The organism is Paenibacillus sp. NPDC093718 (assembly GCF_050279985.1).
In the GTDB taxonomy this organism is placed as follows: Bacteria; Bacillota; Bacilli; order Paenibacillales; family Paenibacillaceae; genus Paenibacillus_AQ.
On sequence record NZ_JBNNUS010000001.1, the window covers coordinates 1 to 115,343 of the forward strand.

At 48.5% G+C, this 115,343-nt stretch carries 114 protein-coding genes, 1 pseudogene and 1 riboswitch (1 of these 116 running past the window's edge); of the genes and pseudogenes, 18 read left to right on the forward strand and 97 right to left on the reverse strand.

What is annotated here, in order from left to right; translation table 11 throughout:
- Positions 1-233: 233 nt before the first annotated feature.
- Together cysI and ACQKPA_RS00010 are read right to left on the reverse strand one after the other, a co-directional pair.
- Positions 234-1,946, reverse strand: a complete 1,713-nt coding sequence (cysI, locus tag ACQKPA_RS00005; protein WP_427488334.1) for an assimilatory sulfite reductase (NADPH) hemoprotein subunit — start codon at positions 1,944-1,946, stop codon at positions 234-236.
- Positions 1,947-1,982: 36 nt separating this feature from the next.
- Positions 1,983-3,821: an assimilatory sulfite reductase (NADPH) flavoprotein subunit gene (locus tag ACQKPA_RS00010; protein WP_427488336.1), complete on the reverse strand. Its 1,839-nt coding sequence runs from the start codon at positions 3,819-3,821 to the stop codon at positions 1,983-1,985.
- A 248-nt stretch (positions 3,822-4,069) separates the two neighbouring features.
- Between ACQKPA_RS00010 and cdaS the strand changes: the two genes are divergently transcribed.
- Positions 4,070-4,687 carry a sporulation-specific diadenylate cyclase CdaS gene (gene cdaS, locus ACQKPA_RS00015; RefSeq protein ID WP_427488338.1) on the forward strand — a complete coding sequence of 206 codons (618 nt, stop codon included), beginning with the start codon at positions 4,070-4,072 and terminating at the stop codon, positions 4,685-4,687.
- Positions 4,688-4,848: 161 nt separating this feature from the next.
- Here the strand turns inward: cdaS and bshB2 are convergent, their stop codons facing one another.
- The 9 genes from bshB2 to ACQKPA_RS00060 all read right to left on the reverse strand — a co-directional run bounded on the left by bshB2 (position 4,849) and on the right by ACQKPA_RS00060 (position 12,389).
- Positions 4,849-5,505, reverse strand: a complete 657-nt coding sequence (gene bshB2 / locus ACQKPA_RS00020; protein ID WP_427488340.1) for a bacillithiol biosynthesis deacetylase BshB2 — start codon at positions 5,503-5,505, stop codon at positions 4,849-4,851.
- 22 nt (positions 5,506-5,527) lie between these two features.
- On the reverse strand, positions 5,528-5,872 hold the full coding sequence (locus ACQKPA_RS00025) for a YojF family protein (RefSeq protein ID WP_098746169.1): 345 nt from the start codon (positions 5,870-5,872) through the stop codon (positions 5,528-5,530).
- Between the two features lie 101 nt (positions 5,873-5,973).
- Positions 5,974-6,465: a DUF523 domain-containing protein gene (locus tag ACQKPA_RS00030; RefSeq protein WP_427488343.1), complete on the reverse strand. Its 492-nt coding sequence runs from the start codon at positions 6,463-6,465 to the stop codon at positions 5,974-5,976.
- 134 nt (positions 6,466-6,599) lie between these two features.
- Positions 6,600-7,394 (reverse strand): helix-turn-helix domain-containing protein, encoded by a 795-nt coding sequence (locus ACQKPA_RS00035; RefSeq protein ID WP_427488345.1) that lies wholly within the window; start codon positions 7,392-7,394, stop codon positions 6,600-6,602.
- Between the two features lie 190 nt (positions 7,395-7,584).
- On the reverse strand, positions 7,585-8,673 hold the full coding sequence (locus tag ACQKPA_RS00040; RefSeq protein WP_427488347.1) for a Gfo/Idh/MocA family protein: 1,089 nt from the start codon (positions 8,671-8,673) through the stop codon (positions 7,585-7,587).
- A gap of 14 nt (positions 8,674-8,687) precedes the next feature.
- Complete coding sequence (locus ACQKPA_RS00045; protein WP_427488349.1) at positions 8,688-9,635, reverse strand: AraC family transcriptional regulator; 948 nt, start codon at positions 9,633-9,635, stop codon at positions 8,688-8,690.
- Between the two features lie 30 nt (positions 9,636-9,665).
- Positions 9,666-10,667 (reverse strand): Gfo/Idh/MocA family protein, encoded by a 1,002-nt coding sequence (locus ACQKPA_RS00050; protein ID WP_427488351.1) that lies wholly within the window; start codon positions 10,665-10,667, stop codon positions 9,666-9,668.
- A gap of 156 nt (positions 10,668-10,823) precedes the next feature.
- The gene (locus ACQKPA_RS00055) at positions 10,824-11,348 is read right to left on the reverse strand and encodes a YfiT family bacillithiol transferase (protein WP_427488353.1); all 525 of its coding nucleotides are present in this window, start codon (positions 11,346-11,348) and stop codon (positions 10,824-10,826) included.
- Positions 11,349-11,408: 60 nt separating this feature from the next.
- Complete coding sequence (locus ACQKPA_RS00060) at positions 11,409-12,389, reverse strand: aldo/keto reductase (RefSeq protein WP_427488355.1); 981 nt, start codon at positions 12,387-12,389, stop codon at positions 11,409-11,411.
- Between the two features lie 112 nt (positions 12,390-12,501).
- Here ACQKPA_RS00060 and ACQKPA_RS00065 point away from each other — a divergent pair, with 112 nt between their 5' ends.
- Positions 12,502-13,929 (forward strand): PLP-dependent aminotransferase family protein, encoded by a 1,428-nt coding sequence (locus ACQKPA_RS00065; RefSeq protein WP_427488357.1) that lies wholly within the window; start codon positions 12,502-12,504, stop codon positions 13,927-13,929.
- A 116-nt stretch (positions 13,930-14,045) separates the two neighbouring features.
- Here the strand turns inward: ACQKPA_RS00065 and ACQKPA_RS00070 are convergent, their stop codons facing one another.
- The 34 genes from ACQKPA_RS00070 to ACQKPA_RS00235 form a co-directional block, all read right to left on the reverse strand.
- Positions 14,046-14,954 carry a hypothetical protein gene (locus tag ACQKPA_RS00070; RefSeq protein ID WP_427488359.1) on the reverse strand — a complete coding sequence of 303 codons (909 nt, stop codon included), beginning with the start codon at positions 14,952-14,954 and terminating at the stop codon, positions 14,046-14,048.
- The gene (locus tag ACQKPA_RS00075) at positions 14,951-15,316 is read right to left on the reverse strand and encodes a glyoxalase superfamily protein (protein WP_427488361.1); all 366 of its coding nucleotides are present in this window, start codon (positions 15,314-15,316) and stop codon (positions 14,951-14,953) included. The genes ACQKPA_RS00070 and ACQKPA_RS00075 overlap by 4 nt, the downstream gene beginning before the upstream one ends.
- A 169-nt stretch (positions 15,317-15,485) precedes the next feature.
- Positions 15,486-16,121 carry a DedA family protein gene (locus ACQKPA_RS00080; RefSeq protein WP_427488363.1) on the reverse strand — a complete coding sequence of 212 codons (636 nt, stop codon included), beginning with the start codon at positions 16,119-16,121 and terminating at the stop codon, positions 15,486-15,488.
- Between the two features lie 18 nt (positions 16,122-16,139).
- Positions 16,140-17,381 (reverse strand): MGDG synthase family glycosyltransferase, encoded by a 1,242-nt coding sequence (locus tag ACQKPA_RS00085; protein ID WP_427488365.1) that lies wholly within the window; start codon positions 17,379-17,381, stop codon positions 16,140-16,142.
- Positions 17,382-17,403: 22 nt separating this feature from the next.
- Complete coding sequence (locus ACQKPA_RS00090; protein ID WP_194543254.1) at positions 17,404-17,940, reverse strand: phosphatase PAP2 family protein; 537 nt, start codon at positions 17,938-17,940, stop codon at positions 17,404-17,406.
- On the reverse strand, positions 17,940-18,557 hold the full coding sequence (locus ACQKPA_RS00095) for a YqaA family protein (protein ID WP_427488368.1): 618 nt from the start codon (positions 18,555-18,557) through the stop codon (positions 17,940-17,942). The genes ACQKPA_RS00090 and ACQKPA_RS00095 overlap by 1 nt, the downstream gene beginning before the upstream one ends.
- Positions 18,558-18,886: 329 nt before the next feature.
- A complete protein-coding gene (locus tag ACQKPA_RS00100) occupies positions 18,887-19,534 on the reverse strand; it encodes an HAD family hydrolase (protein ID WP_427488370.1) in 648 nt (215 codons plus the stop codon).
- A gap of 144 nt (positions 19,535-19,678) precedes the next feature.
- Entirely contained in the window at positions 19,679-20,377 is a 699-nt protein-coding gene (locus ACQKPA_RS00105; protein WP_427488372.1) for a YjjG family noncanonical pyrimidine nucleotidase, read from the reverse strand.
- A gap of 66 nt (positions 20,378-20,443) precedes the next feature.
- The gene (locus tag ACQKPA_RS00110; RefSeq protein WP_427488374.1) at positions 20,444-20,713 is read right to left on the reverse strand and encodes a hypothetical protein; all 270 of its coding nucleotides are present in this window, start codon (positions 20,711-20,713) and stop codon (positions 20,444-20,446) included.
- Between the two features lie 28 nt (positions 20,714-20,741).
- Positions 20,742-21,089 (reverse strand): GNAT family N-acetyltransferase, encoded by a 348-nt coding sequence (locus ACQKPA_RS00115; RefSeq protein ID WP_427488376.1) that lies wholly within the window; start codon positions 21,087-21,089, stop codon positions 20,742-20,744.
- Between the two features lie 22 nt (positions 21,090-21,111).
- Positions 21,112-21,306, reverse strand: a complete 195-nt coding sequence (locus ACQKPA_RS00120; protein ID WP_427488377.1) for a hypothetical protein — start codon at positions 21,304-21,306, stop codon at positions 21,112-21,114.
- A gap of 24 nt (positions 21,307-21,330) precedes the next feature.
- The gene (locus ACQKPA_RS00125) at positions 21,331-21,987 is read right to left on the reverse strand and encodes an HAD family hydrolase (RefSeq protein ID WP_427488378.1); all 657 of its coding nucleotides are present in this window, start codon (positions 21,985-21,987) and stop codon (positions 21,331-21,333) included.
- A 49-nt stretch (positions 21,988-22,036) separates the two neighbouring features.
- Complete coding sequence (locus ACQKPA_RS00130; RefSeq protein WP_427488380.1) at positions 22,037-22,249, reverse strand: GNAT family N-acetyltransferase; 213 nt, start codon at positions 22,247-22,249, stop codon at positions 22,037-22,039.
- A 283-nt stretch (positions 22,250-22,532) separates the two neighbouring features.
- Positions 22,533-23,255, reverse strand: a complete 723-nt coding sequence (locus ACQKPA_RS00135; protein ID WP_427488382.1) for a class I SAM-dependent DNA methyltransferase — start codon at positions 23,253-23,255, stop codon at positions 22,533-22,535.
- Positions 23,256-23,455: 200 nt separating this feature from the next.
- A complete protein-coding gene (locus ACQKPA_RS00140) occupies positions 23,456-24,202 on the reverse strand; it encodes a GNAT family N-acetyltransferase (protein WP_427488384.1) in 747 nt (248 codons plus the stop codon).
- Positions 24,203-24,331: 129 nt separating this feature from the next.
- Complete coding sequence (locus tag ACQKPA_RS00145; RefSeq protein WP_427488386.1) at positions 24,332-24,889, reverse strand: GNAT family N-acetyltransferase; 558 nt, start codon at positions 24,887-24,889, stop codon at positions 24,332-24,334.
- A 139-nt stretch (positions 24,890-25,028) separates the two neighbouring features.
- On the reverse strand, positions 25,029-25,568 hold the full coding sequence (locus tag ACQKPA_RS00150) for a DUF402 domain-containing protein (protein WP_427488388.1): 540 nt from the start codon (positions 25,566-25,568) through the stop codon (positions 25,029-25,031).
- Positions 25,569-25,739: 171 nt separating this feature from the next.
- Entirely contained in the window at positions 25,740-26,285 is a 546-nt protein-coding gene (locus ACQKPA_RS00155; protein WP_427488390.1) for a GNAT family N-acetyltransferase, read from the reverse strand.
- Between the two features lie 50 nt (positions 26,286-26,335).
- Positions 26,336-26,677 carry a DUF3139 domain-containing protein gene (locus ACQKPA_RS00160; RefSeq protein ID WP_427488392.1) on the reverse strand — a complete coding sequence of 114 codons (342 nt, stop codon included), beginning with the start codon at positions 26,675-26,677 and terminating at the stop codon, positions 26,336-26,338.
- Between the two features lie 17 nt (positions 26,678-26,694).
- Positions 26,695-27,324: a hypothetical protein gene (locus ACQKPA_RS00165; RefSeq protein WP_427488394.1), complete on the reverse strand. Its 630-nt coding sequence runs from the start codon at positions 27,322-27,324 to the stop codon at positions 26,695-26,697.
- Positions 27,325-27,328: 4 nt separating this feature from the next.
- Positions 27,329-27,454 (reverse strand): hypothetical protein, encoded by a 126-nt coding sequence (locus tag ACQKPA_RS00170; RefSeq protein WP_258394524.1) that lies wholly within the window; start codon positions 27,452-27,454, stop codon positions 27,329-27,331.
- A gap of 322 nt (positions 27,455-27,776) precedes the next feature.
- Positions 27,777-28,181 carry a NusG domain II-containing protein gene (locus ACQKPA_RS00175; RefSeq protein WP_427488395.1) on the reverse strand — a complete coding sequence of 135 codons (405 nt, stop codon included), beginning with the start codon at positions 28,179-28,181 and terminating at the stop codon, positions 27,777-27,779.
- 240 nt (positions 28,182-28,421) lie between these two features.
- Positions 28,422-28,892 (reverse strand): hypothetical protein, encoded by a 471-nt coding sequence (locus tag ACQKPA_RS00180; protein ID WP_427488397.1) that lies wholly within the window; start codon positions 28,890-28,892, stop codon positions 28,422-28,424.
- A gap of 14 nt (positions 28,893-28,906) precedes the next feature.
- Entirely contained in the window at positions 28,907-29,446 is a 540-nt protein-coding gene (locus ACQKPA_RS00185) for a methylamine dehydrogenase (protein ID WP_427488399.1), read from the reverse strand.
- 10 nt (positions 29,447-29,456) lie between these two features.
- Positions 29,457-29,984: a MauE/DoxX family redox-associated membrane protein gene (locus ACQKPA_RS00190; protein WP_427488400.1), complete on the reverse strand. Its 528-nt coding sequence runs from the start codon at positions 29,982-29,984 to the stop codon at positions 29,457-29,459.
- Between the two features lie 22 nt (positions 29,985-30,006).
- The gene (locus ACQKPA_RS00195) at positions 30,007-30,642 is read right to left on the reverse strand and encodes a hypothetical protein (protein ID WP_427490189.1); all 636 of its coding nucleotides are present in this window, start codon (positions 30,640-30,642) and stop codon (positions 30,007-30,009) included.
- 210 nt (positions 30,643-30,852) lie between these two features.
- Positions 30,853-32,304, reverse strand: coding sequence for a carbon starvation CstA family protein (locus tag ACQKPA_RS00200; protein ID WP_427488401.1), 1,452 nt, complete (start codon positions 32,302-32,304; stop codon positions 30,853-30,855).
- 193 nt (positions 32,305-32,497) lie between these two features.
- On the reverse strand, positions 32,498-33,235 hold the full coding sequence (locus ACQKPA_RS00205) for a LytR/AlgR family response regulator transcription factor (RefSeq protein WP_427488402.1): 738 nt from the start codon (positions 33,233-33,235) through the stop codon (positions 32,498-32,500).
- 19 nt (positions 33,236-33,254) lie between these two features.
- Complete coding sequence (locus ACQKPA_RS00210; RefSeq protein ID WP_427490191.1) at positions 33,255-35,006, reverse strand: LytS/YhcK type 5TM receptor domain-containing protein; 1,752 nt, start codon at positions 35,004-35,006, stop codon at positions 33,255-33,257.
- Between the two features lie 211 nt (positions 35,007-35,217).
- Positions 35,218-35,820, reverse strand: coding sequence for a GNAT family N-acetyltransferase (locus ACQKPA_RS00215; RefSeq protein WP_427488403.1), 603 nt, complete (start codon positions 35,818-35,820; stop codon positions 35,218-35,220).
- Positions 35,821-35,832: 12 nt separating this feature from the next.
- The gene (locus ACQKPA_RS00220; protein ID WP_427488404.1) at positions 35,833-36,510 is read right to left on the reverse strand and encodes a DUF6320 domain-containing protein; all 678 of its coding nucleotides are present in this window, start codon (positions 36,508-36,510) and stop codon (positions 35,833-35,835) included.
- Positions 36,507-37,778: an alcohol acetyltransferase gene (locus ACQKPA_RS00225; RefSeq protein WP_427488405.1), complete on the reverse strand. Its 1,272-nt coding sequence runs from the start codon at positions 37,776-37,778 to the stop codon at positions 36,507-36,509. The genes ACQKPA_RS00220 and ACQKPA_RS00225 overlap by 4 nt, the downstream gene beginning before the upstream one ends.
- Before the next feature lie 85 nt (positions 37,779-37,863).
- A complete protein-coding gene (locus ACQKPA_RS00230) occupies positions 37,864-38,475 on the reverse strand; it encodes a YkoP family protein (RefSeq protein WP_427490193.1) in 612 nt (203 codons plus the stop codon).
- Between the two features lie 327 nt (positions 38,476-38,802).
- Positions 38,803-39,405: a TetR/AcrR family transcriptional regulator gene (locus ACQKPA_RS00235; RefSeq protein ID WP_427488406.1), complete on the reverse strand. Its 603-nt coding sequence runs from the start codon at positions 39,403-39,405 to the stop codon at positions 38,803-38,805.
- Between the two features lie 148 nt (positions 39,406-39,553).
- On the opposite strand from ACQKPA_RS00235, the gene ACQKPA_RS00240 reads away from it, so the two are divergent.
- Together ACQKPA_RS00240 and ACQKPA_RS00245 are read left to right on the forward strand one after the other, a co-directional pair.
- On the forward strand, positions 39,554-40,954 hold the full coding sequence (locus tag ACQKPA_RS00240) for a cytochrome P450 (protein ID WP_427488407.1): 1,401 nt from the start codon (positions 39,554-39,556) through the stop codon (positions 40,952-40,954).
- 163 nt (positions 40,955-41,117) lie between these two features.
- Positions 41,118-43,508 (forward strand): fibronectin type III domain-containing protein, encoded by a 2,391-nt coding sequence (locus tag ACQKPA_RS00245; RefSeq protein ID WP_427488408.1) that lies wholly within the window; start codon positions 41,118-41,120, stop codon positions 43,506-43,508.
- A 281-nt stretch (positions 43,509-43,789) separates the two neighbouring features.
- Here ACQKPA_RS00245 and ACQKPA_RS00250 read toward each other — a convergent pair whose 3' ends face one another.
- The 17 genes from ACQKPA_RS00250 to ACQKPA_RS00330 all read right to left on the reverse strand — a co-directional run bounded on the left by ACQKPA_RS00250 (position 43,790) and on the right by ACQKPA_RS00330 (position 56,445).
- Positions 43,790-45,250, reverse strand: a complete 1,461-nt coding sequence (locus tag ACQKPA_RS00250) for a chitinase (protein WP_427488409.1) — start codon at positions 45,248-45,250, stop codon at positions 43,790-43,792.
- A gap of 461 nt (positions 45,251-45,711) precedes the next feature.
- Complete coding sequence (locus ACQKPA_RS00255; protein WP_427488410.1) at positions 45,712-46,320, reverse strand: YdcF family protein; 609 nt, start codon at positions 46,318-46,320, stop codon at positions 45,712-45,714.
- Between the two features lie 165 nt (positions 46,321-46,485).
- Positions 46,486-47,019: a GNAT family N-acetyltransferase gene (locus tag ACQKPA_RS00260; RefSeq protein WP_427490195.1), complete on the reverse strand. Its 534-nt coding sequence runs from the start codon at positions 47,017-47,019 to the stop codon at positions 46,486-46,488.
- 49 nt (positions 47,020-47,068) lie between these two features.
- The gene (locus ACQKPA_RS00265) at positions 47,069-47,617 is read right to left on the reverse strand and encodes a hypothetical protein (RefSeq protein WP_427488412.1); all 549 of its coding nucleotides are present in this window, start codon (positions 47,615-47,617) and stop codon (positions 47,069-47,071) included.
- 30 nt (positions 47,618-47,647) lie between these two features.
- Entirely contained in the window at positions 47,648-48,070 is a 423-nt protein-coding gene (locus ACQKPA_RS00270; RefSeq protein ID WP_427488414.1) for a hypothetical protein, read from the reverse strand.
- 54 nt (positions 48,071-48,124) lie between these two features.
- Complete coding sequence (locus ACQKPA_RS00275) at positions 48,125-48,697, reverse strand: AAA family ATPase (protein WP_427488416.1); 573 nt, start codon at positions 48,695-48,697, stop codon at positions 48,125-48,127.
- Positions 48,681-48,881 (reverse strand): DUF6886 family protein, encoded by a 201-nt coding sequence (locus ACQKPA_RS00280; RefSeq protein WP_427488418.1) that lies wholly within the window; start codon positions 48,879-48,881, stop codon positions 48,681-48,683. The genes ACQKPA_RS00275 and ACQKPA_RS00280 overlap by 17 nt, the downstream gene beginning before the upstream one ends.
- Positions 48,882-49,218: 337 nt before the next feature.
- Positions 49,219-49,818, reverse strand: a complete 600-nt coding sequence (locus ACQKPA_RS00285; RefSeq protein ID WP_427488420.1) for a transglutaminase-like domain-containing protein — start codon at positions 49,816-49,818, stop codon at positions 49,219-49,221.
- Between the two features lie 102 nt (positions 49,819-49,920).
- Positions 49,921-50,349, reverse strand: coding sequence for a GNAT family N-acetyltransferase (locus ACQKPA_RS00290; RefSeq protein WP_427488422.1), 429 nt, complete (start codon positions 50,347-50,349; stop codon positions 49,921-49,923).
- Positions 50,350-50,621: 272 nt separating this feature from the next.
- Positions 50,622-51,218, reverse strand: coding sequence for a hypothetical protein (locus ACQKPA_RS00295; RefSeq protein WP_427488424.1), 597 nt, complete (start codon positions 51,216-51,218; stop codon positions 50,622-50,624).
- A gap of 42 nt (positions 51,219-51,260) precedes the next feature.
- Positions 51,261-51,788 (reverse strand): DNA topology modulation protein FlaR, encoded by a 528-nt coding sequence (locus ACQKPA_RS00300; RefSeq protein ID WP_427488426.1) that lies wholly within the window; start codon positions 51,786-51,788, stop codon positions 51,261-51,263.
- Between the two features lie 413 nt (positions 51,789-52,201).
- On the reverse strand, positions 52,202-52,297 hold the full coding sequence (locus ACQKPA_RS00305) for a putative holin-like toxin (protein WP_427488427.1): 96 nt from the start codon (positions 52,295-52,297) through the stop codon (positions 52,202-52,204).
- 464 nt (positions 52,298-52,761) lie between these two features.
- The gene (locus ACQKPA_RS00310; RefSeq protein ID WP_427488429.1) at positions 52,762-53,526 is read right to left on the reverse strand and encodes an SDR family NAD(P)-dependent oxidoreductase; all 765 of its coding nucleotides are present in this window, start codon (positions 53,524-53,526) and stop codon (positions 52,762-52,764) included.
- 176 nt (positions 53,527-53,702) lie between these two features.
- The gene (locus ACQKPA_RS00315; protein WP_427488430.1) at positions 53,703-54,524 is read right to left on the reverse strand and encodes a radical SAM protein; all 822 of its coding nucleotides are present in this window, start codon (positions 54,522-54,524) and stop codon (positions 53,703-53,705) included.
- An 83-nt stretch (positions 54,525-54,607) separates the two neighbouring features.
- Positions 54,608-55,321, reverse strand: coding sequence for a 2OG-Fe(II) oxygenase (locus ACQKPA_RS00320; protein WP_427488432.1), 714 nt, complete (start codon positions 55,319-55,321; stop codon positions 54,608-54,610).
- Complete coding sequence (locus ACQKPA_RS00325) at positions 55,314-55,862, reverse strand: methylated-DNA--[protein]-cysteine S-methyltransferase (RefSeq protein WP_427488434.1); 549 nt, start codon at positions 55,860-55,862, stop codon at positions 55,314-55,316. The genes ACQKPA_RS00320 and ACQKPA_RS00325 overlap by 8 nt, the downstream gene beginning before the upstream one ends.
- On the reverse strand, positions 55,834-56,445 hold the full coding sequence (locus ACQKPA_RS00330) for a bifunctional transcriptional activator/DNA repair enzyme AdaA (RefSeq protein WP_427488436.1): 612 nt from the start codon (positions 56,443-56,445) through the stop codon (positions 55,834-55,836). Before ACQKPA_RS00330 ends, ACQKPA_RS00325 begins: the two co-directional genes overlap by 29 nt.
- A 189-nt stretch (positions 56,446-56,634) precedes the next feature.
- On the opposite strand from ACQKPA_RS00330, the gene ACQKPA_RS00335 reads away from it, so the two are divergent.
- On the forward strand, positions 56,635-57,573 hold the full coding sequence (locus tag ACQKPA_RS00335; protein ID WP_427490197.1) for a DNA-3-methyladenine glycosylase family protein: 939 nt from the start codon (positions 56,635-56,637) through the stop codon (positions 57,571-57,573).
- 62 nt (positions 57,574-57,635) lie between these two features.
- Here the strand turns inward: ACQKPA_RS00335 and ACQKPA_RS00340 are convergent, their stop codons facing one another.
- Positions 57,636-59,012 carry a TcaA 3rd/4th domain-containing protein gene (locus tag ACQKPA_RS00340; protein WP_427488438.1) on the reverse strand — a complete coding sequence of 459 codons (1,377 nt, stop codon included), beginning with the start codon at positions 59,010-59,012 and terminating at the stop codon, positions 57,636-57,638.
- 131 nt (positions 59,013-59,143) lie between these two features.
- Positions 59,144-59,614 (reverse strand): DUF3574 domain-containing protein, encoded by a 471-nt coding sequence (locus tag ACQKPA_RS00345; protein WP_427488440.1) that lies wholly within the window; start codon positions 59,612-59,614, stop codon positions 59,144-59,146.
- Between the two features lie 160 nt (positions 59,615-59,774).
- Here ACQKPA_RS00345 and ACQKPA_RS00350 point away from each other — a divergent pair, with 160 nt between their 5' ends.
- Positions 59,775-60,368: a TetR/AcrR family transcriptional regulator gene (locus tag ACQKPA_RS00350; RefSeq protein ID WP_427488441.1), complete on the forward strand. Its 594-nt coding sequence runs from the start codon at positions 59,775-59,777 to the stop codon at positions 60,366-60,368.
- Positions 60,369-60,438: 70 nt separating this feature from the next.
- On the opposite strand, the gene ACQKPA_RS00355 is transcribed toward ACQKPA_RS00350, so the two are convergent.
- The 9 genes from ACQKPA_RS00355 to ACQKPA_RS00395 all read right to left on the reverse strand — a co-directional run bounded on the left by ACQKPA_RS00355 (position 60,439) and on the right by ACQKPA_RS00395 (position 71,324).
- Positions 60,439-61,485, reverse strand: a complete 1,047-nt coding sequence (locus tag ACQKPA_RS00355) for a hypothetical protein (protein ID WP_427488442.1) — start codon at positions 61,483-61,485, stop codon at positions 60,439-60,441.
- A 15-nt stretch (positions 61,486-61,500) separates the two neighbouring features.
- The gene (locus ACQKPA_RS00360) at positions 61,501-62,040 is read right to left on the reverse strand and encodes an alpha/beta fold hydrolase (RefSeq protein WP_427488443.1); all 540 of its coding nucleotides are present in this window, start codon (positions 62,038-62,040) and stop codon (positions 61,501-61,503) included.
- 90 nt (positions 62,041-62,130) lie between these two features.
- Positions 62,131-63,087: an acetamidase/formamidase family protein gene (locus tag ACQKPA_RS00365; protein ID WP_427488445.1), complete on the reverse strand. Its 957-nt coding sequence runs from the start codon at positions 63,085-63,087 to the stop codon at positions 62,131-62,133.
- A gap of 399 nt (positions 63,088-63,486) precedes the next feature.
- Positions 63,487-64,569, reverse strand: coding sequence for a glycoside hydrolase family 172 protein (locus ACQKPA_RS00370; protein ID WP_427488447.1), 1,083 nt, complete (start codon positions 64,567-64,569; stop codon positions 63,487-63,489).
- A gap of 105 nt (positions 64,570-64,674) precedes the next feature.
- Positions 64,675-66,342 (reverse strand): ribulokinase, encoded by a 1,668-nt coding sequence (locus ACQKPA_RS00375; protein WP_427488449.1) that lies wholly within the window; start codon positions 66,340-66,342, stop codon positions 64,675-64,677.
- A gap of 171 nt (positions 66,343-66,513) precedes the next feature.
- Entirely contained in the window at positions 66,514-67,521 is a 1,008-nt protein-coding gene (locus tag ACQKPA_RS00380) for a LacI family DNA-binding transcriptional regulator (RefSeq protein ID WP_427488451.1), read from the reverse strand.
- Positions 67,522-67,841: 320 nt separating this feature from the next.
- A complete protein-coding gene (locus ACQKPA_RS00385; RefSeq protein ID WP_427488453.1) occupies positions 67,842-68,690 on the reverse strand; it encodes an aminoglycoside phosphotransferase family protein in 849 nt (282 codons plus the stop codon).
- A gap of 1 nt (position 68,691) precedes the next feature.
- Complete coding sequence (locus ACQKPA_RS00390) at positions 68,692-69,240, reverse strand: hypothetical protein (protein ID WP_427488455.1); 549 nt, start codon at positions 69,238-69,240, stop codon at positions 68,692-68,694.
- 203 nt (positions 69,241-69,443) lie between these two features.
- Entirely contained in the window at positions 69,444-71,324 is a 1,881-nt protein-coding gene (locus ACQKPA_RS00395; protein ID WP_427488457.1) for a beta-L-arabinofuranosidase domain-containing protein, read from the reverse strand.
- A 312-nt stretch (positions 71,325-71,636) separates the two neighbouring features.
- On the opposite strand from ACQKPA_RS00395, the gene ACQKPA_RS00400 reads away from it, so the two are divergent.
- Entirely contained in the window at positions 71,637-72,377 is a 741-nt protein-coding gene (locus ACQKPA_RS00400; RefSeq protein WP_427488459.1) for a helix-turn-helix transcriptional regulator, read from the forward strand.
- Between the two features lie 26 nt (positions 72,378-72,403).
- Here the strand turns inward: ACQKPA_RS00400 and ACQKPA_RS00405 are convergent, their stop codons facing one another.
- The 3 genes from ACQKPA_RS00405 to ACQKPA_RS00415 all read right to left on the reverse strand — a co-directional run bounded on the left by ACQKPA_RS00405 (position 72,404) and on the right by ACQKPA_RS00415 (position 75,475).
- Positions 72,404-73,201, reverse strand: coding sequence for an SDR family NAD(P)-dependent oxidoreductase (locus ACQKPA_RS00405; RefSeq protein ID WP_427488461.1), 798 nt, complete (start codon positions 73,199-73,201; stop codon positions 72,404-72,406).
- A 117-nt stretch (positions 73,202-73,318) separates the two neighbouring features.
- Positions 73,319-74,164 (reverse strand): aldo/keto reductase, encoded by an 846-nt coding sequence (locus ACQKPA_RS00410; protein WP_427488463.1) that lies wholly within the window; start codon positions 74,162-74,164, stop codon positions 73,319-73,321.
- Between the two features lie 105 nt (positions 74,165-74,269).
- Positions 74,270-75,475 (reverse strand): MFS transporter, encoded by a 1,206-nt coding sequence (locus tag ACQKPA_RS00415; RefSeq protein ID WP_427488465.1) that lies wholly within the window; start codon positions 75,473-75,475, stop codon positions 74,270-74,272.
- Between the two features lie 192 nt (positions 75,476-75,667).
- Here ACQKPA_RS00415 and ACQKPA_RS00420 point away from each other — a divergent pair, with 192 nt between their 5' ends.
- Positions 75,668-76,078 (forward strand): winged helix-turn-helix transcriptional regulator, encoded by a 411-nt coding sequence (locus tag ACQKPA_RS00420; protein WP_427488467.1) that lies wholly within the window; start codon positions 75,668-75,670, stop codon positions 76,076-76,078.
- Between the two features lie 98 nt (positions 76,079-76,176).
- Here ACQKPA_RS00420 and ACQKPA_RS00425 read toward each other — a convergent pair whose 3' ends face one another.
- The 4 genes and pseudogenes from ACQKPA_RS00425 to ACQKPA_RS00440 form a co-directional block, all read right to left on the reverse strand.
- Positions 76,177-77,175, reverse strand: coding sequence for an ABC transporter substrate-binding protein (locus ACQKPA_RS00425; RefSeq protein ID WP_427488469.1), 999 nt, complete (start codon positions 77,173-77,175; stop codon positions 76,177-76,179).
- A 33-nt stretch (positions 77,176-77,208) separates the two neighbouring features.
- Positions 77,209-78,910, reverse strand: a pseudogene (locus tag ACQKPA_RS00430) (ABC transporter ATP-binding protein).
- A gap of 95 nt (positions 78,911-79,005) precedes the next feature.
- Positions 79,006-80,019: a FecCD family ABC transporter permease gene (locus ACQKPA_RS00435; protein ID WP_427490199.1), complete on the reverse strand. Its 1,014-nt coding sequence runs from the start codon at positions 80,017-80,019 to the stop codon at positions 79,006-79,008.
- A 21-nt stretch (positions 80,020-80,040) separates the two neighbouring features.
- A complete protein-coding gene (locus ACQKPA_RS00440) occupies positions 80,041-81,096 on the reverse strand; it encodes a FecCD family ABC transporter permease (protein ID WP_427490201.1) in 1,056 nt (351 codons plus the stop codon).
- Between the two features lie 232 nt (positions 81,097-81,328).
- Positions 81,329-81,389: riboswitch (Fluoride riboswitch) on the forward strand.
- 72 nt (positions 81,390-81,461) lie between these two features.
- Between ACQKPA_RS00440 and ACQKPA_RS00445 the strand changes: the two genes are divergently transcribed.
- Entirely contained in the window at positions 81,462-82,793 is a 1,332-nt protein-coding gene (locus tag ACQKPA_RS00445) for a voltage-gated chloride channel family protein (protein WP_427488471.1), read from the forward strand.
- A gap of 55 nt (positions 82,794-82,848) precedes the next feature.
- On the opposite strand, the gene ACQKPA_RS00450 is transcribed toward ACQKPA_RS00445, so the two are convergent.
- The 4 genes from ACQKPA_RS00450 to ACQKPA_RS00465 form a co-directional block, all read right to left on the reverse strand.
- The gene (locus ACQKPA_RS00450; RefSeq protein WP_427488473.1) at positions 82,849-84,417 is read right to left on the reverse strand and encodes an IS1182 family transposase; all 1,569 of its coding nucleotides are present in this window, start codon (positions 84,415-84,417) and stop codon (positions 82,849-82,851) included.
- Positions 84,418-84,549: 132 nt separating this feature from the next.
- Positions 84,550-85,233: a hypothetical protein gene (locus tag ACQKPA_RS00455; protein ID WP_427488475.1), complete on the reverse strand. Its 684-nt coding sequence runs from the start codon at positions 85,231-85,233 to the stop codon at positions 84,550-84,552.
- Positions 85,230-86,120, reverse strand: coding sequence for an ABC transporter ATP-binding protein (locus tag ACQKPA_RS00460; protein ID WP_427488477.1), 891 nt, complete (start codon positions 86,118-86,120; stop codon positions 85,230-85,232). The genes ACQKPA_RS00455 and ACQKPA_RS00460 overlap by 4 nt, the downstream gene beginning before the upstream one ends.
- Positions 86,120-86,488, reverse strand: a complete 369-nt coding sequence (locus ACQKPA_RS00465; protein ID WP_009591066.1) for a GntR family transcriptional regulator — start codon at positions 86,486-86,488, stop codon at positions 86,120-86,122. Before ACQKPA_RS00465 ends, ACQKPA_RS00460 begins: the two co-directional genes overlap by 1 nt.
- A 234-nt stretch (positions 86,489-86,722) precedes the next feature.
- Between ACQKPA_RS00465 and ACQKPA_RS00470 the strand changes: the two genes are divergently transcribed.
- From ACQKPA_RS00470 to ACQKPA_RS00480, 3 genes are all read left to right on the forward strand, one after another.
- Positions 86,723-87,856: a phosphodiester glycosidase family protein gene (locus ACQKPA_RS00470; RefSeq protein WP_427488479.1), complete on the forward strand. Its 1,134-nt coding sequence runs from the start codon at positions 86,723-86,725 to the stop codon at positions 87,854-87,856.
- 194 nt (positions 87,857-88,050) lie between these two features.
- On the forward strand, positions 88,051-90,189 hold the full coding sequence (locus ACQKPA_RS00475; RefSeq protein ID WP_427488481.1) for a restriction endonuclease fold toxin: 2,139 nt from the start codon (positions 88,051-88,053) through the stop codon (positions 90,187-90,189).
- 19 nt (positions 90,190-90,208) lie between these two features.
- On the forward strand, positions 90,209-90,610 hold the full coding sequence (locus tag ACQKPA_RS00480) for an immunity 7 family protein (RefSeq protein WP_427488483.1): 402 nt from the start codon (positions 90,209-90,211) through the stop codon (positions 90,608-90,610).
- 176 nt (positions 90,611-90,786) lie between these two features.
- Here the strand turns inward: ACQKPA_RS00480 and ACQKPA_RS00485 are convergent, their stop codons facing one another.
- From ACQKPA_RS00485 to pxpB, 4 genes are all read right to left on the reverse strand, one after another.
- Positions 90,787-91,425, reverse strand: a complete 639-nt coding sequence (locus tag ACQKPA_RS00485; protein WP_427488485.1) for a pyroglutamyl-peptidase I — start codon at positions 91,423-91,425, stop codon at positions 90,787-90,789.
- 64 nt (positions 91,426-91,489) lie between these two features.
- Entirely contained in the window at positions 91,490-92,248 is a 759-nt protein-coding gene (locus ACQKPA_RS00490; protein WP_427488487.1) for a LamB/YcsF family protein, read from the reverse strand.
- Positions 92,249-92,254: 6 nt separating this feature from the next.
- A complete protein-coding gene (locus tag ACQKPA_RS00495; RefSeq protein WP_427488489.1) occupies positions 92,255-93,256 on the reverse strand; it encodes a biotin-dependent carboxyltransferase family protein in 1,002 nt (333 codons plus the stop codon).
- On the reverse strand, positions 93,253-93,972 hold the full coding sequence (gene pxpB, locus ACQKPA_RS00500; RefSeq protein WP_427488491.1) for a 5-oxoprolinase subunit PxpB: 720 nt from the start codon (positions 93,970-93,972) through the stop codon (positions 93,253-93,255). The genes ACQKPA_RS00495 and pxpB overlap by 4 nt, the downstream gene beginning before the upstream one ends.
- Positions 93,973-94,207: 235 nt before the next feature.
- Here pxpB and ACQKPA_RS00505 point away from each other — a divergent pair, with 235 nt between their 5' ends.
- The gene (locus tag ACQKPA_RS00505; RefSeq protein WP_427488493.1) at positions 94,208-94,384 is read left to right on the forward strand and encodes a hypothetical protein; all 177 of its coding nucleotides are present in this window, start codon (positions 94,208-94,210) and stop codon (positions 94,382-94,384) included.
- Positions 94,385-94,479: 95 nt separating this feature from the next.
- Here ACQKPA_RS00505 and ACQKPA_RS00510 read toward each other — a convergent pair whose 3' ends face one another.
- The 7 genes from ACQKPA_RS00510 to yqeK all read right to left on the reverse strand — a co-directional run bounded on the left by ACQKPA_RS00510 (position 94,480) and on the right by yqeK (position 104,224).
- Complete coding sequence (locus tag ACQKPA_RS00510; RefSeq protein ID WP_427488495.1) at positions 94,480-95,691, reverse strand: VWA domain-containing protein; 1,212 nt, start codon at positions 95,689-95,691, stop codon at positions 94,480-94,482.
- Between the two features lie 3 nt (positions 95,692-95,694).
- A complete protein-coding gene (locus ACQKPA_RS00515) occupies positions 95,695-98,067 on the reverse strand; it encodes a DUF5682 family protein (RefSeq protein WP_427488497.1) in 2,373 nt (790 codons plus the stop codon).
- Positions 98,046-99,149, reverse strand: coding sequence for an ATP-binding protein (locus ACQKPA_RS00520; RefSeq protein WP_427488499.1), 1,104 nt, complete (start codon positions 99,147-99,149; stop codon positions 98,046-98,048). The genes ACQKPA_RS00515 and ACQKPA_RS00520 overlap by 22 nt, the downstream gene beginning before the upstream one ends.
- A 15-nt stretch (positions 99,150-99,164) precedes the next feature.
- Positions 99,165-101,027: a HEAT repeat domain-containing protein gene (locus ACQKPA_RS00525; RefSeq protein WP_427488501.1), complete on the reverse strand. Its 1,863-nt coding sequence runs from the start codon at positions 101,025-101,027 to the stop codon at positions 99,165-99,167.
- 25 nt (positions 101,028-101,052) lie between these two features.
- Positions 101,053-102,483: an SWIM zinc finger family protein gene (locus ACQKPA_RS00530; RefSeq protein ID WP_427488503.1), complete on the reverse strand. Its 1,431-nt coding sequence runs from the start codon at positions 102,481-102,483 to the stop codon at positions 101,053-101,055.
- 354 nt (positions 102,484-102,837) lie between these two features.
- Positions 102,838-103,569, reverse strand: coding sequence for a metallophosphoesterase family protein (locus ACQKPA_RS00535; protein ID WP_427488505.1), 732 nt, complete (start codon positions 103,567-103,569; stop codon positions 102,838-102,840).
- Positions 103,570-103,609: 40 nt separating this feature from the next.
- Positions 103,610-104,224 carry a bis(5'-nucleosyl)-tetraphosphatase (symmetrical) YqeK gene (yqeK, locus tag ACQKPA_RS00540; RefSeq protein ID WP_427490203.1) on the reverse strand — a complete coding sequence of 205 codons (615 nt, stop codon included), beginning with the start codon at positions 104,222-104,224 and terminating at the stop codon, positions 103,610-103,612.
- A gap of 484 nt (positions 104,225-104,708) precedes the next feature.
- Between yqeK and ACQKPA_RS00545 the strand changes: the two genes are divergently transcribed.
- The 3 genes from ACQKPA_RS00545 to ACQKPA_RS00555 all read left to right on the forward strand — a co-directional run bounded on the left by ACQKPA_RS00545 (position 104,709) and on the right by ACQKPA_RS00555 (position 108,142).
- The gene (locus ACQKPA_RS00545) at positions 104,709-105,965 is read left to right on the forward strand and encodes an ABC transporter substrate-binding protein (protein WP_427488507.1); all 1,257 of its coding nucleotides are present in this window, start codon (positions 104,709-104,711) and stop codon (positions 105,963-105,965) included.
- Positions 105,966-106,344: 379 nt separating this feature from the next.
- Complete coding sequence (locus tag ACQKPA_RS00550; RefSeq protein ID WP_427488509.1) at positions 106,345-107,304, forward strand: carbohydrate ABC transporter permease; 960 nt, start codon at positions 106,345-106,347, stop codon at positions 107,302-107,304.
- Between the two features lie 16 nt (positions 107,305-107,320).
- On the forward strand, positions 107,321-108,142 hold the full coding sequence (locus tag ACQKPA_RS00555; protein ID WP_427488511.1) for a carbohydrate ABC transporter permease: 822 nt from the start codon (positions 107,321-107,323) through the stop codon (positions 108,140-108,142).
- 109 nt (positions 108,143-108,251) lie between these two features.
- Here ACQKPA_RS00555 and ACQKPA_RS00560 read toward each other — a convergent pair whose 3' ends face one another.
- Positions 108,252-109,832: an MDR family MFS transporter gene (locus ACQKPA_RS00560; RefSeq protein WP_427488513.1), complete on the reverse strand. Its 1,581-nt coding sequence runs from the start codon at positions 109,830-109,832 to the stop codon at positions 108,252-108,254.
- Positions 109,833-110,034: 202 nt separating this feature from the next.
- Here ACQKPA_RS00560 and ACQKPA_RS00565 point away from each other — a divergent pair, with 202 nt between their 5' ends.
- Together ACQKPA_RS00565 and ACQKPA_RS00570 are read left to right on the forward strand one after the other, a co-directional pair.
- On the forward strand, positions 110,035-110,406 hold the full coding sequence (locus ACQKPA_RS00565) for a MerR family transcriptional regulator (protein WP_427488515.1): 372 nt from the start codon (positions 110,035-110,037) through the stop codon (positions 110,404-110,406).
- Positions 110,407-110,520: 114 nt separating this feature from the next.
- A complete protein-coding gene (locus ACQKPA_RS00570; protein ID WP_427488517.1) occupies positions 110,521-111,750 on the forward strand; it encodes an aminopeptidase in 1,230 nt (409 codons plus the stop codon).
- 145 nt (positions 111,751-111,895) lie between these two features.
- Here the strand turns inward: ACQKPA_RS00570 and ACQKPA_RS00575 are convergent, their stop codons facing one another.
- On the reverse strand, positions 111,896-115,343 hold the 3' portion of the coding sequence (locus ACQKPA_RS00575; protein WP_427488519.1) for an S-layer homology domain-containing protein. The gene runs 1,772 nt beyond the window's last position; the window shows 3,448 of its 5,220 coding nt (coding positions 1,773-5,220); its start codon lies beyond the right edge, outside the window; it ends in the stop codon at positions 111,896-111,898.

The following is a 115,343-nucleotide window of genomic DNA, read 5'->3' on the forward strand; positions in this document are numbered from 1 at the left end:
GGCTGTAGCTCTTGTTTGCCATTTAAGACCATTCCTTTCTTTGAGCCTGAACATCTCAATTTTATCGGAATGGTCTTAGTGGTAAAACCGCTGATCCCTCCACCCGCATAGCGGGTGGTTTTTTTGTTTCGCGCGTTTCACGCGCTCAACTGGCTAAAGCCATAATAAAAAAACCGGAGCTCTTCTCAAGAAGAACTCCGGTTTGTTGATAACTGAGCATCTTACGCGTGAAATTATTGTCCGTCCAATACTTCCTTCACATAGCCGGCCCGAATAACAAAGTCACCGAAATGCTCGCCTTGCTCGCGTTCTTGTGCATATTGCTTCATGAGGGGACGAAGGGAATCCAAAATCTCGGCCTCTCCGATGTTTTCCTTATACAGCTTGTTCAGCCGGTGTCCGGAGAAACCGCCACCCAGGTACATGTTATATTTGCCAGGCGCCTTTCCGATAAATGCGATTTCGGCCAGCATCGGTCTGGCGCACCCGTTCGGGCATCCGGTCATTCGAATGACGATATCCTCTTCGCGAAGGCCGTTCTCTTCCAGAATGACATCGATTTTATCCAGTAACGTCGGCAGATATCGCTCGGATTCGGCCATAGCCAATCCACATGTCGGTAAGGCTACGCATGCCATGGAATTTCGTCTCAGGGCAGAATAATGATTACCGTCCGTAAGTCCATAACGCTTGATGAGGTCTTCAATCTTTTTCTTTTTATGGCTGCTGACATTAGCAATGATCAGATTCTGATTGGCCGTCAGACGAAAATCTCCATTATGGATTTGAGCGATTTCGCGCAGACCTGTCATCAGCAGGTAATCGGATTCGTCTTTCACACGTCCGTTTTGGATGAACAGCGTAAAATGCCATTTGCCATTGCTGCCTTTAACCCAGCCGTAGCGGTCTCCGTTATGATCAAAATGAAACGGTTTTGCCTCCTCCAGCTTCCAGCCCAGACGGCTGGTCAGCTCGTTGACAAACCAGTCGATACCGCGATCATCAATCGTATATTTGAATCGGGCATGCTTGCGCACCGCGCGGTCTCCGTAATCACGTTGAATCATCACCGTCTTCTCGGCCAAGTCAACGATCTGCTCGGGTTTGCAGAAACCAATGACTTTCGCCACTTGAGGATAGGTTAACGAATCACCGTGCGTCATCCCCATGCCACCGCCTACCGAAACGTTAAAGCCTTTCAATTGTCCATCCTCAATGATTGCAATGAAGCCAAGGTCTTGGGAAAATACATCTACATCATTGGATGGCGGCACGGCCATCCCGATCTTAAATTTTCGCGGCAGGTACACCGGGCCGTAGATCGGCTCCTGCTCTTCCCCCTCTTGTAGGCTGTCTACGATCTTCTCGCCGTCTAGCCAAATCTCATGATACGCACGCGAGCGCGGATCGAGATGACTGCTAAGCATTCGTGCCCATTCGTAAACCTCCGAATGAATTTCGGATTGATAGGGGTTCGGATTGCACATCACGTTACGGTTGACGTCGCCGCAAGCAGCCAATGTGCTAAGCATGGCTTCATTCACTTCTTGAATGGTGCTCTTCATATTCCACTTCAATACGCCATGAAGCTGAAAGGATTGGCGTGTGGTCAAACGAATCGTCCCGTTGGCGTACTTTTGGGCTACACGGTCCATCATCAGCCATTGCTCCGGAGTCACGACACCGCCAGCGGCGCGAACACGCAGCATGAACTGGTACGCGGGTTCCAGCTTTTGCTTATGTCGTTCGTTACGCAAATCCCGGTCATCCTGCATATAACTGCCGTGAAATTTCATCAGCCGGTTATCGTCTTCCGGAATCGACCCCGTTATGCGATCCTCTAAGGTCTCTACAAGACTGCCACGCAGATAGTTGCTTCGACGCTTGATGTCCTCAACATCACTGTGCGGCGCACTATGGGGTGATACTAGATTATTATCAGACATGTTCCTTTTTCTCCTCTCGCAACCACAGGGGTGATCTTAATACACATCCCGCTGATAACGTTTCTGTTGCTGCATGAGCGTCAAATATTCCGCAGCTTCTTCCGGACTCATCCGGCCTTCTTGTTCGAGAATAGACCCCAACGCAGAATGCACATCATGAGCCATCTTCTTCTCATCGCCGCAGACATAGACGCAAGCTCCTTCTTGGAGCCACTGATATAAATCCTTGCTCTTCTCCAGCATGCGGTGCTGTACGTACACTTTTTTGTCCGTATCCCGTGAGAAAGCAACATCCATGCGCGTCAATACTCCATCCTTCAACCAACGCTGCCATTCAATCTGATAGAGGAAGTCCGTCGAGAAATGCTGGTCTCCGTAGAACAACCATGATTTCCCTTCTGCCCCCGTCTCTTCCCGTTCTCCCAGAAAGGCTCTGAAAGGTGCCACGCCTGTACCGGGTCCGATCATAATGATCGGGGTGTCCGGATTCTCGGGCAGCTTAAAGTTCGGGTTATGCTGAATGTATACCGGCAGCGTATCGCCCGCTTTCAGACGTTCCGCCAATTGCACGGAGCATACGCCGTAGCGGCGGCGGCCATGTGCTTCATATCGCACCGTTCGAACGGTAACATGAACTTCATCAGGGAAGGCTTTGGAGCTGCTGGCAATCGAGTACAATCGGGCAGGAATTTTGCGCAATATGGATACAAAATCGCTTGCCGCCACTTGCTGCAGGCCATAATCCTGTACCAGATCAAGCAAATCCCGTTCCTCGATATAGGTGCGCAATTCTTGCTCATTACCTGGCTCCAGCAATGTCCGAAGTCCTTCATTCCCTGAAATTTTAACCACTTGCTCGATCAATGGTTTCGTGAGAACGGTAATTTCGTAGTGACGGAGCAAGGCATCCCGAAGAGCTCGCGCTTCACCTTGTTTATTAATAACGACCACTTCATCAGCATTCCATCCCATTGCAGCGATGAGGTCATCCACCAGCTGCGGATGGTTTTCCGGATAGACTCCTAAGCTGTCGCCCGGCTCGTACTGCAAATTCGATCCTTCAAGAGAAATTTCGATATGACGAGTTTCACGGTCGGATCCTCTTCCATTCAAATTCAGATTCTCAAGGATTTCCGCTTGAAATGGATTGCTTCTCGAAAATTCCGATTCCGTACTATCGCTCAGGGCAACCGCACTCCCTTTTTCGACAACGGATGATCCCGAACCAGCCTCATTCAACGATTGAAGAACCTGATTCATCCATTCTGCAGCCGACTCATCAAAGTCCACATCGCAATCGACTCTTGGCGTCAGTCGCTTGCCGCCCAATTCCTCGAGCCGTTTGTCGAAATCTTTACCCGTTTGGCAGAAAAATTCATACGAGGTATCCCCCAGCGCCAGTACGGAATATTGAAGATGATCTACCTGAGGTGCCCGCTTGCTATGCAGAAATTCATAGAATGGTATAGCATTATCCGGCGGCTCTCCCTCTCCATGCGTACTGACAATAATCAGGAGATTCTGCAATTTCTTCAGGTTATTTGGTTTAAAATCGCTCATAGAAGACATCGTGACCCGCAGGCCAACCTCTTCCAGCTTCTTCGATAACTTTTTCGATAATCCATGACCATTGCCTGTCTGTGATCCGTACAGGACTGTGACTTCTTTAGTAGCCGTCGCCACCGGTGCCGATACAGCAGCTAACGTGTTCGCTTGTGGTGCTGCCGCAACTGCTGCTGCGGCTGCCGTTCCCTGTAATGCAGCGATGAATCCGCTGAGCCAGGTCCGCTGGGATTCCGTCAGTGTAGGCAGTAGGCGGTTCAGCAGTTCCACCTGCTCCTGATTAAAAGGACTGTTCATTACTTGAAGTTCCAACAATATCCACCTCTCGAAAGCGCACATTATTAATTCCTACTATTACGATACAATTAATTTTATTACTCCTCTGAACCTATCACAGCTTACCTGGACCGGTCAATTACAATGTTCTTATAGCATTTATCAGTTTTACTAATAAATCGATTTTCCGGGCTTAACTATAAGTAAAACCAAACATGCTTACTATAGAGAATATCGATATCTTCGAATGGCAATGATACCAATGATAAGGAGGAAGATATCGGATGTTAAATCATGATTGCAATTTTACCCCACTGAAAAACAAATTGAAGGAACAGCTCACGGATATCACGAGACAATTACAGCGTATCATCGTCAACCTGGACCAGGACAGTTCATGTCTGCTGGGTGAGCTGGATCTTGTCAGAACAAAATTCTTAGAAGCCGAATCGATTTCTTCTACGTATTATCTCAATTGTTTTCTCTTCCCCTTCACCAGCAAATATCAAGAAATCGCTAAATCCATATATCATCTCAGTCAAAAAAAACGGGGTGCGCTCATTGTGATTCAACGGGAAGATGGGCTTGATTCGTTAATGACGCCAGGTATTCCCTTGTCTGCAGAAATCACAAGTCCCCTGCTTGAATCCATATTCGTTCCAGACAGCCCGCTGCACGATGGAGCCGTGCTCGTACGTAAAGAAATGATTATTTCAGCCGCGAACGTGCTGCCGTTAACAGCCAAAACGTATGGGGATCGTAAGCTCGGCACGCGTCACCGTGCAGCCATTGGCTTGTCCGAAATCAGCGATGCCTTGGTACTCGTTGTATCGGAGGAGACGGGCAAGACTTCCTTCTGCATGGAGGGCACACTCTATCCTTTATCCATCAGCAGCCCCTAATATTTAATGCTTATGTAGAGCCTCCTCCTAGATAGCAAATGCAGTGAAAACTTCCTTGAAGGCTCCCATCTACAAAAAAAGCACTTGATTCCAAACCATGCAAAAGAGCCGCAGATGCTGATTCTGCGGCTCTTTTTATGGATCATCCCATGGTGGAATTTTTATGCAAATGTATAGGTCCAGAAACGTTCCGTACCGAAGCGCTGCTCCACTTCCTTGGCCTTCATCTGTTTCTTACCCAGCAGCTCCGCTGCCTGGAATTGAGAGCGATGGGCTTGAATGGAGTTCAGCTTCTGTACCATGAACATGGATACATCTTGATAAACATCCGGTTTACCCAATTCTTGCTCACAATTGTTGGAGAATGCCAGACATTGAACGACAGGTCTATCTCCGGCCGGCATCCGCTGAATCGTGCGGATTACGGCCGCGCCCGTGGCGTCATGGTCAGGGTGTACGCTATATCCAGGGTAAAACGTGAACACCAGCGATGGCTTTATCTCCTGCAGCAGAGAGGCAATCACGCTATCCAGGTTATTTTGATCCTCGAATTCAATCGTTTTATCATGGAAACCAAGCAATCTCAAATCCTGTATGCCTATCGCTTTGCAGGATTCCTCCAGCTCTGCTTTGCGAATGGTTGGAAGCGTGATACGGTTCGCAAACGGTGGAATGCCCATATTACGGCCCATCTCCCCAAGCGTTAAGCAGGCATAGGTAACATGAGCGCCTTCCATAATATATTTAGCCAGCGTACCGGACAAACCAAATGCTTCATCATCCGGGTGCGGCAATACGACCAGTATGTTTTGCTCCATCAATCCTCGTCTCCTCTCTCTATTAAAAAGGCTCCCGGCTCAACTGCAAAGCGACAACCAGTTTGCCCTGACTGTCATGACCCGCCATGATCAGCCGATCGGTATCCGTCTGTTCGAAATGGGTGAGTCCTTCCGTATACACCCAGCCTTGGCTCATTTTCAATCCAACCCGATAGGGGCCATTACCGGATATCGAACCGTGGCTGTAACGAATGGTTGCATTCGTAATAAAGTTAGCTGCGGGGTGCTTCGTGCTGTCATAATGGGCAGCGTAAGCGCCTGTCGTCATCTCAAGATGAATATATAAATCCTGATCCTTCAATTTATCAATCATTTGTTGCACTTCGGTTTGATTTATGAGTTCCATATTTCCCTCCAATATAAAGAATCACAACATGCAAGCAGTCGATAGCATCATTCTATCATAATTATAGAGCAGGACGAAATTACACGAACCCGATCATCATATTAACTCACAGCAAAAAGAGAGGCGTATTCCGGCTGTACTGCATAGGTTCTAAGGTCGTGCTCCGAAATAACCGTATAACCTTCCCTGCGCAGCAGAGCCGTAGTCACCCCATAACCGGCTATCTTCTCATTGGCAAATTCTCCATTATAAATCATGGCACTTCCGCAGGAAGGACTGCTCTCTTTCAGTACGATCAGCAAAGCTCCGAGCTCTTGTGCCATTCGAAGGGCTTGGTATGCACCTTTTAAATACATCTCCGTCACGTCTTTCCCGGATAACTCAACCACTCTAGCATTCCCTGCCAGTACGTCATCGCCGTTTCCTCCAACGATCTCCGCAGGCTCTCGTGGAGTTGAGAATCCGCCAAGCAGTTCGGGACATACGGTCACGGCTTTCTTCGCTTCAAGCAGCTGCTGAATATTCGTATCCAAGCTGTCCGTAGCGTTATAACGAACCTTCAAACCGGCTAAACATGAGCTTACAACAATCACAAAGGCCACCTCAAATCTCTCGTTCTAACCTATTTACTGCATACTACTGCCTAAGCCATTTGCTCTCATTTTAGTATCAGGAATCGGAACTCAAATGTCAACGAAATGCATAGGGTACCGATCATATCATTTATCTAACGTAACATGGGAGCAACCCTTTTGAGGAAGTGATTCATTAATAATGGCAAAGAAATCAAAATCGGCGGATCATCCAGCCGGGGAACATGCAGAGTTACATGAAGATGCGGAGTCTTAGCGTTTGGGGTAACGATAATCGGTTCCTTCGAACGGGTACGCAGTGTGGTAGACTTCGGAAGCAAAAAATCGACCGCCTGCATGCCCCATGGAACCGATGTAGCCATCAGATAATACGTTCCGGGTCTGACGTCGCCGAACCGAAACGAGCCGACGGAAGATAACAAAGTTCCATATAAGGGAAGCCCTTCGGGAATCGGCTTGGCAAACAGCCCGATCAAGATGACACCCTGAAATGGAGCCATCGCCTCTACCGTGCCTTCAACAGTGAGATTGGGATTCTCGACCGGAATGGAGTCACGCCAGCTGTTCAGTTTCTGCAGGGATGACAAATGCTCGTCGGCTTCTTCCTTCGAGTTTCGAAACTGGGAAGGGGTCACGCCTACTCTTTCCGTGAAGCGTGTCGTAAATGTGCCCAGACTCTGCTGACCGATCTCCATGGCGATATCCCGGATACTCAGATGTGTATGTAAGAGCAAGTCCTTCGCCTTCTCTAAACGAAGCGAGGACACATAATATAATGGAGGCAGACCGATTCGATCCTTAAATATACGTGAAAAATGATATGGGCTGTATCCAATGTAATCCGCCAGTGTCGATAACGGAAGGGGCTCATCAATATTTTTGTGAATATACGCGATTACCTCATCGATTTCAGCATATCGATCAGTCATCAGGTCTGCACCATCCTTCATTCCGGATATTATGTATGGGTTCAATCCAAAACGTTCGAAGAACAACTGTTCGCATTCATACTATCATATCCATCTAAAAAATGGAAGCTTTATATGTTAAAAATATCACCTTGCAAGTATAATCATTCACATAAAAAAAAGCCGCGCTGCAAGCGCGGCTTTCTCACCATCAATCCAAGTCCGGAATATGAATCTCAACCTCTTTTTTGCTCTGGGAAGAACGCAAAATGCCGTCCAGAATCGCTTGATTCCGAAGCACCTGCTCTCCCGGGATCGGCGCAGGCTTGCCTTCGCGCACAGCGCTTACGAAATCCTTGATTTTCTCCTGAAATACGTTAAGATCATGGTGGACCAGCGGTATGGCGCTTTCGGTATGATGACCTTGGATATCATGGAACATGGAGATTGATCCTACCTTCCCGTCCCACACACCGCTCCAAGGGCCTGAACCTGCCGGTGTAATCTTCATGCCCGCATCCGTGCCCAGGAACATCGTTGCCCCCAGCGTATCCATATGCATAGCCCATGACGTTTTAAAGTTAAGCACAAGGTCTCCTTCGAATCGAACCATCGCTACGCCGAAATCCTCAACATTAAACGCGCCGGATTCGGAGTGGTATTTGGGGTTTGTTCCAAAATAATTCGATGTATACGCGGATACCGTTAACGGCTTGGGATATCCAAGCGCGTTCAGGGCCATGTCCAAGGAATAACAGCCAATGTCCGCCATGGCGCCTGCCCCTGAAATCTCCTGCCGGACAAACGTTCCACCCGGCATTCCACGGCGGCGGCCGCCTCCGGTTTCCACATAATACACTTTTCCAAGCTCGCCCTTTTGAATCAGATTCTTAATGATGCCCATATTCGGATCATAACGCGGCTGGAAGCCCACATTGAGCATATTTCCGGTTTTCTTCGAAATCTGAACCATCTCGATGGCTTCATCCAACGTGACCGACATCGGTTTCTCGAGCATTACGTGTTTGCCCGCTGACAGCGCATCAACCGTGGTGCTATAATGCGCAACGTTTGGCGTACAGATGCTCACGCCATCCAGGTCGAGATCCAACAATCTGCGGTGATCATCAAATCCGATCGCTCCCTGAAGTCCCCAGCGCTCAATAAATTGATCGGCTCTGCCTGGTAAAATATCAGCTACGGCGACAATCTGCACATCATCAATTTGTTTATAATATTTTGCATGCTCCCCCGCAATGCCGCCGCTTCCAATAATTCCAATTCGAATGGTTTTGCTCATGACTGATACTCCCCCTACAATTTCACATTCATTGCCCGATATGTTGATGGCGTATATCCATATCTCTTTCGAAACACGGTATGCAAATAACTTCCGCTTGAGAAGCCTTCGTGGATGGCGATTTTATCAATCGACCAATTGGTATCGATCAGCTTCCTGCATACGGCTTCAAGCCGGACATGCTCCAGTATTTCGCTGAAGGACTGCCCTTCCGCTTGCTCCTTGAATATTCGCTGCAGCTGTCTTGAGCTGATATGCAGCTTCTCCGCGACGTCATCCAATACAACCTCTCCCGAAGAGTTCGCATGAATATACTCCAGTGCCAATTGATAGCGGTAAGCCTTCATATCCCGTGAAGGCAGTTCCGCTTCCGATGGCTCGGATTCATGTGCGCGTACTGCGCGCAGCAGAATCTGAATAATGCACTGCTTAATCGTTGTATACAGACCCGAATACTTCTCTTGAGAAGCCTGATAAGCCTCAAGGAAATACGGCATCGCACGATGGATATCCATCGTTGGCTTCAGCGGTAATCCTCTCAGCTTCTCCATACAGTCATCGGCTTCGGCCATTTCCCATGGATCCGAAGCAGGCAGTGCCGGACTCTCATGATCGGATACCTCATCGCGCGGAATAATGTCCACGTGCAGACATAATTCGTCCATCGGCTCCGCTGCATCCGCCTCTTGATAATGAAGCACATTCGGACCCGTTAGATAAAACATGCCTTCCCGCAGCGCATAAGGCTCCTCTTCCATAATAACGGTCCCCTTGCCGCGGGGTATGAAATGAAATTCATACTCCGCATGCTTGTGGAAGGAGACGATCTTTCCTGGCGGGAAGGTGGTGAGATGAAACCGAAGAACCCGGATCTCATAACGTCCCCAATAAACTCTCAGGTCAAGTCGCTCCAAGGCATCCTGCCGATCTTTCATCAATTCGTATGGAAAATGGTTATTCATCCTGATGCATCATCCCTGTATCTTATACTCTTATGCTTGCAGTTCATCCAAACGAATGGCGCGATGCTCTTTGGCCGAACGGTTGGATGCTTCCATTAGTTTGGTTAGTTCAACCGCATATGCGATATTTTCCTCTGCGATGGTATCTTCTTGAATATGGGAAATCCATTGTTCAAATGCACTTGCACGATTCGCCGGTACCGGCAGCTCAACCCAAGCATCCTTGTACTCTTCTTTTTTCGTTGAACGAATCAGAAGCTTGTTGTCAGGCGTTCCGTACAGGATCGTTCCATCCGTACCATGAATTTCAATCGTAAATGGCGAGAAGCTGTTAACAAATCCGGCTTCTACCACACCGACAGCCCCTGTAGCCGTAGAGAGCGTAGCAACGGCGTTGTCTTCCACCTCTTTACCCGTGATGTATCCGAAATTCGCATGGACATCAACCGCTTCTTCACCGAGGAACAAGCGTGTCAAATACATCGGATGGCAGCCCAGATCGATTAATGCGCCTCCACGGCACTCCTCCAGGCTGTAGAAATGCTCAGGCAGCCAACCGGCAGTCGCGCCATTATGAGACAAGCGTACGCGAACGAGTGTTACGGTGCCGAGCAGCTCTTGCTGCAATACCTCGCGGATTGCCAAGGTATAGCCGTCATTCAGCCGCGGTAGCGATACCGTGAATTTGACTTGGTTCTTATTCACGGCATTGATGATATCGTTGACCTCTTGCAGGGTGGCCGCAATTACTTTTTCCGTGAAAATGTGTTTGCCTGCCGCCGCGGCTTTCAACATGACTTCTCTATGCATGGATGTCGGAGCATCCACGATCACGGCATCGATATCGTCACTTTGCAGCATGTCGTCCAGGGACTCATAAAAAGGCACGCCTTGCTTCTCTGCAGCTTCTCTTCCCCGCTCTGGATTCTCATCCCATACCGCTACGATTTGAGCATCCGGATGCTCCTGCGCTTGTTTCGTATAATCCCACGCGTGTACATGCCAATAACTAATTTTTCCGATTCTAATCATTCTCGTCACCTCAGTATCTAATATTAAGACATCATGCCATTAATCTATCACACGAACCGCCCGATTCACAGTGTAAAATTGCGACAATCAAGTTAGATATCACGACATGATGACAAAGAAAAACTCCGCCAGGTGACGGAGCGGGATGTCTAACAACTAAAATTTCAATCGTTCTCTTGCAGACGTGATATGTGCAGTATGGTGCTTCCCATGCCAGGCGTACATGCCCGTGGCGTATTCCAGGCTGGTTTTTTGCCGGTTCTCGGGGTGATAGAACGTTCTGAGATAGTCTTCGTTACTCATGATGTTTAATAACGCGGCCCATCTGGCGTGTATGCCATCAATCAAAACGAGTGATGTTTCAACGTCCACCGTCATTGAATCCTGAAGGGCTGCCCACTTCTGCTCGTCATAAGGCTTAATCGTTGGGTTGTCTTCCGTTAAAGCAAGTTTGAACCGGATATAGCTGTTCATATGACTGTCAGCCAGATGGTGAATGACCTGTCGAATGCTCCAGCCTCCATCTCGATATGATAAATCCAGCTGTTCCTGGCTTAGCCCCTGCACGGCAGCCCTCAGTTTCTCCGGCAGGCTCTTAATCTCTTGAATCCAGAGCTCCCTTTGTTCAGGCGTCGATGGCCCTTCCCATTCAAATTGTCCTATCGGGTATCTCAAATCCACGCTTCCTCACTCCTTGACCATCATTTTTTGAATAATTCGTATGGTAATGATAATAGCATTTTACAACGAGCCCATGATATCTTCAATTTCCTTCATTTGTCCGTCCGATAGTGGTCCGAAAAGAGCAGCCCCAGTCAATTCCTCTACTTGCTTCCTCGTTTTAAAACCCGGAATCGGGATCGCGACGTGGCTTCTTCCCCAAATCCATGCCAGCGCCCCTTGCACTAAAGTCCGATCTTCACTGGTTAAAATCTCCCGGACCGCCTCAAGTTTAGCCAGAAACGATGGTACGGGTTTACCATCCTTGAAATAGGAAACCCAATCGTGACCGCTCCCCCTTACATCTTGATCACTGAATCTGGAGTCATGATTGAATTTCCCGCTTAAGAGCCCCATAGCCAAAGGTGTATTATTGATGCTTGCTAAACCGTAACGCTCGCAAAGTGCAAGCATCTCCTTGTCGTCACTGAGAACATTCAGCACATGTTGAATTGCCGCGGCTTCCGATTTACGAGCAAACCATTCGGCATTGGCCACATCCCATGTACTCCAGCCATATGTACGGATCAGCCCTTCTCGACGAAGATCGTTCAAGGTATCAATCACGGCATCCACCTCGCCTAGACTTAATCCGCCTACATGAATTTGATAGACATCGATATAATCGGTATCCAGGCGTTGAAGTGATCGCTCGCAAGCGCTACGGACATAATCCGCTGAAACATTGTGACGAGTAAAAACCTCCTTGGTTGACTCATCATACGTAAAACCGAATTTGGTGGCAATCACCGCTTCCTGCCGTCTTCCCTTTAACGCTTGGCCCAGGACCCGTTCACTATGGCCCGTTCCGTATACATCTGCAGTATCAAAAAAGTTAACGCCCTGTTCCAACGCAGCGTGAATCCCCGCTATGGATTCGCGTTCGTTCACCTCTCCCCAGCCATCCGCCAAGCCGTCCAAAGTAAATTTCCCGCCTATAGCCCAGCAGCCGAGACCGAGCGGACTTACCGATATTTGCGATCTGCCTAACATTCGTTTCATTGTAATTTCCTCCCTTTTCGAATCGGTTCGTCATCATTATAATAAGGAGAATGGTCTGTGATGAGATCCAATAATAACGAATTTGGAGGAACCAATTTAGAGGAGGGATACGGTGTACGGCATTCATATCGACCGTGAATCTAAACTGACGGTAACCCGTCAGATATGTCAGCAGCTGCGAAGGATCATCGAATCGGGACAACTGACAGCCGGAACACGTCTGCTTCCTACGCGCGTTCTGGCAAAAGAATGGGGGATTGCGCGTAATGTCGTCATTGAGGTATATGAACAGCTGACGGCTGAAGGATATCTGGAGGGGCGTGTAGGCTCCGGCACCTATGTAGCGGAAGGTATCATCCCCACTCTCAATCCGCGTACCGCTCCCCCTTCGAGCAAGCAGCCGATCCAGAGGCAGATAACCACTAAGCATGAACATGTCATTGATTTTGCCACGGGCGTTCCCGATCGGAACATGTTTCCACGACACATCTGGGCCAAGTATTTGAAAGAAGCCACTGAATCTTCCGAATATGAAGACCATGATTACGGTCACATCATGGGTGATTCGACTCTGCGCTCTGCGATTTGCGACTATGTATTCCGGGCTAAAGGCATCCAATGCTCACCCGAACAAATTGTGATTGTGTCCGGTGCCACCGAAGGGTTCCTTCTCCTTGCCAAATCGTTATTTTCCAAGTTTCATTCCATCTATATCGAAGACCCGACAATCGATATTACCCGGGATATTTTTCAGACGATGAACTATCATCTTGTTCCGGTCGAGGTTGATCATAGCGGAATGCGCGTCGACGCCTGGTCGAGTATCGCTCCAGGTCATCTGGTTTTATTAACGCCATCACATCAGTTTCCAACCGGCAGCGTATTATCCATTCAGCGCAGGCATCAGATCATTGGGATGCTGGAGGCAGCCGACTCTTTCGCTATTGAGGATGATTATGACAGCGAGTTCCGGCTTCGAGGGATCCCTGTGCCTCCTCTACAGACGCTGTCTCCTTCAAGAGTTATCTATGTAGGAACATTCAGCAAAACGCTGTCTCCCAGCCTTCGGATCGGATTTATGATTGTACCACCGAGTCTAACCGATACCATTGCCGAAATGAAAGATAAACTGAATTTACATACTCCGTACATCATTCAAAAAGCATTAAGCCAATTCATGTTGGACGGGTATCTGGAACGGCATATCCATACGATGAAGAAAATGTACAAGAAACGGCGTAATGTCATGACGGAGCAGCTTCATCATTTATTCGGAGCAGATATTTCCATTCTCGGCGATGATGCGGGAATGCATCTTCAGATTATTTTCCATCCACAGCCCTACGCCCTTCTTCCATGGAATGACACGGCTTCTTACGGGTTCCGTGTTGAGCCTGTATCGAATTACAGGATCTCATCCTCTAGCCCCCTCCGTTCAACCGGTATCGTGTTAGGATACGGAAACCTGTCATCCGAAGAAATCGAGGAAGGATTACGCCGACTTTCCTTATTCGCTTCCTCTTGCAATACACTCACTTGAATATTAACTTATTATGGATTTTATATGGATTCATGCTTTCACCCACTACATTTAAAAAAATGGCTCGTCCGCTGTATGGGAACCGAGCCATTTCTGTTTTATCCAGGGATTCGATGTCAAATTCCCTCAATCCGTTCAAAATTACGCAGCGTCCGAAGTGCATTCCATGTCAGAACGCCCTTCCATTCCTCCTTGGCTAACGGCCATACCTCTTCGTACTGGTACCAGCTCCAATTGGGCTCCCAGGCACCATCTTCCCCTTGATTCCCTATAAGCACATCCAGTTCCAGCGGAAGAAGCTCGTGGTATTTAGCAAAATAGGGCGAATCCGGCGAATCCATAATGCTGAGGGGCGTTGCTCCGTATCCCTCGCGGCTGCCAGGATCCCTGCTTATGCAGTTATCCATGAAGATCTCAAGTGTTTCTCCGATCTCGGACGCCTGTTCTTTTGGCAATCTTTCGTTCAAACGCAAATAACAAAACAATTCATGCATTTCATGAAGATCGCTGGATTGTTTCAGGTAGTTCACAGCATAATCAATCCTTGATTCCAAAAACTCCAAAGGGTACAATTCCCGCTCGTCGATAAAATAGGCGATAATATCCGCATTCGGATTTCCCCAATGATCCTTGAAGGCACCATACTGCCACCATATCGCCCTAGGAGACTGCTCGGCTTCCTTAGGGATGATATCCCACCCTGACCGTTCTGGCACATAGGAAAGCTCGAGATACTTTAAAGCGGAGATCACCCGTTCGTTCCGCTCCGGATGATCTGGAATCAACCGAAGAATCTCCAGCGCTCTGGTTGTTGCCAGAGCAGATGACTCTTTGCACCGAAGATCAGGCTCAAGTCCATGACCATATCCACCGTCCTCGTTCTGATAGCTGTCCAGCTCAGTCAACACGTCCTTAAACGCCCCGTTCTCGAAATCATACCGGAACAATGACCGTTCAAGGTTCCTGGACTGGTGCAGCATATATTGCCTGGCTTGTTCAAATCGCATCCTGTTTAGCTTCTTCACTTGGGTTCAAACTCCTCGTAGAAAGTGATTCGGTTGCCGAATGGATCCGTGATACATAGCTCTTTGCTGTTCCATGGTGCAATCTCTATTCCGGGTCTGGAATACGGATAGTTCTGGGTTAACAGCTGTTCATGAAACCCATCAATCCCCGCCATCTCCACGCGAATGGCTGCTCCAGGAGAACAGTCACCGTAATGCTCCGTCAAATGAATCGTTACCCAATCCTTTGATATTTGCATGTAAAGCGGTGCCGAATCGTCAAAGCGGTGTTCCCAATCCAAGGTAAAACCAAGATATTGAATATAGAATTCCCTTGCCTTCGGTTCATCTAACACCCTGAATAAAGGTATGACTTTGCTCATGGTCTGCCCCTAACTAAAACCGTATTTTTCTAACTCGTTATGTATGCGCTGCCGTTGACTTATTTAGAATATATCATATATTCCGCCAGGCTCGTCCTAAATCTAAAAACCCAGCACAGATCCATACATCCACGTTGCTGGGCCATCTTTTGCAAGTATTCAATTATAATTATTCATTCCTGGTCACTTTGGCTAACTTCTTGGCCTTCTCGCGTTTAATACGACTCCACACCAACAAAACGACAAATGAGCTGGCCAGGCAAATAAAGATCACTTTCAAGTAATGCTCCACCACGTTCAGAATGTACTGCCACTGCTCGCCGAATATAAAACCAATGCTGAAAAAAGCCAATACCCATGCAGCCACACCCGTATATCCGTACATCCACACCGTCCGATAGGGAACCCGAATCATGCCGATAAAATACCCGATAAACTGCCTGACCCCGGGTATGAAAAAACATATAATGAGCAGCTTATTTCCATACTTGTTGTAATAGGCCTGCGTCTTCTCTACAAGGGACGGCTTGATAAACAGCCATTTTCCATAGCGCTCGATAAGCGGCATCCCGAGCTTGTATCCCAGGATATAGGTGATGGTTAACCCCATGGCCGCTCCCATAAAAGCAGAACCAACTGCAGGAACCATATCGATAATTCCTTTATAGGTTAAAAAACCGGTATAGGTCAATGTGCTGTTTCCAGGAGGAATTGGAAGAGCAATAAAATCAAGAGGGAGCCCAATCAGTAACACTAGATAACCATATTGTTCAAATAACTGCTCAACCAATTCAAACAAATTCATGGGGAAAACTCCTTCATCTTACCGATAGCTGTCATAGTAGTGATGTAGCGCATCATTCACATAAACTTCTCTGTTCAGGACCTCGTAGGGCACCGGATTCACATCTTCAGACCATTCACGGGAAAAGCGCTGATTCTGCTGTATATCCATCAGTCTTGTCAGGACCAGCAAAGCCGAATCTTTATGCGTGTTCAAGGAGGCCTGTCGTTTCATCTCTTGCAACAAGAACGGACTCTTAATTAATGTCAGCAGTTGGTGCTTCAATTCACCGGCCATGGCTTGCCGTGCCACGCCTATTCCAACCAGATAATCCGCATTATCCTGCTCTTGGCCTGGCAAGGGTTTTACTAACAGCATCGGCCGCTCCATCGTTAACGCCTCGGAAATCGTGAGTCCTCCAGGCTTTGTCACCATCAGGTCCGCTATCGCCATCAATTCATGCATACGATCCACATAACCCATTACAGTGATTTGCGGATGACCTTCAAACTCCTCCAGCAGTGCTTGATATAACTTCACATTACGGCCGCACACGACCATAAATCGAACATCCTTTGGGTATGCCCTTGATTTTAATAGTTCGATAATTTCTTTATCGATCATCCCTTCACCGCCGCCCATGATCAACACGACCTGCTCGGATGGACGCAAGCCATAATGGGCTCGAAGCCGTCCGGGATCCATTGGCTGACTATACAGCGGATTGACGGGGATGCCGGTTACAGAAATCTTTTCGCTTGGCACGCCTTTGCGCTCCAATGCAACCTGTACCACATCGGAACCAACCATGTAATAATCCGTATGAGCGTGTATCCAGTAGCTGTGATCCGTATGGTCCGTCATGACGGTTGCCGTCGGCACATTGGTAAAGCCCATCCCTTTCAGCAGAGACATGCCAGCTGCTGCCGGCGGAAACGTACTGATCACGATAGCCGGATTTTCCGTTTCCAGCATCGTGCTAAGCTTGTGAAGACTGAAGGTGCTGAAGCGTTTCAGCATATGGATGAGCGTGTTTTCCTCGCGCGTTTTTTGGAATAAATAGCCGTAAACGGATGGAAAATGCTTCATCCACTGTACAAAGAAAAACTGACCGGCCACATGCAGCCGTGGATGGGTTAACTCCATATAATCAATGACTTTAACGCGCAGATGAGGGTAGTTTCTTTTTGCTGATTCCACAATGGCCTTTGATGCCTGGTTGTGACCCTCTCCCAGACTTCCGGTTAATATGATGATTTTTTGCTCATTTATGGATCTCATGAATATTACTCCTTATCTAACGTTATGTGATTCCAATGACATGCATCAGGTAAACGACCAGCCATCCTGAACCGAATCCAATCAGACTGCCTGCCAGACAATCGGTCGGGTAATGATATCCCCAATAAATACGGGATAGACCGACGAGAACAGCCAGGATAAGCAGCAGTATCGTTGGCAGCGGTGATACCAGAAACAGCAATGGTGTAATGACGGCAAAGATCGCCGTGGTATGTCCTGACGGGAAGGAATAGTCCTTCAATGGGAAATTTCCGATCTTCACCTGCTCCAGAACCCGAAACGGACGATCTCTTCTGACGATCTTCTTGATGAGGACAACAATCAGATGGCTAACGGTTAAAGCAATGGCACTCTGATATGCCGTTATGTCCCATGCTTCAAATGCTGCCCAGGCGATGAGCAGTGCACTCAGAATCGTGAAGGTGGCTCCACCGAGGTGGGTGATTCCGCCGAACAACCGATCAAAGGCTCTGTTGCTGATCGTCTGGTTACACCAGACGAATACCCGATGATCAAATCTTCGCAATCGCTCTATCATCACTCTTCACCTGCCGTTACATCCGTTGAATCTTTTGGACCCTGCAGAACAGGGACCTCCGCACGTTTCTTCTTGCGGTTCTTGATAAGGCGCACCGTCAGCCAGATCCCTCCTATCAGAGCACCTACAGACAGTAGAATTATCGTAAGTACGCCGTCCACCATATGCTCTGCAGCACGCCCGTACACGTAGAACAGTATACCTACGGTATAGAATTTCACGGCACGCCCGAGGGCTGCATAGCTGAGCAGTTTCCATAAAGGATAACTCATACAGCCGGAGAGGATGGTGAAGATTTTGAAGGGAATCGGCGTAAACGCACCGACAAGAATAGCGGCTTCCCCATGCTTGGTGAACAATGTGGTGGCCGAATCGTACCATTTTTTCTTCATGATCTTGGTTAAGACCAAATTTCCGGAAACCTTACCGATTCCATAACCAATCGGCGTTCCGATCAGGCAGCCGACAAATCCGATCGTGGCAAGCCAGATCGCACGGTCTGGACTCAATGCACTTAAAGACAATTGCGAGAAAAGAGCCGGAATCGGAAAAATAATCGCATCGATCATAGCATGAATAAATAATCCGATATCGCCTAAATTACGTAAAAAATCCATCAGGCCTTGTCTCCTCTGCTAGGCTTCCTACTTGGCAGCCCGTATGCTGTGCGATATCGTTGGTTACATTTAAAATCGAAATCATCCGTTCACATTCCTCTCCGAAATCATGTTAATGAAAGGATATCATGATTGGAGAAGGATGCCTTCCGTCTTCAGACGATAATGAACCTAGACTTAGGTCTAGATACTAATAGTAGATATAATATAGTAGATATAGTATAAACGAGTTTTATGATCAATAAGTTGAGTTTATAACCATTTGGATCAAAAACAAAAAAACAGCTTAGCCGCAATGCGGCCAAACTGCCAAGTTACAAGACCATGAACTATTCAAATTCACAAATTTGCGCGACCTCTCGGATCGAGTTCACCACATGATCGGCCTGCGATAAGTCCTGATTCCCCGAATTCGGGTTTACGAAGCCGATGCATGTCATGCCAGCCGCCTTCGCTGCGGCCACGCCATGCCGGGCATCCTCAAGCACGATGCAATGCTCCGGGTCCACACCGAGCATTTCAGCCGCCTTAAGATATACATCCGGGGCCGGTTTTCCCTTTTCCACCTCTTCACCGCTCACAACGCATTTAAATTGATCCAGGAGATCAAACTTACGCAAAACGGCCGAAATAAATACAGGTGGCGATGATGATGCAATAGCTGCCGGTATGTTACGTGCCTTAAGCTCCGCAAGGAGCTCCCGGATCCCATCAATAGGCTCCATTTCCCGTGAGGTAAGTATTTCGATTTTATTGGACAACTGGTATTCAATGATTTCCGAAACGGATTGGGTAAGCTGATGTTCATCTTTAATGGCTGCCCACATCTCCGGATTGGTCATGCCTACATACTTCTCCAGCTGTTCATGAGTTATTGCCGATCCATAATCGTTCATCACCTGAATATCGACTTCAAAATGAAGCGGTTCACTGTCAATAATGACCCCATCCATGTCAAAAATAAATGCCTGTATCATGTTCATGCTCCTTTATTGAAATGTTTTTTTAGTTAACGCCAGATTATATCGAGTACCGTTCCCAGCATTCCGGATTTATGGCCTCTGAGGACATCGGGATTGAATACTTCGACGAAGCCGCATCGGGTACAGGATACATAGTGATCACTCAAATGAAATGATATCGTGCAGCTCCATAAGGGAATGAATCTCATACTTAGGTTGAATGGCTGCCGGGTTTGCCTTGCGCAGCGGGTTATACCAGCAGGTGTCGATCCCGTAACGGATACCTCCTTGTATATCGGAGGTTAATGAATCGCCGACAATGAGAACTTCCTTCTTGTCGGGGTGGTTCAACTTATCGAAGGCATAATCGAATATGCCTTCGTGAGGCTTTTGGGACCCTGCATCCTCCGAAACAATGATGCATTCAAAGTAATCGCATAACGGCGACCGGCTGATTCGGTTAAACTGCACCTCCTTAATTCCGTTCGTGATGATTGCCATTCGTTGACCGCGCTCGGTCAGTTGTCTGCACAGCTCTTCCGCCCCTTCCATTAGGAAGGAGCCTTGCCCTAAATATTTTATGTAAACATCGCTAAAGGCATCGGCATCCAAGGCGCACGTAATGCCGTGTTCTGCCAACAGCCGCTCGAACCGGGCCGTACGCAATTCGCCCTGCGTCACGATCCCCTGCTCGAAATCACTCCACAACTGCTGATTAATGCGTCTGTAGCTGTCTACGATGGCATCCGTGCACTCCTGACCAATTTCGCCAAATACGCCGGATAACGCAAAAGCCTCCGACTTGGCATAGTCGTATAAGGTTTCATCTGCATCAAATAAAATAACGTTGTAACGCACGGCTGCCCTCCTTACATGCTGTCATCTTCAGAGCATAACTCTTCCTAACTCCGGATTCTTCATTTTTTATTGATCTTGGCTCATCGAAACAGTCTCTGACATCGAATGCAATCTGGATTGATCATTCATTTCCCGAATCTTTTGCCTTTGTTGGTGCATTAGATGATCCCTGTTACTCTTTACCAGCTCCGTTAGACGAACTAGTATTAACAATAATAATGTAATGATTACCCCTGCTGCTAGTATGAGCATGATCCATTCATCTACTCCCAAGAGTATAAATAGCAGCAATTCGATCAAAATGAAGATTCCTACACCCAAGGCAAGCTGTTTCATAATACCTCCTTAACTCTCTCTGCGGAGTTTATAGAGATGATGCCGCTCCTGCTAGCTCAATTTCGCCCACATACTTAAACCCGCATTTTTGGATCACTTTATTGGAGGCATGATTATGAACGACGGCTAAAGCGCTCAGCTCACGCTCGCTTGTATTCCGGAACAAGAACTGGATTAATGCCCGTACAGCTTGGGTTGTATATCCCTTATTGTAATGCTGATTAGAGATTCCGTACATCATTTCTCGATTGGGCTGGGGCAGCGCCTCCTTAGGACCTGTAATGCACCAGCCGATACATTCGCCTGTTTCTTTCAAGACCATGGCTAGTCGCAGACGCAGCTGTCCCACATCCCCGCCGTTATGAACAGCCTGCAAGGACTGTCGATTCTCCACAATTTCATAGTTGGTTAACCATTCGAAGCCGCTGTTCCCTGGGGACATCCCAACCGAGCAGGAACTGTCTAATCTCCGGTTCATGCGTGATCTTAAAGATCGCATCAAGATCTTCCACCATATATTCCCTGAGCAGGATGTCCCCACATTCAATCGTGAAGGGCTTTCCTGGGGAATGGATATGTGTCTTGTTGTTCAATTTAAGCCTCCTGTATTGATTGACTCATGTTCCCTGGCCCATGACGAGGGCTATCAACTGATCGGGCCGAGTATAAATATCATCAGGCTCAACGCCAAATTGTGCATTCTGAACAGTATCAAACCAATGCGCTCCAATGGTGAACACCTGGGCTGATTTGCCTGCCGCTATATCGGCATCGCTGTCGCCGACAAAAACCACATCCGATGTACTCAGGCTCAACAATTGAACGGCTTTTAATATTCCTTCCGGATCCGGCTTGGATCGTTCGACCTCATCACCCGTGATGGTAGCGGCAAACAGGCCGCCCAGCTCCAGATTTCTAAGACATATATCCAGGCACCTTCTGCTTTTTCCCGTAATAATGACCATGGGTATATGTAAATTCCACAGCTTCGAAATTAGATTCTGGATCGCTTCCGAAACCTGTACATGCTTCAGAAAATCTTTCTCGAAAACTTCGTAATAATATGCTACGGCTTCGTCAACATGGGCTGGATTCGAGAGATATTTAGTAATAATCTCTTCCTCCGTTGGTCCAAACATCTGCACGATCTCCCCATCGGTCAATGTTTTACCTTCATATTTCAAGAAAACCGCCCGGAACGCTTTAAACGAGAGCGGCAGCGTATCCGCTAAAGTACCATCAAAATCAAACAGCACCGCTTGAATGTTGGACATAACTCGCTCCCCTTTCACTTCAAGAACCCGCCTGGACAACACATCCGGCTCAGACCAAATTCAGCATCATCTGAATGGTAATCATCTTCCGATCATCATCTAACGTCGTAATACGGACATCGTAGGGCACAAAACCAAGTTTATGATAAAAAACAAGCCCTCTGGAATTGGTATTATGGCAGCTAAGAAAGAAGCGAGTCAATCCATATTTCTCTTTGGCTATATCCATCATGGTCTGTAACAGCTTCTGCGCGACTCCCATTCCCCTGTGCGACGGAGCAACAATAACATTCCCAAGCCACAGAGATTGGATCAATATCCTCATAAAAATTCGCGTAAGCGACTACCTGCGCTGTAGATTTTTCAACAATAACCGTGGGATCATATCGATTTTCCAACAAACTCAAGATTTGCTCCGGCGTCCAAGGGAACTCCGATCTGGGACTCACATAAAACAGCTCCTCCGGCGTCTGAGGAAAGCTGCATATCATTGATAAATCCTCGTCTGCCAGCGGCCTATGGATGTACATAATACAAGGTCCTCCTTACTTCATATTTCGTGCGATATACATGCCTCTTCCAATCAAGCCTTCTGGATCGTGCTCCACGTCAAGGCCCGCTTCCTGGAATGCCTCGATCATCTCTTTCACGGTAAAGAGCCCCATCCGATGCTCCTCCGTATAATGCTCGATTCCATGCTCGCTACCAAACAAATACTCGAATCTCATGATCGAAATATCGCCATCGCGGTCCGAATGGGACATCCTGCTCAAATGGATCCCGCGATGCTCGGTCATGATCGTGTCCACTCTTCCGGCAGTCCAGACATCCGGTGTCAGCCACGGCTCAACCAGCATGACACCCTCCTCGTTCAGATGCTCCTTAAACTGCGTAAGGGTCTGCACCAACAGCTCCAGCGTTTTCACATAACCGATGGAGCTGAACAGACATAGGATCACATCATATTTCCGGTTCAAGCGAAAACGGGTCATGTCGGCAACCGAATAATAACCATCCGGATTTTTCGACTTCGCGATCGAGACGAATTCCGGATTTAAATCGATACCATCGATCGCATAGTGCTGCTTTAAGAAAAAGGCATGTTCCGCGGTTCCACAGGCAACGTCGAGTACGGTCCGGTAATCCTTACCCTGTCTTTTTATATACTCCCGGACCTTCTGCGCCTCCTGCTCATAATCCTTAAAGCTGTAAATCACGTCATAATATTTCGACGATAAATCAAACATGGGTTCACCAACTTTCCACATCGTAAGTAACCTTCACGTCTTTATCTATAGCCAAATAAGAGTTCGTAGACTAAAAAGACCCTACTTAGATAACATCCTCTAAAGCCGGGGCATCTGCGCAAGTCATCTTCCATGATTATACAACCGTTCCTCAGATTGAGTAACCCTCTGTTCAAGTAAACAGCAGATTCATGAACATCCATGATTACGGTTGCATGTGCTTACCCTTCGATACGCTTGCGCCTGTACCAATAGGAATAGATCTCTTTGTACTGAAGACGATCGTATAACCGGCTTGCGGCAAAATTGTTCTGTACCACCTGTAAATAGCTGCTTGTAGCTCCATGTTTCTTGGCCCAATGCAGAATATGTAATAGTAACTGTTTGCCAAACCCGCGATTTCGATATGCCGGAGCGGTAGCCAGATCATATATTCCTACAATGCCCTGCTCCAAAGCTCCGATCCCGCATGCTACAGGTTCAGCTTGATCATATAGGATGAAGAATCCATACTGTATCACGGAATAGTTAAACAGCTTTCTTTTCACAGCCTTGTTCTTCTCGGAAATTCCGGTTATGTCCGCTAGCACATCCAGCCATTCATCGGTCAGCTTGTCTTCGATCTGAACTTCCTTATGGGATGGAGACTCCATATCTTCCAGCTGATCCAATACTCGGAGGCTTGTAGGATCCAGTACGGTATATCCTCTGGATTCTAAAATAGGATCAAGTTCCTGCGGATTGAATGGTGTGATTTTAAATACGACGTCAAGCCCGGCCTTAACATATAAACGCTCACATTGTTCAATCTGGCTATGAAGGTCGATCGAGGACTCCGTATAGAGAGCTTGAATTGAGTTGGATCTCTTGGTATAGCCGTCTGCAAATCGTAACAGCCATCCCTGTTGTGTCAAGGTTTGGAGCGCTGGCCAAGCGTTTAAGGTAAGCTCTTCGATTTTCTTATGCACGTAAACCACTCCTACAAATATGTTAGGAATAAATATACGTTAATATGAATTTTTATTCAATAAATAAAAAATGTATTCCTTTCTCTAAACCAGACCGTTCACCCGGTTTCGTTAGTGTAATTAACCGCCTTATAAACTGAATATAACTGGAACATCTGCGAGCCTTCGTTTCCATATCATATGGTCTGCTCCACTCCCCCAATGGTCCTGTAGGACATAATCGGGTTCACCGAGCTTCTTCTTCCATATCTTCTGTGCACGAGAGTATCCGCTATCCAAACAAAATTGCGCCAATCCTTTATTGAGAAGCGTAAGATACATGACATTTAACATTAAATTTCCTATCCCTTGCTGCTGGTAATCCGGATGAACAAATACCGTTCCGATTTCAACCACATCACGCAATTCCCCATCGGTAGCTTCCCGGATCAATGCATTGGATGGACCATACTCGATGCAGCTCACAATGTTGTTGTCTAGCAGACCGATGAGAAAATATCTCTCCTCACCGTTCGTTTCAAAATCTGCGTTCAAGTACCTATTTTTGCTGTCAATCTCCTGTTCAATATCCTCCAGTAAATCTGCCAAGCCTTCTTTGGCAAAAGTATCGGTAATCACGAACCTGAAAAAATGATCCAAGGCAATTATATCGCCGCGATTTGGTCGCCTGACTTCTACTTGAAGCATGTTTAGCCCTCCTTGTATCTTCAATTACAATAGACTCACAGATTTTTGGTGTGTTTCATAACATGGGCTTTAACCTCTTCCTTTTGTTCATCGGTTAGCTGGACGGGTTTCCAAGCATGATCATCAGGGATCTGGATGGTTAGAGGTTGATCAGTTGCCAAAAGTGCCTGATACTATTGTTGATCACCTTGTTTTCTCCAGACCGGATTTCCAATATGATCTTTGCCGCCGTTTCTTTAGCCAGCTTATAATCTTGAAACTCAATATGCCCTTGGCGTAAGGCTTCCTCAAGCTCATCTTCATCTTGAATGAAGAGGCTTCCGTCCGGAAGCACAATAACATCCAGATAGAGATCATCCCAATAAGGGATCCCTTCATCACTAACTCCATTCACCCTAGAAATATCGATATACCTTTGGACCACTTCATGGTTTTGGTTCAACATCGTGGTCACACAGAAATTGGAATCCAATGGAAACTGCTGAAGCCAGAAGTATCCTTCAGCTGCGAGGCACAATTCTTCGTCTTGATATTGAACGAATAACTTGCGCTCTACCTTATGGAGGCTAAGTAAAGTAACATATCCCTTGAAATCCTGTTCCTCAATCAATGCACATTTGAAATCTCTGCTTATAACTCTTCGCCAATCCAGCCTGTCAGCATATTTTCTTTTCACCATAACCTCCACGCACATGATTTCCCGATGATCAATAACGTGTTCAATTCGGCAGTTAACGAATACCTGCTGAACATAACATATTGATTAGCGTTGCTCCCATCTCTGGTCTGAGGCTTAATGATCGGTTTGTGCTAGTAAGCATTGAAGTGTGTACCTTTCGTTTTCACGCGTCTATTCCATGCGTTCATTGCGTATTACCATATGTAAGTGATCTTCCCAGACACCGTTAATCTTCAGGTATTTGATGGCAAGCCCTTCTTCGTAGAAGCCTAATCGTCTCACTACATTCAACGAAGCTTTGTTTCTTGGCATGATGTTAGCTTCCAGCCGGTGCAGCCCCAGCGTATCAAAGGAATAGGCGACCACGGCCCTTAGCGCTTCGGTCATATACCCTTTCCCCGTATGAGCCTGTGCCAGCTTGTATCCCACATGTGCCGATTGAAAGACGCCTCGAACGATATTGCTGATCGCAATCGAACCGATAATTTCATCATCTTTATGCAGCCACACTTTAAACAGAGATCCATCTGCTATGCTTCGGCTCTCCGCTGCCAGAATCTCCGCCTGCTTATCCAAGGTATAGAACTCAGCTTCTCTAGCAGGCTCCCACACCTTCCAATGCTCATCGTTCTTGACGATAAAATCCACCACATCCGCTGCCCGGTCCCGATCAATGGTCTTCAACTGCAGACGTGATGTTTGTATTGTAATGGACATACTATGCTCCCCCCCCTGAACAACTTAAACTGAAATCAGATAATACCATATCAGTCCCTTGGGATATAATGCTTTAGCTTTGATCGGGTAATTCCACGGGCTTTCCCTTCTGGTGTCAATCGGTATTCAAACTGCATAATCGTATCATGGGCAAAATAAATATATTCGACATCAGGCTCGTCCTTGAACACCACGACGACATAAAAGGGAGGCAGCTTAACCCCCCAGACGCCTTGTACAGACTGTATCTCATCCTTGCTGTAACGCTCTTCTTCAAGCAGGTAAGCATTCACCTTCTTAGCGTAGATCATTTTGTTTGCCTGCACGTACACAAAGGGAGACAGAAGCACAAGAACTAACAAAACCAATAATGCAATTTTGAGTTTCTTCATTTTATTTCCTATTATTTTCATAGATTTAAATGCCGCTTAACCTCTTCGTAGTTCTCCTGAATGCTTCTGCTTCCGTCCACGAATATCACCTTGAATCCCCGATCCATGGCGTCCTTGGCCACATATGCCGCAAAACCGATATCTCGTCCCATCCAATTCTGAAACGCGTTATCGGGATCATCGCATTGATTCAGAATATCGTGGATCCATTCGCGCTTCGCATAATGCTCCTTCTGGAAATCCGGAACCGGTACGATCCATATTGCCTGATGCGGGCTGCATACCAGCTGTGCTACTTTTTCAGGTAAAAGCGCTGCTCCCTCCACAATAATGGGGGTTGAGGCCGGCATGGCCGATACATCATCCACGATCATCGGAAATTCCTCGCGATAAAACTCCAGCTCCTCATGAATCTGCTGCTCAACCGGTCGTGACCATAATGTATTCCAGTCCATATCCTTCAAACGGAACATGGTGGGATGCTCCGACGGATTGCATGAGTTTACATGCTTCTCGTTGAACAGATCACATTGATAATAGGTGTAGCCGTAATCTTTCGTGATCATTTCGGCAATCGTGGATTTGCCTGAACAAGGGGAACCTCCGATCCAGTATACGTGGGAGTAGTCTTTTTTCTCGTTCATCATCTAATCATGCCCCTCTGTCATTGTCTTTTCTTAACTCGTTTCGAATGTCCAGCAATACGTTCCAGATCGCCCGCAAATATACCACAACGAATAAAAAGCCTACAATCAATATCAATGCGATCATACCCATAATTTCTCCACCTTTGCTGCTCTGACTGGAGACCTCCAATTGACCATAACTCTTCTATGTATAATCCCTCTTGCCCTCAGAACTTTTTCGAATCCGGCTGAAATTCTCGTCCTTTCACAATGGAAAGGATGTAACAGCCTCCTTCGGATCTATTCATCGGAAAATGGTGGTTATCTGACTTCGTATCCTCTCTAATTATAACTATTCTTTTAGCTAAAAAGTTACGCTATCCTTTCATTCACACCATTGTCCTACATAACGAAAAGAACCGGCACCCCCCGGTGTAAAATTTATGATAGTCATACTCTCTTGTCCCCTGAACTTAGCCTACCACAGCATCCAGTTCCGTCTCTCGCTGTTCGTGTTCGGGAACTAACACCTCAACCACGACTCTAGTCGGTACGCAGATGATCTGCTGGTAGGGTTCCGAGATAAATCCCATATCCAGTGCAATTCGCTTCGGAGCATCCGAGTATATCATCTGGATCCCGTAGTCATACACTTTCAGTGTGTTGTGTCCAAACTTGGTTTTTATATCAATGATACGTTCGTCCGCGGTCAGCGGGACCGTCTCGTATTCTTTGCCATTCACCGTAATCAAAGCCTTGAGTTCTCCCTGCCGGTAATCTACATGGCTATGCTTCCACCACTGCAGTCCCGTGAAGGAGCCAAGGATCAGGATCAAGGCAAACAGGATCATATCTCCGCGTCTTATTCTGGACAACATGCTCCCTCCTCCACATGCACAGTCTTTGGAACCCCAGTATGAACGATGTGCGAAACCACCGAAATGAATTTTGTCACATTCGATATCCATGTGAACAGCTTGTACAACCGAAGGAGCAAGCCGCGAAAGCCTTGATGCAGCTCTTGCTATGGGGCAGCCTGCCGGCTGCCCGGAACGGACTCGATCATGTGTTGGAGGCAGTGATTTCAAGAATTGCTTGAATCACTTCCCTCTTTTCTATCAATACAACTCCGTTGACCTGCATGCACAGATTACATACCGCCCATAGACCCGTGCTCCCTGATAACACCAATTCCTTCCGACATACGGATGTACATAGCGCGAGATGCAGTCCTGACACTTGGCCCGTTGTCCCGCTGGATCACTCGTATACCACCACCCGGAAGGATAAGGACATAAACCTTTACAATCGCCGATCACCGTCTTGGGAGTGCAAATGATATAATCGGACGGACAGGAAGCATCCGCGCCGCAGCCCGAGCAATATTGTCCATGCGGAGGCCGGCATGGCCCCGCAGCAAACGAGATTTTGACGATATCGTCATCATCGGGCCGGACCAATACTTTGGCAAGCGTCTCGGCCGTTTTTTGCGCAAATTTATTCAGCAGCGACTTCCGAGTCATCTTCCGGGTAACCCGGCTGATCAACACCTGCGTCTCTTCGTCCTTGTTCTCCGGCTTCCGCCACATACTCTCACCTCATCTTAAGAAGCCCTTGATGCCTTCGCGTACGCTTCAAGTTGTTCCCGGCTGTTGACCAATCCCTTATGCCTGATAATGCCGTTCATATCCACCGCGTAGGCGTAGGGGGTGACCTGTACATCCAGATGATTCGCAAACTCCGAGCTTACGATCAGGACCTCATCGTCATAAGCTATTTTTCGGACATAATCCGATGCTAAATCCACGGACGAGAATAGCAAAAGGATGGGTTTCACGTCATTCATTCTGGCGATCCGCCTAAAATCCGGCAAAATATCAGCGCATTCCTTACACGTCGGCGATCCAAACAGCATGATGGAAGGCGTGCCAATCAGCTCGCTCGTCGACCACTCGGCTCCCTGAAGGGTCGTCGTTGAAGCCCCGGGTATTTTGTTGCCGACCGGAATGCCGGACTGATTCACGCCTCTCGCGGTGCCCATCACCATAATCCCCAACTGCCGAAACAGGACCAGATTCAGAATGACCAACGGTACGACCAGAATCCACAGCATGGTATATGAGATCCAGAAGAACGTGTTCATCGCGGCCTCCTTACAATTTTTTTATTTTGGAAACATAAGGTGCAACAATCTCCCGGTATATTCGGATCGCATGCAGCGCATCCGGAACCCCTATGATGATAAAGAGCGATAACAGCAGCATCACCCCCTCCATAAACAGGCCGGTAACAGCGAAAGAATGACTGTGCGCAAACCAGACAGGATGGCTGTAAGCCAACCCCATGAGACCCATCGCCAGATTGAACCCGATCAATGGAAAACCAAGCTTGGAGCTGATCTGAGGCCCGAGACAGCCGCAGTCCACCCTTCCTTTTTTTCGGATGAAATAAGCGACGCCCACGCCCTGAATGAAATAGAGTAAAGAGATGCACAGGAAGCTGAGCTGCGATGGAAAACAATATACCAAGGTCACTGACAGGACTTGCAGGAGGATGAGCAGAACATGCAGACGTGCACTTCCGGGGAAACGATCCGGATCACCGAATACACGGCTCCAGCCAAAACTCACCACTGATAACAGCATCGGCAGTGTAACGGATATCTCGAGCAACTCGTACATGGGCCCATATGCTCCTTTCTCTTCAGTAGGTGATGATCCAGATGATAGAACCAATGATCAGCAGCTTGGAGACCGTTTGCCGCACGGCCGAGAGCAGCGTAAGGTTGCGTACCCTTTTTTCAAGCATACGGTACACAATGGATCGGATCAGCGGAAGGCTGAACACGGTACCGCGAACAACCCCAAACATCGCCCCTGCCAGCAGGCTCAACCACCAAGGAGCGGCGAACAAGGAAACCAGAATATAGGCGTGAAAGAGGACACCCACCTGCAATGTGATGAAACCCAAGCCCAGAATTTGGCCCCATAATGCCGCGGAGCGGTACCCTGCGTGCTTGATCCATTCCGAGGGAACGATGAAATTGCCGGATGGAAGAATTCCCGTTTTTTGAATGAACTCCAAGCCCAGAAGTATGGCAAACAACACGACAATAATATCGTTTTGATATACACCAACCGGAGTTAATTTCAGCAAAAAATTGATGAAACCGATCGCCAGACCCATCATAGCGCCGCCCAAGGTACAGGACACGATATATACCAGCGCATATTTGGATTTACTGACCTTCGTGCCCTCCAGACTGCCTAAGACATTCAGCCCACAGGTGGTGTCCACGCTGGCCACCGCGGCACCGAAGGCAAATATAAAGAGCAACATCGACAGCAAGTTATGCCACCTCCCCACGACCCCTAGAAAGGAACCCTTCACTTCTTCATCTTATGAGTGACAGCCTGTCGATTATTTACACAAATATCCTATGCGCTTTGTATGCCTGCTACATGGCTATCTTATTGAGAAAAAAAGAAACCGTCCATGGACAATCTCCATAGACGGTTTAGATTTATGCATGCACGCTCGATGATTCCGTTATGCGACTTTATGATAATCCGAGATATCCACCTCAAGCGGCATTTCGGCTGCGCGCGCTTTTTGGGCCGATTTAAAGAATACGATAACCAATATGACGCTGATGACAGCACCCACAATGTAAGATACATTCATGGACTGCCTGAATCCGATCTCCGCGTTCAGAATATATACCGTCGTTGTGTAAAGCATAAACGCACCCGGAATCAGTGCTACCCAGTAATTTTTACGGGCAATGAACAGATACATCGCACTGACAAACAAAGCAATAACCGCAGTGGCCTGATTGGCCCAGGAGAAGTATCTCCAGAGAATGTTGAAATCAATCTGCGTTAAGGTAATAGAAATGACAAACAAAGGAATGGCAATGATAAGGCGCCGCTTCATGCTGAATTGCGGCAGTTTGATATAATCGGCAATGATCATGCGCGCGCTCCGAAATGCGGTATCCCCCGAGGTAATCGGCAGCACGATCACTCCCAGTACAGCCAGCGTTCCTACAACGGCACCTAATGTCACCTTCGCGACCTCGCTTACGACAAGACCCGTTCCGCCGGTTGCCAGAAGCTCGTTCAAGCCGTTAGACCCCTGGAACAAACTCATCGCCGCTGCGGCCCATACCATGGCAATGATCCCCTCGGCAATCATCATGCCATAGAAAATTTTGCGTCCCTGCTTCTCGGTCTGTGTAGTCCGGGAAATAATCGGTGTCTGGGTAGCATGGAATCCGGATAAAGCTCCGCACGTAATCGTCAGAAATAATAGCGGGAAAATCGGCATATGATCCGGATGCAGATTGGCTAATGTTAATTCCGGTATCGGTACCTGCTGTACAATCAGCATCCCGCCGACTCCAAGAGATGCTATGAGTAACAGTGCGCCGAATATCGGATAGAAGCGACCAATGATTTTATCAATAGGCAGCAGCGTAGCAAGAATGTAATAGCCGAAAATGAACAGGGTGATTATCCACAAACTGACTTTGCCATTCATCAGATTGTGAAGCAGGCTGGCCGGTGAGGTCACAAAGACGGTACCTACCAAGACCAGCAGCAGAATCGCGAAAGCGTTCACAACATGCTTCATCACTTTACCCAGAAACTTGCCAGCAAGCTCCGGCAGATGCGCCCCGCGGTTGCGGATGGAGATCATACCCGTCAGGTAATCATGCACAGCCCCGGCAAAAATACACCCCAGCACAATCCAGATAAAAGCAACCGGTCCATAGAGCGCACCCATAATGGGTCCGAAAATGGGGCCTACACCGGCTATATTGAGGAGCTGAATCAGCGAGTTTTTGTTCGAGCTCATGGGCAGATAATCAACGCCGTCCTGATTGACATAAGCAGGCGTTGCCCGTTCTTCTTTAACTCCGAACATTTTTTCAATGTATTTACCATAAGTGAAATATCCAATAACCAGCAGAATGATCGATATGATGAAGGTGTACATGCCTTCGCCCCCTTTTCCTGAAATCGCTTACATTGATTATAAGAAATTATCGAGGTCCGAGGGCGATTTTGAACTAACATGTCGTCTAGACGCATTAAGATGTTCAAATTTAAGGTTATTATGCACATCAAAAGGCTCTCATGCAGTCTTCATTCACATCATGAGCGTTCTAGCCTTATCACATCCACGTTTATTAAATCTCCAAAGCCTCTCGAAATGCCTTGGCATAATTTCGGCTTACGGCTAGTTTGTCGCTGCACCCCTTCAACTCAAGCTGGAATGCGCCGTTAAACCAAGGAACCAGGCTTTTCACATAATCAAGATGTACCACATAGCTTTTATGAATCCGGAAGAACGGATACTGCCGAAGCTTCATTTCCAGCTCCTTGAGCGGCGTTTTAACATGATATTCCTTATCGGCCGTGACAATCTTGGAGTATGCATCCTCCCTTGAGATATAAATAATATCATTCGGGTCTATGAACTTGATTTCCCCCTCCACATCCAACGACAGCTTGCCGGATAATTTTGATTGCACCCATGCGGCAGGGTCTTCCCGCCGTAATGATTGCTCAAGACGCCTCACCGTCTCCGCCAGTCGATCTTCGTCTATGGGCTTTAACAAATAGTCCAGCGCTTCAAACCGGAAGGCCTCTACACCGAATTGAGGGTATGCCGTGGCAAACACGATTTTCGGAGGGAGCTTCAACTCGTTCAAGGCTCTTGCCGTTTCAAGCCCGTTCATTAAAGGCATTTCAATATCCAGAAATACGGCTTCCGGCTTCAACTGCATGGTCTTTAAAACCGCCTGTTCCCCGGAATCCGCTTCCCCAACGATGTCCAATGTAGGATGCTGCTTCAATAAATAGATCAGTTCTTCGCGGCTGTACCGTTCATCATCCACGATGAGTGTTCGAATGGGTTCGATCATGTGTAAGAAATCCCTGCCTTCATGAGTAGAGTTTTACGTTAGCGGCTGCGGGAATCTGGAATTGAATTTCTGTCCCGACCGCTTCATCACTTTGGATGTTCAATGCTGCATGAGGCCCATACATCAAGGCCAATCTTCTGTTCACATTATACACAGCCATTCCTGTACCCGATGAAGAATCGAGCATTTGACGACCCAATAACCGAAGCCGTTCCGGCGTAATCCCCGTTCCGTTGTCTTTGATCGTAACGAATACACCGTTAGCCGGATCACCCTGAATGCGGATAAGTATGACACAATCGTTTGTTTTGTTTCTGAAACCGTGGCGTATGCTGTTCTCTATTAATGGCTGCAAGGTCAGCGGTGGTACAAGCGCCTGCAGCGCGGAATCCTCTACTTCATATTGAATTTGCAGCTTATCCTCGAATCTGGTTTGTTCAACGCTCATATAAGATCGTATATGCTGCAGTTCATCCTGGAGCGTGGCCTTCTCGGCGGTTGCGGCGGTCAAATTCTGGCGGATATAGTCCGATAGACTCCGCAGCAGCTTTCTTGCTTTCTCCGCATCAATCCGTGTTAAGGAGAGTATGGTGTTTAATGCATTAAACAAAAAGTGCGGATGAATTTGTGCTTGAAGCGTCTTGATCTCAGCTTCCCTGGCAAGTTCCTTGGTTTCCTCCAACTGAGCGGCTTCCAGCTGGTAGCTTAACAGCATCGTAAGACCAGACATCAATTCTGTTGTAACATGGGTAATGTCCTTCGGACTTCGAAAATAAAACTTTAGGGTACCCACGGTCTGACCCCCCTGCTTCAAAGGTCCGATGACAGCAGCTCCCAATGGACAATTCGGCTTCTGGCACTGAATATGCGCCCGATCCGCGATCAGCTGCTCCCCTTGTTCAATTACCCGGCGCGTCACTTCCGTCTGCAGCGGACGGCCTGCCGCATGATGATCATCCGCCGTGCCGACATGGGCCAGAATCATCCGATCATTCGTAATCGCAATCGCACTGGCATTGACTTCCTCGTAAAGAATCTGACATACCGCTTCCGCGGATTGCGCATTCATCCCCTGACGCATGTACCCAATGGTTCTGCGGGCAATACGAAGAGAAGCTTGAGCCTGCTGAGCCGCTGCCTTCTCCTCTTCATTCAATACGGATCGGATAATGAGCAGAAACAATGCACAACCAATTCCGTTTGCTACAATCATTGGAACTCCAATATAGCCGACCAAGGACATCGCCTGTTCGAATGGTCTGGACAAAAGCAGGATAATCAACATCTGAAGGGACTCCGCCAATGCCCCCATTAGAAGCGCAGCTGAGAAACGAACCTGCTCATTCTTCTTATGAAACAAGCTGGCCAGAAGACCTGCAAGTATGGTCGCGAGCCCACAGGCCAAACTCGTAAACCCACCTAATGTAAAACGGTGAAGCCCTGCAATCAGCCCTGCACCGAGCCCGATTCTGTAGCCTCCGAACAATCCGGCCATGACAACACCGACGACCCTTGAATTCGCAATCGCTTCGTCTTCGGAAACTTGCATCATCCATTTGTTGACTTCAAGGGATTCGGTGTTCACCGTAATTCCGGTATACGTCCCGATAATCCCTAAAATACCGAAGACTAATACGGCCTGAAGCTGTTGCACAGACGTCAGCTTGTCCTGACTTATCATCGATCGGAAGAACCTCAACCGGGTTACAATAAATGCAATCGTCACAATAATTCCAATCCGCTCGGTCATTGTAATCAGCAGTTCAAACATGGCGTCACTCCGCAATCTGACTTTGAATCGCTTACTCGTCACGAATAGATTCCTTAAGAAGTTTGCCGTAAACCTGGCAATACATACTAAATTATCATGGCAGAGGCTCAAAAAACAACAAAAAAACCTCCCGCTTCAATTCGTTCTAAAGCGGAGGTTGTTAAACTCCAAACTGTCATATTCGTTTGAGGAACTCAGATTTGTATGATTATCACCTTATGACCGGCTTTCTCCATTCCATATAAATACGGTCGTTAAACCCTTTCTCCTCCGCGTCGTTCTCGGATATGCGTTTAAACTCCCGGAATCCTAATTTCTGATATAACCGAAACGCGGTTTGGTTGCTGTCGGTCACTTCCAGGACATAACGCTTGTATGGCAGCTCCTCTTGGACATGCTTCATTAAAGCGGTGGAAACGCCTTTGCCGCGCGCTTTCGTAGTAGTTGCCACACATTCGATATAACCTGTTTCGTCATCATAGGACAATGCCGGGTTAAATTCGTTTTTCATGACGTTATATGCAAGCTCGCCTGTCTTGTCTCCAAAAGCCTCCTGAAGCGGAGCTACCTCGACCGGCATGGCTCGCTGACCCTGATGGGAACAGGCTAAAATCCCGATAATGACGCCCTGGACCTCAGCCACATAAAACACCTCAGGACTGAATAGACTCCGGAAGGCTTTCTTTAACGTGCTTCGATCCCCGGTGAAATAGGACAGTTCGTTATAATACCCATCGACAAACACTTCCGCCACTTCCTCGCGAACGTCTCGTTCATAATCTGCCATTCTTCTAATCGTAATGGAGCACATCATGTTCTCCCCCTGTCAAAAATGTAATCTGCGCTTCATATCCTTTCGGAATCCCTTATCTGCAATCAGACACATCCCGCCGAACGTTAATAAGGCATATACAGCCGCCGCAACGGCTGTCCATAATACGTGCGACATGCCGACGGCATACAGTAATAAGGGCACGAACCCAAGCAAGATCAGGGTTAACAAGTAACCTGCGAACTCACGCCAGCGCATTTTTCTGGTGCAGCATATTACGGTAATCAGAAAGGTTGCCGTCATCATCAAGAATGGAATGACGTAGCCGGTCGACCAGTAATTCGTCCCAGCTGCTACGTTAAGCCAAAGCAGCATGCCGGACAGCCCGAGCAGCTGTACGACGATTTTGCCGCCAAGGTGCGACTTGGACATCAAGGTATGTCTGATGAACAGCCATGCATAGAGCACGCAGGGCATGAGGTACAGACTCCACCATACTTCGTGATTTCCCAGAATATTTATAAGTAAGGATAAGCCGATGACAGACACTGAAATGAAGGTAAGCCACTTCGATAACAGACTGCCCGCAAGTTGCTCCTCTACAGCCTCATAGACGGGGTACCAAGAATTACCTGGAGAAGGTGCATCGCCCTTACCATGTAAATTTCTCCGGCATAGAGGACATGCTGCGTGCGCCCGGTCTACGGATACCCCACAGCTCTCGCATCTCATGCGCCCATCCCCCAATCATTGCTGACAATCCTTATATCCAATCCGCTTAGGCTGGCAAGCTGACGAAAAAAGTGCCTGATCATATCGCTCTCGACGATATTCCTCGCAAAGGTGATGGTAAGCTGGTCATTGATCGAACTGACGGCACAGTTCATTGGACTCTTGGCCGTAGGATACATCGTTGTTTCCATTGACTCGATATGCGCAGCCATACTCGCAGGGATATCGACTCGGCCCAGATTGGTAAGCGTAAGCGTTTTGGCTTCTTCACCGTAATGGTCGAATCCATAACGAATCGCCAGATCCTTCAATTTCAGCGGCGTGAATCGGGATAACAGGTTCTTCTCGTATTTCATGCTGCCAGCCATCGCTTGGGTTAGATAAGACTTCGTCGTTTTCTCTTTCATCTGTGCATGCACGATACCTAATACCTCATCCAATGTCATGCCTTCCTTCATCTGTACGCCAATGTTGATGACCGCAAAAAAGTTGCGCAGGCTGCTCGAAGGAAAGATTTTACGCAGGTTCACCGGCATGCTGATCACAATCGGCCGATTCCCGTTGTTAAAAGGCAACGTGGTCTCATAAACCGCCATCATCAAAATCGCTGTCAAGTAAGCGGTAAGGGTCACTCCCTTCTGCTTGGCCGCGGCATTCAGCCGCGAAGCGTGAATCATGCCGTGGATGACGTTGTGTCCATAAGGCGAGAATCGGGTACCGGGAATTTGCAATGCCTCCGGCATTCTGGAATCGGCCGTGACCGAAGTATAATGAGCTTTAAAGCTGTCCTGTGCCTCGGCGTAACGGGCAAATGAAGCAGGTGGCAGAATCAGACCTTCCTTGTCCTCTACTTTTTCGCCGAGCAGATATAAATACTGGAACACCAAGGTTTTGAGAAACTCCAGTGCCCCTCCCCCGTCCGTTAGCGCATGAAAAATCTCCACGCTGATCTTGTTGCCATGATATAAAACCCTCACCAAGCTTCCGCCATCAGTCGAGAGAGCTGCGGGAGCACAAGGATAGGTGGATTCCGGTTCCACCATCAAACGTGTCTCCTTCTCCCGCAGAAATTTCCAGAACAGGCCATTTCTAAGCTCGACGTTTAATAGAGGGAATCTCTTCATTACGCTATCGAGCGCCTGCTGCAACTCCGATGGCATCACGTCACTTGTCAGCATCATGGACAACCGGTAGGTTGATGAATTCTCCCTTCCTGCAACCGCGGGAAACAGCTTCCCGGCGTGGTCAAGTTTATACCATTCTTCCATCTGTTGCTCTCCTCATTTCTATTAGAACTCCCATTTAGCCGCACTCAACAGGCTTACCTTATGTACGTCGCTATGCCACTTTCACTCAAGCTTCAACCGCAGCCGATACCAAGATGGCATGCCCCTCTTCACGTGTAGGCCGCTTATCCGCCATTGAAAACCGCTTCATCAGCGATGAACGGGTATGTATTAACATCATGGGAACGAGTAATTCCGTTCTTCGGTCAATCCGGCTCTTGCCATCCGGGTGCATCACGGATAACAGCATTCGCAGGTAGGACGTGGTCAGCTTTTGGAACAAGTCCGGTTTCATCGCTTGATGCTCAAAACCAAGACCATGCGTTAATCCACGGTGCAGCAATGTAATCCCGACCAGCGCGCTGACCTCGCTGAACTCGGACCGATCTTCATATGCACGGCTAATCTGCAGCATGGACTTTCTTGCAAGTCTTGCTATTTTTAGAGCCGCACGATCCGGCCCTTCCGATCGGATTAGTTTGAGAATCGTTTCATTGTCCAAATGCAGCTCGCCTACCAGATCTCCATTCTGAATGACCGTCGAGTCCTCGCAGACGATGCGCTCTCCTCGATGCTTCTTAATCATGACCGTGCAAATGCCAAAGCGCGAGATATGCGAGCTGCGGAACCTGGAAATGAAGCTGAAGATACGCTCCCACATCATCCAGGAGCTTTGCATGACGGTTTTAAGTAATTTTCGCAGCAGATGGAACACCTCACTATTTTTTAGTTTGAATATGTCATTCCATGATTCTCCAGTAGATATCCGTTAATTTCATCATAAAGAAGATCTGCACAGGTTCACACCGTCTCAGGTACAGAGTTGCTCTCGGTCTCAAGACGGAGATGCGGATCAAAAAAGCTGCGTCGTTTATTACTCCTGATAATCCTGGGTCACAATGAAATGTCTTAAAATCATTTAGCTTATGACTTTGTATGCAAATCAAAACAACCTTTGGTCTGCACCAAAGGTTGCCTTGCCTTAAACGCTTATATCATCAACTCATTAGCCTCTCTCTGTCCCAGGGTGCTCCGGTTTCCCTATCAAGCCATAATAAAACAGGCGATCGATATCCCGAAGCATGGTAGGGCTCGCGTGTGTAATGAACCCCGGTCGTGCCAGCGCCTCCTTAAACACTTGAATATAAAACAATGCCGCTTCTATCGAAATTTCCGGATCAATAACCCCCTCCTGCTTGCCCTGCTCAATCAATTTCACAAAAAAGGGAATCGTTCTCTCCTTGTAAAATGCCTCGATATGCTCTTGAACAGTCGGTTCATTACTGATTTGAATAAGATCCGCGTTAATCTGATCCATGCTATTCTTTCGTGCCCCCAGCAACAACTCCAATTTTTCCTGAAAAGGGATGGGCTTATCCAGCAGCTTCTCATACTCGTTCATGATATTACTCATATAATCGATAAAGGTCATCCGGATAAGCTCTTCCTTGCTGCCAAAATAATTATATATGGAGACAGGGGACACGCGGGCGTGTTTGGAGATTTCTGCAATGCTTGTCTTTTCAGCTCCGTATTTCCTGATCAAATCGAAGGTTGCCTTCATAATTTGTTCTTTTTTCTTCACTGTCCGGAGTTGATAACCGTTCATATACTCACCTCTTGGATAAAACTATACGGAATGTTTTGTAATAATGCAATTCATAAATTTCAAAAATATCTTGATCATTGTTATCCAAAGGACTATTATGAAATACATGAATAGTTTAATTACAAATCATAAAAAAGGAAGTGTAATTATGAACCGTATACCTGGACCCGACTCCGCCCTTGTCTGGAGGATAAATATGCTTCATTTCTTCCTCAGTCCGTTCGCATTTCAGGAAAAATTATTTGAACAGTATGGTAAGCTCGCTGCCCTGGGGAAAAGCCACAAGCCTTCATCTGTCTTTGCGTTTGGACCCGATCTGAACCGTCAAATCCTATCCAATCCGAACTTTTTCGAGATGAGCACGGCTCTTGTTAAAATACCCAAAGACACCGTAATGGGGGATTTATTCTATCATAATCTGCTATTGATGAGCGGTGAGAAGCACAAACAGCACCGTCGTCTGATCCAGCCCGCCTTTCTGCATGGCCAAATTGAAAAATACGGTCAGGACATGGCATGCTTAACGGAACAATTGGCAGACGAATGGAGAGGACGTACCCGGATTGACATCAACGCCGAAATGAAAAAGTTAACGCAGCGCATCGCCCTTAAGACGTTATTCGGTGTTCACCATACTGAAATGATGGACTCCATGGGGATGCTGATCAATCGGTTTACGAAGTCTTTTTTGCTTACCGCCCTCGCCCCCGTTAATCTTCCCTTCACTCCATACCGTCGCTCTCTTCGTATTGCACAACAGCTTAATACTCAAATCCGGTTCATGATCCATGAGAAGCGACAGGAGCCAGATGCAACGGATGTCTTAGCCGCACTAATTAGAGGACACGATGAAGATGGTTTTTCATTATCGGATGAGGAATTAGTCGGGCATGCGTTCTCAATCTATACAGCGGGTCATGAAACCACTGCAAATGCTTTGACTTGGGCATTTTTTCTGCTGATACAGCACCCGGACATTTATGCGAACGTAATGGCGGAATTGAACGCCGTGATGGGTGGAAACCATCCGACTCGGGAGGAGCTGAGCCGACTCTCCCTGCTGGACCATGTGGTGAAAGAGAGTCTTCGTTTACTTCCTCCAGCGAGCATCGGCACCCGCATTACGGCTGCACCTTGTGAGCTGGATGGTTATGCCCTTCCGGCGGGAACGAATATCTTTTTTAGCCAATTCATTACCCATCGCCTGCCGGAGCTTTACGAGAGTCCGAATCAATTCAAGCCGCATCGGTGGGAGACCATTAAACCTTCTGCATACGAATTCTTACCATTCAGCGCAGGACCTCATATGTGTATAGGCTGGCACTTCGCCATGCAAGAACTTAAGATTGTCCTTGCGGTTCTTCTTCAACGATATCAATTTTCACTAGTCCATAATGCCAAAATCACTCCGAATCTGATGATGCGACCCGTTCACGGCATGCCTTTGCGTATCACTTTGAAGCACGGCAAATTTGAACGGGTTGACGTACGTGGTACCATTCATCGGCTTATCGAATATGGAGTCGAACCTGCTTGCCTTAAAAATTAATTAGTTGACACGAACCCAACATCGGTTCTAATCGTTTTTTTTCGTAATATTAAAAAGTAAGCGCTTCAAAATAACACATAATTGGTTTTCCATGTTAACCAAGCCATTGTGACTGCCGTAAAGTCAATTAGTTTTACATCATACTGACAAGGATGTGAATAAGATGATGTTTTCACATTTCCGTAGGTGCGGGCTTTTGTTGCTGGCGGCAGTTCTGATTTCTACAATCTGTATCCCATCTCCCCATGCTAAGGCAGCAGCGTTAATTACAATTGATTCTCATCAGGACGGGCAAACGCTTCAGCCGGGTGTAGCTGAGTTATTCGGAACCTACTCCGGCGTGTATGAACTTCAGCTCATCGTTAACGGTGAGTTTGTGACGGATGTTCAGATGGATGACCCGAATGGCGATGACAGCGGATCTTGGTCTTACAAGCTCGATACAAGTCAGTTGGACGGTCCAGTCGAAATGGTCCTTAAAGCAAACGATGCGGTTACGCGTTATGGTATCTGGTCTCCTTGGATTCACCTAAATATCGATAATCCTGCCGCACATATCCCAGAAGTACAAATTACCGGTCCTAGCGAGCAAACGTTGCAGCGCAGCAAAATGGATATTCACATATCCGCAGCAGGTAAAAATCCGATAACACTTGTTGAGCTCCGCATCAACGGAGGCGATTGGCTGCAGGTGTCCCCTGCCAAAAACGGATATAAATATACATTCGATTCGCGTCAATCCCCTCACCAGGTTCACAGTCTGGAGGCAAGAGCAACCGATTCCTATGGCAATACAGGTTATAGCCTAACGGTCTATGCAAGAACAGGTGGGCAGCGCCCTGCTAACCAAGGTGAAAGCCCCGCGACCGTTACGGATGCCGTCTATATGGATCTTGCTAACTCAAATCCCGTTAACGTAATAAATGACGTATACGATCCCTCCGTGGCGAATCCTGAAACGGTGACCAGCAACACCTATGACCCGGAACCGCTTCCGGATCAGGATCGTGCGATCTGGATCTGGGAAAATGCCTCCTACCCACTGGTACTGAATCCGAATTCCCGAGCTGTTCTCTCTTCCATGGCGAAGGATACAACCACCTTTAATCAACGTCCGATTACGACGCTTTATTTGGCTGTAGGTCAATATAACGGGGCAAAAATGCTGGAGGATCATCGAAGTGAAGTTCAACAATTCATCGAGTGGGCTCATGCACAAGGTTTCTATGTTCAAGCGTTGATCGCCGGCGGCACCTCCCCACCTTACTTCGGAGCCTATAGTCGATATCAGACTCAAGCCGTTAGGGAATTTGAGCAGATCTTGAATTACAATTTAGCTTCCGGCGAATTCGCTCGTTTTGATGGCGTGAACCTGGATACCGAACCGTATATCCTGCCGGATTTCAAAACAGCAAAGCCATCCGTTCAGATTCAGTACCTGGATATGCTGCAGCTGCTGATGGAACGCAAACAGGCATCGGGCCTCACCTTGTCCGTCGGCGCAGCGATTCCAAGATGGTACGATACTTCTGCCGACGCCAGCAATATCTCTTGGAACGGAAAAACGAAATGGCTGTCTGAGCATATTCAGGACACGGCCGATTATATCTCGATTATGAATTACCGAGATCAGGCCGAGGGCAGCGCCGGCATTATCGCACACGCGCTAAACGAGGTGGCCTATGCAAATACGATCGGCAAGCCGAAGTCGGTTGTGATCGGAGTCGAGACAAAAGACATCGCCGATGGCGGGGATCCGGAAACCATCAGCTTCCATGAAGAAGGGCGAACTTATATGGAGCAGGAGTTAGACAAGGTTTATGATGCTTTTCTGAACGATTCAGCGTTTGGAGGCATTGCTCTCCATCACTACTCCTCGATCATTGATTTTCCAAGCGAATGGGGACCTGGCGGCTACGCTTGGCAGCCTCCTGCTGACCATGAACCGCCAAGCACGGTCAGTGGAGCAACAGCGGCCACGTTTGATTTTCAACGGATTAATATAACTTATAATATGGCGATGGACAATACAGCCGTAAATGCATATCGGATCTACCGCGGTACCGAAGCCGACTTTGAGATCGGGCCCGCTACTTACGCCGGAATCTCTAAAGGACTTTCATATAAAGATACCGGGCTGCTGCCGAACACCACTTATTATTATAAAATCACGGCGGTCGATATCAGCGGCAATGAAGGAGCTCCCAGCGCGGCTGCCTCAGCAACAACAGCGCCGTCCACAATGAAACCGATGGTGATTGATCAGATGACCATCACCTATTCTGCCGGTATCGCCAGAGTAACCATGCAGATGGTCGATATGGAAACAAGGTCGCCTGTTACCGCCAAGATCAGCGGACGATTCACCCATATGGCAGGCAAATATGTCAACGCCGCTACAAATACGGAAGGTGTGTTCCAGTCGCAGTCCGAGCTCATCTCCCTTGCCCGAGGCGAGATCGGGTTCCTGCCGCGGCGCATCATGGCCGACTCCTATTACTGGGCCAGTGCTTATGACCAACTCCCGTACCCGACGGTCATATGGGAGCCTTGAGGCTCAAATATGCAGCGTTTCAGCCATACAGCATTACGCATGCGGATCATGCTTCCGATCCCTGTTGCCCCCAGATTTCTTATGATCCTATTACATGGTTGAAATCCGGGGACAAAGGGGACCGCTTTGCTTCTACAGCATGATTCCGCCTTCTCCGTTGGAGATTGGAAATCAAACAAAAACCTCTCTTGATAATGTAGGTGTTATACCACCACATATCAAAGAGAGGTTTCCTTATATTAAATATAAGATCTGCTTAAATTGTACAAATATCATTCATGTTAAGGTAGTGTGTTCAAGAATGGTTTCACCGTTTTGGCAAGCGTGTAATTCGTGGTCGTATCCCAGTTAATGGACCAAGTCATCGCTCCCCGTATATCAGGGTATTTAGCAACGGGTTTATAGCTTCCACAGCTGTCCCCAGTTGCTAGACAATTTAGGGCATTATTTACGACGGTTGGAGAAACATAACCGCCTCCAGCTGCTGAAGAGGTAGCAGGCACTCCTAGTCCCAATTGGGAAGGTGATACCCACTGTAGCGTTAAGTCCGAAAGAGCCGTCAGGAAATCAACCGTTCCTTGGGAATAGCATTTACCGTCACGGCCTAGCATGCATCCAGAATTATAATACTGGACGTTAATTACGGTTGTTATATCCTTCAGATTGTTATAAAGCTGCATATAGGAGGTGTTTGGATTCTGCATGTCTATCGTTTGGGGAGCCATCGTCAGAACAAAATCATTTCCTACTTTTTGCTTCAGTTGGCGGATCGTATTGGTTAAATTAGGTACATTCATGCCATGCTCCAGATCGATGTCGATCCCATCAAGCCCAAATTGAGTGATGATACCGTACATGCTGTTCACAAAGTTCGCTACATTCGGGGATGGATTATTCAAATTAATGTTCCCCAATTCCCCTCCAATGGATATAATGACCTTCTTGCCTTGAGCGCGTTTGGCCTGAATATCCGCGATCAGTTCGGCATTGGTGTACCCGCCAAGCGCTGCGGATAGCGCAGGATCTACAGTGAAAGTGACACCACCCGGATTAGCAGGATCCATCTCGGCAAACGCTAACACAATGATGTCGTACTGATCCGGTATATCTCTCACTTTCAACTTGCTCGCACCATTAACAAAGTTCTGCCAGTACCCTGTCAATATATGCTTCGTCGGCTGGGGACCTCCTGTTCCTTCTGAAGTGGTTGTGTTCACGATCGCACTGGCAGGAGAAAGATTCCCGGCAGCATCCTTAGCAATGACCTTAAAAGAATATGTCGTGTTCGGTGAAAGACCCGTTATTGTCGCTGTCGTACCGGTAACCGAAATGGCAAGGGATGTGCCTTGGTATACATCATATCCTGTCACGCCTACATTGTCCGTAGATGTTTGCCAGGATAAAGTAACGCTTGAAGAAGTGACTGCGCTTACAATTACATTCGCAGGAGTTGTCGGGGCTACAGTATCATTACCTCCACCACCTTGAACAAACTGCCACAATGCAGGAACATTGGGCGGTTCCCATCCGGGTAATGAGGTATGAGGCTGAATAGCCTTATACGATTTCCCATCGTACGTCACGTTGTCGTTAACGGCATAAGAAACATTGGGTGCCCAAGCGCCCCGGTCTGCTGCAGACACCTCAAGGGAAAAAAAGTTCAACACCATAGACACGACGACCAATAAAGGCAATATCATCACTCTTGATTTGTCCAGCACTCTGAATATACCCTTTTTCATCCATTAATCCCTCCTCAATAAATAAATTGATCATCCAGCCTTAGCCTATCTTGCGTAAGACGACATTACCTCCTTTATGACATACAATTATCTTGTTAATTCTCTAAAACCAGGTCGATGCATTTTATTTACTCAATTTTGATTCATTTACATAATTCGCAAGTTGATTTACATGTCAAAAAATTACTTTATATGTTAATTATTATCAATAGCTCTGAAGGATCAATTTGTGTCTGTAAGATTTTTCGAACAAGATACGCCTGACTTAGGCAACACAAAAAACAACCATCCTCCTTGAAGTGTGTTCAGGAGAACGGCCGCTTGGAGCATTGTATGTAATGGTGAAAAAACAGCTCTTCGCGAGGCAGCACTACGCATGCGGATCATGCTTCCAATCCCTGATACCCAAACTGCCAGCTCAGTTTTGAGTTCACACCGTAATGCCTACCTTAAGATTATTTTCAATATTCAATATCCGCATCAACAAAATATCGGCCCTTTACCCCGCCAATCACTTTATTAAGCTCACTCAGCACCCGTTTCTCTTCGACAGGATCGGTCCACCAATTGTCCCGTCTCCCTAGAGAACGATGGTCCGGGCACCACACATACTCATACCAAGGGGGCATAAAGGTCCTGAGCATCAGTTGGCATCGGCGCATATGTCCAGGTGCACTGACGAGCAAGAGCCGATGGATTCGTTGTAACCCCAATGTCCGGTCTAGCACGGTTAGGGAGGCCATAATATTTTCCTTCGTATGGTTGGACATCGTTTCTATAAAAATGGATTCTGCCGGAATACCCATTTTTATCGCTTCATCCCGCATCATAACCGCCTCAGGCTGCTCCCACTCGCCAAATCGGTCTCCACCCGTGAATAATAGATAGGGGGCGCGTCCACTTTTGTATAATTCAACCGCTTTCCATACCCGGTCCAGATTTTTTCCGCCAAACACAAAGATACAATCTCCGGACTGCGTACCATCATCAACTTCCGTTTCCGCTCCGAACACCACCGTTGTGATTTGTTCTCTCGTCAATGTCTCTGGATTCATCTGTGAGATCAGCAATTAGAACGCCCCCCGTTGTCTCATGTACATCAAAACCCAAGCCAGGCTTGGTCGACTTCCGTATCGATAAAATTACACAAGTTTTGCAGGGTCTGGAGCCCTCCATGTTCCATAAACGTTGGACTGAACGGCAGCAGCATCCGTTAGGAACCTCTATGCTTTAATCTAATCTACTGATTTAACACGCTTTGCCATAATAATATCCGGTTTTCCTATTCCATTCGCATCTGGTATAACGCCGACAATTGCAAAACCTAACTTTCTATAAAAGTTCGCTGGGTGATCAAGACTTTCAAAATTGGATAGATGGGCCGGAATATCATCATACAAATTCACGTTTGCTAGACTGGTTTGATTATACTCATCATCCGTACCCAATATGATGGTTATACCTCCGCGTTGGTAGACCTGACATTCAAAGTCGTTCATCAATGACTTTCCTAAGCCTCGCATTCTACTATCTTTTCTAATGACTAATGGATGCAGTTCCCACACATTACCGTCATACTGACTTCTCCCGCCAACCCACCCTATAACTTCATCATCTCCATTAACTAATACTCTACTTATAGAATCATCACTTAGAGATTCCAAAACTTCACGTATGGCAGAATCTATTGTGGGCCATGCTTCAAAACTCTCATGCAGTAACCTCGCTGTTTGATTTATCTTATCAGTATCCTTTTCTAACAAATCCATTACGATCAATATATGTACTCACATCCTCTATAGATTCTATAACTTCATCTCATTCCATTAAATCATTCAAAAAAAGACGAATCACACGATTGTCCCATACCTGCACTTCTATATATCGTTCTGGTCCTTGATTCCCGTCTTTATTCCATTCTTGCGGCCAACCATATTCGTCCACCAACCGGAGGATTTCGTTCTTTAAGTAGACCTTTCCTCTGTAAGGCTTGACGTCTTTAAGGCGCATGGTGGGAAATAAGTCACCATAAGTAAAACTAATCATCTCGGGGTCAACATCATCGAGGGGAATCTTGACTTCCCTCCCGCTCTGATACCACTCCTTGATCCATTCGCAAGGGCCAAGTGTCATGTAGTGTGGATATTTATTTGTCGGCCGTCCACCCTTAGCTATGAATAGATCTCTTGCACGCGATTCTAATTCGCGTCGGATTACGATATAATCACCCCCGCGTTGACTCGCAAACATATTTTTATTTTGTTGGAGTCTTCTCTGTACTTGCTTCGCTTCTTCTATAGATAGTGCGGATAGATTTTGAAAGGGTCCGGTTCCTGCATCATAATAATGATATAAGAATAATTCCACGGCTTCTTCCTTTCCTCGATTACAGCGATATTATTTCGCTCGTTGATTTAAAACCCACTTATGTTTCTCCGAAGTCTCCGAGGCTTCAAATATCAGCTCGCCCATGGTCAACTTACCTTGATTCCATTTTAATCTGGATACTTGTACTTGTTGATCTGTTGACAGCAAATTTATAGAATGATCTGGAATCTCCATCTCAATCTCAAAATCATTTATTATTCTGACCTTGGATTTATGAGAAGAAATGACAGGAAGTCCACTTCCATAAATCATGTAGAGACCATATTTTTGATTGTTTTCTTCATAAAAATACACACCCGTCCCTGTTGCTTCCCACTCCCGATTTTCAATGGCCGTCCATATTTCATATTCATTCTTCATCCATTGATTAACATGAAATAGTAAAAACACGAAAAGGACGACAACAAGGATAAGTAATGATTGTTTTTTCATAGGCTACTCCACATTATTAATTAGGGGACTTACATCATATATCACGACTTGTAATTATCGATTTTCACTCGCGATTCTCTGCTTTTCACCCTCGATGTAATCATATACTTTAGATATCTCTTCTCCGTAGTTTTCTTTAATTTCAAAATAAGGGACATCTGACGCCAAACACTTTTCACGGAAAGCCTCATGCTCCAGTATATAATCAGTAGGGGTTCTTTCTTCAGGATAGGTACGTGTTTCGATAGCATTGCGATGTTGAATGATGTTGGATTGGAAGTTTTGCTGAATATACGTGGTTGAGAATCCCAAGAATACCGGTATGATGTGCGCTAAGTAGGAGGGCTCGATATCTTGAAGATGGTGAGGCAGAATGTAGCAGCCTTCAATGATTAGATTCTGGTTATTCTCTATGTTCGTCTTGATGATCTCTTTGAGGATCGGCCATAATTTCTCACCGATAAACTCTGCTGAATCCAGGGGGGTGAAACCGCAGTTCATATCCGCTCTGTATAAGCCCATTTTTAAATGGTCGATCGAAAGATATGGAGCGTGATACCTCTCGAGCAATTGTTGAGCCATATAGGTCTTACCCGTGCAGGTGTTCCCGCTAATTAATATGATCATATTCGTTACAGTTCTCCTTTAAAGGCATTGGCATTAACTCGTTAGGCAAGCCAGCCCAGAAGTAATATGAGAATTCATGTTCCGCATCTATTGCCCAAACCACTGCCGGAAAGTCCGGTCGGTTCTGTTTTTCTCGTGGGATGAAGATTTCAATATCAGCCTCTTCGCTAAAATGAAAAAGCATTCATGCACCTCATTTTATATGTGTATTTCAGCAATTTCGTATACTTTAATCACTTACTAAACCCGTCACAATCCCTCAAAGTAAAGTACAATAAACCATCCTTCAAATCCTTCGAAAATGTCTAAATACTGCTTTTGCATTTGTCAATGTTAGTTCACTAATGAGAAGTCTCTCGGTCTCAAGATCCGGATAAATTACTTTCAGTTACCACCTTTTGGTTCAAGTATGTTGCTTAATCATTAGCAATAACGAATACCGTCTTCGCATCAAAGTTAAAGACCTTCGGGCGACCGAAGCTCATTTCTTAATTTGCCATTTCTTCATGTACACCCTAGCTTCACTGACTCAGGTCTTCTGGCAATCCGCCTAGATACATCTCCATAGCATTCGAATAGGTTTCTAGTGTTTGAGTAATGACTGGATGAGGCTGTGCGTAATTAATCTCATAATCCTTCTCACCATATTCTTCCCTAACAGGAAAGGCTAATCTCTCCTTATCTATTGAAAACTGCGCATTTATGCCTTCCTTATTTCCTCTTGCGTCTAAACGTATCCACCTGTCATGCTCCCTCAAATACACTGTATTCAAAGCATGCAAACAGTACCCATCCTCGGGTTTATCGAATAGGGTTAACCTTTGATAACAAATGCCTGAAGGTATACCCATTCCTCGCAGTATTCCTGTCAACAAATGAGATTTGGCGTAGCATATTCCATGTCTTTGGTTCAATACTTCAGAGGCCTTCCTTGTTACTTCTTCGTTTTTAATATCAAAAGAATGATCGATCTGATCGCGCACGAATTCAAATGCTGCCTGTATTCTTTCGATTTCAGTCTCTTCTGTAAAAGATAAGATCACAGCTTGTATTTGAGCATCAAAATAATCAATATACTCAGATGCCTGCAAATAGGCTTCCAATTGTGCTAACTGCTTCATTGTTTCTCCTCCTAGTATTTATAAAGCAATTTCAGCTAACTGCTTTCGTAGTTCACGACGTCCAAGAAGCTCCAACTTCTTATCGGCAGGTATTCCTTTTTATTACAGATATTTTTTGAATGCTCTACTTGAATTACCGTCATATCCCAACCTATCGTAAAATAAATGAGCCTCAGTCCTTGAACTTCCACTTGTAAGAAATAGCTTTAAACAGTTCTTCTCGACGCATAAACCTTCAATATATTTCATTAATTCTGAACCATATCCCTTTCCTTGTTGTGCTCTTGAAATAATAACTCTTTCTACAACACCAAACGGCCTAGACCCCACTAATGCGTCCAAGCAGAGATGCAAATGAGCAGTTCCCACAATCTTTTGCTCTAGTTCGTAGACGAATAAGAAGCTATTCGGATTATTTTGGACTTCACTTATTCTTTCATTTGACACATATATTTCAGTGTTGCTAGGTAATAATTCCTTATATAATCCCTCAATTTGTTCTGCATCTTTTGGTTCCGCTTCACGAATCATAGTTTTTCTCCTTTTCTTTCTTAAGCTGATTTCATATAACGTTTCCATGTTCTGAACGTCAACCCAACTTTAAGCGAACGTTAGTGAGCGGCCGTGATGGGTTAGATGGGTACGGGCGTGTCCGCCCGGATCTCCTCCTGCTCGATCCATGTCTTGAGGCGGACCAAGAGGTGAACATCGTGTTATGTGTAGTCAGTAACCTCATTGAACTCTCCACACATAATATGTTCTAGAAATCTCCCTGCCAGCGTGAATATTACGTTATCGGAAGTCTATGCCTTCATCGAAATTTCAACGCATTCCCTTACTGTTCTTTCAAGAACATCAATGACTTCTTCAAATTCAAGAATTTCCAATTCTTGTTCTTTCGCCTCATCTTTCATTGCAAAATCATTTTCTAAATCCTTTATTAATTCTGGCAGGTATCTATAATCAATCTCTTCAATCTCAATGGACTTGACTTCCATCGGTCTATATTCAATGGAATAATAATCAATCAATTTTCCATTTAGTCTCCAAAAATCTCTATAATACTTTAACTGCGCTTCTTTTTTATCCGGTTGAGGCAACCACTTTATTTTCTTGTAATAAATTTCTTCGACCCATATAACATCAGATATTAAATGAAAAAAGTAACCTAGATAAAATGGTTCTCTCATATATCTCAGATATTTCTCATGGAATCCTAAATAATCGGCAAATATTTGCCCTTCATTATTTGTCCTTACGAAATGAGAAATGGTTTTGGGGGTTTTCATATTTTTATTCACATCAGGAGCAATGCCACCTAAGAAAAATTGATTATCATCAATCTTGAATTCTTTGGCAAGACGGGCAGTAATACAATAATGCATGATTCTAGATCCCATGTTATTCTCCTTTGCATAGAGTTCTCATAACGTCCTTGTATCTTATCGGATGTCACATTCATATGCTACTCTCAAAATCATTTCCTTATTACTCTTTACTACAATCAGTTTTTCTTTATGTTTTTCCAGCATTTCATGTATCTTCTTCTTATTATCCGTATCAAATTTGCTATTCCATTTCAACATTTCGATTAACCCTTTTAAGGTTTGTTGGTATTTAGATCTCTCCAGTTTTGTTCTCTGTTTGATAAATCTGGTTATAATTCTAATTGCTCTATTCATTGGTCTAGGTGATAAAAAGATAATTACATCTGCTTCTTCAAAGCTTCGTCCCACCCACTTGTGATATACCCCTTCAATAATCCACTGTTCTTTGTTTATAATTCCTTCAAGTATTTTATCTCGGACCTCCGGCGAATTTTTCCCACTCAATTCGACTGTACCATTCCACACAACGTCATCTAATTCAAAGAAAGGAATATGTAATCGTTTGGAAATCTCTCTAGCTAAATATGTCTTTCCACTTCCTGTTGATCCAATAATATGGATCTTCTTATGGGTGAACTTCATTATTCCCTCCCTTTTACTTAATAGAGTTTAGAATGCAAGTGATTTTACATAGCATCTTTGTGTTACGATCCCTCACTGGCTCGGTTTTTGGCCATTGAATTTAATAAATTGCGTTCAGAGAAATCGCGAATGCACCGATGCTTGAAAATTATGTTAGACGAAGTTAACGCTTCGCTGTTCTACTCACGAATGATCTTATGTCCATTAATACGTGTTTAATAAGCTATTTATATTGGTTTTCAATTACCCAAAATACTCTTTCCAGGTTCACTTCTTTTTCCAATTGTGTTATCATAATTTACAAAGAAGCCGAGTGCGGGAACACTCGGCTGAACAATTGGCTTGGATGGTTTATTCCCTTCTAAGCGATCAGAATAAAAACCCACCTTCGGCGCTAACCTTGGGGTGGGTTTTTACTTTCTCTTGTTGTTCGAATTGATGTATGCTAAAAGTGCAAGGATAAACGATCCAAACAGAAACATGATCGTCAACGCATCTTTAACTTCCATGGCTTCACCTCCTTTCGAAGGGAAACCATGCCCACCCAAGATTCAATTGTCTTTCCCTATTGTACCATCATCTACCAATAAGATGAAGAACGATTGTTCGGTGTTTTTACTCGATCTTAAATTCGTTGATTTCATCTAAATGCGACTGCGTTGCTTTGCCACTTAGCCTTTCGGGGTTATCTGCCTGAAACTCACATCTTCGAAATGCTCCGGGAAGATCAAGGATTATTTCAATGCAAAAACATTAAATAAGATAATTAATGAGCAAACAACAAGTCCTATAATACCGCCCAATTTTATAGCTGCTATTGATCTTACTCCAAAAGGTTTGAGTCTCAAAATAAATTCGGGGTATCTTATCTGCATAATTGCACTTAATAGGCATATCATACCGATTAATGAAATTGGGCTCATACCATAATTTCACCCGCTCATAGATTTTAATGGTTCAAAAATCCGAAACTCTAGATCCCCACCATCACATTCCCGCCACACACTGGAATATATGCCCCGGTAATAAACGACGACAAGTCCGAAGCCAGAAATGCCACGGCATTGGCAATCTCCTGGTCCGTTCCGCGGCGCTTCAATGGAACGGAGGCTTCATAGGAGGCGCTGTGTTCGGTTCCGTTTTCCCGATCGCGGTCGCTGATCGTCCAGCCGGGCGCGACCTGGTTGACGGTGATCCCGTGCTCGCCGATCTCTTTGGCGAGCACGCGGTAGACGCCGTCCATGCCGCGTTTTCCCGCAACGTAAGCCGATTGGCTCGGGAAGTTTTGGATCGAACATTCGGTGTTGATCCCGATGAACCGGCCGCCTTGACGCTCGATCATGGCAGGAACAAAAGCTTTCGCCAGATAGACGCTTTGCATGACACAGGATTGGAACTGACTCTCGTAATCTTCCGGCGCTTGCTCCAAGACGGATGTCCATTGATAGGATTCAACGGCATTGGCAACAATGATATGGGGCAGCACGCCGAAGTGTGCAAGCACCGCATCTCGCATGGCATTCACGGAAGCTTGATCCGTCACATCGGCTTTCACCGGGAAAGCCCGTCTTCCCATCGACTCTACTTCGCGCTGAAGCTCTTCTGCCTTGGCTTGGCTCCCCCGGTAATGGATAACCACATCCGCGCCGCATTCCGCCAAGGTTCTGACCATGACACGCCCTAATTGGCCCGCGGCTCCCGTAATTAACGCAATTTTATCCGTCAAATCCATCTTCATTGTTCATTCGCTCCTCTACCGTTTGACTGGTTATTTTCGCCTATCATACCATAATCATCTACCGCCAGACATGGCAAAAAAAGACCAGAAACGAACTCCTGGTCCTCTGCCTAAACCTATCATAATCTATCTAATCCACGGATCACGGATCATCTTCTAAACTGCCAACCTTACCCTTAAGGTTCAAAACCCTTCTGGCTCACAAACAACTGCTCCACCGGAAACTCCCTGCTAAATCGATCGTAGACCATTTGATAAGCAGCGGGATCGTACCATTCCTGCTCCCCAAGCTCCTCGTACAGAGCCTGAACAGGCAGTCTTTTCGTACGTTTCCCGCCACTGCCATCCCCCATGAAATAATCGTCGATGCACACGCGATGAACGAGCGGCCGGAGGATCTGCGGGAAAGCCTCCGTGCTCGGAAGCACGGGTGCAATAGCTGCCTGAGCGGGAATCCCCGAGTCCCTCAGCAGCTCGAGGGTTTTCAGTCTCGCTTGGATCGGCGGCGCTGACGGCGTAAAATGCTTGCGTATCTCCTCGCGGTCCGTCTCGACCGTCATGCTTACCCGCACGCGTTCTCCTAACTGCTGCAGCAGATCAATATCCCGCCGGACCAACGGACTGCGCGTCTGTACGAGCAGAAAATCCGGCGGTTGGCTGACCATCACCTCAAGCAAAGCGCGAGTCACTTCTTCCTTGGCCTCAATCGGCTGGTAAGGATCGGTGCTGGAAGACATGAAAATTGTGACGGGTCCCTTGGACTTGGCACACTTCAGTTCTTTTCGCAGGATAGCAGCAGATTCGACCTTAACGTCAACCCAGCTCCCCCATTCCTGATTGCGGAATATCGATACCGGCATTTGCCGGACATAACAATAAGAACAAGCGAAGGTGCAGCCCGTATACGGATTCAAGGTATGGCTGTATCCATTCAGGAATCCCGTTCCTTTATTGAGCAGGGTCTTCGGCGTTTTATAGAGCACTTCTTGTTGCACCATGGACACCCCATTCCTACACTTTCTTCTATTATACTATTTCTCTCCTCAGAACCCATAATGAATGAGTGAACACTCGCGCCCCTCTACTTTGCATCATGAAAAATAATCCCGAGGCTGTATCGGGTCCCCGACGTAATCGTGCCAACGCCATGCCGGAGCGTGGTCCGGTAATACCCTCGCGTTCCCTGAACGGGACGATGGTTGGTCGGAAAGATTAGCCCCGCTCCTTGTTCCAATGTGATCACATGTCCCCGGCTCTGTGCCCTCGGCCGCTGCTCGATGAGCAGAAACTCTCCTCCCGTGTAATCGACTTCCTTCTCATTCAGAACAAACACCACTTGAAACGGGAAAAATTCATCTCCGTACAAATCCTGATGCAAGCAATTATAGCCGCCCTCTTCATATTTCAAAATCAACGGCGTCGAACGCTCTTGCCCCTGCGCATGGCACATGCCAAGAAACTCATCCAAGCTCACCGGATACCTCTCCTCATGTCCGAGCCGCGTCAACCAGCGGTTAGCGGTCAACGCAAGCTCAGGATAAAAGCCTTCCCGAAGCTGCTGCAGCGATTCTGGCAGTGGAGCTTGATAATACTTGTACTCTCCTTGCCCAAACCGGTGCCTAGCCATATTGATCGTGCTGCGAAACCGCTCCTCTTCCGAATAAGTGTTGATAATCTCCGCACACTCGTCAGGCAGCAGCAGCTTTGGAACGACCGCATATCCCTGCTCATCCAAAGCTCCTTGTATCCCCGTCCAATCGAGCCCTACTATGCGTTGCGGCAATGAATTAGGCATTATTCACCTTCTCCCTCATCCTGGCTCGCTCACCCTCAAGCTCCAGCAGCCGGGTCTTCATGGCAAGCCCCCCGCGATACCCGGTCAATGCACCGCTTTTGCCAATTACCCGATGACAAGGCACGGTTATCAGCAGCGGATTAGCCCCAATTGCCGCTCCTACAGCTCGAACAGCTGCCGGCTTTCCAATCTGGTTGGCGATGTCCGAATACGTGAAGGTTTGTCCATACGGGATCTGGCACAGGGCATTCCATACCGCCATTTGAAACGCGGTCCCCTTATAATCCATAGCCAACTCAAACCGATCGCGTTTCCCCTGAAAATACTCCACCATCTCGGCAGCATACAGCTGCATGGCTTCATCGTTCTGCACGAGTTCACAGCCAGGGAATTTCGCCTGTACCCAGTCCTCCAGCTCTGTTAAAGGCTTCTCCGGTGACCCGACGTAACATAAGCCCTGCTCCGTCGCCGCGATGTATACGTTCCAGTTATCATAACGCAGTTGGGTCCAGTTAATGGTAATCGAATGATGGGATTTCATGATCTTGCACCTCCGCATTTGTATTTTTCAAATATTGCCCGCGATAACTAAGGGGCGTCATCCCCGTCTTCTTCTTAAACAACGTAATAAAATAAGCCGTATTCTCCATGCCCACCTTATGGCCGATATCCGAAATGGCCAAGCTGGAATTCGCCAGGAGCTCTTTGGCCTTGCCGATCCGGTAATCCTGAATGTATTCCATCGGGGTCTGAACTTTGACGCGCTTAAATATCCGGTGCAGATGGTACGGACTGCCGTGGCTCACATCGGCCAAGACATCAAGCGACAAATGATCCATATAGTGTTTATCGATATACTCGGTGACAAGTTCAATCCATTCATGGTCCGGTAAACGCTCGCCCGTCGGCTTGCACCTTTTGCATGGCCGGAAGCGCTCGGCTTTCGCTTCATCCGCCGATTGAAACACGCGCACATTTTCAAACTTCGGGGGTCTGGATTTACAGGATGGCCTGCAGAAAATTTTCGTTGTCTGCACTGCATAGAAAAACTTGCCGTCACTATCCTTGTCGTTGTTGATAATGGCCTTCCACTGGGCTTCGGTCGGTTGTATTCGGTTTGCCACGTTTCCTCACCTCCGCTAACATTATAACCACAGGATAATCCTGTTGTACGCTTTTTGGAATAGAAGAGCAAGATAACAAAATTATACGGTCTGCGTTTATGGTACAACTAGTATAGAAGAGTTCAAGCGCGAAAGGAAACGATGAAGATGCAGGAGCGAAACCAGATTCATGACGATCAGCCATATACAATGGAGAATTATTTCCCCCGGGACAGCTGGGAAGATCTTGCCGAAGCCATCAGGCTTTTCGTACCGAAGGAGTTCAGTTTTGCGGAGAACCTCAATTATTTGCAAAGATCGCCGAACGAATGTCTTTTTCATATTCGGAATGACAGCATCTACCGGGCGATCCAACTTGAGGGTGAGATCGCTGTGATTGAAGTCAGTGCGGAGCCTCAGGAGCAAGCGATCCTTGTTCGGTTTTTGGGGAATACGGCCCCCTCCGATCCTTGCAAGCGGGCGGAAGTAGCGGGTTATGTCCGCGACTGGTTTGATCTGAATACCGATCTCGTACCGTTCTATAACATGGCGAAAGCAGATCCATTGCTCAGTCAAGCCGTTCAATCCTTCTATGGACTTCGCAACATGGGCATTCCCGATCTGTTCGAGGCTTTGTGCTGGGGCATTCTGGGGCAGCAGATTAACCTGGCCTATGCTTATACGTTAAAAAGACGTTTCGTTGAAGCTTTCGGCCGCCGCGTGGAGTGTGAAGGAGAGGTTTATTGGATCTTCCCAAAACCTGAGGACATAGCACATCTACTTGTTGAAGATCTGGACGGGCTTCGTATGACCGTAAAAAAAGGCGAGTATCTTATTGGCGTCGCTCAGCTTATGGTCGAAGGGAAATTGACGAAGGAGCAGCTGCTTGAAGCAGGCAGCTTGAAACAAGCGGAGAAACAATTAGTCAGCATCCGCGGGATCGGACCGTGGACGGCCAACTATGTGCTGATGCGCTGTTTGCGAATGCCGGCGGCTTTTCCTATCGATGATGTGGGTCTGCACAATGCCATCAAACATCTGCTGGGCTTGGAAGCGAAACCGACGAAGAAGGAGATACTGGAGCTGTCGGCAGCATGGGCGAACTGGGAATCCTACGCCACCTTTTATCTGTGGAGGTTTCTTTATTAGAGAAAGAAGGGGATGCCCACGCCTACATTTGTAGCTCCGTCAGAGACATCCTCCTCGTTAATTTAAAACACCTTTAAGACCGTCCAAGCTCCATCTTCGTAACCAATAAGTAAATTCATTAATTGGGTATTATCGATATCATCGATTTCACCATCAGACAGTGTCAGTATATATTCAGCCACGAGCCCGGTCACTTGAATCACATATTGATCCAGTTCTATATCGTAATAAACCTTGACGTCCTCAAGTGGATCCTCGGAAATCCAAATATCTTCAAACTCCACTTCTTTCAAGGTTCTTTCGGAGTACGCACCCGAGTAATACAAACTACCGAGACCGTCCAGGACACCTTGGAGTAAATCGCCTTCATGATGAGGGTAGATTTTCTCTAGTTCGCTAACGTCCTTAGAGCCATACGCTTTTGCTCTGGTATCTAAGAAATGACGAACAAAATCAATCACTTCGTGTGCCGTCTCCTCTTCAAGCTTCGGCGTTATATCATAATCGGATGATAGGTCTTCTATTATGACCGGCTCGCTCTTGGCTTCACCCCAAGGAAATTTAGCCACGCCATAGATTTTTTGCGATCCATCGTCGAAGGCTGGATATAAATAATCCGACGATTCCTGTTCGGTATCCATATAACTTCTCTGTATAAAAGGAGTCGGCTTATCGTTCAGATACACTTGGACTTCTCCAAGATCGCTGTTAATTTTGACCTGCTCGCCCGTGACATATCTGGAATAATCGGTCTCGGATTCCAAGCCGAATAAGCTGACCGTCTCGCTTTCGGTAATTTCTTTATCCGCATATTCAAACATGGTAGTTAAATCAACCTGATACTCACCTGGAAATAGCGGCCCCATTTTCGACGATTGATTATCCTTGGCAACTTTCAATATCTCTTTACCATCCACCTTAATGGTACCGTTATCGTTCTCGAGCGTTATGTTCAAATATTGCGGACGAACGCCGATTTTGAACGTATCGGATAAGAATCCCGACTCTTTCTTTAAATACAGCTCGCCCGCATTTAGAAGTTCTTCTGGCGACATGCTGTCCAGCAAACCGGTGTTCACATAGTCCGCTTCCTCTAACAGAGCCTGTTGTCCAGCGATAATCTGCAGCGTTTGTTCATAATATTCCGGTTCTTCCTTCATATACTGGATCAGCCGATGCAGACGGTCCTCCGTCGCCTCCATGGCCTCGTCGTCCACGGATAGAAGCTTTTTCAAGGCTTGAGTATCTTCTGCCGCGATTGCATTTTGAAACTTCCGAATGGTCTCGGATGCCTGTTTATCTCCCTTTGGCCCTGCCGTAAACACTAAAATCAAAACTAAGGCAATAAAGATGACAGCGGAGATAATGAGGACAGATTTATTTTTAAATCTGGGTCCCATCGGTTGCGTACTCGGCCCATTATTGGATGGCTGGCTCATGAATTCCCTCCAAATTGACAAAGTAAAAGGCAGAAGTTTCTTCTGCCTCTCATTTTTAATAACTTTAGGTAGATGAATACCAGTTAAAACACATGATGAATCCAGTAATTTCTCAATAGCTGCCTCAGGTTTTATTCGATGAAATACATCTTGCCATCCACCTCAAGGGATACCGAAGATTGCACGAGATCCTCTTTCACCTGCTTTGCGTAAGCCACCACTTGATCCAAGGATTTTTTATCCAATGATTCAGCAAAAGCGTACACGATCGTCACATCTTCCTTTACCAATGATTTGTCTTTGTCGACCCAGGCACCTTCACCGTCTACAGCCGTAGCGCCGCCAAACCATTCCGAGAATTTCGTTAGTGCCTGATCAACGAACTTTTGCTGTGCTTCCTCAGTGATTGGAATATTCCCCTTCACCGTGGATGGGATATAGATCTTGACCACGTGACTGAGGTGAAACTGTCCGTCAAGTGCACTCCCCGTAACGCCTGTTGTCGCAGCCCCCTCCGCACTGTAAGACTGCTGAACCGGTACGAGAACCAGCGTCAACAGAATGACAATAGCCGCCGTCAGAAACCAATTCTTTTTCTTCATCACTCATGTCTCCTTTATCCTTTTATTCACCGAGCGGTTCCAAGTCATAAGCCCACTATCCCGTTTAGATACCAACCAGTCGGTATGAGTCGGGAATATTATATAAAAGAGATATGTTATAATCAATGGGACGTCAGAATTATAAAGAGGGGAATTTTGGATGGGAAATCAGGAGCAATCACAGCAAACCATCGAAAAATTAATGAGGTCCGGAGTCGAGCTGTTCTCTCGCCAAGGTTATTCCAATACAAGCGTAGATCAAATTGCAAAACATGCAGGATACTCCAAGGGAGGATTCTATGCTCATTTCTCCAGCAAAGAGGAGTTCTTGCTTACCATAATTAAAGACGGCATTGATTTTTATTTCGATGATCTGAAGGCTGCGCTCATACGGAAAGACAGAAATTTGCTTACAAACTTCAAGGACTATTCGCTGCGTTTAGTTAGGGAATCGTATAAGCAAGGATCCTCTATGCTATTGATTCAAGGGTGCATGAATTCGAATGAGCTGCCAATGGTCAAGGAAAGGCTTATTCAACAGATGGAGGAATGGAGACAATTTCTCGCTCATTTTTACCAAGTAATGAAGGATGAAGGCATTGTGGGTAGCCCTTTGGACGCCAGGATTCTTGCAACAGCATCCATGGCGCTCTTTAATGGAATTAATCTGCAGCACTTCGTTGACGAACGGATCCAATTGGAAGAAATGCTGCTTGTAATCCTTGAGCTGCTTCAAATCCGTGAACCAAAGTAAATAGTACTTTTTATACACCAAGAGCCGAATCCTGCTTCGCAATTAGGAATCGGCTTTTATGGTTTTTGGACTAATTCAGTTTCCCGATCCAGGATAAACTCTCCACCGATCGGTGATCCATGCTGCCGTTCAAAATAGCTTGAACATCATGCAGCATATCCTGCAAATGCACCCGCTCCCCAGGCAACCCGGTATAAGCTTCGGCAACGTAAAAGGGCTGCGTAAGATAAGCCTCAAGCCGTGCTCCCCGCTCATAAACCTCCGTCTCGGAAGCCGGAATAGCCTGCAATCCTCGCACTTGAACCAGTGAACGCAGCTCGCGATAACGGCGCAGCAGCTTTTGGGCCCGCTGTTGGACGGATAAGTGAGCCTGGTCCAGATGAACGCCTTCCGATACGGATGATGTGGAATATAACGGGTTCACGGCAGGGAACATATGTCTTGCCGCCAGATCGGCATCGAAATACCACAACGTCTCCAGCGGTCCGTAAGGCATGTCTTCATCAACAACCGCACCTTTGAGGTCCACAAGAAAAGTCGTGACCTGCCTCATGCCCTCTTGTTGAAAACGTTCCTGAAGATCGTAGATTTTTCCGGTCAAGACGTGCTCCCGGTCCGATGCAAACACAATGTCTTTCTCGGTATTCGCATTCGCCACAATGGAATAAGTTTCTTCAATAGAATAAGCAACCTTTTCTACGTCATTCAGCATATCCTGCAGTTCAGGATGTTCCCCTTCCGGCTTTAGCAAAATCGTCATAAACCCTTCCTGCTTGAAGTGATGAAACAACTCACCGAGCAGCACCAGTTGGCCCATTCCGGGACGGGCGACCAGACCAACGGTACCCCCTTTTGCCAAAGGGGCAAATAGATCAAGCGGTTTGATGCCCGTTTCAATCATCTCCACACTTTCTCCGCGCAGAATCAGTTCATCCAGACTGCATTTTGCCAGAGATGCCAATGCGGCAATGGTACGGACTTCAGCCCGACCAACGGGAATTTTTCCTGTACATAGGTTGGAGACCGTGGCCGGCCGTAGTCCCACGGATTTGGCTGCGCTGGTCAGGTTCGGAACTCTTTGTCGTAAAAGTGATACATTCAGCTTCAGATTGTCCAAGTGCGTACACCCTTTTTAAGTGATTGATTGATAGTTCTTCCTAATCTCTTTTAGAAAAGAATCTGCGGTGCGGACAAACACATCCACATCCGGCTCAAAAATATTATGATCGTGCTGCTCGAACGCCACGATGTTTGCCTGAGGCAGCGCCAGCTTATATTGTTCCACTGCTTCTAATGATAACCCGGGATGTGGCTTTACGCCACGGATAAGATTCTGAACGGCGTAGCCTAATTGATAGGACACCCCTCGAGAATATCCCATGATTACAAGATGCTCAAGTTCAAGATGACGAATCGCCGCATCAATGTCGCTGATATGGTCTTTGAGCGTATAGCCCGAAGCAGGCGAATCACTTCGGCCCCGGCCGCGAAGCGTGATGATAACAATATGCCTGGGCGACAGCTTTTCCATAATGGCGATATAATCCTCGGCCGACTCGGACAGTCCCGGGATAACGACCAGTGAGGTTTGTTCGTTCCTAAGATCCCGATGTACCTCCGTCACATGAATATGTACCCCTTGGTTATTGACCATGGTCTCGTATAACTGCATGCATTAGACCTCCTTAAAAATTAACATTTATCTATGAAGTGTGATCAAAGCGTTATCTCCCTTTTTCATCCTTCTGAGCCAGCCTACCCTTCACCTCAATGCCCCAAAAGGTAAAAATGCGTGCACGCCCTTACATGTGTTCACGATCTGGGTTACCCTTAGATCGACCGTCAAGGTGGCATAGGCGTACGCCTCCGTTCTTGAAATAGAGTAAAGCACGGTCATGAGATCAAGCATCCCGCTTAATGCCATCCACATGGCTTCGTCCAAGTCCTCGTGAAACCCCATCGTAAGCCAGCCGGTACTCGTCTTCGCTCTGGGCATCGTTATGGGCATGTCGTCTCGGACATGAAAGGTTAGACTCACCTTCTCCATGGGGCATTCCAGGGCGGGACCGCTAACTTCGCCGTCTCCCTGAGCCGCATGTCCATCCCCTGTTGAGAACAGCCCGCCATCCACCGGGATCGGCAGATACAAGGTGCTGCCGGCCGTTAATTCTTTGCAATCAAGATTTCCTCCATAAGGGCGCGGTGCAAAAGTCGTATGCTGACCTTTTTCATTCGGCGGCATGCCCATGATCCCCATAAACGGCTTCATGCCGACGCTGTACTTGAAATTTCCGAACTGGCTTCTGCCTGTCATGGTCTTGGGATCCAATTCAAAGTCCAGCGTCACTTCCTTGGTGTGGGCCATGCCCAGCTTCTCGTTCCAATAGCTCGGATAACCTCCGGCAGAGGTCCATCCCCATGATCCGGGAACGATCTCGTTGATCTGAATCTCCAATGTAAGCCCAGGTTTAGCCTCTTGAATATGGACGGGACCCAATAACGCATGCCCGAACTGCTTCTCCTGCCGCTCCGGACTGCGCTTCGTAAACTTCATTCTCGCCGCGCCTGGGGCAGCACGCTTCTCCAGTCCCCAACCCGCATCTAAGGTTTGATACACGACAGTATCCCCAGATTGTATGTATAGCGCGGGCTCCAGTTCCCTGCTGAAAAATCCATGAAGCGTATGAATATCCGGTTTTAACATGTGAACCTGTGACATCCATCTTTCTCCCTTCACAGCCGTAATCAGAGTGGCCATTCCATGTCTCATATTCACTCTGTTACTTTATAAGGTATTTCAAATTACTCTTAGAGTCAATACGAAATTACTCTAAAACGAAATAATAATTACTCTTTGAATGTAAACCATTACCCATTTCCGGTTGTACCATGGTTGGTCCTCGGAACACAAAAAACCGTCCACTGCGCAGATTCACTGCGAGGGACGGTTCATCTCCATGTCAGTTCAATTTTATTAAGCTAACGATCAGGCGTTCATGGGAATGGTACCCGTTATTATGCGCACGGCCATTCTCATTGCCCTCTATCAGGTTTGATCGGGCGCATAGTTCATTTCCTTGGCAGCCGCCAGACCGGCAGGTAAGCAATAGCTCCTCCTTTATATAACCTCCCGCTCATCATTATCCGGAAGCTCTGGGAAAGGCGTATGGGGCTCCGCCTGATACCAGAACGCCGTCGATGCAATATCGCTCTGCTGCGGAAGATACCTTCCTCCGGACCTCCAGCCGAGATCCTGAATGGTCACGCGGAGATCGTTTTGAAAGCGGATTGGATCCATGACATGCCATCGATACATGCCAAAACGCTGCTGACTTCGATACAATCCGTCCGGCTTCAGCACTTGGTGCATCCCCAAATATGGCGTCGAGTAGGTTCGGTAGGTACCAATCGGCTGCTCCCAATTCCAGGCCCCGCCAAAATAATCTTCCGTTCCCGTACCGCATATGGTCGGAAAATCCTGATCCCCGTCCATATAGAACTTGATCTCGCCTTCGCCCCACCAGCCGTTATTGTTCACCTGCCAGGCGAGGTAAGTCCCTACATAGTGCCCCTGTCCAGTCACCCCATCCAGAATGGTATAAACCTCTTTATAAGGAACGGGATTCGTTCTCCGCCACTGCGCGTGAAAATATGCCTCATCTTCCGGGATGTCCGTCAGTGTATAGTCGATTTGATAGTAAAGGACTGCCTTTTCCGGCGCACGGTTCTCCATCGTCAATCGGGCATGCTTGCGGAAGGGCATCTGCCAGTAGCTGTTCATGCCGCCGGCCGGATTCACGGCAACCGGAATTGAATTGACATCGCTGCGCTCGCCCCATCCGTTACAGAACAAATCACCGACGGGCACCTCAACCGAAGGTTCCTGCTCATCGTCCCAATACATGCGGATGATCAGATTTCGCCACAGCGTCGGATGGCACGTAAGCCAGATATGTTGAATCGCCCCGGGACCCTGAATGTCACCCATCGTAAAGGTTTCTCCCGGTAAGATCTCCACGGAAGGCGAGACCTTCCAACCCACGCCTAAGTCCCTGGAAGCCGCTGCGCCCGTGCCGTCGGTGGCCATGCCTCCCTTTCCTTTTTCACCGGTAAAATTCTCCGCGCTGATGGATCTTGTCTGCGCATTGGACAGCCGAGATAAATTTCCAAGGTGCATGTTGAGTCCATTAAAGTTCATCATCTGTTATCACTCCTTTTAGTATGTATAGGCAATCCGCGATATTTCGTTGTTGCCAGCTTTTAATCACGGTTCATTTAGGTGTTCATTCAATTGCAATCATTTCGGTTATTTCCCGATCCGTAATGCCTTCAAGCGTTTCAGCAGCCCGTTTTCGCCTCTTCCCAAATAATCATGCAGTCCTTTATATTCCTTGTATAGTTGATCATATACACGCACGTTGGCCTCAATCGGCTTAAAGGTCTCTTCACGAACACGAGCCATCGCTTCTGCTGCCTCCACGATGCTCTCAAAGCCTCCCCGCTCTTTGCCTGCCGCCACGGCGCCGAACATAGCTGCACCAAAAGCAGCCGTCTGGACGGTATCCGCTATTTTGATTTCCTTGCCGGTAACGTCGGCATAGATTTGCATCAGCAGCCGGTTTCGCTGCGGCAATCCGCCGCAAGCATAGAGCTCCTGGACTTCAACGCCGCTTTCGGTAAAGGCTTCGATGATCGCTCGCGTTCCGAAGGCGGTGGCCTCCAGAAGCGCCCGGTATATTTCCTCTGGCTTGGTCTGCAAGGTCAATCCAAGGATGACACCGCTCAGATCGGCATCCATCAGTACGGAACGGCTTCCATTCCACCAGTCGAGAGCCAGCAGGCCGGTTTGGCCAGGCGCATATTGCGACGCTTCCCTCTCAAGCCACTCATGAATGCCCAGACGCTCTTCGGCAGCCTTGCGCCTTACATATTCTGGAACTGCCTCATCCACATACCAGGCGAATATATCGCCAACGGCCGATTGTCCTGCCTCATACCCATAATAACCGGGAATGATCCCGTCCTCGACGACACCGCAAATGCCTTCACCCGTCACTTCCTTGTCGCTTAATATCAAATGACAAGTAGAGGTTCCCATGGCGAGCACCAGTTTACCCGGGGTTACGACACTGACGGCCGGCACCATGGCATGGGCATCGATGATGGCTACGGCTACCGCGGTTCCCGGCAGAAGCCCGGTTAAGGCTGCCATCGAGTCGGCTAGTCCGCCAGCTTTCGCTCCAAGTGGCTTGATTTGGCCACGCAGCTTCGTCTCCACGAGGGCCCCGAATCTCGGATCAAGCGACTGCAGGAACTCCTTGGACGGATATCCCTCCCGTTTATGCCAATTGGCTTTATAGCCTGCGGTGCAGCTGCTCCGTGCGAGCTGACCGGTCAATTGCATGACCACCCAATCGGCAGCCTCTATGAACAGTACAGCTTGCTCATATAGCTCGGGAGCTTCATTCAGAATCTGTAAAGACTTCGCAAGCATCCACTCCGAGGACAGCTTCCCTCCGTAGCGTGCAAGAAATTTCTCCCCTCGCCGCTTAGCTGCCTCATTGATCAGGTTCGCTTCATCCTGCGCCGCGTGATGCTTCCACAGCTTTACCCAGCTATGCGGATTGTCCCTCCACTCCTCCAGCATGCACAACGGAGTCCCCCCGGCATCCAGCGGCATCATCGTGCATGCCGTGAAGTCGATGCCGATCCCGATGACTTGATCCGGTGATACGTTAGCCTCCGACAGAACACGCGGGATGGATTGCCGAAGCACCTCCATGTAGTCGCCCGGATGCTGCAGCGCCCAATCCTGCTCCAGCTTCAAACTCGAGTGGACCAGCACCTCGTCCATGACTCCGTGCGTGTATGTCGTCACATGGGTAGCTACTTCTTGCCCGGTCGTGATGTCAACCAACAGAGCTCTGCCTGATTCCGTACCGAAATCCACGCCAATGGTGTATAACTGCTTCATGTTATCTGCCTCCTATTGTACAAAGGACCATAAGCTGCGCATGCCCGGAAATCGGCCGAAACCGGCTCCAGTCCGCCGAAGGCGGTCCAGGCGCTTGGCCGGAATATCCGTTCCTTCCTCCGGGACATTTGTGCTTGCATACCAGAATGCAAAGTATCGATCCCAAGGTGATCAATTCAGCTGTTTCACTTCATTACTGTAAATCTCAATTTCAGGTTCGGACAGCGGGGCCTCACCGCGAATTCGCCGCAGAAGAATCTCGCCGGCTTTGATCCCCATGTCATAGGGATGCTGCTCCATATAATAGAGTCCCGATTCCTTGAGTAATGGACCGGCCTCTACATCACCGAAAGAAGCTACGGCCATATCGGCCGGAATCTTTAGACCGCTGCGTACAATCTCAAGCAGAACACCAAGACTCATGCGGTTATTCAGGGAGATAATAGCGGTTGGTCGATGCTCTGACTCTAGAAAATGCCGTATCGCCCAGATTCCGTCCTCTGTAGAAAAGTCACCGTTATACTCCATGGGTTCCTCGTTCAGCCCGTATTCCTTCATCGCCTTCCGAACACCGTCAAGACGTTCCCTGCCCGTGCTGGATCTCGTTGGACCGTTTACCACACCAATTGCCGTATGCCCATCCTCAAGCAGCTTCCGGGTTAGACGAGATGCGCCTTCGGTATTGTCCTCGGCTACCAGATCGAGACGCAACCCCGTTTCCGGCGAGTCCAGCTTTCGGTCTACGAGAACGATCGGCATTTTGGAATCCGCCAGCTGCTGAATCGCAGGGTCATTGCCGCCTGACGTCGCCAGTACGACGGCGTCCACGCGCTTTTCTTGCATGAGCTTAAGCAATCGTCTTTCCTTGTCCGGATTCTCATCCGAGCTGCAGAATATAAGCTGAAAGCCTTCTTTGCCTACAATATCCTCAATACCTCTGGAAATGCCCATAAAATAAGGGTTGGAAATATCGGGAACGACGACCCCGATCATATAGGTCCGGTCCTGCTTCAGACTGCGGGCGATGGCGCTTGGACGGTAATTCAATTGGTTCACCGCCGCCATCACGCGCTCTTTAATTTCATCGCTTACATAATCGCTGTCGTTCAGCACTCTTGAAACGGTTGCCGTGGATACTTCTGCTGCCGCTGCTACTTGTTTAATCGTTGCTTTTGCCAAACATTGTTCACCTCAAAACGTCATGATTCCGATATGTAATCGATTACGTAAACGATTACAATCACAGATTACAAGAAGGGACATGCTTATGTCAACCCACTTTTTTTTACCTTCAGAAGAGAATTGCACTCGACTTTTTGCATAGCTTCAATTTATCTCAATCTTGGTCGATTGGATGGCTTATCACGCAGCTTCTAATAAAGAAAAAGCCCCTTACCAACATTCAAGAAGAATGAAGGGGCTCCGAATACTGCTGCAAGCTTAAGCATATCTATCCACCTCTTATCTGAGAACCGGCTGTGTATTATCTTGGATCAGACTTAAAGATGCTTGAGATTTAAATACGTGTTGCTCTTCAATATCGACCTTACCCTAGCGATCGTATCCTTTCTAATGGGAGGGTGGTCCACTCTACTAAGCAAAACCCAGCGCAGACACGCAATGGCTTCAAACAGCTCAAGCTCATCGGCTTCGTAACGGTTCTCGGCACATAATGCAGCACGGTAAATAGAAGCTTGCTTCTCGCTTACATATATCCACATTAAGATAATCGACCATGCGATATCATATCGGGGGTCGCCCTTTTGGACATTCGTCCAATCGATCACGGTCAGTTCATTTTCATGCTCAAGAACATTTCCAAGGTGATAATCGCCATGGATGATGCATTCCTGTTTCATGTTCGCACGCTGAACAAGCTCCATCAATGGATGTTGGATATCGGGAAACTCATCAATTCGAGGATAAAAATAAGAAATAAAGCCATACCTCGGCAGCCCGAGGCCGTTCAGGCTATCCAGGGGCAGCTTATGTATATCCATTAACATCTTCGCAAGCTTTACTATTTTAGGCTGATTGACTTTTCGTACGGGCGTGCCGTCGTAACTGGTCAGCATTACTGGATTGCTATTCCGGTCTGTCCCCCAGCCCAAAGGCTTCGATACTGCTCTTCCTTGCGAATACAATGCATTCAATATTTGATACTGCATTTGAACATCGGGCTTGGACGCTTTATTCCAAATCTTTAGTACGTAGTCTGCCGCTGATGTGACGATCTTCGCCACCTCTGCTTCCATACCGGAATCTAACGGGATGACTTGAACTGTAGTTTCATGTTCCAACAATAACTCAAGCGTCTCGCTTTTCTCCAACCAAATTATTTCCCGCAAATTACGTTCCTCCGTCATGATGCAACGACTCGATGGTTGCGAAAATATGGGAATAAACTGCCTGGATATTGGTCTCATTCATTACACCGTTGTATAAACCGTAACCCCAATGCTCAGCATCCTTGCCGTAGTATCCTATTGCGTACATATCCGTTGAAAGATCCGGAACTTCATCGTAGGACAACTCCTCGATCGTGAAGGGGACATGAGATTTTTTAGACTCGATATAGAAAAAGGGGATTTCAGCCTGATGATAAATTTCTGTATATCTGGGCTCAGAAGCTTCCACCAGATGTTCTTTCGTTATGAAAACGGCGTCAAGCTCCGCGGAAAGGTCTTGATCCTGAAGCTGCTGAAACGTAACCTCCTTAAAATCCACATGACCCTCCTCCCTAACTTGCGGTGTTTCTCCGATCACACCAATTACGAGGCTTCTGCCCTCATAAAGGGGAATATCGATTGAATTTCGTTGTTCATTGTTATTGATCAGAATAACAAATACAAGCAATAGGACCACTATTATTTTTCTCTTCATGAAAATCTCCTTCAACCATTTTCCCTTTCTCACCAGCGCATTCCATGTCTGTTATCCCATTAATCCTTCCCGGGAGCATCGTTCACCTCCATATTCCAATAACTCCATATTATGTGTATTCTTAAACTTCGTAAACACTTATCTTCGCCTTCAACGCATATCAGTACAACAAAAAAACCGCGATCAACGCGGTTTTTCGATGGTTCAATCCATTTTGCTCATTTCTTAGCGCCCCTTTTCCGCTCCCCGATCAGAGGGAATTCACCGATCTGAAGCCTGGCGCTTCCGTACGGAACTAACTCCAATTCCGTAATGGGCTGACCGTCCGTGTTCGGATGTAGCGGAGGGTTTCCGGCGTTGTTGCCTTCCATCTTCCAATCCCGGATCAGTTGGCCCTTCACCTTCACCCTGACAGGCGCATCGGCAGTCAGGAACGGCTGACGGACCACCTCCCGTTCCAGCACCTCGAATGACGTACCGGCGACCAAGCCGTATTTCCATGGAGATGCAGGGTAAATCTCCCAATCGTGGAACATGTCGCGCTGCCGGATCATCTGCCAGTTCTCCTTCACGGGCAGCACATACACTAGCGGCCCTCTTTCAATGCTGGTAGCGTACATGCTACGCGTAACAGTCTTCACTTCCATCGGCAAATGAATGTCCAATCGGTCGCCGTTCTGCCAGTTCTGTACGATTCGTGCATAACCGGACTGCACCTGGAATGGCAATTCGCGCCCATTCAGAGTTATGACGGGATCGTCGCACCAGGCCGGGATGCGCAGCGATAGAGGAAACGATGCCTCGCATTCCAGCGACAAATGAATTTGAACGCGATCCTTGAACGGATATTCTCCGGTTACCTCGACGACAGCCGAGACGCCCTGACGACCGACCGTGGTGCTCACCGTGCATGGGGCATAGGAAACGGCAACAAGCCCGTCCTCCTGATCCTTCATCCATAGGTGCGACGTCAGCTTGGGCCAGCCCTGATGCATATTGGCCGTGCAGCATCCGAAGTTCGGCTCCAGACCAAATACATTGGCATCCGGACTGTTGCTCCATGCCCGCGGAGCGACATTGCAGATCATCTGGTTGACTTGCTGATCATACTGATGCGAGGTCCAATCCGGGGAGATGGCGGCGGGCAGCGCATTAAATGCGACCTTCTCCAAAATATCCCCGAAACGTCCATCCCCGAAAATACGCGTCAGCTGCTCCATCGAGAACATATACTCCACGACGGCGCATAATTCTACGCCTTGACTCGGATGGGTGCCGGATAACCATTCGTCTCCGGAGAACATGCCATGCGCTTGACCGTGATACGTCATCAGGGAATCGATGCCCCGATGCACGCTTTCCCGCTCCACCGGATTGCCACTCAATTCAAACAATACGCCCGGCGTTTTAATTCCCATCGCTACATTTACGACATGGGTTGTCCAATCCCACTCTTCGACCTTTCGCCAGAACGGAAAATCATGAAAGATATCGCTCCAGTCCGTTGTTTGTTCAGCAACGATATCGGCAAGCTCTAACAGAAAAGGTTGCTTCGTACGTCGATATAACCACACGATGCACAGCAGCATCTCCGCACCCCTGGTTTGAGCCCAGCCCCGCAGCGGCTGTTCCTCGATAACCGAATGGACATAAGTGAAAAACTTCGTCAGAAAAGGGATGATCCGTTCATCGCCCGTTGCTTCCTCATGCTGCATCATCACTTTCAGCATGATCATGTAATGCCACCAGTCCTGCTCCTTGTCGATATCCTGATTGACGGAGGTTATGCGAGCCGGACCGAACATGCCATTCTCCTGCTGGCTGGCAAGCGACCACTCAACCCAGCGATTCGCTTTGACAATCAAAGACTCATCTTCAAGCAAATAAGCTAACGGAAGCAAGCCGTCGACATAATACGGCCCCCGTTCCCAGCTTTCTCCTTGGCCGCCGAGCCACCCATTCTCATCCCCTACGTCCTTCCACTGTTCTTCCAAATGTCCGGTAAAGCCGCTGGCTTGAATCTCCAACTGACTCTTAAGCCAGCCGGCCGGTTTAATTGCTCGAAGCGGCAAGCTGTTAAAGGCAGTATCGTGCAGCATCAGCTTCCACGCTCCTTGTTTCTGTCTTGTAGGTGCACACCTTGGTAGAAATATACCATCTTACCCGGGCGATGCCCTATACACAGAAACAACATCTTTTTATCCGATTGCAACATGCTGTCTTATTGAATCCGGATCAGCAAAACGATTATCATAGAGAAAAACTCGTTTGAGGAGGAGGCCAGGTTGCAGATGATCTTCCAGTTTACGGCGCCGCCGCTACCGCACTATATGATTTGATGAGAAGATACCTATCAGGTAGGAGACAAACATCCGGATCGCTATAACATCGGGGTCTTCGATCTGATTCTGGTGACAAAAGGGGCGTTATTCCTGGAGGAGAACGGCGTCACTTACAGGGTAAAGAGCGGCTGCTACCTGATTCTAAGACCCGATGCTGCGCACCGAACGTATCTGCCCTGTCAGGAGGAAACGCACTTTTATTGGCTGCATTTTCAGACGCTAGGGTCTTGGATTGAAACAGAGGAGCTAACCCTTTTTGCCTTATCGCAAACTGATCAGCCTTATGTGCAGATCGAGCGTTTCTCTTTTTATATACCCAAGTTTGGAGAGCTACCCTCGATAGAGCAGGCGAAACTCCTGTTAGAGCATATGCAGAACCTTCAAGCATCGTCTTCTTCCGCAGCACGCTGGAAACAGCAGCTGCTGCTGCATGAGCTGCTCCTGCTGTTTCAAGCCGAAGAGGACGGAATCCAGCATCAGAATCCTCAATATGCCATAGCCGAACGAACCGCCAACTATTTGAAACAACGTTACAAAGAACCGGTTAGCTATCAGAGATTATCTGATGCCATGCACTTCCACCAGAACTATCTGTCGATCTGCATGAAAAAAACGTTCGGCTGCACGCCTCTGGAATATCTGACACGGCATCGGATCGAACAAGCCAAGTTATTATTGATCCACACCAACGATCCGATCGGACGCATTGCTGAAGAATCCGGATTCGGTTCTTTTCCGTATTTCATTCGCTGTTTTATTCGGTATACAGGCTTCAAGCCCAAATCCTTTAGGCAGAAATACCGTTCCTAACAGAGCGTTCACAACACCACGATTGCTTAGAATACGCTTCGTACCAAGCCCCCGTCGATTCGAAGCGCTGAACCATTAATCGCTGAGGATTTGGGACTGCTGAGATACGTAACAAAATCCGCAATCTCCTCCGGTCGAATCAATCGCTGAATGATGGAAGTCGGCCGATTCTCTTTCATAAACCGCTGCTCGGCTTCTTCGATCGTAAGATGCTCATCCGGATACAGCGTAGTATTCAGCATCGTTTCAACGCCTTCCGTAAGCGTGGATCCGGGCATGACGGTATTCACTGTGACGCGGGTTCCTGTCGTCAGCTCGGCCAAGCTCCGGGAAAGGGACAACTGCATCGTCTTGGTTGCGCTGTAATGCGCCATCTCCTGGGACGGCATGACGGCCGCTTCACTCGCGATAAAAATAATTCGACCTTCATTGCGATTGATCATGTTCTTCAAATAGTGCCGGGTTAACCGAACTCCACTCATGATATTGGTCTCGAAGAACCTGAACCAATCCGAATCGGGGATATCGAAAAATTCGGCAGGCTCAAAAATCCCCAAATTATTGATCAGAATATCAACGACCGGAGCAGCTTCCCTGACCTGATGACAGCCCTCCTCCGTTCCGAGATCCGCCACGGCAAAACGCAGCTCGGCATCCGGATGCACAGCGTGAATATCATGGATCGTCTGTTTTACTTTGTCCTCATGTCTTCCATTTATAATGACGGACGCTCCCTCGGCTGCAAGCGACATGGCAATCGCTTTGCCAATGCCGGACGTCGAACCCGTTACCAATGCGACTTTTCCCTTCAGATCCATATTCATTATGCTCTCTCCTTCCGTTATGTAGGAATGGACCCTCCAGATTCCCGTCGTTACCGCCCGAGGTCAGGAGAGTCACAATATTTATTACACTACGATCCTTGCAAAAACACAGATTACTTAGAAATCAAAATTGTCCGGATCCGGTCCCACTCTGTGATCCTGATTCAAGCTGTCGATGCGCTGCATCTCTTCTTCGGACAATTCAAAATCAAAGATATCCGCGTTCTCGACAATCCGATGTTCTTTAGTCGACTTCGGAATCGTGACAACGCCGTTTTGTAAATCCCAACGAAGAATGATCTGCGCGATGGATCTATGATGCTTCTCTGCAATGCTCCGAAGATCCTCCTGATCCAGCAGCTGTCCTTGCATTAATGGAGACCATGCTTCGAGTTGAATTCCATTCGCCTGGCAGTACGCCTGCAGTTCTTTTTGCGTTAGTCGGGGATGATATTCGACCTGGTTCACCATCGGTTTGATTTCCGTTTCCTTCATTAACCGCTCCAGATGATGAATCTGGAAGTTGCTCACACCGATCGCTTTCACGCGTCCTTCTTTGTACAACGTTTCTAACGCCTTCCACGCCTCTATATATTTCCCTTCAACCGGCCAGTGTATAAGGTACAAATCCAAATATTCCAGGCCCAGCTTCCGAAGACTCTCCTCGTAAGCCTTCATAGTCGATTCATAGCCTAGATCGGCATTCCACACTTTGGATGTGACAAACAAATCTTCCCGCTTGATACCGGCAGCTTCCAAGCCCTCGCGAATGCCTTGTCCGACGCCTTCCTCATTGCCGTATATGGCGGCCGTGTCCACGCTGCGATACCCATGCTGGATAGCCGTACGTACAGCGTTCACCAACTCCGGTCCTTCTTCTACTTTAAATACGCCAAGTCCAAACCAAGGCATGTTGACGCCATTATATAAAGTGGTTGTATCTTGTAAGTGTTGTGCTGTCATGTTGATAAACCTCCGAACATTTTTTTGGTTATGGTAAAGTTGAAACCTATTTGCAGTATCTCCGATAAAACGCTTCGACATCACCTCCCTTTATAAAATGATCATTCAGGCCGCTTGCTTACTCGGCTTCTCCGTATCCTTCCGTTCCAGCTTCAAGCTCCACCCGGTGAGAACCACCGCGCCGAGTACCATCAGCGCTCCGATCCATGCCGTATGAATCAGGCCCATGGAATTCGTGATCAAGCCTCCTAGAAAAGCGCCGATGGCGATGCCGGCATTAAATGCGGCAATGTTGAGCGCGGACGCCATATTCACAGCCCCCGGTGCAAACCGCTCAGCCAGCATTACGACATAAACTTGTAGTCCCGGCACATTCATGAAAGCCAGAAATCCCATGAGAATAATCGTGATGAGTCCCGCCACTTGAAACGGTGCGGTAAACGTAAGCGTGAACAGCACCAGCGCTTGGGCGATAAACATATAGAACAGTGCTTTAAGCGGGTTACGATTGGCTGCCTTCCCGCCGATCACATTGCCGACCGCAATGGCGATCCCGTATACAAGCAGAATAATGGCCACCGTACTTTCCTTGAAGCCTGTTATATCCTGCAGCAATGGGGATAAATAAGTGAAGACCACGAAGGTCCCGCCATAACCGAGAGCCGTAATCAGGAGCATAAGCAGCAGTCTGCCATTCGTCAGCAATTTAGCCTGGTCCCGGAATGAAGTGCGTTCTCCCTTAGGCAAGTCCGAGGGGACCAAGATACTGTTCGCGATCAGCGCAACAATACCGACCACAACAATGGCGACAAATGCAAGTCTCCAGCCCCACTGTTGACCGATAAACGTTCCAAGCGGAACGCCCGTGACCGTGGCTACCGTCAGGCCCGTAAACATAATGGAGATCGCCGATGCCCTGCGATTCTCTGGCACCACGCTTGCGGCAATGATCGAGCCGATCGACATGAATACGCCATGGGAAAAGGCCGACAGTACGCGTGCGGCAAGCAGAATACCGATGGAAGCTGTGCTGGCCGCCAAGCTGTTACCGATGATAAAAATGATCATAATCCAGAGCAGCAATGTTTTTCTGGACATCCTGGACGTTAGCGACGTTAGGATTGGCGCACCAAAGGTAACGCCCAGCGCATACATCGAAACGGTTAATCCGGCCGTCGTCACGGATATATTCATATCCTTCGCAATCAACGGCAGCAGCCCTACGCTGATAAATTCCGTTGTTCCGATGGCAAAGGCACTGACGGCAAGCGCCAGCAGCGCCAGCAAACTTCTTTTTTTATCTATCATCATGATGTCGATATTTCCTCCTATCCTATTCTCTTGCTTGTATAATGTAAAAATATTGAGTATGGTGTAATCCAGCTGGCAAATGCTATTATGATCTATATCATCACATGTGTGAAGAACGTACTTTTTTGTAATGTAGGTACCTGACAGTATCCTAGGTACTTTTTAGTGCCTATGAAGAATAGGAGGATGAATATGCAAACGAAGAAATACAACATCGCCGTCGAAGCAACATTGGAAGTGATTGGGGGCAAGTGGAAATGCGTGATCCTCTGCCATCTGACTCATGGCCGTAAAAGAACCAACGAGCTGAAGCGTCTCATGCCGCATATCACCCAAAAAATGTTAACGCAGCAGCTGCGAGAGCTGGAGGACGACGGAGTGATCAATCGGATTATTCATAATCAAGTACCGCCTAAAGTGGAATATGAGCTGAGCGAATACGGCATGAGTTTAAGCGGAATTTTGGATATGCTCTGTGCATGGGGCGAAAAACATATCACGAAGGTATACGGGGACAAATTCAGCGTACTTGAGGACAGTATCCTGAATGATAAGTTAAAAGTCTCAGACGAGCGCACAACCTCAGATGCACGCTTGACCTGATTTATAAGCACTCCTGATACAACAGCAAGGGCAAGGTCCGTGATCACGGACCTTGCCCTTTTCATATATTCCATCTCTATCGCATTTTCGAAAATTGTTTATTTCGCTTTCTCCTTCTCTTTTTGGCTGACGATCATTTCCGTCACTTCCTCGGCCTGAGCCAGGACAGCAATGGGATCAAACGGCCAGAAACGCTTCGCATCCAGATAAAACACGCGATCCTGCTTCACCGCTTCAATCGAAGTCCACACCTTATCCTTCTTATCCATCTCGGCCCCGTTGGACTCATCAAAGAAAATATAATCGCCTGCATAATCTTTGAGCACTTCCAAGGAAACCTCCTTGTAAGTCACGTTGGCATCTATCAATTCCTTTTGGATCGTTGCCGGAGGCGTTAGCTGGAGTTCCTTATAGATGGCCAAGCCCCCGCGATAAATACCGTCACCATACAGGTAAAAGGTTTTGCCGAATGCACCGAAGATCGAGAACGTCTCACCTTCTTCTAACACACCGTTCACTTTTGTGCGCAGCGCTTCTATTTTTTCATCGAAACCGGCAAGCCATTCTTTTGCTTCTTCTTCCTTGCCAAGGATTGCACCGAGTCCCTCTACTTCTTCGTGCACGCCTCGATAGGTTTCATAAGGAAGAATGACGGTCGGTGCGATTTTGGACAATTTCTCGTATAGTTCCGGGTCCGAGTTCGCGCTGATAATCAGATCGGGGTTAAGTTCCACTATCTTCTCCGCAGAGCTTTCCCCGGTGTTCTCTATGCCATCGATCAGATCCTGGATATGGACGTTCTCAAGATCCGTCGCTGTGGCGCCTACCGGCTTTTCTCCAAGCAACAATAAAGTAGGCAAATAGGCATCGACTACAATCCGTTGAGGCTCGGCGGGATACTCGATTGGACCATGAATCGTGTCCACCTTTCTTGTCTTAGGAGCTGAGGCTTCAGTCTGGGGCTTGTCCGCGCCTGCAGCTGTTTCGCCTGAAGAACCCGCGTTGTTGGGCGTATTTCCATTCCCGCCACATGCGGAAATCAAGAACGTACATAAGATGAGCATGGAGAGAGTTACCCGAAATTTAGATGTGAACATATATTCATCCTCCTCATAAAGTTTATGCTTGGATCAAGCACCGAATTGAGCCCGATGCAATCGGCTGTATATACCATGCGCTGCGAGCAGATCTTCATGGATACCTTGTTCGGCAATGCCTTTGTCTGCAACAACCACAATGCGGTCTGCATTCTTGATCGTTGCGAGCCGGTGGGCAATCACCAGGGCCGTACGTCCCTCCGACAGTTCGGCCAGCGCCTGCTGAATCGCCGCTTCGGTCTCTGCATCCAATGCAGACGTCGCTTCATCCAGAATAAGAATTGGTGGGTTCTTGAGGAACATCCGGGCGATCGAAAGGCGCTGTTTCTGTCCGCCGGACAGCTTAACGCCTCTCTCGCCAATTAAGGTGTCCAGCCCATCCGGAAGCGAAGCGACCAGCTCCTCAAGCTGGGCACGGCTCACGGCTTCCATAATGTCGCTATCCGCAGCATCCAGTCGGCCATAGGCGATGTTCTCGCGTATACTGCCGTCAAACAGGAACACGTCCTGCTGGACGATGCCGATGTGGGAACGAAGGGATTGCAGCGTCATGTCCCGAATATCGATCCCGTCAATCGTAATCCGCCCGGTATCTGTATCATAGAAACGCGGCAGCAATGAACATAACGTCGTTTTGCCCGTTCCGGACGGTCCCACAAGCGCAACGGTTTCACCGGCTCGAATGGACAAATTGACATTCTGAAGCACTTGATCTTTGTTCTCGTACCCGAAGGATACCCCGTGAAAGGCAATGTCTCCCCGCAGATCGTGAACCGACTTCGCATTAGGCGTATCCGCAACGTCCGGTTCGCTCTCCAGCAGCTCCAAATACCGCTTAAAGCCGGCGATTCCCTTCGGATACATCTCAATGACCGCATTAATCTGTTTAATCGGGCCGAGGAACACGTTGGACAGCATCACAAAAGCGATAAATTCCCCGTCGGTCATCCGGCCTTCGATCACGAACCAAGTACCGCACACCAAAACGAACAGGGAGATGAATTTCATCAGGATAAAGCTGATCGACGAGTTCCAGGCCATGATGCGGTATGCAATCAGCTTCGTCACGCGAAAGCGGTTGTTGTTCTCGGCGAAACGCGCGATTTCGTGCTCCTCATTCGAGAAGGCTTGAACCACGCGGATCCCGCTGACGTTGTTCTCCACCCGTGCGTTGTAATCGGCAATATCGGAGAACATGCGCCTGAACGCTGCCGACATTTTCCCGCTGAAATACAGCGATAAATAGACCATCAAAGGAACGATCACAAACGTCATCACGGCAAGCTGCCAGTTGATCCCGAGCATGATGCCCAGTGCCCCCGCAAGCGTCATGACAGCGATGAATAAATCTTCCGGACCATGGTGGGCAATCTCGCCGATATCCATCAGGTCGTTTGTCATCCGCGAGACTAGATGTCCCGTCTTGTTGTTATCAAAAAAACGAAAGGATTGCTTCTGAACCCGATCAAACAGCTTTTTGCGCATTGATGCCGAGTTTATGGCCCCAATAGGTGACCACGTAATGCAAGAAGGAACTGACGACATAAATGCCAAGAAGACCAAGACAAGCGTATAAGATCCACTTCCAGTTGCCGCTCGGCAGCAAGTCGTCAATCACCCGGTTGACGGCAACCGGGAATATCAATTCAAGTAAAGCCGCAAAGATAGCACAGCAAAAATCCAGGATGAACAGCCCTTTATAAGGCTTGTAATAGGAAAAAAATCGACGCAGCATAAGGACCTCCTTAATCCGATATTCCGTTATAGAAATGAGCAAGTCCTTCCCTTTAACAATCGCCCATATTTAGAACAATGACGATCTTATACCTTTTAAGCTCTCGACCTGGATAACAGGTACAGGAAATAGGGAGCACCGATCACCGCAACCACGATCCCCGTCGGAATCTCAGAAGGTTGAATGATCCAACGTCCAAGGGTATCCGCTGTAATGACCAGCAGTGCACCGACCAGCGCCGTTACCGGCAGCAGCATCTGATGCTTCGCGCCGACCAAGCGTCTGGACAGGTGGGGCGCGATAAGTCCGACAAATCCAATTCCGCCGCTTACTGCGACGCACGAGGCTGCCAAGCCAACCGCCGCTGCAAGCAGCTTCAGTTGCTCCCTTGTGACGGAAGCACCGAGTCCGGTTGCCATCGATTCTCCAAGATTGAGAACGTTCATCACCTGCGCTTTGTACATCACGAAGGGCAGAAGCACAAAGATCCATGGGAGCAATGCCAATACAAACTTCCAGCTCGAACCCCAAATACTGCCCGCTAGCCAAGTGGCAACAAACTGATATTTTTCAGGACTCAAGCGCAGCGTTAGTACAATCATTGCCGCGCTGATGCCAGCCGCAACGGCAATCCCCGTTAACAGCAGCCCCGTCGGCTTAAAGCCCTGATTCTTCTTATAGGCCAGCACGCATATTAATGCAGCGGTTAAGCTCGCCCCAATCAATGCAAGCACCGGCAGTAGATAGACAGGAGCCGCCGTCGTACTTGGGAAAAATGAAATGAACAGCATCACCATCAGGCCTGCTCCTGCATTAATCCCCAAAATTCCCGGATCCGCCAGCTCATTACGGGAAATGCCCTGCATAACGCAGCCGGATATCGCCAACCCGGCGCCAATCAGAAGTGAAATTACGATCCGCGGCAAGCGGAATTCGAACAACACCAGCTCCTGCTTGTCCGTCCCGCTGCCAAACAGGGTTTTTATGACCTCCAGCGGCGATAAACGAATGACCCCCGTGTTCATGCTGATCAGAAATACCAGAACGATCAGTGCAACCAGCACAGACAGGGTTATGATCTTGCGCTTCTTGTCTTTTCGCCCATGCATGGTGTTTGTGATGGTCTCCATTTACAGTTCCCTCCTTTCTTTGCGTGCCAAGTAGAGGAAGAAGGGCACCCCGATCAACGCGATGATCGCGCCCACCGGTGTCTCGTAAGGAGGGTTCACCATTCTTGCTGCTAAGTCGGCAATGACGACCAGCAAGCTCCCAAGAACGGCCGAGCAAGGAAGGATGAGACGATAATCCACACCGACCAGCTTGCGCGTGACGTGCGGAATCATGAGACCGACAAAGCCTACCGCACCGACAACCGAGACGGCAGCCCCTGCCAGCACCAGCACGATCACCGTTCCGGCCAGCTTGACAAGTCCCGTTCGCTGCCCGAGCCCGCGGGCGATCTCATCGCCAAGGCTGAGCATGGTAATGGAGCGTGACAATGCAATAGCTCCCAATATAGCAGCAACGATCCACGGCAGCATAATCTTCAGATGGACCCACTTAATCCCCGCGGTTCCGCCGGCATACCAGAACGCCATGTCCTGTCCGACCTGAAAATACAATGCGATGCCTTCGCTAAGCGCACCTAACAGAGCACTAAGGGCAGCACCCGCAAGAACAAGACGTACCGGTGTTAGTCCGCCTTTGGCCATGGAACTGACCCCATATACAAGGACCGCGCCTAAACCTGCTCCAAGGAATGAGAACAGAATCAGGTACATATAAGGCAGCCCGGGAAAAAAGGAAAAACAGAGGGCAATGGCAAAACCCGCTCCCGCATTTAATCCAAGCAAACCAGAATCAGCGAGCGGATTTCGAGTCATCCCCTGCATGATCGCGCCCGATACGGCAAAGCAGGCGCCCACCATCGCCCCACCGAGGACCCTCGGCAAGCGCAGTTCCTGTATGATCTGATGCTCCGTTACATCGGGATTAAAGAAGAACACCGCCTCCCATACATTTCGCAGATCAATCTCGGCCGCTCCGAGCGATATTGATAAAGCTATACCAAGCACCAGCACTGCTACCCCTCCGGTAAGAATCAGAGTCGCAGCCCATGGTCGTCCCTTGAGTTTAACGTGGGTCTTGGAATCTGTGAGACTTGGATTGGACGTGTTTGATGACATCATTTTCCCCTCAATACTTTGATATTGATTCTCATTATCATCTGTAACTATAAAATAAGGTCTTTCCTGCGTCCATGGACATCTTGAATTTCTCACCTGAAAAAAGTCCATGCCCAAGTCAAGCATTTTTTTCCAAATCTAACCGATAACTCTTCGGACTTAACTAAAGGCCCCGCTCCTAACGAATTGTGCCATTGACACAGAAACCTCTATTCCATTACAATAAATGCTAATTGAATGAGGCGATGGAGTTCGCCATAACCGCTTCGATAGCTAATGACTCCTACCAGAGGTCCCTTTCCTGGTAGGAGTCTGTTTGTGTATGGAGGGATTAGCGGCGAATCTATAGAAACGGGTGAACTTGCATGATAAATAAATGGTTTGAAGGCGCCGAGAGACGGCCCTACACCTTGTTGTCCAGTTACTTCGTCAAATGGGTCGTTCTGGGGAGCTTCGTTGGATTGATGACGGGCAGTGCCTCCGCCTTCTTTCTTTACAGTCTGGACTATGTAACCTCCCTACGCATGGAGAACCCTTGGCTGCTGTTCTTCCTCCCCTTGGGAGGCGCTGTGGTCAGCTTCCTATATTACAAGTTTGGCAAGAGTTGCACGAAAGGGAATAATCTCATTCTTGAACAAATCCATGGGGGTACGGAAGCCGTTCCATTGCGTATGGCACCTTTAGTGCTAATCGGGACATTAATCACGCATCTGTTTGGGGGCTCTGCAGGACGTGAGGGCACTGCCGTTCAGATGGGAGGAAGTTTATCGGAGTGGTTCGGTAAGCTTATCCGCGTAACGCCGGCGGATCGAAAAATACTGCTAATCTGCGGAATTAGCGGCGGCTTCGGCTCCATCTTCGGCACGCCGCTAGCGGGAACGCTATTTGGACTTGAAGTCCTTGCCATCGGACTGATCTCGCATCAAGCTCTATTACCTGCATTCGTAGCCAGCCTGGTCGGGAATCTAATCGCCACCTCCCTATGGGGTGTCAGCCATCTGCATTATCCGATCGGAGAAATTCCGGCTTTGAGTTTCATAGTGATCCTAAAGGTGATTTTGGCCTCGATACTCTTTGGTCTGACAAGTAGACTATTCAGTGAGCTAACCCATTCCTTGAAACGGTGGTACAGCTATTTCTTCCGGAATCCGATGATCAAAAGCGCTATCGGCGGCATCATCATCATTGGACTGGTTTATCTGCTTGGGACACGCGATTATTTGGGGCTGGGCCTCCCTCTGATCGAAACCTCCTTCACAGGCGAAGTATCGCCTCTCGCCTTTCTAGGCAAAATCCTCTTTACCTCGCTGACGCTCGGAGCAGGGTTTCAGGGAGGAGAAGTAACTCCACTGTTTGCCATCGGGGCAACGCTTGGCAACGCGTTATCGGAATGGATCGGATTATACGCACCGTTCCTGGCAGCATTGGGATTTATTGCCGTCTTCTGCGGAGCAACGAACACGCCAATTGCTTGCTTTATCATGGGAATCGAACTGTTCGGCGGGGAAGGTGCCGTGTATATGTTTATGGCCTGCGTTATCAGCTACCTATTCTCCGGGCACTCCGGCATTTACACCTCCCAACAAATCGGCATATCCAAACACCCGTTCTTCTCGTTTCCGCTGGGCACCACGCTTGCGGGAGCGAAGACGTTAAACAAACAGAAGCACAACAAAAAGACGCTGTCCCAAAAGTAAACTTTGGAACACCCTCACCAAAGAAATAGGATGATATTCATAAAAAACCAAGGAGCTAAGCGGTCTGTATTCGCTTAGCTCCTTGGTTTTTGGCATCTACGGTGGCTTTCTTAAGCAGATTGTGGGCAAGGGAAAGCCACCCGACCTCCAGACTTACCTTTTGTAAGCCTCGAAGCAGGAACCTTTTGAACCCTCGGTTGTTCTTCATATCGCCAAACACAGGCTCCGGCTCGATCATTCGCCTTACGGCTAGGGCATAACCCTCATCACTGCAGAGCTTTTGCCTTGCCTGGTTCTTGAGCCGCAAATACTTCATGCTAACCTTGATCTGGCGATTACCTTGGGCTTTGGTACACTGCGGCTTTAGTGAACAGTCCTCACAGCCGGCGCTTCGGTAATGTCGATATTCGATTTCATACCCACTTTCTGTTATCTCCTTGCTCACTCTCCGGAAATGGAGCGTTTCTCCAGCCGCGCATGTCCATGTATCTTGTTCGCTGTTATAGGTCCAGTTGTCGATCTTAGCGATATCCTTTTGCCATGCCTTACTTTTTTCACGGTGATACGTGCTGTACTTCACAATGGCTTCGACTTCGTGCTGCTCCAAGTAGTCATAATTTTCTTCACCGCCATAACCCGCATCGGCGATGACGGTGCTCGGGAGCTTCCCTAACTGCGATTTTAATTTTTCAAGATGAGGGATGAGGCAGCGCGTATCGGTTGGACGCTGGTGCAAACTGTAACCGATGATGAACTGATTTTCGGTGCCGATCTGTACATTGTATCCCGGCTTGAGCTGACCATTTCGCATGTGGTCTTCTTTCATTCGCATAAAGGTAGCGTCATGGTCTGTTTTGCTGTAGCTGTTTCTCGTGCCTAAAATCGCTTCCTGAGTCTCATACTTCTGAAGGCGAGGAAGCAAGTCCTTGCGAAGCGCACTCACTGCCTTCTTGAGTGGCTTGTCCTTTGGTTTCTCCTGCAGGCGCTCTTCCAATTGTTTGACGGCTTGCTCCAGCTTTTCACTGGTGATGACAGAGGACTCGCCCAACTCAAGAAGATCCTGGCCCCCGTGGACTCTTTCTTCTTGCTTCTCCGTTTCCTCAATAGCAGTGAACAAAGTCTGGACTTTCTCCTGGAGCTTGGCTTTATGCTTCACTACGGCCTTTCCCCAAACAAATGTATACCGGTTGGCATTCGCTTCGATCTTAGTACCGTCCACAAAGTAATGCTCGAGCTGGACGTAGTTCTCCTCAGCCAGAAACTGAAGAACGGCGGTAAACACAGTTTCCAGTACGTCTTTCATTCGTTCGGATCGAAACCGGTTGATGGTACGGAAGTCCGGTCTTTGCCTGCCCGCAATCCACATGAACATGATGTTTTCGCGGACAGCTTTGGCGATCTGGCGAGAGGAGTAGATGCGCTGGGTGTAGGCGTAAATGATGACTTTGGTGAGCATTTTAGGATGGTAGCTGTCTCGTCCGCCTCCAGGGTAAGCCGCGTCGAAGATGGCGTCGTCTAGACGGTTGACCGCGTCGTTAACAACACGAACAAGGTGATTTTCCGGAATATCCTCTTCCAAATCCATTGGCAGACAGAGTTGGTCCATGGTATATTGAATGTACAAAAGAAGCCCTCCTTTTAAATGGTTGCTCGACACTTCCATTTTACTAAGGTGAGGCTTCTTTTTGTATGACAAAATTAAAAACAGGAGTTGCCCCAAGGCCGCTTGATGACTTTTGGGACACCTTCTTTTACCTTACACCGAGCTTTTGCGGATCGAGCGGTAACTGACGAGTGCGAGGATCAGCGAGATGGGAATGAGCCACAGGGACAATTCAAAGGCAGTACGTTTCACAACCCAGTCAATCACTTGCCCCCACCGGCCGTATTGGGTGATCAGTACGCTAACCACCGACAATAGAATGAAATAGGCTGCTATCATGACAAAGGTCTTGATGCCGCGATGACGAAGATAGAACACGCCGATTCCTATCCCGATAAAGGCAAATGTAAGAAGCAATATAAAATAAATGATGAATTGTTCTAATAGCGTGCCGTCATTCAAATACGGCAGGTTGAAGAACGATATCCGGTCTCCCCAAGAACCCGTAATGCGTTCAATTTCTGCTAAAACTAATAATATAATCGACGTAAAGACGCTGTACGTTACCACCATCAGAACAGAGCCCAGATAGAAGTCCGTTCTTCGAATGCTGAATCCGAGGGAGAATGGAAACAGCTGCAGCACCGATACCAGAGCTGCGATAAACACATAGATAAAGATCGTTGCCAATCCCCCGGCATAGATCGCTGCACCATTAACCAATACGCTAATAATGTAGTTGATCAGAAAGCTGAATGCCGTGATGGCCCAGGGCAAATAGAACCAGGATAGTTTCTGTCTCGAATAAATATGGATTACGCCAGGAATTCCGTTCATGGTTGGATCCCCACCTTTTCGCGCTTAGTTAAATATACGATCAATTGTTGAAGGGAAACGGGGGTTGTTTCCAAGCCCAATTCCTCCGCCTCTTTTTGCAACTTCGTTGTCGCGCTTCCCATCACCGTGACGGACAACATGGAAGCGAACGATTCCCGATGTATCACTTCGTACCCTTGGATAAACGATTCAACCGTTCCGGAAGGACCGACGATCTTAAACGCACGCCCGCGCAAGTCATCCGTAGCATCGTCAAGTAAAATTCGGCCGGAATCGATAACGATGATATGCTCCAGCAATCTGCTAACTTCATCAATTAAATGCGTGGACAGAATAATGGTCCGCGGATGATTCGTGTAATCTTCGATCAGATGATCATAGAACAGCTCTCTTGCCACGGCGTCAAGTCCGAGGTAAGGCTCATCAAAGATCGTGATAGGTGCGCGGCTGGCGAGTCCGACGATGATGCCTACCGACGACAGCATGCCGCGGGATAATCTCTTCATGAGCCGTTTCATGGGCAGCCGGAATACCTCGATCAGTTTGTTCGCATATGCCGCATCCCAATTCGGATAAACGTTAGCGGCAATTCCCATAACGTCCTTGACCGTAAAGATATCCGGATATTTCTGGCCTTCCTTAATGAAGCATACCTGCCGGATCACCTTGTGATTTTCGTATGGATGCTCTCCGAATACGCGAATCTCCCCTTGGCTCGGGAACAGCTGCGCCGTTATCATCTGCATGATGGTCGTTTTGCCCGCGCCGTTCCTGCCCAGCAATCCATAGATCTTATTCGCCTCGATGGTAAAGCTCACATTATCGACTGCCGTCGCATCCTTGTATGCCTTGCTCAAATTCTTAACTTCGATCACGGTTTGGCTCATCAGTCTTGCTCCCCCCTGCGGATCATTTCCGATAATTGATCTTTGGTAATCCCAAGCTTCGCCGCTTCCTTAACCATCGCGACAACGTACTGCTCATAAAACTCCGTCTTGCGCTTCTCCATCAGCAATTCACGAGCCCCTGAAGCTACAAACATGCCAATCCCCCGTTTCTTGTACAAAATCCCTTGATCGACCAGCAGATTTACGCCTTTGGCAGCCGTTGCCGGATTGATCTGGTAAAAGGCTGCAAACTGATTCGTTGATGGAACCTGCGTCTCCTCAGGCAGTCGTGCTTCGATGATGTCGTCTTCAATTTTGTCAGCAATTTGCATGAATATCGGTCTGCTGTCATCAATCTGAAATGCCATTTACCTCACCAACTTTCGTTATAACCTTCATTGCATCATTGGTTAGTCACTCATGTAATTAACCATATAAGAAATGAAGTTCTTTGTCAATGGGTTCTCGGAATTTATTTACAAAAACCAAGTGAATGTCGGACTTTTGTCCTAAATAAATAGTCCTTATCTTCCGATAAAGTATAGACGCAAATCCTGCGTTGCCCAATACAGATAAAGAGAAGAAGGAGCTTGAGAGGAAACATGAAAAGAATCATTGCAATCGTTCTACTAGCCATGCTGACGGTAATAACACCGCTGTATGCCGCATCCGCCCCCAAGAATATGGCTTATGTGGACAAGAACAGCCAATCCTATATTTCGGTTGGGGTACTCAAGACCTATGACGGTGTAAAGGTGGCGTACACAGCCGCTGAAAAAAAACTCCATATTTCTCGCGAAGATACAGCTCTCACGCTATACCTGGACAGTCGGAATGCCTATGTCAATGGCAAGAAGGTTCAGGCTAAAGCAGCCCCGTTCTCCGAGAACGGCTCTACCTATGTACCTCTGCAATTTGTCAGCCAACATCTGGGCCTAAAGCTATCCTGGAGCAATAATAGATCCACCCTGAAAATCACGGACGGGAATGTAGCAAACACGCTCCCTGTTCTATCGGGAACTTTAATATCCAACCAAACCAAGCCTGTGACGACGGCTAGGAAAACCTTCAAGGTGGGCTCCCGTTCCTTCAGCGCACAGGTGGTCACCGTTTCACTTCTCCATCCGAAGGTGGAACTGGACGTTGTTCTGGCAGGCAATAAAGCAGGGAAGGTCGAGGATTTGCGCAGTATAGCCAAGCGCAGTAAAGCCGTAGTGGCTATTAACGGCACATTCTTTGATGCCTACACTTCCGGCGCATACAAAGCGCCTTATGGCTATTTGGTCAGCAAAGGCAATATTTTGCACAAGGCCTCGGGGGATAATCGGACGATCTTCACCTATGACAGCAACAATCTGGCCGCCATGATTCCGGGACTAGATTTCAAATCCGTATATGATGCCGAACATATGGAAGGGGCGCTTCAAGCTGGTCCGCGTCTGCTGACTGACGGCAAGGTAACCCTGGACGTCAAGAAGGAAGGCTTCAAAGATCCGAAGATTCTAACAGGCGGCGGCGCACGAAGCGCGCTCGGTATCACGAAGGATCATAAGCTGATCATGTTAACGACAGGCGGAGCAACCATTCCACAGCTTGCGGACATCATGAAGCAGGCAGGTGCCTACCAAGCGATGAATCTGGATGGCGGGGCTTCCAGCGGCTTGTATTATAATGGATCTTACTTAACGACGCCTGGGCGGCAGATCAGCAATGCCATCGTCGTAAAATATAAATAGTCACCTCCTCTCCCCTGGTTATCCGGTTCTTCTACCGGCTGATCAGGGGAGTTTTCTTTTTTAGCAGCACTACCTCCCCTTCGAGCCGCATATGCTGATCAAGAAAATGTTTCATCATGAGGACCATTTGTGTAAATATATAGCAAACTGTCTATTGTGAGCGATTCGTAAGCTAGTGGTTCATTCAGCGGGGGGTGGATTCGATTACATCGTCTATTGCGGTCATTCGGACGAGGATCAGGGACACGATTGAGGGGATATATCGGGTTTGGAAGGAATGGATTGGGAGGTACCCTTTTATTGCCAAGGTGTATCACTTATTTTCCTGGCTTTCCCTGCTGGTGCTCGTTATAAGTCTGGTTCTGATCGAAGAATCGCGGACCATGCTTGTTCAATATTTGTGGTCCTTTTACGTACTGCTGCAATTTTGGCTGCTAAGCCGGAGCAAAACCGTTACCTGGAAGCAGGTCAGCTTGTTTGTTCTCTCAGGCGTTCTTTTGGTCATTCCCTTGACCAACGGGACCATGCAGGGACTTCATTTGATTTTTGGAGGACACACTACCGACACATGGTCATTCGCCGTCATGACACCGATCGTTGAGGAAATATACAAGCTGCTGCCGCTGGCATTGTATTTATTTTTTTCAAGAAGAGCCACGACGTTAAGCCTGAGCGATTATGTATTATTAGGGGCTGCTCCCGGCATTGGCTTTCAATTTATGGAGGAGCTGTCGAGACGTTTGGTCCAAAGCAATTACGGGGTGTCTTTTCTCGGCGGTAAAACGCTGCACTGGGAGTTCTTCGATTGGTTTCCCGGCTACTTTGAGGAAAGCTTTATTCCGACCATGATGAATGTTACGCATCCTGTACATAGTGCGATGATCGCGCTTGGAATCGGCATTGCATTTCGGTACGCCAAACGTCTGACACGCTGGGTCTATGCATTTCCAGCTGTCCTTCTGCTCTGGGCTATCCTGAATCATGCGGCCTGGAATGGGCAGAATCGGCTGCCGGAGTGGGTACCTACTCTTCATGAATGGACCGGTGAAGGATACCGAACCGAAGGCTTCTTCCTGGCCCTGCTGGTTGCAGGGTTGTTCATCGACTATTTCGATCTGCATCGAATCCGTGACCGTCTCCCGATTCTGAAGGGTGAGGCTCTCATCAATCCATTAACGGAGTGTTGGCAGATGACGCGGGCTCTCTTTACAGACCGGAAACGCCTCGGTTACCTGATCGGATTCTACCGTGAACGACGCGAGCTCGGATATTCATTATTGTATGGCAATCTCGAAGCAGCAAGCCAAAGGGATCGGGTTCAGGAAAATGTAAGAAAGTATACCGCTGTTCTGGGTGCCATCGGCATCCTCATGCTTGCTGCCGGGATCCTGTCCAGTATCGGCGCTTCGATGATCGCTGGTGACTCCTCTTGTTTCGCGTGCTTGTTCGACTCCCTCCAGAACTGGTGGGATCGGCTTAGCGGCTGGGAACAAGCGGGTCTCATATTGGGAGCTTTCGCCCTTTCCCTGCTATTTGTCAGCTTCTGGCCTGCTCTTGGTATTGCCTTGACCGGTGCCGGCATTGCCGGTGGCGGACACGAGATTGCCGGATACATCCGTGACCCGAAGAAGCTGCTGTCCCCACAAAATGCGGCCGCGGCCGTGTTAGCCGTTATCCTCAGCCGTATTCCGGTCGGTAAAGGGATATCTTGGCTGTCCAATAAGCTGGGCCCAAGAGCCAGGAGGTGGCTGGATACACTCGCCGAAAAAGTCGGCTTGAAAACGCGCGATGAGCCGGATACTCCAACTGGCGGAACTCGCGATCCAAAGCCTGACGGTACAAATGAACAACCGGAAGAGAATCCGAGGAAGCCGGATGAGGACCATGAGAATAAACCTGATGAGGATAAGCCGGAGGAAGAAAAGCAAAAAGACAAACCTGATGAAGAAAAACCTGACGAATCAAACGATACCTTCCAAGAGGTGCCGAGATATTCCGGAGAGCTGCAGAAGGTCAACAAGCCGGATGCAGCGGCCGATGCGCTGGCGGAGCGACTTGGCGGCGAATCGAGGATGAAATTTGATTCCGATCCCATCGGCCGTGAATTCGACGCCGTTAGCGATGAATATATTGCCCAGACCAAGCCAGCCCTGCAGCAGGTTAACAAAAAGGTCCGCGATCAGATGAAAGCGACATTTGAAGCGGCGGAGCAAACCGGCAGAAAGGTCTATTATCATTTTGAAGGGGAGCCTGCCCAATCAGTTATTGACAAATTACATGAATACAGCCAAAGATATGGAATAGAAGTCCATATTGATACCGATCCATTATAACGACAAGGAGTGAGCATTCATGTATGAATTTCACGGCTGGGCTACCATCCAGGAGAATCCTGCGGAAGCGGATGCCGGGCAGCTCGACATGATCATTCAGAAAATACAGCTTAAGATGACCGAGTTTGCATGGGGAAGCGGCTTACTATCCTTAAATGCGGCTAACGGCTCCTATTACCTTCATGTCGGAGGTTTTACGAACCGCAAGGGAGCCGAGGCTGCCGAAATCGTGGCACTTTACCAATTGATTGGCGAAATCGCTCCCGGCTCATACGGTCTTCTGTATACCAGGGATGATGAGAATCTGGAGGGTTATGACAACGAGTTCCGGGTTCAGGTGCTGGCACGCGGGCAGTTGAAGGAACAACGCGATCCGTTTCTCTCCCCTTGCGTCCCGGTGATCGAAGACGGAGTCGATTAATGACATGATATCTGAAATAAGAAACTAAAAGAAATCCCGTTGCTCGCTATGTCATGATGTTCTCATGGATGGCGGGTTACGGGATTTATTGTTTATCTGGATTTTGATCATCTATTCAACCAATCATGTATCTACATATACTTTTTGCAAAAATAGTTTGTGATTGTCACTGTGAATTAAGCTCGTCCGTTCAATTCATCCACCGTTGCCTGTATGATGATCCGCAGGCCATTCAACATCGTTTCATGGGATAAAGTCGGCAAGGACTGCTTCTCCACGGCCATCTCCGTCGATGCCGGAAAATGCACAAAGCCGCCAATGGCAGATTTTTGCTGAAGGCGAATATCGTTCAAAATCGCATACATCGTATTATTGCAAATATACGTTCCGGCGGTATTGGATAACGTAGCTGGAATTCCCGCCTCCTTCAGCCGGTTGACCATCAAACGGATGGGAAGGGTTGAAAACAGTCCATCCGGGCCATCAGCGTCTATGGGCTCGTCTTGAGGTCTTGCTCCCCGATTATCCGAAATCGTCGATTCCGGCGGTATGTCCTTGATATTGATAGCGATCCGTTCCGGTGTAATGGCGGTCCGCCCACCCGCTACGCCGCAGGCAATGACCGCATCGGGCTCGTATGCCTTCATCTCTTGCAGCAGAATCTCCGCGCACTCATCGTAATGTACGGGAAGCAGCAGCGTTCTGATCTCTGCACCGGGAAAGGAGTCGTGCTTGATCTCCTCAACCAGTCTCTCCGTTGGATTAACAGAGCTGCCGCCAAAAGGTTCAAAGCCTGAAATTAATATTTTTAGCATGTATCATATCTCCTGTACTTGTTTATGTAAGCTGCCGGGTCACGGAATAGCATACTGGCTTTTATTATAGCAGTGCTTGAACGCTTACGCCTTCAGCTTCAAGCCGTGATCGCAAGGCGCTCGCGAATAACGTTGCATGCGGGCCATCCCCATGAATGCAGACGGTGTCTGCCGTAATGGGGATCACCTTGCCGCTCAAGGTAACTACCACTCTTTCTTTCACCATCCGGACTACTTGCGTGACCGCAGCCTCGGGTTCGGTTATGATGGCATCCGGCAGATGTCTCGGCGTGAGAGTGCCGTCATCCTGGTAGGTACGATCCGCAAATACTTCGCTTGCTGTGTGAAGCCCTGCCTTCTTCCCCGCTGCGATTAACTCGCTGCCTGCCAACCCATACAGAATGAGTGTCGGATCGATATCCTGGATTGCCGATGCAATCGCATCCGCAAGGGGTCTGGAGGTCGCTGCCATATTATACAGGGCACCGTGAGGTTTTACATGCTGGAGCCCGGACCCTTCCTGTATCGCAAAAGCCATCAAGGCGCCAATCTGATAGGTTACCATATCATAAGCTTCGGCAGGCGTAATCTCCATTCTTCTTCTTCCGAAGCCGGCCAGATCGGGCAAGCCCGGGTGCGCGCCAATTGCGGCACCGCTCTCGATCGCTTGACGGACCGTTGCCCGCATGACCGCCGGATCGCCTGCATGAAATCCGCAAGCAATGTTGGCCGATGTTATACTGCGAAGAAGCTCTGTATCATTGCCTAATTTGTAAGCACCGTAGCTCTCTCCCATATCGCAGTTCAGGTCCACTCGAACCATGCTGACTCACAACTCCTTTAATTTAAGCTTGATCATGGCCTCCAACATTCGAAACTCTCGAACATGAGCGGTATAAAGCTGTTCTGCTTCAGCCAATGAAATACCCGCAAAGCGAATCGCTGCTCCAGGCGACAGCTGAGCGATCAGCGAAATATCGACGGTTGCCACTTGCGCAATTTTGGGATAGCCTCCAAGCGTCTGCCGATCTGCCATTAGAATGATGGGCTGGCCATCTGCGGGTACCTGCACCGTTCCAATGGCTACCGGCTCGGATATATATTCCTTTTCATGGCTCAATTGAAGCAGCGGACCGGACAATCGGTAGCCCATACGGTCCGATTGCGGAGTTACGGTGAACCGTTCTCCGAACAACGCCAACTTGCTGCTGTCGTCAAAGTCGTCATATTGACGCCCTTTCAGCACACGTATCACCGTCTTCTGTCCTGGACCAGGATATCCTTCAGCAGAGACGGCCCATTTTACGGTGAGGAAACCGCCATAATCATCAAGGTATCGTTTAGACGAGACAACAGGAAGCATAGAAGGATGAGCATGCAGCGTATCCCCCGTCTTCAACGGCCTCCCTTCATACCCGCCTATTCCGGCCCTTAAATACGTGCTGCTGCTGCCCATTACCTGGTCGACATTAAATCCGCCTGATACAGCCATATAAGCACGGCAACCCGTTACCGGCTGTTGAAAACTCAAAACACGGCCCGCTTTGATCAGCACGGGACGCCACATCGGAACCTTCACACCTTCTATTGAGGGCGATAAATCTCCGCCTGTAATGGCTACCCACCGATCGCTATGAAATTCAATCGCGAATCCTGACCATGTAATTTCCAGAACGGCCAGTTCATCCTCATTGCCAACTAGTCGATTGGCGATCCGATAAGCGGATTGATCCATTGCTCCTGCCGTGATAATGCCGTATTTGCCGTAACCCCGTCTTCCCGCATCCTGAAGAGTCACAAGAAGTCCCGACTTTATAACGGTTATACTCATAGGCCCACTTCCCTTAACTGTTCGTATTCCTCCGCTTGAATAGGCCGAAACCGGATATATTGCCCGCTCTTCAACAGCGTTGGAGCCTCGGCTTCGGGACGAAATAAAGCGAGCGGCGTCCGGCCGATAATCTGCCACCCGCCCGGCGTTTCGATCGGATAAATACCGGTTTGCGTGCCGGCGATTCCTACGGATCCAGCCGGAATTTGCAGCCGGGGAGTCTGTTTCCTCGGTGTCGCAATCTGCTCCGGAATACCTCCAACATAAGGGAAGCCGGGCGCGAATCCGATGGCGTATACCAAGTAATCCTGCCCGGAATGAATCCGAATGACATCCATGGGGGTAAGGTGGTTCTGCTGAGCTACTTCGTCCAGATCCGGTCCATAATTGCCCCCGTAACAAACCGGAATGTCAACAACCTCATATTTCGTGATGTTCTTCTCGCAAGCTTCCGCCTCCATCCGCTGCTCGAGCATCGAACAGACGTAAGCAAAGACGGTATCGAATCCGTCCGGTTTGTCGATCTTATCATAATCATAGTAAACCGCTACGCTCGTATACGAAGGGATGCATTCGATCCAGCCTGGAAAAGGGTTCTGCTCTATTCGTCTCGTCATAGCTGTGACCTGGCGATGTACCTTCTCACTCACGATATTTTCGAATTGAATGTGAACAGCCGAATCCCCTAAAGGGAAGAACGAATAAGACTTGCTCATAGGACATTCTCCATTCCATATGTACTGCTGATTATCGTCAATCATTGAATGATTATTCCTATGATAGCAGAGAAACAGGCATCCGTTGAATATGCAGTTTTATTATTTGTCGATAGAATCAAGAACAGCTGGCTCTGACGCATCAGGCCAAGTGTCCATACTGTCTTTCTGTATAATTTTAGGGAATGGTTGGCAAAATACAGAAGACGTACTTTGATAAGGAGGTGCCACCAACATGAGCCCACAAAACCATAACAGTAACGAACCGACAAAAGCAGAAGTTCAAACCACGAAATTGAACAAAATGCCGATTCCAGGTGAATTCGACACCGAGATCTCTGCCGAAGAAGCAGCCGAGGTGTTTCAACAGCAGCAGCCAAACGCTGGTCATAGCTCCGAGAACCAACAATAATACAAGGAGAAGACCTCACGGAAGATCCGTTGTTTACAGGATCGTCCGTGAGGTCTTTTTCGCGAATCATGTTACAATGCATTCGGTTTTCCAGTTTAAATTCCCTTGGTGCCTAACCGCTTCGCCAGTTCCGCCAGATCATGCCCTTTGAGGGCGCCTTCCACCAGCTGCGGGAGAAGCGCAGGGGTGCATGCAAAGCAAGGTGTTCCGTCCCTGGACAGTAGCTTGGCTACCTGCTCATCATAGAACGGTTTTCCCTCGTCGGATAATGCGAGGAGACACATCGTCTTGACTCCCGCTTCCCGCAGTTCACGCATTCGCCGGATCAGCCCGGCTTGATTGCCGCCTTCATACAGGTCCGAAATGATGATAAACAGCGTTTTTTTCGGTTCTTCAATAAACTGCTCGCAATATGCGACCGATTTATGAATATCCGTACCGCCGCCAAGCTGGATGCCGAATAACATATCCACCGGATCATTGGCACACTGCTCCGTCAGGTCAACAACTTCCGTATCGAATACCACCACACGGGTGTCTAGCGAGGGTATGCTTGCAAATATGGATCCGATAACGGATGCCCAGATCACGGATTCCGCCATGGAACCGCTCTGGTCGATATCCACAATAACGGTCCATTCTTTGCTCCGTCTTGCCCTGTCAAAATAATAAAAACGCTCCGGAACGATCTGCTTGCGGTCTGCATCATAATTTTTCAGATTTCGCTGTATCGTCCGCTTCCAGTCAATACCGCTGAGCGAAGGAAGCGGTGTATGCTGTCTCCGGTTCAAGGCCCCTGTCACAGCCCGGCGAATATCCTCCTGCAGACGCTGAACAAGCTCATCCACAACCGCCTTTACCAGCAGGCGCGCCGTATCCTTGGTTTTCTCGGGAATCTTCCCTTTCAGGGACAACAGCGTGCCAACCAGCTGTATATCCGGCTTGACCGTAGCCAGAACCTCCGGTTCAAACAGCAGCTGCTTCCAGCCCTTTCGTTCCATGGCATCATTCTGGATAATGGACACCACGTCTTCGGGGAAAAAGGAGCGGACATCCCCCAGCCACTGCGCAAGCCGGGGAGCCGACTTTCCTTGCCCGGCTGCCCGCTGCCCCGCGGCCGCACTTCCGGTTTCCGCCCCGCCGTCCGTATTATCATAAATCGCGGCCAGCGCACGGTCCATAATCATCTCTTCCTCCGACAGCTGTATGCTCCCCCCGGGGCTATAGCCCGCTAGCTGAGGTTCAGCCGACTGGCCCAGAATGAGCCGCCAACGCGATATTTGGTTGGGTTCCGGTATGCCACTCATCGCCTAAAAGTCCTCAAAGTCAAAATCATTCAAATCGTCGATCATCTTCGCTTCTTCCTCCTTCAGGTCACCGGTCAAAATCTCGGCAGCCTGCTCTGCATTCACGCCCCATAGCTCGCCAAGCAGCTCGGCAATCATCGTCTTCTCCTTCGCCGAGAAGCTGCTGAAGGCCCGGCGCAGAAAAACAAGCGCACGAGTGAATTCATCGTCCTCCAGGGATTGGATGTATTCATTCAGCTGCTCCCACAGACTTAACCGCGAGAGAAGAGCATACCGATTCCGCATCGATAAGCCTTCAAACCATCCTGCTCCCAAATCGGCCGGAATGCCGGGGGATAATCTCCGCGACACTTCTTCGGCACACTGCCTGGCGGAAATCGCATTCCGCTCCATCAATACCGCACATGCATATCCCGACAATCGGGCGTTCAGGTCATCTCTTTCGGATAAATGCCCGAGCTCTTGCAGCCAAAGTTCCTCATCCACCTGCTCCGCATGCTCCAAAGCGACGCCGTTCAGCTCATTCATGGCGGTGATCATCGAGCCTGATACCTCGTCGCTGCACTGGCTGCCATCAAGCAGAAACAAGCAAGCGCGCATAAAGAGCTGCTGCAGCAGCGGTACTAGCGGCTCCGTATCCATCCGCCTGATCCCGCCATAACGAATCAGCACGGATAGCTCCCGGGAAGCTGCCGCAATTTGAACAACATCGCGGCTGTCCACAGCAAGCTTTTGCAGGGTCTGCCGGCCCGCTTCCATCTGATGAATCATCCCGCATTCATACGCGATCCGGATTAGCGCAGAGGCTTCGGCAATCGAGCTGCAGCCCGCCAGCTTTTGCTGGAGCATATAAGCGGCAGCCACCTCTACCGTCTCCCCCAGCAGCGTCGATTCAACGACCTGAATTTCAACCTCCGGCGTCCATTTCACAACCCAGTGCTCCGCCCATGCCCCTTGCTCCTGCCCGCTGGGTCTGGCCTTAACAAATTCAATCCCCAGCAGCTTAAGGCGATGAAACAAAAAGGACCGGTTCAAATCGAGATACGCGGACTCTTTCGAGGTTACCCTCCGGTTCTCGCGCAAATCCAATATTAAATCGTTTGCCACAACCGATTTATATTTCTCAAGCTTCAGCCTCTTCAACTGGCGGTTCAGGTCGTCCTGGATCGGTGTCTGGCTGACGCCTTCGGCCAGCTCGCCGATCGCCGTGCCGATCTCCACACGTGCAAGCTCCTCTGCCACGACGGCAAGTTCGCCGCGCCCAAGCAGCGTCTGGGCCGCATCCCGCAAATCCCGCAGTGTCGGGAGACCTCCCCCGTGGAGCGCTGCCAGCGACTCCGCCAGCCGGACGGCTTCGATCACCTCCGCCGTGGAGCGGTGGGTGCCGTTCTTTCTCATCGAGCCCGCGACCATGGATAAATAATGATGCGGCAATTCCGCTAGAGAACCCTCCTGCATTCGTTCCCACATCATCTCAAAATAATGGGGAGCGATATTCCCGGCACCATAACCGGAAATGGACGACAGCTTATAATAGGAATATGGCATTAGCGTCAGCTTGGTTGTCCGGGAAGGAAGCTGATTCAATTCCTCGTCGCTCATCGGGCTGGACAAATCGCGAAGGGCCGAGGCATGGTAAGCCCCGCACACGACTACAATGCGCTCGGGGTCATGCCCCGCCGCAATCGCTTCAACAATCTGGCGGCGCATATACGACTCCCGGACGGAATTGTAAGCGTATTCCGCAGTATTCTCGCGCCGCTCTTTCTCCTCCGACAGCTCTCGCATCCCCATGGAAAAGGCCGATATGGATTGCTGGTAAGATCCTTCGCACAAATTATGCTCGTAACTTCGCTCCCAGTACATATCGTAATCGTATTCGCCGGCAAGCTCGGCAATCCGCTCATATAGGGATTTTTCGTCCGGCTGGCTCTCGTCCATCGGCTCAGCTGCCCCCGAGCTGGATTCAAGATCCTCGCCTTCAAGCTCTTTCCCGCCCGCTTCGCCATTCGAGCTGCGGCGCAGATCCTGCAGACAGACGGCAGCAGATGAGGGCAGATCGATAAAAGCGGCATAAGCTCCGTGCTTCTGCGCCCATCTCATGGCCTGATATTCCGGGGAATATACCGCAAAAGGCCACAGAATCGTTCGTACGGGCAGTTCTTCGGTAAACGCCAATAAGGCTACCGGCGGCTTAGTTGTTGCCTGGGTCAGATACCGTATTTCCCCGCTTGCATCCGACGGCCCTTCGATGAGCACCGCCGTAGGATTGATCTCATCCAGAAAGTCCAGTACATGCTTCGCACCGGCGGGCGACAAATGCCGAACTCCAAAAACATGTATACCGGCAGCATTCACTGGTTGATCTCCTTGCATGCGTTATATAAGCCCCGCCACTCGCCCCCGCGTTTCTTCATGATATTATCAAGATATTCCTTCCATACGAGCCGGTCCTTATCATCATCCTTCACAATCGCCCCTTGGAGTCCCGCCGCCAAATCCTCATCCGTCAGCTCACCGCTGCCAAAGCTCGCTGCCAGCGCCATACTGTTCGTCAAGAGCGAAATCGCTTCTGCCGTCGAGATCACCCCGGCCGGAGACTTCACCTTTTCCTTTTTATCCAGGGTCATGCCGCTGCGCAGCTCACGAAAGATCGTCACGACCTTGAGCAGTGCTTCATCTGCGGGAGCAGCAGCCTGCAGATCATAAGAGGCGGCAATCTCCGACACCCGTTTCTTTACGATTTCGATTTCGGTATTCAGATCCGCTGGAGCGGGAAGAACGATAATATTGAAACGGCGCTTGAGCGCAGTTGACATCTCATTGACCCCGCGGTCTCTTGTATTCGCGGTAGCGATAATTGAGAAGCCTTTCCGGGCGTTCATTTCTTTACCGAGCTCAGGCACAGATATCGTCTTTTCGGACAAAATGGAAATGAGTGCATCCTGTACCTCCGAGGCACAGCGGGAAATCTCTTCGAAGCGGACTATCCCTCCCGCTTCCATCGCCCGCATGATTGGGCTCTGTACCAGCGCTTCGGGTGTAGGGCCTTGAGCGAGCAGCATGGCATAGTTCCAGGAATAACGGACATGCTCTTCACTCGTTCCGGCCGTTCCCTGAACGACCAGACCGGAATTTCCGTAGATCGCGGCCGCCAGATTTTCGGACAGCCAGGATTTGGCCGTGCCTGGTTCCCCGATTAATAACAGGGCACGGTCGGTTACCAAGGTAGCGACCGCCATCTCGATCAGCCGCTTGTTCCCGATATATTTAGGCGTGATTTCCGTTTTGCCTGCCTTGCCGCCGACGATGAATTTGAGTACGGATTGAGGTGACATCTGCCATCCGGCAGGAATGTTCCCGGAATCCTCCTTACGCAGTGCCTCCAGCTCGTGACGGAATAGGATTTCCGAGGGCTGCCGCATGATATCTTGTAATTGCTCTTGTCCTGCTGCCATGGGTTTTTCACTCCTTTAAATTTCTTGTTCTTTCATCATCCGAAGGATGTAACGAAGCTGATCTTCGGCGTTATCCCGATAGTTGCCCAGCACCGCATGAACGCGGTCATAATAGCTTGCCGGTAATCGGCAAAGCTGCTTAAATATAAAAGGTTCTATCATATAGCAGTCCTGATTGCGCTTATCCTCCATCGCGACCACAATAGCTTCAAATAACGCTTCATCCTTTATGCCGGAACGATCAAGCCCCATGATGATCAAATTGGCAAAACGATTGCGGAATTCCGGCGAATTCTTCAGCTTCGCCATTAAATACGACTCGGCTCCGTGATGTCCCCGGCGGGCGAACGCACTTACCAGCGCAAGCTCATCCTGCTCGATAAACAGCTCAAGCCATCTGTCATCCCAGCTTGCTTGCAGCTGCTCCTGCGGAAGCATTTCCACGTAATACGTGTAGCTCTCCTTCCCCGTAAAAGGCATAACTTCCTCATACGGTTTATACTGCCTATGGATAACCATATCTGACAGGGTGTCCAAAAGCCTTTTTCGTTCTTTGGCTGCATTGCCAAGTGACGAGGAGGCGAAGCCTTCTAACAGAACATCCTTGTATTGTTCATATACGCGGTCCGGCGGGAGCACGCGAGCGGCTTTTTGGAATACCTCGCGGACATATGAGCTGCTATGTCTGTATTGCTCCAAATCGTTCTCTGCGTTTTGGCGAAGCAGTTCCTTGGCTTCCTCGGAACCCACACGATTCATGTAAATAACCGCTTCATTCATAAGGTATGTCCAGCCCAAAGACTTGATATATAAGGAATATTGCTGAAGCACGTTCCGGTACAGCTCTTCGAGCGCCGGACTTTGTTTATCGTGCAGTGCCCACAAGCAGCGCTTCACCTTGCTCCAGCTCCCCTCCAGCTTTGACTTGTCATCCTGAAATTCGGAAACCGCTTGAAGCTCGGCGGACATGTCCCGTACAAGCCAATCCGTCAACAAGGCGGAGCAGCATTTGCCCAGGGCAGGGTTAACCAGCTCTTGGTCTTTTCCTTGAGCGGCTTCATACAATCGCTCCACAGCTTGATTCGAACCGTTCTCGGCAAGTGCGTCGTATGCGGCTTCGCGAATAGCTTTCTTCTTACTCTTGCTCCATTCCATCAGATCAGCTTCATACTCTTCGTAGCGGGCAAGCAGTTTGATCGCCATGCACCGCACCTCATCGCTACCGATCTCGGCCGCTTGTCGGATCAACTCCGCTATTTCCTTGCCGCCAGTTTGGGCCATCACCTTCAGCTTGCGCGACTCCGACTTTCCGCCCTCGGGATTAAAGCTTTCCATCAGAAATGGAATGATTTCTGGACCATACGCTGGCAAAATCTCATTGGCTGCTAGCTCTCCAATCTCCACATAAGGGTCATTCAAGGCTTCAATTGCAAGATATACCAGACGGAAATCCCGGAACAAGCCTTCCTTCCATGCTTCTTCTATGATCTCGTAACGGCCGCTGCCCGTTGTAGTCAGCGCGGTCTGTACAGCGGAAAGCTTGCGGAAGGATAAATGGGATGACAGTGAAACCGGATGATGGTCTACCGGGTGGAGCTCTCCTTCTGGGGCTGTTGTTCCTTGCGTATGCAGCACGGAACTCAGCAGCTGGTTCAAATCCTGAAGCAGCTGAGCCGACGGAGTCTCCTTTCCGGATTCCGGTTCGATTAAAGCGCTGATCCCCTCACCCAATCTCTTGAACACGGGAGCGCGCTCTCCCAGCTGCTGAAACTGCGGCAGCAGCCTCTTGAGGCGAAAGTCGCCGGCTGCAAGTTTGCTGCCGGCAATATATAAACGCCTAACCTCCTGGTTAAGCTCCTGCAGTAATGCCGTACTCATGGTCGTCCTCCTTCGTTATCCCTGCTCAGTACAACAGCCGGATGATTTCGTTATTCGTAACAAGGGTCAGCGGCTGCGCCAAGAGGCGGCCCGTCGTCAGGCTGTGCTCAAACATAACCAGCATGGAGACGCCGCTCAGCTTCTCCTCCGGCAGATACCGCAGCATCGGTACCGTCGACTGTAAAAATACGTCACCAAGGGCAATCGACTGTCCGGCTTCATCCGTGATGGCATACTGACCTTCGTCGTTCCGGCTGATCCGGGAAACATGAAGCAACATCACGGGATGGCTGTCAGCGAGTGGATTTTTCAGCTGGTTCTTCACCTTTTTAACTGCGTCAGCATAAGAGTCCGCCGCATATTCGTGAATCCAAACCAAATCGTCCGCTGTCACCGGAGTTGAAGTCATCTCTTCAAAGCGGACCCGTCGGTTCATATCCCCCGGATAACGGTAAAGCACTGGGACTCGGGCTTTTTCGAAAAAGCTGTCTTCCTCACGCATCAGCTTGGCGGCCTTATAGGGACGGTACTGAATCGTTCGGTGAATTTCGCCGCTGTCTTTCTGAATCCAGTGTCCGATATCCACATGCTCCAGCCGTGCATCGTCGGCATAACTCAGAAAGGAAAGCTGTATCAACTCCGCCTCTTCACTTACGAGTCCGAAGCTTTGCAGCTCCGTCAGCTGCCAGGCGTGCCCCAGCCATTCCTCAATCGTCGACTCATGGTTCAGCGCAATATCCGGATCCTCAAGCTTTGAAGTCAGGTATTGTCTGCCTTTTTTAATGATTGCGTTCATAACAGCAAGCTGCTCCACCGCATATGTATAAGATTTCTCCTGGTCTGTATCTGACAGCACCAAAGCCAGGCGGCGAAGTTCCGACTGAGCACCCGATAAATAATAGTTGCCCATCTGCTTTACATGTTCCTGGATCAGCTTTTGTTCCTTTTTATCCAATGTTCCTAATCCGTTCCGGATCAACGAGTGGATCAGCCTCTCTAATACGTCCAGACCTTCCAGCTGCGCATTGATTTTCTTTATTAATGCCGATTTGTTGACCTTCTTCGGTTTGGGCGCTGCCCCTTCGGTTGTTTCTTTGAGCTTACGCTCTTCCCGCTTCTCCGCTTTCTCCCGCTTGGCGGCCAAATCCTCCGGCACCTCGGCGGGTGTAAACGATGCTCCGCCTGCATACGCATAGAGCAGTCCAAGCACATGCTTGCACGGAAACTGCCGACTCGGGCAAGTACACCGCATAACCGGCTTCTCCGGTGCCGCAAAATCGGCGGACGGCTGGTAATCGGAACTTCCGCTGCCAGCACATGTGCCGAAAAGTACGGCATGATCCTCCGAATGATGGAGCTGCAGAAACCGTCCTTTTTTGACAAGGCCCTGCCCATTCTTTATGGCCGCACTATTCGGTGCCTGCGAATCGATCCATGACTCTGTAATCTCAACCAAACTCATACCCTCCTAAATCAAGTCGCTGCCGGTCATGAACAGCAAAATTAACCATTACTTTTAATCATATCGAATCTGCGCCTGACTCCCTACCCTTCTTAAGACCTATTTAAGAACACTCATTCCTATTGAATCGATCACCTTCATCCTTTAATAGATAATAATGTAAAATAAAATTTATGTGTTTGCTCACATAAGAAAAACGTCTATCGACATACTTTCTCAGTAGACAGACCGCATTTAGTGGAAGTTTTTCTTGCGAGATAAGGATGCTAAGCCTTGGAAGTTTATACTTTCTTATCTCTAAAAAAAAAGAGCCGGCATAACCGGCTCTTCATAAATCGGTATCATCCATTAGTCTTTCCTTACTTGATACCGCCCCGTCCTAACCTCGAGAATATATTCCTCAGGGAAAGGCATGCCGGATTCCAGGGCATCCTGTACGGCTTGTTCAATAGGATAAGGCACGCGAATAAATTGAATGTTGAAAGGAGCCGGCTCTTCGCTGTCATAGATTCCATCCAAAATGACATAGGAGGCCTCAGGCATTTCAAGGGGATTGCCGACGCTGCCGGTATTAAATAGCGTTCTCCCGTCCAGATGCTGGTGATATGCATTATGAATATCCCCGTAACCTGCAACGTCCGCGATTCTCGGATCCCCGCCCAGCGGGGAACTGTGAAACAAGGTTTCAAGCTTCTCCTGGCCATCCCATGGTTGTATTCGCTCGTACACGCTACGTGGCGATGCATGAAACAACCGGATCCATTTACCGCTCATCATGAACTCAAGGATATACGGAAGATCGGCAAGGTATTGAAGCCTCTCGCTTCCGAGTCTATGCTGATGCCATAGGAGGACCGGATCATCGGTTTTCTTACCTATGAAGTCGTCCCAATTCCCCTTGATGACTTGCTGGCAATGGGTTCTCACCATATCAACCGTGATATCTCCGTGCGGGCCCTTGCCAATCAAGTCGCCCAGGCAATAGATGGTTTCGATTCTGCGCTGTTTGATATCCTTCAGAACGGCTTCCAGCGCAGGGATGTTTCCGTGTATGTCGGAGATCAATGCAATTTGCGTCAATGAACCCGCCTCCAAGCTTCGTTTATTTCGTATGCTGTGGTTAGCTTAGTGAATCCCTTAATTCATCATATGCGTCTCGAAGCCAGGGATGGACTACCTTCAGTAATTCACGTCGATTCCATAAGTATTGAATATATTCGAATGCCGCATGATCCAGCGAGATTTGCAGCTGGTCCGTAACCTCTTGTATATACGGGGGGATTCCCGTTTGATCCCATTCCATTTTGTCAGCGACGAACAGTACCTTGTCTAATAAAGAAGCCTTGGATCTCAACGTCGTATGGCAACCAACAGCGCTCAATATTTCCGGTTCTGTAATCTTGAACAAATCCTCAGCCATATATGCCGATATTTTCTGATGGATGATCATGGGAAATAACTCTTCTTCGGGCAATACATCCAAACCGATCTCACGGGATACTTGAATGCGGACATGATTCGGAAAAACGGCACTAATATCATGCAGATACCCGGCATATTCAGCAGCGTTCGGATCGGCACCATAGAGAATCGCAATTCTGCGGGCTTCCTCCCCCACTTTAAGCACATGCTCTGCTGTCTTTGGGCATTGGTGTTTCTGCAGAAAGCGGACCACGTCATTCCTAAGATTTCCGGTGAGATCGTGTCCCCCAAGCTCACGATAGGAGCTGATCATCAAGCGATGGTTACGCGGGTCATTCACTCTTTTCACCTCACCTAATTCCTTGAATTTACCAATCTAGCACTTCATTTTCCATACAATATTCACTTATACTGAGAATAGTTTGAAGCTATTATACAAGAAAGTCAAAGAAAGGAGGTCATCCGATTCTACGTATCGTCGGCCGGGTATTAAAGTACGCGATGCGTATATCCACAATAACGGCAATACATAACGCACGTTGGAAGGAGGCAATTATACACTGGAACGAGCCCAAAGGATTCTATTAAAAAGCAGCCCAAAGGCTACTTCATTCAATGGAATTAGTTAGGGATGATCCAAAAACGCACCGTTTGTCCATTTATTATTCCTTAATATGGAATGTTTCGATTTTTAGTCTAATGTTTATTAACGTAATCATATATTTTACTCACGCAAGCTTGGTAACTGAATAAGATTTAAGCATCACCGACTTCACCACGTTAGGAGGCTGACGATAGTGAATACACGCAGGATGGTTAGCTTGGGGTTACTGATTCTTGTTATGATCATCAGTGGTTGCACGGGAAATGCTTCCACCGAAAAAACGAAAACGCTTACACTTTGGTACTGGAACCGAAGCCTGGACGATGAGCTGATTAAGTCCGTTGAAAAGGAGTTTCCGGGGATTCGAATCGATGCGCAAAAAATCGGTGGCGACTTCAAATCGAAGCTAAAGACAACGCTGGCGGCCGGTTCCGGAGGACCGGATATCGTCGCTTTTAACGACTGGGTGGCAGAGCTGTTTACGAGCTCGGATCGTTTCTACGATCTGTATGAGCTGGGCGCCAAGGATATTGAGCCGGATTTCCTGGATTGGAAATGGAAGCTTGGCGTAACCCCGGAAGGCGCCATGATTGCCCTTCCGATCGACACGGGGCCAACCGCCCTATACTACAGGGCCGATTTGTTCGGGGAAGCCGGGCTGCCGACCGAACCGGAAGAGGTCCACGCGCAGCTCGGCACCTGGGATCAATATTTCGAAGCCGGGCAGAAGCTGCAGGAGCATTTTGATCAAAAGGTGAAAATGCTCGACAACATCACCAACATATACACGCAAATGAATGCTCAGTCTGAACGCATATATTTTGCCGAGGACAATACGTTTATCGGCGAAACCCCTGAGTCCTCCATGAAGACGGCCTGGGATACGGCGGTGAAGGCTTCCCAGATGAAGCTAAGCGCCAACGCCAATACTTCTTCCTCCGAATGGAATGCCGCCATGAACAATGGACGGGTCGCTTCCTTTGTCGGTGCGGTGTGGATGAAGGAAATATTGATGCAGGCGGCGCCGGATACCAGCGGCAAGTGGAGAGTAGCACGCGCCCCTGGCGGGGACGGCAACAATGGAGGCTCCTTCCTGGCCATTATGAAGACGAGTAAATATCCGCAAGAAGCATTTGAAGTGATGAAATATATTCAGAGTCCGGAAAATCAGGTTCAATCCTTTAAGAAGATTAACCTCTTCCCTTCCGCCAAAGACGCGCTGGATGCCCCCGTGATGAAGGAGCCCGAGGAATTTTTCGGGAATCAGGCAACTGGAGAGGTGTTCTCGGAATCTGCGCGTAACGTCAAACCTGCTTATTTCGGTGGTAAATTCGCTAATGTAAACGGCATTGTCAATCGAGAGCTGTCTTCGGTTGCGCTCCAGGGCAAAAATCCTGATAAAGCGTGGGAAGACGCGCTGGCCAGAGTCAAAAAAGAACTGCTGCGCTGAACCGGATCCGGTTCTTACAAGTTTGTTTCTCGATTGCTATAAGTGCGTGTTCAAAAAGGTCGATTTTCAGCACCAAGAAGGTTGAATGAAGCTAGGGACTGAGAAGCGGAGCGTACGTTTTGGGTACGTGGGCACCGGAAGGCCCGGCTGAATTCAAGATTCGATGCCGAGCTGCTTCCTGATTCGCTTCGTGTTAGATATAGGATTTATGAGTTATCAGTGGAACTGATGAAATTCTATATCGCAAGAAAACCTACCTATGCATCGCGGTCGCTCATCCTTGAAGTGGCCTCGATAGAGGTTTTCTTATCAAAAGCGGACTTTTTGAACAACCTCTATAAGTACTTAAATACCAATCGCTTGAGGAGGTTACAGTACGATGGATAATCCAATGCTGAATCATACGCCTGTGGAACAGAAGCCTGTTCCTAAACATCCGAAATCTCAAGACCGACTGTCTGCACAGATATGGAAACACCGCAAAGAATATTTGGCGATCTCCCCTTTTTACATTCTATTTGCCATATTCGGCCTCTTCCCGATTGCCTTCTCGATGTTCCTGTCCTTTCAGAAATGGGACGGCATCGGCGAGATGACCTATAACGGGCTGGGCAACTACCAATTCATGCTCACCGATCCGGAATTCTGGAGAGCCGTCGGCAACACGCTGCTCATCTGGATCTACTCCACGATACCGATGCTGTTTATCGCGCTGGTCGTAGCCTTCCTGCTTAATGCGTCATTTGTCCGGTTCCGCACCTTCTTCCGGATCGGCTATTTCCTGCCGAACGTCACCTCACTCGTGGCGGTTGCCATCGTGTTCGGCACCGTATTCTCGAACAATTACGGCCTTCTCAACTATATGCTGTCCTTGCTCGGCCTGAACTCCATCGAGTGGTTGAATAAAACATGGGGCATACAGCTCGCCATTTCGGTCATGGTCATATGGAGATGGGCAGGGTATAACGCCATTATCTATCTTGCCGGGCTGCAGAGCATCCCGACCGTCCTGTACGAAGCAGCCAAGATCGACGGAGCCTCCGGCATTCAATCCTTTTTCAAAATCACCATTCCCAATCTTAGGCCCATCATTCTCTTCACAGTCATTACCTCGACCATCGGCGGCATGCAGATCTTCACCGAACCGCAGGTGCTTGTTGGCAATGATGGCGGCGTCAGCGGCGGCGGTATGACCATCGTCCTCTACCTGTACCGTGAAGCCTTTGTGAATAACTATTTCGGATATGGCGCTGCCGTCGGATGGGGAATGTTCCTGCTCATAGCGATCTTTTCCATTGTGAACTGGAAAATGGTGCAGGGCAGTCCGTCCAATGACTGAAATGGGGGTGAATCGTATGTTCAAATGGAAATCCATATTCCTTCACATCGGGTTAATCGCCGGACTGCTGCTGTCGATTTTCCCCTTCTATTGGCTGCTTGTAATGGCAACCCGAACCACTTCGGATATTTACAGCTTTCCTCCGAAACTATGGTTCGGTCCTCACTTGCTTGATAACTTGTCGAGGGTGCTGAGCAGCATTGATTTCTTCGGCGCCTTCTGGAATACCCTGTTCGTGGCTTCCGCTTGTACGCTGTTAGTCTTATTCTTTGATTCCCTGGCCGGATTCACGTTCGCCAAATTCCATTTCCCGGGCAAAAAATGGCTGTTTGTGCTGCTGCTAGCTACCATGATGGCGCCTGCCCAGCTGTCCCTGGTGCCCTCCTTTGTCATTATGGCAGAGTTCGGATGGGTAGGAACTTATAAGGCGCTGATCATTCCCGGAATGGTAAACGCCTTCGGGATCTTCTGGATCAGGCAATATGCACAGGAGTCGGTGCCTTCAGAGCTGCTGGATGCTGGCAAAATCGACGGCTGCGGATTCTTCCGCCTCTACTGGAATATATCGCTGCCGATTCTGCGTCCCGCCCTATCGTTCCTGGCTGCCTTCACGTTCATCGGCGTATGGAATGACTACCTGTGGCCGCTAATTATTCTAAATGATGAGAACAAATTCACCCTGCAGGTTGCGCTTTCCTCATTGAACGGAATATACACGACCGACTATTCGATGGTCATTGCCGGTACGCTGCTCGCCGTCATCCCGCTGATCGTTTTGTTCCTGTTCATCAGCAAGCAATTCATTTCCGATATTGCAGCAGGTGCCATTAAGAGTTAACGGCAAAAGGGTATCCCAAAAGATCTTAGATCTATTGGGATACCCTCTTATTTGTTGTAAGCAGCCTTTTCTTATTTTGACCCCAGATCATACCGCCATACCGAAACCATTACGGCACCATCGCCAGCTTTTCATTGTCCGGAGTTTCACTCTCCTCTTCTGAACCAACGGCCGTCTCCCGCTTTAACTCCGCTGTTTCATCCAACTTTTTGCGCCCCATTACCGTTGCTGCCGCAAGCGCTAACGCTGCAGGAACGATAGCCCATGCAAACGTAGCCGCAATGGAGGAAGCAAGCGAGTCCGAGATCGGCTTGAGTAGCTCGGCCGGAATCAGCGACCTCGTCTCCGGCGCCAATAAGATGTGAGGGTCCTTGAGATCAAATCCTTCAGGAAGACCACCGGTGTTCATCCCTTCCGATGACAAGGATCCGGTGAAGGAGCGGCTTTGTATCAACCCGAACACCGTTATGCCAATGGTCATTCCAAGCGATCGCGTGAAGTTAAAGGTCGAGCTCGCCATCCCGCGCTGTTTATAGGATAAGCCGTGCATGACGGCTGTACCCAGGACGGAGAACGAGCCGCCGATGCCAAGCCCGATCAGCACCATGTACAGGGTTACGATGAACCTGCTGGATTCCGCCGTTAGCGTCGATGCAAACACCATCCCTCCCGTGAATAGGACAAGCGTCGGGATCATGATGTTGCGATACGATATTTTACTCATTAGAAAACCGCTCACCGTAGCCGTGATGACCGAACCCACCATCATTGGCAGCAGGACGAGTCCCGAGTTCGTTGCGCTTCCGCCGAGTACGCCTTGAATGAAGATTGGAATATACACGGAAGCCACGATGAAGGATCCTCCGCTGAATAAGCCGCACAGCACACTGGAGGTATAGAGTTTATTCTTGAACAAACGAAACGAAATGATCGGTTCTTCCGCCCTTCTCTCCGCAAGCACGAAGAGGACCAGCATGACAAACGCCGCAGCAAACAACGTCAGAATAATCCAGGAATTCCACGCCAACTGCTTGCCTCCAAGCTCTAAAGCAAACATGAAACAGATGACGCCTGTCAGGAGCGTAGTGGCGCCCAACCAATCAATCGGCTGTTTGGAGCGTTCATGCGATTCTTTATAGAACAGCGTCACCATCATGAAAGCCACGATGCCGATTGGCAAATTAATATAGAATATCCACTGCCATGTAATATGATCGGTAATATACGCACCTGCGAGCGGTCCGAATATGCTGGATAATCCGAACACGGCTCCGAATAACCCGGTAAGCTTACCCCGCTTTTCGAGGGGAACCGTATCGAACATAATCGCGAATGCAATCGGGATGAGCGCACCGCCACCAATACCTTGCACGGCGCGATATAGCGCCAGTTCCGTAATGGAGCTCGCCGTACCGCACATCACGGAACCCAGCATAAATACAATCATCCCGAATACAAAGAACTTTTTGCGCCCATACATGTCGGACAGCTTGCCGAAGATCGGCATTCCCGCAAGCTCAGCGACCATATAAGCGGAGGTCACCCATACAAAATGATCAAGTCCTCCTAGCTCCCCGACGATATTCCCCATAGCGGTCGCTACGATCGTATTGTCCATGGAGGCCATTAATATGCCGAGCAGCAGGCCGGCAAGCACGATGGGTAATTTGTTGGTTGATTGTGTCTTCAAGTTCTCATACACTCCTTCTAAGTAGGTTTCCTTCTTACTGTCGTCATTGTAATTCAGAAAGGATGACAGGTGACTGTCACACTTTTATCCCCGATTCCTCTTTTTTTCAAAATACATATAAATAAAGCCCAGACACTTTATGCACTCATCCCTGGTAGCGTATAATCGGGATATCCAACTCATGCAAGGAGGTTCATGTAGAATGAAGATCAGTGAATTATCACAAATCAGCCAGGTCAGTGCACGCTCCATCCGGCATTATGAACAAAAAGGCCTGCTTGAAGCCCACAGGCTTGATAATGATTACCGTCATTTCGACACATCTGCCATCGAGCGGGTCAAAATGATTCAATTGTATTTGAAGCTGGGATTGACTACGGATCAAATCAGAGCTTTATTCAAAGGAGAAATTACTTCTCCAGATGATTACGAGTACTGCGAGGAAATGCTGTCCATTTACCAAGAGAAATTAAGTCATGTGGATGGTCAGATCGCAGCTCTCCATGAGTTGAAAAGGCTGCTTGAAAGGCAAATTTCCCTTACGATGAAAAAAAAGAACCAGGTCCCAGTCTGACCCCGAGCGTCATGATGCTCTGGGCCGTTCATTTCGATGATTAGATCCGTTATCTGCAACCCTCCTTAACATGCTAAAATAAAGGTGTACATCTGAAATGGAGGAAATCTACATATGGACAATTTCGAGAAGAATTTGGAGAAATACGCGGAGCTGGTCGTTAAGGTAGGTGTAAACATTCAGCCAGGCCAAGTGCTGATCGTCAATGCTCCAATCGAAACCGTAGAGTTGACACGCCGCATCGTTGCCAAGGCATACAATGCTGGCGCCAAATATGTGCAAGTCGACTGGGATGATGAGAGAATCACCCGCATTCGCTACGAGAAAGCACCCAATGACTCCTTCGGTTATTATCCGCAGTGGCAGGCCGATGCCATGCAGCAGCTTGCTGAAGGCGGAGGAGCCATTCTGCGCATTAAGGTCCCGGATCCGGAGCTGTTTCGCGGCATTGATTCGGCCAAAGTATCTACAGCCGTAAAAGCCGCTGCCGTAGCCAACGAGAAATACCAGGTTTACGTGCGCAATAATAAAATAAGCTGGTCGCTCATTAAAGCCCCTACCCTCGCTTGGGCCAATAAGGTATTCGCGGATCTTCCCGAAGAGGATCGGATTCAAGCGATGTGGGATGCGGTATTCCAAATGAACCGGGTGGGCAGTGAAGATCCGGTTGCCGCATGGCGGGATCATATTGCTCAGCTGAAGCAACGCCAGAATCACATGAATGCCAAACGCTATAAGAGTTTCCACTATCGTGCGCCGGGAACGGATCTGCGCGTGGACATGCCGGATGGGTATCTGTGGCTCGGCGGCGGCGACGAAAATGAAGCCGGCGTATATTTCGTGGCGAACATGCCGACCGAAGAAATCTACACGATGCCGCACCGTACAGGCGTGAACGGGACCGTAACCAGTACGCTTCCGCTTAATTTGAACGGCCGCCTGGTGGAAGGCATGAGGCTCACGTTCAAGGACGGCAAGGTTGTCGAATATGAAGCCGAATCCGGACGGGAGCATCTTACAACACTGCTGGAAACGGACGAAGGCGCGTCCTATCTCGGAGAAATGGCACTCGTACCGCATGACTCGCCAATCTCCCAGTTGAACCGCGTCTTCTATAACACCGGTATCGATGAGAATGCATCGTGCCACTTTGCCCTGGGAAGCGCCTATCCTGTCAATATTGTGGGCGGAACCAAGATGAGCAAGGAGGAACTGCTCGCTCACGGAGCCAATGTCAGTCTGACGCATGTTGACTTCATGATTGGTTCGGCTGAACTCGACATTGACGGCGTGCTGGCTGACGGCACGATTGAACCTGTATTTCGCGGCGGACGATGGGTTTGACATCAGTCTGAAATGTCATGATAATCCACCTTCATATTCAATTACAAGCCCTGCGGCAATCGCAGGGCTTTTCTAGCGTACAACCTGAAAGAGGCTGACACTAGAGCTCCAGCTCTAGTGTCAGCCTCTTATCAGTTCTTATTCCTTACTTCTTCTCCATGTGCTTCAGCATACGAAGTATCATCATGACCGCTTCCGCACGGGTAGCAGATTCCCGAGGAGCAAACCGGTTACCTAAGCGGCCATTCACGATGCCAGCCTCGGCCGCGGCTGCGATTTCCTTCTCTGCCCAAGCCGGAATGGCTTGCTGATCACGGAATTCCGTTTCTGGTTCTGGTAAGGCAAGGCCCAGATAACGTGTGATCATGACCGCCATTTCAGAACGGTTGACGGATTGATTCGGTCTGAATGAGCCGTCTTGATATCCCTTCACAATACCTTCGGATACGGCCCATTGAATCGCTTCATTTGCCCAGGACCCGATCAGGGAACTGTCCTTGAAATTCAGCTTCCCAGCATCCCCTTGTCCATTCAATGCTTTGACCATCATCACCATAAATTCAGCGCGTGTTACTTGCCGATCCGGCTTAAAGGTCTGATCCGGATAGCCTCCAACGATACCGAGCTGAACCGCTTCCTGTATCGCCGACGAAGCCCAATGTCCAGCGATGTCGGTTAACATCACCGGTTTTGGTTCCGGCTTCGGTTCTTCGGTCCCCGGCTTCACCTTACGGTGAATGGTTAACTGGTAAGTTCGGGTCGTACCGTTCTCCGCCCGAATCACCAGCTTCAACAGGTTTGCCCCTTCCTTCAGCGCGATTACCTGATCCTTCTTCAGGGGTTCTTCTCCAAGAAGGATTGTTGCCTTGCTATGCGCCGCATCTACACGGAGCTGCACGGAATCGGCTTCCGTCTCAAGTCGATACGCTGTCGTGTTCTCATTAAATGCAGGGGTTAGTTCAGCTGCTTTGCCGCCGATGATCACTTCAAGTCCCTTTAAACGGTTGTCTCCAGATAATACATGGCCTCCAGGGGATCCCGATTCTGATCCCGATGATGGAGGATTCTCCGGTAAAGGTACAACCGAAGCGTTATAGGCAAGGATCGCGGCTTGCAGAGCGGTGATCGCATCCTGTACTTCCTTGGCAGTTGCATGATCCTGTTGCGCTGTGGCGCTGGCGCTTTCAATGGCAGCACGGAGTGTTGACCTTGCTGCGGCCGGATACTGCCCCGGCGACGTGCCTTCCCGTGTTTCGTCGAGTCTTTGCTGTGCCGATGCAATCAATCCGATTAACTCGCTCTTGTCTACTGCTGCTGCAGGTGTTGTGACCGAGTTATGAAGTCCGGCGCTCTCTCCCGCAGCGTTATAGGCTTTTACGGTAAAATGATATCGGGTGTCCGGCTCCAAACCGGAGGCGGTATGCGAATACACATCATTGGTCACGGTAACAACCGGTTCACTCCGCCCTTTCAGATATACACGATATCCATCCACGCCATCATCTGCGGTCGCTTCCGGCCAGCTCATGGATACGCCGTTCGACGTGATGTCCGAAAATTCAAGCTTTCCGGCTGTCCACACAGGCGCTCCCGGAATTTCTACGGCTTGAGTGATGACCGTTAAAACCTCACTCGGAGCCGATTCCGCGCCTTGCTTGTCCACGGCGGTAACTTTGAATTCATACGGCGTGTCCGGGGTCAGCCCAGTCGCTTCATATACGCTATCCGTAACTGTTGCAACGCGCTCCCCGTCCTGATACACATTATAGTTCGCAACTTGTTGTTCCGGACCGTTCGCGGGATCCCAACCGATTTGAACCGTTGACGATGTCACATTCAGTGCTTTCAGGTTGGTCGGAGCGTCGAGATTCCCTCCATCTGTCGTGAATGTCCACACATCCGAAAGGGTTCTCCCTCCGAATTTGTCTTGTGCGACGACATACCACGAATAGGTTCCATCGGATTGCAGTCCTGCCCATTGCTGAGTAACCTCAGTGCCGCTAGCCACGTTCTGCGGTGTACCGATGGACTCTCCTCTCAGATGATTTACTTGGATCGAATCCGTTGCGACCCGCTTTAATTTCGGTTCAAGATCCAGGTTCATCGTAAATTCATCCACGCCCGGATTTGTATAATAATTATATTTATCCAGGTAAGGCGAATACGTATTCACGTAAATCTGATTGCTTTCCTTATCAAAATGCAGTAGTCTCAAGTAACCACTCCCGCCATCGGCATGTCCTTGATAGTCTGCCAGCATCTGATACACGGTTCTGTCCGCAGTACCGTCACCATTATCATCCAATTCATTTTTAAGCAGACTGGCTCCCGTGTAATGGCCGCTTAGAACGGCAACTACGTTGGGATTCGGTACGACAACTTCCTTGTACAATTTGTTGCCTATACCGGAGCGGGTTCCGTTCGCGAGCATGTAATCGTGGAAATTCAGAAATGCGATACGGTCCGGATATTCTGCGAGAACCTCGTTCATCCATTTAATGTCCTCGTCTTCAACGCCCCATCCCATATACATCATGATGAAGTCGTTGCCTTCAACGGATACAAGGTCATAATGTCCGCGATTGTCCTTGTAGGAACCTCCGTAATATGGCTGATTCTTGTAACGGTTCTCCCCGAAATATTGACTGTAGGTCGTGTAGTCCCAATCGTAGCTTCCCACATCATGATTTCCGGCAAGCACGCCATGCGGCAGTTTTGCATCCTCCAGCATCTTCATGTAATCATCGGCACGCTTCCATTGATACTCAGCTGTCGGGTCATTCACAATATCACCGGTATGGAACAAATATTTGATGTTCATATCATCGATGGAGTCAACAATCCAATCAAACTGCTTCTGCTGTATATGCGGGTACAGCTCCGTTAAGAATTGGGTATCCGATACCCATACAAACGTGTAATCATAATCCTCTCGGGAAGGGATTTCATCCTGTACAATGACATCCACTTTGCTGTTTTGTACGTAGTCTGCTGCCGTTAGTTCGCCTCGAAGCGTAAAATCATCTTCAGACTGCGCAATATGTTTGGTGATCTCCGTCCACTTGTTCAGATTGTGGTTCCATGCATACATCGTGACCTTTCGGCCAGGCACCGTGTGTCCTTCCCAAGTTACTTCAACGCTGTCACCCGGCTCCACGGCATGCTCCAGCTCTACCTCAAACCGGATATAAGGGAACTGGGACGTGGAATCCACCGTGACATATTGATCGTTGGATTCAGCTACCAGCTTCAATTCCTCTTCGGTCAGCGCGGTTTCGCCAGCCGGGAACCTATCCTTAGGCGGTTCTTCATCCGAGGCGTTCTTGGACAGCTTCACCCGATCGCCGCTTAATGCATGATACGGATAAGCCTGATGGAAGGAGACCTCAAGTTCGTCATCCGATGGATCGCTAACTTGAACTTTAAGCTCCGGCGATAGCCCGGTTCCGTGCTCCATATCTGCAGGTGAGACCAATACAGGTACATTCGGATGCTCCGGTGAAGTGTTAAACGTAACCGTACGTTCCGAGATGTTGCCGATCTTGTCCACCGCCAGAATGTCCAGCTTATGGTCGCCTGGTTCAAGCTCGGAA

Excerpts from the sequence above, each read along its gene's own strand:
- cysI (WP_427488334.1), bottom strand. The coding sequence starts at position 1,946 with ATGTCTGATAATAATCTAGTATCACCCCATAGTGCGCCGCACAGTGAT.
- cdaS (WP_427488338.1), top strand. The coding sequence starts at position 4,070 with ATGTTAAATCATGATTGCAATTTTACCCCACTGAAAAACAAATTGAAG.
- bshB2 (WP_427488340.1), bottom strand. The coding sequence starts at position 5,505 with ATGGAGCAAAACATACTGGTCGTATTGCCGCACCCGGATGATGAAGCA.
- ACQKPA_RS00025 (WP_098746169.1), bottom strand. The coding sequence starts at position 5,872 with ATGGAACTCATAAATCAAACCGAAGTGCAACAAATGATTGATAAATTG.
- ACQKPA_RS00035 (WP_427488345.1), bottom strand. The coding sequence starts at position 7,394 with ATGACTGATCGATATGCTGAAATCGATGAGGTAATCGCGTATATTCAC.
- ACQKPA_RS00040 (WP_427488347.1), bottom strand. The coding sequence starts at position 8,673 with ATGAGCAAAACCATTCGAATTGGAATTATTGGAAGCGGCGGCATTGCG.
- ACQKPA_RS00045 (WP_427488349.1), bottom strand. The coding sequence starts at position 9,635 with ATGAATAACCATTTTCCATACGAATTGATGAAAGATCGGCAGGATGCC.
- ACQKPA_RS00050 (WP_427488351.1), bottom strand. The coding sequence starts at position 10,667 with ATGATTAGAATCGGAAAAATTAGTTATTGGCATGTACACGCGTGGGAT.
- ACQKPA_RS00060 (WP_427488355.1), bottom strand. The coding sequence starts at position 12,389 with ATGAAACGAATGTTAGGCAGATCGCAAATATCGGTAAGTCCGCTCGGT.
- ACQKPA_RS00075 (WP_427488361.1), bottom strand. The coding sequence starts at position 15,316 with ATGAGCAAAGTCATACCTTTATTCAGGGTGTTAGATGAACCGAAGGCA.
- ACQKPA_RS00080 (WP_427488363.1), bottom strand. The coding sequence starts at position 16,121 with ATGAATTTGTTTGAATTGGTTGAGCAGTTATTTGAACAATATGGTTAT.
- ACQKPA_RS00085 (WP_427488365.1), bottom strand. The coding sequence starts at position 17,381 with ATGAGATCCATAAATGAGCAAAAAATCATCATATTAACCGGAAGTCTG.
- ACQKPA_RS00090 (WP_194543254.1), bottom strand. The coding sequence starts at position 17,940 with ATGATAGAGCGATTGCGAAGATTTGATCATCGGGTATTCGTCTGGTGT.
- ACQKPA_RS00095 (WP_427488368.1), bottom strand. The coding sequence starts at position 18,557 with ATGGATTTTTTACGTAATTTAGGCGATATCGGATTATTTATTCATGCT.
- ACQKPA_RS00100 (WP_427488370.1), bottom strand. The coding sequence starts at position 19,534 with ATGATACAGGCATTTATTTTTGACATGGATGGGGTCATTATTGACAGT.
- ACQKPA_RS00110 (WP_427488374.1), bottom strand. The coding sequence starts at position 20,713 with ATGAAACAGCTTGCCTTGGGTGTAGGAATCTTCATTTTGATCGAATTG.
- ACQKPA_RS00125 (WP_427488378.1), bottom strand. The coding sequence starts at position 21,987 with ATGTCCAACATTCAAGCGGTGCTGTTTGATTTTGATGGTACTTTAGCG.
- ACQKPA_RS00130 (WP_427488380.1), bottom strand. The coding sequence starts at position 22,249 with ATGGGAGTCGCGCAGAAGCTGTTACAGACCATGATGGATATAGCCAAA.
- ACQKPA_RS00135 (WP_427488382.1), bottom strand. The coding sequence starts at position 23,255 with ATGTGGAAAGTTGGTGAACCCATGTTTGATTTATCGTCGAAATATTAT.
- ACQKPA_RS00145 (WP_427488386.1), bottom strand. The coding sequence starts at position 24,889 with ATGCTTCAAGTAGAAGTCAGGCGACCAAATCGCGGCGATATAATTGCC.
- ACQKPA_RS00150 (WP_427488388.1), bottom strand. The coding sequence starts at position 25,568 with ATGGTGAAAAGAAAATATGCTGACAGGCTGGATTGGCGAAGAGTTATA.
- ACQKPA_RS00155 (WP_427488390.1), bottom strand. The coding sequence starts at position 26,285 with ATGTCCATTACAATACAAACATCACGTCTGCAGTTGAAGACCATTGAT.
- ACQKPA_RS00160 (WP_427488392.1), bottom strand. The coding sequence starts at position 26,677 with ATGAAGAAACTCAAAATTGCATTATTGGTTTTGTTAGTTCTTGTGCTT.
- ACQKPA_RS00165 (WP_427488394.1), bottom strand. The coding sequence starts at position 27,324 with ATGATGAACGAGAAAAAAGACTACTCCCACGTATACTGGATCGGAGGT.
- ACQKPA_RS00170 (WP_258394524.1), bottom strand. The coding sequence starts at position 27,454 with ATGGGTATGATCGCATTGATATTGATTGTAGGCTTTTTATTCGTTGTG.
- ACQKPA_RS00175 (WP_427488395.1), bottom strand. The coding sequence starts at position 28,181 with ATGTTGTCCAGAATAAGACGCGGAGATATGATCCTGTTTGCCTTGATC.
- ACQKPA_RS00180 (WP_427488397.1), bottom strand. The coding sequence starts at position 28,892 with ATGTGGCGGAAGCCGGAGAACAAGGACGAAGAGACGCAGGTGTTGATC.
- ACQKPA_RS00185 (WP_427488399.1), bottom strand. The coding sequence starts at position 29,446 with ATGAACACGTTCTTCTGGATCTCATATACCATGCTGTGGATTCTGGTC.
- ACQKPA_RS00190 (WP_427488400.1), bottom strand. The coding sequence starts at position 29,984 with ATGTACGAGTTGCTCGAGATATCCGTTACACTGCCGATGCTGTTATCA.
- ACQKPA_RS00195 (WP_427490189.1), bottom strand. The coding sequence starts at position 30,642 with ATGTTGCTCTTTATATTTGCCTTCGGTGCCGCGGTGGCCAGCGTGGAC.
- ACQKPA_RS00200 (WP_427488401.1), bottom strand. The coding sequence starts at position 32,304 with ATGTACACCTTCATCATATCGATCATTCTGCTGGTTATTGGATATTTC.
- ACQKPA_RS00205 (WP_427488402.1), bottom strand. The coding sequence starts at position 33,235 with ATGATCGAACCCATTCGAACACTCATCGTGGATGATGAACGGTACAGC.
- ACQKPA_RS00210 (WP_427490191.1), bottom strand. The coding sequence starts at position 35,006 with ATGTTTGAACTGCTGATTACAATGACCGAGCGGATTGGAATTATTGTG.
- ACQKPA_RS00215 (WP_427488403.1), bottom strand. The coding sequence starts at position 35,820 with ATGATGTGCTCCATTACGATTAGAAGAATGGCAGATTATGAACGAGAC.
- ACQKPA_RS00220 (WP_427488404.1), bottom strand. The coding sequence starts at position 36,510 with ATGAGATGCGAGAGCTGTGGGGTATCCGTAGACCGGGCGCACGCAGCA.
- ACQKPA_RS00225 (WP_427488405.1), bottom strand. The coding sequence starts at position 37,778 with ATGGAAGAATGGTATAAACTTGACCACGCCGGGAAGCTGTTTCCCGCG.
- ACQKPA_RS00230 (WP_427490193.1), bottom strand. The coding sequence starts at position 38,475 with ATGCAAAGCTCCTGGATGATGTGGGAGCGTATCTTCAGCTTCATTTCC.
- ACQKPA_RS00235 (WP_427488406.1), bottom strand. The coding sequence starts at position 39,405 with ATGAACGGTTATCAACTCCGGACAGTGAAGAAAAAAGAACAAATTATG.
- ACQKPA_RS00240 (WP_427488407.1), top strand. The coding sequence starts at position 39,554 with ATGAACCGTATACCTGGACCCGACTCCGCCCTTGTCTGGAGGATAAAT.
- ACQKPA_RS00245 (WP_427488408.1), top strand. The coding sequence starts at position 41,118 with ATGATGTTTTCACATTTCCGTAGGTGCGGGCTTTTGTTGCTGGCGGCA.
- ACQKPA_RS00250 (WP_427488409.1), bottom strand. The coding sequence starts at position 45,250 with ATGAAAAAGGGTATATTCAGAGTGCTGGACAAATCAAGAGTGATGATA.
- ACQKPA_RS00260 (WP_427490195.1), bottom strand. The coding sequence starts at position 47,019 with ATGGATTTGTTAGAAAAGGATACTGATAAGATAAATCAAACAGCGAGG.
- ACQKPA_RS00270 (WP_427488414.1), bottom strand. The coding sequence starts at position 48,070 with ATGAAAAAACAATCATTACTTATCCTTGTTGTCGTCCTTTTCGTGTTT.
- ACQKPA_RS00275 (WP_427488416.1), bottom strand. The coding sequence starts at position 48,697 with ATGATCATATTAATTAGCGGGAACACCTGCACGGGTAAGACCTATATG.
- ACQKPA_RS00280 (WP_427488418.1), bottom strand. The coding sequence starts at position 48,881 with ATGCTTTTTCATTTTAGCGAAGAGGCTGATATTGAAATCTTCATCCCA.
- ACQKPA_RS00285 (WP_427488420.1), bottom strand. The coding sequence starts at position 49,818 with ATGAAGCAGTTAGCACAATTGGAAGCCTATTTGCAGGCATCTGAGTAT.
- ACQKPA_RS00290 (WP_427488422.1), bottom strand. The coding sequence starts at position 50,349 with ATGATTCGTGAAGCGGAACCAAAAGATGCAGAACAAATTGAGGGATTA.
- ACQKPA_RS00295 (WP_427488424.1), bottom strand. The coding sequence starts at position 51,218 with ATGGGATCTAGAATCATGCATTATTGTATTACTGCCCGTCTTGCCAAA.
- ACQKPA_RS00300 (WP_427488426.1), bottom strand. The coding sequence starts at position 51,788 with ATGAAGTTCACCCATAAGAAGATCCATATTATTGGATCAACAGGAAGT.
- ACQKPA_RS00305 (WP_427488427.1), bottom strand. The coding sequence starts at position 52,297 with ATGGAAGTTAAAGATGCGTTGACGATCATGTTTCTGTTTGGATCGTTT.
- ACQKPA_RS00310 (WP_427488429.1), bottom strand. The coding sequence starts at position 53,526 with ATGAAGATGGATTTGACGGATAAAATTGCGTTAATTACGGGAGCCGCG.
- ACQKPA_RS00315 (WP_427488430.1), bottom strand. The coding sequence starts at position 54,524 with ATGGTGCAACAAGAAGTGCTCTATAAAACGCCGAAGACCCTGCTCAAT.
- ACQKPA_RS00320 (WP_427488432.1), bottom strand. The coding sequence starts at position 55,321 with ATGCCTAATTCATTGCCGCAACGCATAGTAGGGCTCGATTGGACGGGG.
- ACQKPA_RS00325 (WP_427488434.1), bottom strand. The coding sequence starts at position 55,862 with ATGAAATCCCATCATTCGATTACCATTAACTGGACCCAACTGCGTTAT.
- ACQKPA_RS00335 (WP_427490197.1), top strand. The coding sequence starts at position 56,635 with ATGGAGAATTATTTCCCCCGGGACAGCTGGGAAGATCTTGCCGAAGCC.
- ACQKPA_RS00340 (WP_427488438.1), bottom strand. The coding sequence starts at position 59,012 with ATGAGCCAGCCATCCAATAATGGGCCGAGTACGCAACCGATGGGACCC.
- ACQKPA_RS00345 (WP_427488440.1), bottom strand. The coding sequence starts at position 59,614 with ATGAAGAAAAAGAATTGGTTTCTGACGGCGGCTATTGTCATTCTGTTG.
- ACQKPA_RS00350 (WP_427488441.1), top strand. The coding sequence starts at position 59,775 with ATGGGAAATCAGGAGCAATCACAGCAAACCATCGAAAAATTAATGAGG.
- ACQKPA_RS00360 (WP_427488443.1), bottom strand. The coding sequence starts at position 62,040 with ATGCAGTTATACGAGACCATGGTCAATAACCAAGGGGTACATATTCAT.
- ACQKPA_RS00365 (WP_427488445.1), bottom strand. The coding sequence starts at position 63,087 with ATGTCACAGGTTCACATGTTAAAACCGGATATTCATACGCTTCATGGA.
- ACQKPA_RS00370 (WP_427488447.1), bottom strand. The coding sequence starts at position 64,569 with ATGATGAACTTTAATGGACTCAACATGCACCTTGGAAATTTATCTCGG.
- ACQKPA_RS00375 (WP_427488449.1), bottom strand. The coding sequence starts at position 66,342 with ATGAAGCAGTTATACACCATTGGCGTGGATTTCGGTACGGAATCAGGC.
- ACQKPA_RS00395 (WP_427488457.1), bottom strand. The coding sequence starts at position 71,324 with ATGCTGCACGATACTGCCTTTAACAGCTTGCCGCTTCGAGCAATTAAA.
- ACQKPA_RS00405 (WP_427488461.1), bottom strand. The coding sequence starts at position 73,201 with ATGAATATGGATCTGAAGGGAAAAGTCGCATTGGTAACGGGTTCGACG.
- ACQKPA_RS00410 (WP_427488463.1), bottom strand. The coding sequence starts at position 74,164 with ATGACAGCACAACACTTACAAGATACAACCACTTTATATAATGGCGTC.
- ACQKPA_RS00415 (WP_427488465.1), bottom strand. The coding sequence starts at position 75,475 with ATGATGATAGATAAAAAAAGAAGTTTGCTGGCGCTGCTGGCGCTTGCC.
- ACQKPA_RS00420 (WP_427488467.1), top strand. The coding sequence starts at position 75,668 with ATGCAAACGAAGAAATACAACATCGCCGTCGAAGCAACATTGGAAGTG.
- ACQKPA_RS00425 (WP_427488469.1), bottom strand. The coding sequence starts at position 77,175 with ATGTTCACATCTAAATTTCGGGTAACTCTCTCCATGCTCATCTTATGT.
- ACQKPA_RS00435 (WP_427490199.1), bottom strand. The coding sequence starts at position 80,019 with ATGCATGGGCGAAAAGACAAGAAGCGCAAGATCATAACCCTGTCTGTG.
- ACQKPA_RS00440 (WP_427490201.1), bottom strand. The coding sequence starts at position 81,096 with ATGTCATCAAACACGTCCAATCCAAGTCTCACAGATTCCAAGACCCAC.
- ACQKPA_RS00445 (WP_427488471.1), top strand. The coding sequence starts at position 81,462 with ATGATAAATAAATGGTTTGAAGGCGCCGAGAGACGGCCCTACACCTTG.
- ACQKPA_RS00455 (WP_427488475.1), bottom strand. The coding sequence starts at position 85,233 with ATGAACGGAATTCCTGGCGTAATCCATATTTATTCGAGACAGAAACTA.
- ACQKPA_RS00460 (WP_427488477.1), bottom strand. The coding sequence starts at position 86,120 with ATGAGCCAAACCGTGATCGAAGTTAAGAATTTGAGCAAGGCATACAAG.
- ACQKPA_RS00465 (WP_009591066.1), bottom strand. The coding sequence starts at position 86,488 with ATGGCATTTCAGATTGATGACAGCAGACCGATATTCATGCAAATTGCT.
- ACQKPA_RS00470 (WP_427488479.1), top strand. The coding sequence starts at position 86,723 with ATGAAAAGAATCATTGCAATCGTTCTACTAGCCATGCTGACGGTAATA.
- ACQKPA_RS00480 (WP_427488483.1), top strand. The coding sequence starts at position 90,209 with ATGTATGAATTTCACGGCTGGGCTACCATCCAGGAGAATCCTGCGGAA.
- ACQKPA_RS00485 (WP_427488485.1), bottom strand. The coding sequence starts at position 91,425 with ATGCTAAAAATATTAATTTCAGGCTTTGAACCTTTTGGCGGCAGCTCT.
- ACQKPA_RS00490 (WP_427488487.1), bottom strand. The coding sequence starts at position 92,248 with ATGGTTCGAGTGGACCTGAACTGCGATATGGGAGAGAGCTACGGTGCT.
- ACQKPA_RS00495 (WP_427488489.1), bottom strand. The coding sequence starts at position 93,256 with ATGAGTATAACCGTTATAAAGTCGGGACTTCTTGTGACTCTTCAGGAT.
- pxpB (WP_427488491.1), bottom strand. The coding sequence starts at position 93,972 with ATGAGCAAGTCTTATTCGTTCTTCCCTTTAGGGGATTCGGCTGTTCAC.
- ACQKPA_RS00505 (WP_427488493.1), top strand. The coding sequence starts at position 94,208 with ATGAGCCCACAAAACCATAACAGTAACGAACCGACAAAAGCAGAAGTT.
- ACQKPA_RS00510 (WP_427488495.1), bottom strand. The coding sequence starts at position 95,691 with ATGAGTGGCATACCGGAACCCAACCAAATATCGCGTTGGCGGCTCATT.
- ACQKPA_RS00515 (WP_427488497.1), bottom strand. The coding sequence starts at position 98,067 with ATGCAAGGAGATCAACCAGTGAATGCTGCCGGTATACATGTTTTTGGA.
- ACQKPA_RS00520 (WP_427488499.1), bottom strand. The coding sequence starts at position 99,149 with ATGGCAGCAGGACAAGAGCAATTACAAGATATCATGCGGCAGCCCTCG.
- ACQKPA_RS00525 (WP_427488501.1), bottom strand. The coding sequence starts at position 101,027 with ATGAGTACGGCATTACTGCAGGAGCTTAACCAGGAGGTTAGGCGTTTA.
- yqeK (WP_427490203.1), bottom strand. The coding sequence starts at position 104,224 with ATGATCAGCTCCTATCGTGAGCTTGGGGGACACGATCTCACCGGAAAT.
- ACQKPA_RS00550 (WP_427488509.1), top strand. The coding sequence starts at position 106,345 with ATGGATAATCCAATGCTGAATCATACGCCTGTGGAACAGAAGCCTGTT.
- ACQKPA_RS00555 (WP_427488511.1), top strand. The coding sequence starts at position 107,321 with ATGTTCAAATGGAAATCCATATTCCTTCACATCGGGTTAATCGCCGGA.
- ACQKPA_RS00565 (WP_427488515.1), top strand. The coding sequence starts at position 110,035 with ATGAAGATCAGTGAATTATCACAAATCAGCCAGGTCAGTGCACGCTCC.
- ACQKPA_RS00570 (WP_427488517.1), top strand. The coding sequence starts at position 110,521 with ATGGACAATTTCGAGAAGAATTTGGAGAAATACGCGGAGCTGGTCGTT.